The organism is Stenotrophomonas sp. TD3 (genome assembly GCF_001939825.1).
Classification (GTDB): domain Bacteria; phylum Pseudomonadota; class Gammaproteobacteria; order Xanthomonadales; family Xanthomonadaceae; genus Stenotrophomonas.
On record NZ_MOYM01000003.1, the window covers coordinates 1 to 113,485 of the forward strand.

Here is a 113,485-nt window from a genome sequence, read left to right on the forward strand (position 1 = left end):
GCCCGGCCCCTGACAGTTTCCTGCGCGGCCCGCCACGGAATGGAAGAAAAAAAGCAAGGCAAAAGCGGGTCGCGCGCTGCGCTTGCTTATGCTCCTGTAGAGCCGAGCCCATGCTCGGCTTGCTGTTGGAACAAGCAGCCGAGCATGGGCTCGGCTCTACAATCAGCCAAAAACAACAGAGGGACGCGGCGAAGCCGCGTCCCTCTTTCAAATTCCGTCCCGACAACCCACCGCTCTTCGATCCGTCACCGGAAATCTGTCAGAGGTGGGTCGGGATGGGCCAGCGGGACCGTTGGCGCCATGGATGGCGCCATCGAGCCCCCAGGGATGGGTTTACGGCGTGTCCCGCTGGCCCATCCCGACCCGCCCAGCTAGCAGCAATCCAGAGCCGCTCTTGACGTTGCTGTTGCCGTTGCCGTTGCCGTTGCCGTTGCAGTAGAGCCTGCCGCAGGCAGCGCCCGCGGCCGCCGCCGCAAAGGAAACCCTTAAATCTTCTTCGCCAGCGCCTCGGCCAGGCCGGTGTAGCTGCCCGGGGTCATCTCCAGCAGGCGCTGCTTCGCATCCGCCGGCAGCTCCAGCCCCTGCACGAACGCACGCATCGACTCGGCGGTGATGCCCTGGCCACGGGTCAGCGCCTTCAGCTGCTCGTACGGGTTCGGCAGGCCGTGGCGGCGCATCACCGTCTGCACGGCCTCGGCCAGTACTTCCCAGGCCGCGTCCAGATCGGCGTCCAGGCGCTGCGGGTTCACTTCCAGCTTGCCCAGCCCCTTGGCCAGCGAATCCAGTGCCACCTGGCTGTGGCCGAACGCGGTACCCAGCGCACGCAGCACGGTGGAATCGGTCAGGTCACGCTGCCAGCGGCTGATCGGCAGCTTCGCGCTGAAGTGCTCGAACAGCGCGTTGGCGATGCCGAAGTTGCCTTCCGCATTCTCGAAATCGATCGGGTTGACCTTGTGCGGCATCGTCGACGAGCCGACTTCGCCTTCCTTCAGGCGCTGCTTGAAGTAGCCCAGTGAGACGTAGCCCCAGATGTCACGGGCCAGGTCGATCAGGATGATGTTGGCGCGGCGTGCAGCGTCGCCGATCTCAGCGATGTTGTCGTGCGGCTCGATCTGCGTGGTGTACGGGTTGAACACCAGGCCCAGGCCGGTCACGAAGCGCTCGGCGAAGGCCGGCCAGTCCACGTCCGGGTAGCTGGCGATGTGGGCGTTGTAGTTGCCGACTGCGCCGTTGATCTTGCCGGTCAGTTCGACGGCGGCGATCTGCCTGCGCTGGCGCTCCAGGCGGGCGACCACGTTGGCCAGTTCCTTGCCCAGGGTGGTCGGCGAGGCGGTCTGGCCGTGGGTACGCGACAGCATCGGCTGGCCGGCCTGGGCGTGGGCCAGGCTGCGCAGGGCGCTGGCGATGCCGTCCAGGGTCGGCAGCAGCACTTCGCGGCGCGCCTGTTCCAGCATCAGGCCGTAGCTGAGATTGTTGATGTCTTCGCTGGTGCAGGCGAAATGCACGAATTCCAGCGCCGGGGCCAGCTCGGCGTCATCCTTCAGCTGTTCTTTGATGAAGTACTCCACCGCCTTGACGTCATGGTTGGTGGTGCGCTCGATCTCCTTTACGCGCGCGGCCTGGGCCGGGCTGAAGCGGGCGGCCAGCGCGCGCAGGCGGGCGATGGCGGCGTCGGAGAACGGCGCCAGTTCGACGATGCCCGGCTCGGCGGCCAGGGCCAGCAGCCATTCCACCTCGACCGTGATGCGGGCCTTGATCAGGCCGTACTCGGAGAAGATCGGGCGCAGGGCGTCGACCTTGCCGGCATAGCGGCCATCGAGCGGGGACAGGGCGAGCAGGGCGGAATCGGACATGTCGGCAGGGCTGGGACGAGCGGCGGGGCCGATATTCTACGACGTGCCGGTGAGGTAGTGCCGGCCGCTGGCCGGCTACCACGCCCGGCCCACGATTCCATGGAGTGCCGGCCAGCAGCCGGCACTACCCCTTGCGCGTGCAGGACGGCCGTGCAGACGGAACGATCTGGCCCGTCCTCGTCATCCCACGCTACCGGCAAGGGAGTATCGTTGGCACAGCCGCCAGCCCGGGAAGCGACACCCTGCCAGCCGCCGCTTCCCTTTCCCCAACTGAAGTAGTGCGGAGTAGATGCAATGAGCAAAGCTGCAAGCAAGGGTGCCACCCCGGGATTCCGGATCGAACATGACAGCATGGGCGAGCTGCAGGTGCCTGCCGACGCCCTGTGGGGCGCGCAGACCCAGCGTGCCGTGCAGAATTTCCCGGTGTCGGGCCAGCGCATGCCGCGCGGTTTCATCCGTGCACTGGGCCTGGTCAAGGGCGCTGCCGCCGGCGTCAACGCCGAGCTGGGCCATCTGCCAAAGACCGTGGCCAAGGCCATCCAGACCGCTGCCGCTGAAGTGGCCGCCGGCAACTGGGACGCGCAGTTCCCGATCGACGTCTACCAGACCGGTTCGGGCACCTCCTCGAACATGAATGCCAACGAGGTCATCGCCACCCTGGCCAATCGTGCTGGCAAGGCCGGCAAGACCGCGGTGCACCCCAATGACCACGTCAACCAGGGGCAGAGCTCCAATGACGTGATCCCGACCGCGTTGCGCGTATCGGCGGTACTGGCGGCGCATGAGCAGCTGCTGCCGGCGCTGGTGCACCTGCGCAAGACCCTCGACAAGAAGGGCCGCAGCCTGCGCAAGGTGGTCAAGACCGGCCGCACGCATCTGATGGATGCGATGCCGCTGACCTTCGAGCAGGAGTTCGGCGCGTGGTCGGCACAGCTGGCCTCGGCACAGGAACGCATCGAAGACAGCCTCAAGCGCGTGCGCCGGCTGCCGCTGGGCGGCACCGCCATCGGTACCGGCATCAATGCCGACCCGCGCTTCGGCGCGCAGGTGGCCAAGGCGCTGAAGCAGCAGACCGGTTTCAAGTTCGACAGCGCCGAGAACAAGTTCGAAGGGCTGGCCGCGCAGGATGATGCCGTGGAACTGTCGGGCCAGCTCAATGCACTGGCCGTGGCGCTGATCAAGATCGCCAATGATCTGCGCTGGATGAATGCTGGTCCGCTGGCCGGGCTGGGCGAGATCGAACTGCCGGCGCTGCAGCCGGGCAGCTCGATCATGCCGGGCAAGGTCAACCCGGTGATTCCGGAGGCGACGGTGATGGCCTGCGCGCAGGTGATCGGCCACCACACCGCGATCACCGTGGCCGGGCAGACCGGTAACTTCCAGCTCAATGTCACCCTGCCGCTGATCGCGGTGAACCTGCTCGATGGCATCGGCCTGCTGGCCAATGTGTCCCGTCTGCTGGCCGACAGCGCGATTGCCGGGCTGAAGGTGCGCGAGGACCGCGTGGCCGAAGCGCTGGCGCGCAACCCGATCCTGGTCACGGCACTGAACCCGATCATCGGCTATGAGAAGGCCGCGGCCATCGCCAAGCGTGCCTACAAGGAACAGCGCCCGGTGCTGGACGTCGCGCTGGAGGACAGCGGCCTGGACGAAGCCGAACTGCGCCGCCTGCTGGATCCGGCCGCGCTGACTGCCGGTGGCATCCAGGCGGGGGGCGGTGGCGCCGGCGGTTGATCGAACGGCGTGCGGACCAAGGTCCGCACCCACCACACGCAGGAACGCCGCCCTTGGGCGGCGTTTTTCTTCAGCGACGGTCGGCGACGATGTTGCCGAAGGTGTCGGTGTAATCCTTGAATTCCGGGATGCGCTGGATCAGGTCGGCCGGGATCACTTCCATGCCCTCCGGCGGCTGGATCTTCACCGGCTGCATGTTGGGATCGGCCGGGGCGGCGACCAGGGTGTTCTGGCGCAGCACCTGCAGCTTGCCGAACATGGTCTGCAGCATCTGCTTCTGTGCCTCGTCCAGCGGGATCTGGATCTCGTCCACCTTCATCGAGCCATCGCCGAGGATGATGATGTTCGGCGCCGGCGGGCGACGCACGGTGACCATGCCTTCGCTGACGGAAATCTTGGGCTTGCCGCGCTCCGCGCGGTGGTTGCGGTAATCCTTGTCACAGCCGACCAGGCCCAGGCAGAGCAGGGCGGCCAGCAGCAGGAACAACTTCTTCATGGCATTCGGTTCGGGGGCGTCCGGGGCCGCCATTGTAAGCCGGTCGGCGCACTGCGGCCGGCAGCAGGGCGCCGCTGCCGGCCGGGTGCGCTGATCTGTCACAGGCCTAGCGCTGGACCACGGTGTCCTTGCCGCAGTCGTCGACGTCGCTCTGGTCCATCGTTGCGTAGGGCTTGAACGCCGGCAGCTCGCGCGCCAGTGCCTGCTGGCTGGCCAGCATTGCCGGCATGCGGTTGCAGATGCGCTTGGCCTGGGCCTCGATCTTCTCGGCCTCGGCGTTGATCCGCTTTTCGATGCCTTCGCTGTCGCCGCTGAAGATGCCCTTCAGTGCCTCTCCGGCAGCGTTGGCGCCGAGCTTGGCGCCGGCCAGGCCGACATCCATGCCGTCCATCGCAATGGCGACGACGTGGCCGCGGTACTCCAGCAACCGCCGGCGCTGGGCCTCGTTGGCCGGTACGTCCTTGCCGTCGATCAGCAGGTGGCCATCCGGCGTGATCTCCGCACGCGGTTGCTTGTCGGCAGAGATATTGATGTTGCCCTGGGTGATGTCCTTGCGGGCATCGACCATGGCCTCCTTGACGGTCTGGCCGACGCCGCTGGTGGCCTCGGCGACGCTCTTGCCGACGGTCTTGTCGGGCGTGGAAGAAGTGCCGCCGCAGGCGATCAGCGGCAGGCACAGCAGGGTGGCAGGCAGCAGGCGCAGCAGGTTCATGGCAGTTCCCTCGAATCGGTCCGGTGGCGGTTACTTGTTGCGGGGCAGGGTGACCGTGCCGCTGACGTTGCGGTGGCCGACATCGCCGCTGCCGCTGTGGTCGACGGTCAGGCTACCGCGCACGCCGTCGACCTGGATGTCGCCCGAACCATGGCTGCGCACATGCACATTGCCGCCGATGTCGGACAGATCGACATCACCGGAGCCGACCACGCCGACGTCGACGTTGCCCTGCACGCGCTTGAACCCGATGTCGCCGGAACCGACGGTGTCCAGTCGTGCGTTGCCGCGGACATCGCTGATTTTCAGGTCACCCGAACCGACAGTGCCGGTGACCGCATCGCCGCCGATGTTGCGCGCCTTGACGTCGCCGGAGCCGAGCGACAGCAGGTTCAGCGAGCCGCCGCCGTCGATGTCGAGGTCACCCGACCCCACCGCTGCGTGGATGCTGCCGCGGGTGCCGCGAACGATCGCGTCGCCCGAGCCGACGTCCACGCTCAGCGACTGGGCGTTGTCCACGCTGGCATCGCCGGAGCCGACCTTGAGCTGCAGTGGCAGGTTGTCCGGCACGCTGCCGCGGATGTCCAGCCAGGCATAGCTGTTGCCCAGGGTGATGCCGCTGTGGCGGCCATCGCGGCGCAGGCTGACGACCAGCTTGTCGCCTTCCCTGCGCTGGTCCAGTACCAGCTGGTCCAGCCATTCCTGGCTGGAGGCACAGGCGCGGCCATCGAGCTGGCCACCGCCCTTGCTGGCGACGACCTTCAGGTCATGCTGGTTCACCTCCAGCACCACCGCCTTGGCACCGGCCACGTCCAGCTTCATCGTGCGGGCGGCGGTGAACTTGCAGTTCGGAGCATCGGCGGCCAGCGCCGACAGCGGCAACAGCAACAACGCAGAACAGGCGAGCAGGGAACGCATGGGTGGTGTCTCCGGGTGGATGGAATCAGATCTCGCCGGCGCGCTTGCGCAGGCGGATGGCGAGGACGATGAACACGACACCGACGGCGGCACCGATCCACAGTTCCGGCATCGCCAGTGACTTCAGCTGCGAGGCCGGCGACATCAGGCTGACCACCGATTCGAGATCGCGACGCGTGCCTTCCTCGGCGCTGAGGCGATACACCAGGTCAGTGCCCGGCACGCCGCCCAGCAGCAGGCGGCCGACGATGTTCTGCCAGAACCAGCCGGTGGTCAGGCCGATCAGCGGCATCACCTTGGTGGTGCTGACAATGACGCCGGCGAACAGCGGCAGCATCACTGCCCACAGGAACGGCTTGGTACGGGCCCAGGCCGAGCACAGCAGCAGCCAGCCGGCGGTGGGCAGGGCCCACAGGGCGTAGACCGGGATCCAGGCCAGGTGACCCGCGGCCAGGGTCAGCGGGCTGGCCGGGCCCCAGATCAGGGTCATCGGGCTGCCACCGTGCATCAGCGCGACGATGCTGATCACCAGCATGAAGCCGAACATGGTGATGATGCCGGCGATCACCGCGATCAGCGGGGCCACGACCAGTGCGCTGATCACCTTGGACAGCACGGTCTGGGTGTCCGACAGCGGCAGCGACTTCCAGAACAGGATGCTGCGGTCGCGACGGTCGTCGTACAGGGCGCCCAGGCAGTAGAAGAACACCACGAAGGCCAACACCAGGAACGGCCAGGCCGAGCTCAGCACCAGGGTCAGGTCGAGGCCGTTGCCGAGGTCGGTCAGGTCCTTGGCGCTGATGTCGCGGGTCAGCAGGGCCAGGTCCAGGCCGTTGATGTTCACGCTCTCGCCGTCAACATGCAGTGCGCCGTTGCGCGCTGCACGGTTCAGCGCAAACAGGCCGAAGGCGATGCCGACGGTGCTCATCACCAGCGAGATCAGGCCGGCGATCAGCGGCGCATACAGGAAACCGCCACGGTTCTCCCAGTACTCGCGCTTGAGCAGCCAGCGCAGGGTGCCCATCGGGCTGACGGGGTGGTTGACGGCATTCATGCGTAGGTCCCCTTCATGATGGCGACGAACAGGTCGGCCAGGCCCGGGCTGCGGGTCTCGCCAAGGGTGGAGAGCTGGGTGCGCGGCACGCCATCGAACAGCATCACGGTCTTGCCGAACGTCAGGCTGCGCTCATCGATCGGCTTCAGCGCCCGCGCGGTCTCCAGCTGGTCGGCGTTGACCAGCAGTTCGGTGTAGCGCTGGCCGACATCGTCCATTTCTGCATCGAGCACGATGCGGCCATCACGGATGAACATGACGTCGCTGAGGATGTGCTCGATCTCCTCCACCTGGTGGGTGGTGACGATGATGGTCTTCTGTTCGTCGAAATAGTCTTCCAGCAGGCGCTGGTAGAACTCCTTGCGGTACAGGATGTCCAGGCCCAAGGTGGGCTCGTCCAGCACCAGGATGCGGGCATCGATGGCCATCACCAATGCCAGGTGCAGCTGCACGATCATGCCCTTGGACAGTTCGCGCACGCGCTGCTTCGGCTGCAGCTTGGTATTGGCCAGGAAGCGCTCGCAGCGGGCACGGTCGAAGCGCGGGTGCACGCCGGCCACGAAATCGATCGCCTCGCGGACCTTCAGCCAGCGCGGCAGCACGGCGACGTCGGCAATGAAGCAGATGTCGTTCATCAGCTCGTCGCGGTGCAGCCGCGGGTCGCGGCCGAGCACGCTCAGCTCACCTTCCACCGAAGTCAGGCCGAGGATGGCTTTCAGCGCGGTGGTCTTGCCGGCGCCGTTGGGCCCGATCAGGCCGACGATGCGCCCGCTCGGAATGCTGAAGCTGGCATTGTCGAGGGCAACGGTGGTCTTGTAGGCCTTGCGCAGGCCTCGGGCGGTGATGACCGGTTCACTTGCAGTGCTATTCATCAGACTTTCCCCTGGGGCAGCAATTCGTCGAGGCTCAGGCCCAGGCGCTGGATGCGCTCCAGCACCGCCGGCCATTCTTCGTTGAGAAAGCGCTCGCGCTCGCTGCTGCGAAGCTGCGTGGCCGCCTGCTCGGTCATGAACATGCCCAGGCCGCGGCGCTTCTCGACCAGGCCTTCATCGGCCAGTTCCTGGTAAGCGCGCGAAACGGTGATGGGGTTGAGCTGGTAGTCGGCGGCCACCTGGCGCACCGAAGGCAGGGCATCGCCTGGCTTGAGGATTCCGTCGAGCATCATGGCGATCACGCGCTCCTTCAACTGACGGTAGATGGGAGCGCCGTCGCTCCACTGGATGTCGCTCATATTCAGCTCCGTGGGGTCAGCGGCTGTGCGAACGAGAAATACGGCATGGACAGGGAGCTGTGCAGCCGACGCGGGGGAGGGGGGGAGGGATCGGCGTTACCGGCCGGTGAAACGGATGCGTCCTGCGCACTGTCGGCGGAGGCGGGGGCGGTTGGCATGGCCAGCCAGGCCAGCACGATCAGGGTCGAAACAGCAGCGGCCGCGGGTGCGGTGAGGTTGCGACGGATCCGGGCGTTCATGGCTTCCCCCTGTCTCAGGTGACTGGTGTTGTATGCAACTATAACACCGGCACGCCTACGTGCAACCCCCTGCCGTCCCCAACTGATGGCATGGGTGGTCAAATCGCTGAAATATCCCGTTATCTATTTGATTGAAAAGGGAAATAAAATTGTCGTGCGGGCCGATCAAGCCCTGCCTTCCATTCAGCGTTGTCCATGCTATGTCATCCCTGCGCCGTTGCTGGTGGGTCCTGCCGGGAAAGGCCACGCCACGCAAAGCCGCCGGCGCCCGCCGCAACAAGGGGGAACGAAGCCCGGTGCTATAGTTCAGCCGATTCCCGGCCGCTACCGGCCGGCCCTGTGAATGGCTACTGCGGACTGCTCTCGATGCCCCTGCCGACCGTTATCCCGCGCCGCCTGCGCGGCCTGTCCCTGCTGACCCTGCTGGTGGCCGGCCTGGCCGGTTCCGCCCATGTGCTGGCGGCCGATCTGCTGGACCTGGAGTACCGCCCGCTGGCCGGCAAGCAGCAGGTCAACCTGCAGCAGCGCTACCACGGGCAGGTACTGCTGGTGGTCAATACCGCAAGCAAGTGCGGCTATACCCCTCAGTACGAAGGCCTGGAAGCGCTGCAGAAGCGCTATGCCGGCCGTGGTTTTGCCGTGCTCGGTTTCCCGTCCAACGATTTCAAGGGCCAGGAGCCCGGTGACGAGAAGCAGATCCAGGATTTCTGCACGCTTACCTATGGCGTCAAGTTCCCGATGTTCGAGAAGGTGCACGTCGTCGGTGCGGAGGCCACGCCGCTGTACCAGCGGCTGACCGCAGCCACCGGCGTGGCGCCGGGCTGGAACTTCCACAAGTATCTGGTCGGCCGCGATGGCAAGGTCATCGCCCAGTTCGCCAGCAAGGTGACGCCGGACGATCCACAGCTGACCGCGGCGATCGACAAGGCGCTGGCCGCCGCCGCTACGCATTGATATCCGGCACGGATGCCTCGACATCTCGGGCATGCGTGCGACAATGTTTCTTTTCGCGCCGACGTCGGCGCCCAGACACTTCCAGGAATGCAGCGAATGAAGATGGGAATGCGCGGCGCCGCGGCGTCGGTTCTGATTCTGGCGATGGGCACTTCGGGTGTCGCTCTGTCGCAACAACCGGCTGCCCCCGCGGCCGCCAAGGAGACCGCAACCTTGAATTCCCCCAAGCAGAAGCTCGGCTACGCCATCGGCCTGGATGTCGCCAAGTCGTTCACCCCGATCGCCGATGAGATCGATGTGGCCGCGCTGCGCACCGCCGTGGAGCGTTCGTTCGAAGGCCTGCAGCCGCAGATCACCCAGGAACAGGCCAAGGCCACCGATGCCGCGCTGCGCCAGGTCGTGATGGCCCGCAGTGGCCAGCAGGTGCCGGGCATGGCGCCGGGTTCGCAGCCGCCGAAGGTCGATCGCGTCAAAGTGTCGCAGATGATCGGTTCCTACTCGGTCGGCCCGTCGCTGGCACAGCTGAAGGACGACATCGACGTCGCCTCGCTGTTTGACGCGATCAGCACCGGCCTGAGCAAGGGTCAGCCGAAGATGACGGAAGCTGACGCGACCGCCACCATCCAGGCCTTCATGGGCAGCAAGCAGGCCGAAATGCAGGCCAAGGCCGCTGCCGCCGCGCAGACCAACCGCGAGGAAGGCAATGCGTTCCTGGCCAAGAACAAGACCCAGCCGGGCGTGGTGACCACCCCGTCGGGCCTGCAGTACCAGATCATCCGCCCGGGTAGCGGCGAGCGTCCGCTGCCGAGCAGCAAGGTGCGCGTGAACTACGAAGGCAAGCTGCTCAATGGCACCGTGTTCGACAGCTCCTACGGTCGCCAGCCGGCCGAGTTCGGCCTGGACCAGGTGATCAAGGGCTGGACCGAAGGCGTCGCGCTGATGCCGGTCGGTTCGAAGTACCGCTTCTGGATCCCGGGCGAGCTCGCCTACGGTGAGAACGGTACCCCGGGTGGCCCGATCGGTCCGAACGCGACTCTGACGTTCGACGTCGAGCTGCTGGGCGTCCTGCCGTAAGCGACCACGGAGCCTGCACGGACATGCGCGTTGCGATTTTCGGTACCGGTTATGTAGGGCTGGTGACCGGTACCTGCCTGGCCGACGTCGGCCACCAGGTGGTCTGCGTCGATATCGACCAGGCCAAGGTCGATGGCCTCAACCAGGGCATCATCCCGATCTATGAGCCGGGCCTGGAACCGATGGTGAAGGCCAACCACGCCGCGTCGCGGCTGGCGTTCACCACCGATGCCGCGGCCGCGATCGGCCACGGCCAGGTCGTGTTCATCGCCGTCGGCACGCCGCCGGACGAGGATGGCAGCGCCGATCTGCAGTACGTGCTGGCCGTGGCCCGCACCATCGGCCGGCACATGAGCGTGCCGACCGTGGTGGTCAACAAGTCGACGGTGCCGGTGGGCACCGCCGACAAGGTACGTGCCGCCATTGCCGCGGAGCTGGCGGCACGTGGCGCCGACATCGCCTTCGACGTGGTGTCCAACCCGGAATTCCTGAAGGAAGGCGACGCCGTTGCCGACTGCATGCGCCCGGATCGCATCATCATCGGTGCGACCAGCGCCGAGTCGGTGGCGGTGATGCGGCGCCTGTATGCACCGTTCAACCGCAACCACGACCGCGTGGTGGAAATGGACGTGCGTTCGGCCGAGCTGACCAAGTACGCCGCCAACGCGATGCTGGCGACCAAGATTTCGTTCATGAATGAAATCGCCAACATCGCCGAACGTGTTGGCGCCGATGTCGAGCAGGTCCGCCAGGGCATCGGCTCGGATCCGCGCATCGGCTGGCATTTCATCTATCCGGGCGCTGGCTACGGCGGCTCGTGCTTCCCCAAGGATGTGCAGGCGCTGGCCCGCACCGCGCAGCAGGCCGGCCTGGAGCCGAAACTGCTGAACGCGGTGGAAGCGGTCAACGATGCGCAGAAGGGCCATCTGTTCGCCCTGATCCAGCGCCATTACGACAAGGGCGAGGACGAAGGCGTGCGTGGCAAGACGTTTGCCGTGTGGGGCCTGGCGTTCAAGCCGAACACCGACGACATGCGCGAAGCCTCCAGCCGTCGCCTGCTGGCGCAGCTGTGGGAAGGCGGTGCGACGGTGCGTGCGTACGATCCGGAAGCGATGCACGAGTCGCAGCGCATCTTCGGCGAGCGCGACGACCTGGTGTTCTGCAACAGCGCTGATGAAGCGCTGCAGGGTGCCGACGCACTGGTCGTGGTGACCGAGTGGAAGCAGTTCCGCAGCCCCGATTTCCAGAAGTTGCGTGAGCAGCTGAAGGACGCGGCGGTGTTCGATGGCCGCAACCTGTACGAACCGGCGGATGTGGAAGCGGCGGGCCTGGCGTATTACGGCATTGGCCGGGGGCGCTCGCTGCATGTCTGATCTGCTGCCTACCGAACGCGAGCAGGCGCTGGAAGCGCGCCTGGTCGAACTGGAAATGCGCGTGTCCTTCCAGGAACAGGCGCTGGCCGAACTGAGCGATGCGCTGGCCGATGCCCGCATGCAGGGCATGCGCAACGCCGACGTGCTGCGCGTGCTGCTGGAAGACCTGGGCAAGGTCCGCAACGCGCTGAATTCTTCCGATCCGGCGAGCGAACCGCCGCCGCCGCACTACTGATCCGAATCCTATGAGCGATACCCTCCGCGACCAGCTGATGGGCCTGGGCTTCAAGCCTGCGCCCAAGCCCGAGCGCAAGAATGATGGCCCCCGCCGTGATGGCCGCCCCCAGGGCAAGGGTGGCAACGGCAATGGAAAGCCGCAGGGCGCTGGCAAGGGCGAGCACAAGCCCGGCGAGCGTCGTGGGCATGGCCATGGCGGCCCGGGCAAGCCCGGCCAGTCGCGTGGCCCGGGCCAGCAGGGCCCGCGCAAGCCGCGCAGCGCCGAAGAGATGGACCTGGCCAAAGCCTACGCCATCCGCGCGCAGAAGGAAAAGGAAGAGCGCATCGAGACCGAGCGCCTGAAGCAGGAAGAAGCGCGTGTGCGCCGCGAGGCCAAGGCCAAGCTGGAAGAACTGCTGAAGGACAAGGGCCTGAATGCCGAATCGGCGGACATTGCCCGCCACTTCCCGTACGGCGGCAAGATCAAGCGCATCTATGTGACCGCCGAACAGCTGACCGCGCTCAACGCCGGTGAGCTGGGTGTGGTCCAGCTCAATGGCCGCTACCTGCTGGTGACCGCCGAGGTGCTGGCGCAGTCCGAGGCGGTGTTCGCCGCATCGGTGGCGCTGAAGGTCGATCCGAATGCGCCGGCCGAGGAAGATCCGTACGCGGACCCGCAATACCAGGTGCCGGACGACCTGGTCTGGTAAATGCGTGACCGCCGCGGGCGCGCTGCCGTCGCGGCCGTGGGGGAAGGGATGACCGCTGATCCAAGCCGCGGCTACGTGCCGCACATTGACGGCCTGCGCGCGATCGCCGTGCTGGCCGTCATCGTGTTCCACCTGGACCCGGCCTGGTTGCCAGGCGGATTCACCGGCGTGGATGTGTTCTTCGTCATCTCCGGTTTCGTGGTCAGTGCGTCGGTACACCGGTTGCCGCCGCTGTCGCTGGGGCAGTCGATGCTGCGCTTCTATGCGCGCCGCATCCGTCGCATCGCGCCGGCACTGCTGGCCTGCCTGTTGCTGACTGCCGTGGCGAGCGTGCTGTTCATTCCCGAGTCCTGGCTCAGCGAAGCCAGTGACAAGACCGGGCTGATGGCGTTCTTCGGCTTCAGCAACTGGGTGCTGGCGGCGATCGGCAACGATTACTTCGCACCCAAGGCCGAGTTCAATCCCTACACCCATACCTGGTCGCTGGGCGTGGAAGAGCAGTTCTACCTGCTGTTCCCGCTGCTGTTCCTGGCCTGGGCGCGTGGTGCACGCGGGCGCTGGATCAGCCTGGCACTGTTCGCACTGGTCAGCATCGCGTCGCTGCTGCACGCCGCGGTGCTGGGCCTGCGCGAGGCGCCGCCATCGTGGGCGTTCTATGCCACCAGCACCCGTCTCTAGCAATTGGGAGTGGGCGTGCTGCTGTTCCAGCTGCTGCATGTGCGCGAATCGCTGCACCCGGCAACCGGCCAGGTACTGAAGCGCGCTGCGCCAGTGTTCTCCCTGCTGGCCATGGTGGCGCTGGGCCTGCTGGGGTGGGCGCTGTGGTCCGCGCGTACAGGGCGTTCGCCGTGGCCTGATGGCCTGCTGCCGGCCTTCGCCACCGCGGGCCTGCTGTGGGCGCTGCATCATCATCCGCAGGCATGGGTGGCGCGCCTGTTGGCCAGCACTCCGATGCGCCGCATCGGCCTGCTGTCGTACTCGCTGTACCTGTGGCACTGGCCGGTGTTCGTGCTGATGCGGTGGACCGTGGGCCTGCAGACTCCCTTGCAGATGACCGCTGCGATGGCGTTGGTGCTGCTGCTGTCATGGCTGTCGTGGCGCTGGGTGGAACAGCCGTTCCGCGGCACGTTGGCGCAGCGCCTGCGTCCCGGGCGTTGGGTACTGGCCGGCGCGGGCGTACTGCTGTGCGCCGCTGGCATCCAGACCGTGCTCTACCTGCAGGCGCCGCGGCTGTCGCTGAGTACGGTCAGCCGGCATCCGGCCGATTGGTACCCCAATGGCAAGAGCGTGGCCGGTGACTATCCCGATTGCGCACTGGTGGCTGCCAAGCATCGTTTCGAAGGCGGCAGTGCGCGCACCTTTGCCCGCGGAAACTGCGACCGCCCGCTGCCGGTCGGTGCGCCGAAGCGGGTGTTCGTTGCCGGTGATTCGCATGCGATGGCCTACATCGAGCTGCTGCAGCGGCTGGCGCTGGAAGCCGGCTCGGAGGTCTCCCTCTATGGCCGCGGCGGATGCCCGCAGGTGAGCCTGCAGAAGTGGCGCGGCGCCGGTGCCGGTTGCGCTGATTTCGATGCCGCGGTGTTCGCCGACATCGCGCGGCGTGCGCAGCAGGGGGATGCCGTGGTGCTGGTGTCGTTGCGCGTACCGCGCCTGTCCGATCAGTTCGTGCTGTTCGATGCGCAGGCGCAGCTGGCGGGTGAGCGGACTGCGGAAGCGGCGGCAGGGCGCCAGGCCGAAGTGGCCGAGGCCATCACGCAGTGGAGGCCACTGGCCGAGCGCGGAGTGCGCATCGTGCTGGAGGCTCCCAAGCCGGTGTTGCCGGCGCCTCCCTATCGCTGCTCGGACCGCTTCAACGCCCGCAACGAGGTCTGCCGCAACGGCCTGGACAGCACGCGGGAGGCGATGGAAACGCTGCGGGCACCGATGCTGGGCAGCCTGCAGCAGGTGGTTGATGGCCTGCCAGGCGGCGTGCTGTGGGACCCGATGCCGGTGCTGTGCGACGACGCGCTGTGTCCCGCGCAACGCGATGGCCGCCCGCTGTTCTTCGATGGCGATCATCTCAGTGCGCATGGCAATCGGGTGCTGCTGCCCTCGCTGCAGCAGGTGCTGTTGCGGCGCTGAACCGGGAAGGGATCAGCGCGCGCGGCTGTTCCGTCGCGCACGGATCAGCGGCAGGCTCAGCGCGAAGAAACAGAGCAGGGCGCCAATCAGGGCGAAGCCGCTGCCGGCCAGGAACGCGGTGCGACCGTCGTCGATCTTCCACAGTTGGCCGGCAATGAGTGCGCCGAGGACACCGCCGACACCGGACGAGAATCCGTACAGCAGCCCCTGGCCATGCCCATTGAGACGACCGGGGAAGTAGGTCGCCAGCATCTGCATCGCTGCAGCGAAGAACGCCGCAAAGCCCAGCGCGTGCGCGGTCTGCGCCAGCAGCATCACCGGCAGGTTTTCCGGGAACAGTGCGGTCACGGCCCAGCGCAGGCAAGAACTGACCAGCGCGATCAGCAGCATCCAGCTGGCGTCATAGCGGCGGAAGAAGCGGCCGATGGTGAAGAACACGCCCACTTCAAAGACCACGCCGATGGTCCACAACAGGCCCAGGGTGGAGGTGCGGTAGCCGTGATGGTCCATGTAGACCGAGAAGAACGTGTAGTACGGGCCGAAAGACAGCTGCTCCATGAAGGCGGCCAGGAAGAACGCCAGCACCGGCGGTCGGCGCACGATCTGCCAGAAGCCGCTGGCGTCGCCGTCGGTCTTGCCGATACCGCGCGCGTAGTGGTTGCTGAAGGCCGATGCGACCAGCAGCGCGAACAGGGGCAGCATCATCCACGGCAGCAGCCCGGCGCGGCTGGCCGTGCCGTCACCTTCGATCAGCCAGCCGAACAGGGTCACGACGGCGATGAAGCCGAGCGAGCCCCAGACCCGGATCAACCCGTAGCGATGGCTGTCATTGCCGAGGTGGGTGAGGGTGATCGACTCGAACTGCGGCATCACCGCGTTGTAGAAGAAGCAGAACACCACCATCGCCGGGTACATCCACGGCTGCGGCAGCGGCAGCAGGAATACCGCGAAGCTGAGCAGGGTCAGCACGCAGCCCGCGCGCAGCAGGCGGATTGGTCGCGGTGATGCGGCCGCCAGCGAAGTCCAGGTGCTGGGGGCGATCACCCGGGTGGCGTACCACAGGCCCATCATCACGCTGATGGCGGTCACGCTCATGCCGCGTGCGGTCAGGAACAGGCTCCAGTACGGGGTGAACGCACCGAGCGCCGCGTAATAGAACAGGTAGAAGCTGGAAAGGCGGGCAACGGGAACGGTCATCGCGGAATGATGAGGCAAAAAGGGGACGGAGGGGATCAAGTCGCTTATGCACAAACGACTTGATCCCCTCCGTCCCTTTTTTGTGTCATTCGGGGTCGTAGTCGAGGTTGGAGGCCAGCCAGCGTTCGGCCTGGGCACGGTCCACGCCCTTGCGGCGGGCGTAGTCGCTGACCTGTTCGCGGCTGAGGCGGCCGACCACGAAGTACTGGCTCTGCGGATGGCTGAAGTAGTAGCCCGAGACAGCGGCCGTAGGCAGCATCGCGAAGCTCTCGGTCAGTTCCATGCCGGCGTTCGCTTCGGCCTGCAGGAGGTCGAACAGGCGGCGTTTTTCGCTGTGCTCCGGGCAGGCGGGATAGCCCGGTGCCGGGCGGATGCCGCGGTACTGCTCGTCGATCAGGGCTTCGTTGTCCAGCGTCTCGGCGCGCTCATGGCCCCAGAACTCGGTACGCACGCGCTGGTGCAGGCGTTCGGCCAGCGCTTCGGCGAAGCGGTCGGCCAGTGCCTTCAGCAGGATCGCGTTGTAGTCGTCGTGGTCGGCTTCGAAGCGCGCCACGTGCGCGTCGATGCCGATGCCGGCAGTGACGGCGAACGCGCCGATCCAGTCCTGCTTGCCACTGTCGGCGGGCGCGATGAAATCGGCCAGGCAGAAGTCCGGGCGCTCGGCCGGCTTGTCCACCTGCTGGCGCAGGAAGTGCAGGGTGGTTTCGCCCTGCGGGTGCTGCACGCGCACGTCGTCGCCGATGCTGTTGGCCGGCCACAGGCCGAACACGGCCTTGGCGGTCAGCCATTTCTTATCGACGATGCGCTCGAGCATCGTGCGGGCGTCCTTGTACAGTTCGCTGGCCTGGGTGCCGACGATCTCGTCGGTGAGGATGGCCGGGAACTTGCCGGCCAGCTCCCAGGCCTGGAAGAACGGCGTCCAGTCGATATAGTCGACCAGTTCGGCCAGCGGGTAGTCGCCGAATACGTGCAGGCCGGGCTGGTCCGGTGCCGGTGGCGTGTAGCTGTCCCAGTCGCCCTGGAATTTCTGCCCGCGCGCATGTTCCAGCGTCACCAGGCGCTTGGCGTCGCCGCGATTGCGGTGGCGTGCGCGGATTTCGGCATAGTCGGCTTCGTTGGCGGCGACGAAGGCCTCGCGCAGGTCACGCGAGATCAGCGACTGGGCGACGCCGACCGCGCGCGAGGCATCCTTCACCCACACCGTGGGCGCCTTGTAATGCGGGTCGATCTTCAGCGCGGTATGCGCGCGCGAGGTGGTGGCACCCCCGATCAGCAGCGGCAGGTCGAAGCCCTGGCGCTCCATCTCGCGGGCGACGTGGCTCATCTCCTCCAGCGACGGGGTGATCAGTCCGGACAGGCCGATCAGGTCGGCGTTGTGCTCGCGGGCGGCATCGAGGATCTTCTGTGCCGGCACCATCACTCCCAGGTCGACCACCTCGAAGTTGTTGCAGGCCAGGACCACGCCGACGATGTTCTTGCCGATGTCATGCACATCGCCCTTCACCGTGGCCATGATGATCTTGCCATTGCTCTTGGCGGTATCACCGCTGCGTGCTTTCTCCGCTTCGATGTACGGCAGCAGGTAGGCCACGGCCTTCTTCATCACGCGTGCGGATTTCACCACCTGCGGCAGGAACATCTTGCCGGCACCGAACAGGTCGCCCACGATGTTCATGCCGTCCATCAACGGGCCCTCGATCACGTCCAGCGGACGGCTGGAGGCCTGCCGGGCCAGCTCGGTGTCTTCTTCGACATAGGCATCCAGGCCGTGCACCAGCGCATGTGCCAGGCGCTGTGCAACCGGTTTTTCGCGCCAGGCGAGGTCTTCGGTCTTCGCCGCGCCCTTCCTGCCCTTGTAGCGCTCGGCGATCTCCAGCAGGCGCTCGGTGGCATCGCTGCGGCGGTTGAGGATCACGTCCTCGACGCGCTCGCGCAGCTCCGGCTCCAGTTCGTCGTAGATCGGCATGGCGCCGGCGTTGACGATGCCCATGTCCATGCCGGCGGCAATGGCGTGGTACAGGAACACCGAGTGGATGGCCTGGCGTACCGTTTCGTTGCCGCGGAACGAGAACGAGACGTTGGAGACGCCGCCGGAGACGTGGCAGTGCGGCAGCGTCTGCTTGATGATGCGGGTGGCTTCGATGAAGTCCACCGCATAGTTGTCGTGCTCTTCGATGCCGGTGGCGACGGCGAAGATGTTCGGATCGAAGATGATGTCCTGGGGCGGGAAGCCGATCTCGTCGACCAGGATGCGGTAGGCGCGGGTGCAGATCTCGACCTTGCGCGCACAGGTGTCGGCCTGGCCGCTTTCGTCGAAGGCCATCACCACCGCGGCGGCACCGTAGCGCAGCACCTTGCGCGCGTGCTCGCGGAACAACGCCTCGCCTTCCTTCAGCGAGATCGAATTGACCACGCTCTTGCCCTGCAGGCACTTCAGGCCGGCTTCGATCACGCTCCACTTGGAGGAGTCGACCATGACCGGGATGCGGGCGATATCCGGCTCGGACATGATCAGGTTGAGGTAGCGGGTCATCGCCGCTTCCGAATCGATCAGGCCCTCGTCCATGTTGACGTCGAGGATCTGCGCGCCGCTGGCGACCTGCTGGCGGGCCACGTCCACCGCTTCTTCGTAGCGGCCTTCCTTGATGAGCTTGCGGAACTGCGCACTGCCGGTGACGTTGGTGCGTTCGCCGACGTTGATGAACAGCAGGTCCGGAGTGATGACCAGGGGTTCCAGGCCGGACAGGCGGGTAGGGCGGACAGGCGTCATGGCAGGCGTCGGCTCAACAGCGATAGGGCGGGAAGTGTGGAACGGTGGCGGCGACATTCATGCGGCCTGCTCCTGGACACCGGGCAGGGCGCGCGGCGGCAGCCCGGCCACGGCCTGGGCGATCGCACGGATGTGGTCGGGGGTGGAACCGCAGCAGCCGCCGACCAGGTTCAACAGGCCATCCTCGGCGAAACCACGCAGGGTGCCGGCCATGTCCTCGGGCGTCTCGTCGTACTCGCCGAAGGCATTGGGCAGGCCTGCGTTGGGATGTGCGCTGACGTAGCAGTCGGCGACCTGCGAGAGGGTTTCCACGTGCGGGCGCATCGCATCGGCGCCCAACGCGCAGTTCAAGCCGATCGACAGCGGGCGCGCATGCGCCAGTGACGCATGGAAGGCCTCGGCGGTCTGTCCGGACAGCGTGCGCCCGGAGGCATCGGTGATGGTGCCGGAGATCATCACCGGCAGGCGTGCGCCACGCGCGTCGAAGGCCTCCTCCAGTGCATACAGCGCGGCTTTCGCGTTGAGGGTATCGAAGATGGTCTCGACCATGAGGGTGTCGGCGCCGCCGTCGATCAGGCCCTCGATGGCTTCGCGATAGGTGTCGCGAAGCTCGTCGAAGCTGGTGTTGCGGAAGCCGGGATCATTGACGTCGGGGCTGATCGAGGCGGTGCGGCTGGTAGGGCCGATCACCCCGATCACGAAGCGCGGTTTGGCCGGCGTGGTCGCGGCCACGGCATCGCAGCAGGCGCGTGCGACCGCGGCCCCGGCCTTGTTCAGCTCGTACACCAGGTGTTCGAGGTGGTAGTCGGCCTGGCTGACCGAGGTGGCGTTGAAGGTGTTGGTCTCGACCAGGTCCGCGCCGGCGTCCAGGTAAGCGGTATGGATGTCGGCGATGACCTGTGGCCGGGTCAACAGCAGCAGATCGTTGTTGCCCTTCAGGTCATGGCCTTCTGGCGCGCCGTGGTCGCAGCCGGGGCCGTGCGCATGGTCATAACCACCGGCGAAACGCTCGCCGCGGTAGTCGTCTTCCTGTAGGCCATGGCGCTGGATCATGGTGCCCATCGCACCGTCGATGATCAGGATCCGCTCGCGCAGGGCGTCGAGCAGGGCATTGGCACGATCAGGATGCAACCAGGGCAGGGCGGGCATGGCGGTCTCGGGCTCAGGGCTTGTTGGCGATCAGCGAAATCACTTCGAAGTGCGGCGGACGCTTCTCGCGGGTGACCGTCTCCAGGCTGGACACCTGCAGGCCGGCCTTGTCGACGAACTTGCGCAGCTCCTTGTCGCTGAAGCCGAGGTTGACGTGGCCGTAGGCCTCCACCGCCGCCTTGTGCTCGTGGCGGGCCAGGCTGCACAACAGCAGGCGGCCGCCCGGGCGCAGCACGCGCGCGGCTTCGGTTACGGCCTGCGCCGGTTTGCTGGCGTAGGTCAGCGCGTGCATCAGCACCACCAGGTCGAAGCTGCCGTCCTTGAACGGCAGGGCATGCATGTCGCCCTCGCGTACCTCCACATTGGGCAGCCGGCGCAGGCGCTCGCTGGCGGCCGCGACCACGCGCGCGCTGGTATCGATGCAGATGTAGCGCTTGGCGTGGGGGGCGACCAGTTCGGCCAGCACGCCGTCACCGGAGGCGATGTCCAGCACGTCGCCGGTCTCCAGCAACGGCAAGGCGGTGCGCGCCAGCGCCTCCCAGGTACGGCCCGGAGAGTAGTGGCGCTCCATGTCGCCGGCCACGCTGTCGGCCCAGTTCTGGTCCGAGGCGCGGTGGGCCAGCACTGCAGCCACCCGCTCGGCATCCTGCCGCAGCAACGGGTCGTCGCTTCCGTTGCTCAAGGCATGCCACAATGCACGCTGCGCCGGGTCCAGCTGGGCCTCGTCGAAGCGGTAGTAGGCCGACACGCCGGCACGGCGGTCGCGGACCAGGCCGGCTTCCTTCAGGCGCGCCAGGTGGGTGGACACGCGCGGCTGCGCCAGCCGGGTGATCGCCGACAGTTCGGCCACGGTCAGTTCCTCCTGCTCCAGCAGCGCCAGCAGGCGCACGCGGGTGGCATCGGCGAACACCTTCAGGCGGGTCGACCAGTCTTCCAGATCCATAAATATCTACCTATCGCGATATAGAGATATATTCGCTGAGAAGGCCTGCCGCGGTCAAGTCGCCAGCGTACGGAAGCAGCCGGGCCCCGGTACAATCGGGGCACCTGGGCGCGCCGTATGCGGCCCATAACTTCATGTACCCGGGAGGGTGTTGTGGATTTCAGCTTTACCGAAGAGCAGTTGATGCTGCAGGACGTGGCGCGGCGCATCGCGCAGGAAAAGATCGCCCCCAGCGCGGAGCACCATGACCGCACCGGCGAGTTCCCGCTGGACAACATCCGCCTGCTGGGCGAGAACGGCCTGATGGGCATCGAAGTGCCGACCGAATACGGCGGTGCGGGCATGGACCCGGTTGCGTACGTGCTGGCGATGGTGGAGGTCGCCGCCGCCGACGCAGCCCACTCGACCATCATGTCGGTCAACAACTCGCTGTTCTGCAACGGCATCCTCACCCACGGTACCGAGGAACAGAAGCAGAAGTATGTGCGTGCCATCGCCGAAGGCGAGGCCATCGGCGCGTTCGCGCTGACCGAGCCGCAGTCCGGTTCGGACGCCACCGCCATGCGCTGCCGTGCAGTGAAGCAGGCCGATGGCACCTTCGTCATCAACGGCAAGAAGAGCTGGATCACCTCTGGCCCGGTGGCCAAGTACATCGTGCTGTTCGCGATGAGCGAGCCGGACAAGGGCGCGCGCGGCATCACCGCCTTCATCATCGATACCGACAAGGCCGGTTTCGGCCGTGGCAAGACCGAACCGAAGCTGGGCATTCGTGCCTCGGCCACCTGCGAGATCGAGTTCAACGATTACGTGGCGCAGGCCGAAGACGTGCTGGGCCAGGAAGGCGAGGGCTTCAAGATCGCGATGAGCGTGCTCGATGCCGGCCGCATCGGTATCGCCTCGCAGGCCATCGGCATCGCCCGTGCTGCCTATGAAGCGACCCTGGCGTACGTGAAGGAGCGCAAGGCGTTCGGCGCGGCCATCGGTACCTTCCAGATGACCCAGGCCAAGATCGCCGACATGAAGTGCAAGCTGGACGCAGCGCTGCTGCTGACCCTGCGCGCGGCATGGGTGAAGGGCCAGGGCAAGCGCTTCAGCACCGAAGCGGCCGTGGCCAAGCTGACCGCCTCGGAAGCGGCGATGTGGATCACCCACCAGGCCGTGCAGATCCACGGCGGTATGGGCTATTCCAAGGAGATGCCGCTGGAACGCTACTTCCGTGATGCCAAGATCACCGAGATCTACGAGGGCACCTCGGAGATCCAGCGCCTGGTGATCGCCCGCAACGAGACCGGGTTGCGCTGAGTTGCATGGCCGCGCCGCTGCAAGGGCGGCGCGGCCAGTCGCTCCCTGCCACGCAGGGATGACGACATCACACCGGCAGCGCGTCAGCGCGGCACATCGCACTGGAGCTGCCTGCCATCCCAGCGGCAGATGGGGCCGGACGGCGCTGCGCCCGGATTGACGATGATCTGCACGCCATACAGGTGCGCTGAATCCAGCCAGTTCTGGTAGCTCTGTTCGTCATTGAAGTGATAGGCGCCAGAGTAGCCTTCACCGGTTTCGGCATTGGATGCCGCGCCATCGGGAATGCGGTTGCCGCTGGCATCCACGCTTTCGCCGGAAACGTATCGGGCCCTGTCGACGGAGTCCGGTGAGATCACCAGCCTGGTCCGGGAGCCATCGCGCCAGGTGATGACATAGGTCACCGTCTGCACCCCGAACAGCTTGCTGACCCAGCTCAGGACGATCGAAGAGAGGGTGGTGGCCAGCGAGTTCCACGCCGCGTGTTCGCTGTTGGCGCCGCTGAAGGCCTGGCCAACGGCGAGTTCCAGCTGGCTGCGGTAGGTTGCCGAATGGACCACGTCATAGGCGTTGAGGTCTTTCATTGCTGGTGGGAAGGTGATCCCGTTCGCGCTCTGTGGATCGTCGGGATGGATGGGGACGACGACGCCGCTGCCGAAGGCTTGCGGGACGAACTGTGTCCCCGATGCAATGTGGCCCTGCGGCAGTGCAAGGATCCGCCTGAATGTCGCGGTCACTTCCGCCGGGACCGCTGTGGGAACGGCACGATAGCGCCGCAGCTCGCGGTCATATTCCACGGTGTAGCCATTGAGCCGACGCTGGTCCGGGTCGACCACGACCGTCAGGCCCACTCCGGACTGGAGTGCGGCCGAGCGCGGGTCGGCGCAGGGACTGCAGGGCACGACGCCGCCCGCATGGGCGGGCGATTGTGAGGCGATGGCAGCTGCAAGCAGGAGGCAGGCGGCGAGCCGCTGACTGCGAGGTAGTTCACACCTTCTTCGGTCGTGTTGGCAGGCGTCAACGAACGCCGCAGATGACCTGGACGAGCCGGCACGCGCCGACAGCCGCTGTCTGGCAGCGTTGAAGTGGCTGGCCGGCACTGGATGATCACGACAGCGTTGGCCTTCCCACTACAATGCCCTCCGCTTTCACGGAGAACGTGCAGATGATCTACCGCGGTTGGGGAATCATGACGCTGGTGACGCCGATTGCAGCGATCCTGCTGCTGGCGTACTTCTTCCCGCATGACGGCCCCAAGGGCAATATTCCGCTGCAGCAGGTGCTGCTGGGGGCAGGTATCGGCGCAACCGTGAACGTGCTGCTGGGCCTGTGGCTCAATCGTGCGCCCCGGCAGAAGGGCGAGGCCGCGCGCCATCATTTCTTCTTCGTACCGATGCAGTGGGCCGCGCTGGTTCTGGTGGCGGTGTGCGTGGTGGTCGCACTGCTGCGCTGAGGCGTAGCGCCTACAGCTCTGGTAGGTGCCAACCTTGGTTGGCACGAATCGAAGAGCGCCAACCAAGGTTGGCATCTACCAGACAGGAAAGAAAAAAGGCCCCGGATCACTCCGGGGCCTTTTCGTTTCAGCGCACTGACGGATCAACGATCCGGGCGGTGTGCAGCATCCGCGTCGCGCTGGCGTTCCATGAACTCCTTGGACGGTTCATCCAGCTTGTCACCCAGCATGCGGCGCACGACCACGAAGAACACCGGGATCATCAGCAGGCCGAGCAGGGTGGCGAACAGCATGCCGCCGATCACGCCGGTACCGATGGCGTGGCGGGAGTTGGCGCCGGCGCCGGTGGAGATCGCCATCGGGATCACGCCCATGATGAACGCGAACGAGGTCATCAGGATCGGGCGGAAGCGCAGGCGGGCCGCTTCGATGGTGGCATCGCGCAGGTTCCTGCCGGCTGCGCGCTGCTCCACCGCGAACTCCACGATCAGGATCGCGTTCTTCGCCGCCAGGCCGATCACGGTGATCAGGCCGATCTTGAAGAACAGATCGTTGGGCAGGCCGCGCAGCATCGACAGGCCGAGGGCACCGAGCACACCCAGCGGCACGACCAGCAGCACCGCCACCGGGATCGACCAGCTTTCGTACAGGGCCGCCAGGCACAGGAACACCACCACGATGGACAGCACCAGCAGCAGCGTCGCGGCGTTGCCGGCCAGGATTTCCTGGTAGGACATGCCGGACCAGTCGTAGCCGAAGCCGGCCGGCAGGTCGTCGTTGACGATGCTCTCCATGGTCTGCATCGCTTCACCCGAGCTGGTGCCCGGGGCCTGCGAGCCGACGATGTTGATCGCCGAGTAGCCGTTGTAGCGGCTCAGCGACGGCGGTGCCGACACCCATTCGGACTTGACCACGGTGTTGAGCGGGATCATCGAACTGGTGCCGTCGGCATTGGTGGTCAGGCTGGACGGGCTGTAGAAGCTCTTCAGCGATTCCTGGCCGGTGCGATACGGGCCATCGGCCTGCATGGTCACGCGCTTGATGCGGCCTTCGTAGAAGAAGTCGTTGACGTACACCGGGGCCAGCATCAGCTGGATGGTGCTGTACACGTCCGACACCGACATGCCCATCGACTGCGCCTGCACGCGGTCCACGTGCAGCTGCAGCTGCGGGGCGTTTTCCAGCCCGTTCGGACGCACGCCGACCAGTGCTTCGGGCTTCTGCGCAGCCTTGCCCAGCAGGATGTTGCGCGCCTGGGTCAGCTGTTCGTAGCCGGCACCACTGCGGTCCTGCAGCCACATGTCGAAGCCGCCGAACTGGCCGAGGCCCTGCACGGTGGGCAGGTTGACCACGAAGATCTGCGCTTCCTTGATGCCGTAGAACGCGCCGTTCATGTTCTGGATGAACTCGGGCGCGGTGAACTTGCGTTCCTCCCACGGCTTCAGGCGGATGAAGCCCATGCCCACGTTCTCGCCGGAACCGACGAAGCTGAAGCCGGCCACCTGCAGCATGCCTTCATAGCCATCCTGCTTTTCCAGGATGCCGCGCATCTGCGCGAACACTTCGTTGGTCTGGCCCTTGGTCGAGCCCGGCGGCAGCTGCACGATCGCCAGCGCATAGCCCTGGTCTTCTTCCGGCAAGAAGCTGCCCGGCATGCGGGTGAACAGGAAGCCGCACAGCGCGGTCAGCACCACGAACAGGATCATCCAGCGCGGCGCATGGCGCACCGCCGAGGTGATGTGGCCCACGTATGTGTGGCTGATCTTGTCGTAGTACTTGTTGAAGGTGCGGTAGACGATGTTCGGGTTGTCGTTGTGCGTCGGCTTGAGGAAGGTCGCGCACAGCGCCGGGGTGAAGCCCAGCGCCAGGAACGCCGAGAACGCCATCGAGATGGCGATGGTCAGCGCGAACTGCTTGTAGATCTCACCGGCGGCACCACCCTGCAGGGCGGACGGGATGAACACCGCGGCCAGCACCACGGTGATCGCCACCACCGCGCCGGTGATCTGGGTCATCGCCTTCTGCGTGGCCGGCTTCGGCGCCAGGCCTTCCTCGGTCATGATGCGTTCGACGTTCTCGATCACCACGATCGCGTCATCGACCACGATGCCGATCGCCAGCACCATCGCGAACAGGGTCAGCTGGTTGATCGTGAAGCCGATCATCCACATGCCCAGGAAGGTACCGAGCAGGGCCACCGGGATGACCAGGGTCGGGATCAGGGTGGCGCGGAAGTTCTGCAGGAAGATCAGCATCACCAGGAACACCAGGAACACTGCTTCAAACAGTGTCTTGACCACTTCCTGGATGGAGATCTTGACGAAGGTGGTGCTGTCGTACGGCGAGAACCAGGTCACGCCGGACGGGAAGCTGGGCTGCAGCTCGTCCATCTTGGCGCGCACCGCATCGGCCACGTTCAGGGCGTTGGCGCCCGGCAGCAGCTGGATGGCGAAGGCGCCGGTCGGCTTGCCGTTGTACTGGGTGTCGAAGCCGTAGTTGTTGGCACCGAAGGCAACGCGGGCGATGTCCTTCAGCAGCACGCGCGAGCCGTCAGCGTTGGCGCGCAGGATGATGTTCTCGAACTCCTGCGGCGAGCTGAAGCGGCCCTCGGCCGAGACCGTGGCGGTGAAGTGCTGGCCTTCCGGCGACGGGTCCGAACCCAGCGCACCGGCAGCGAACTGCACGTTCTGCGCACGCACCGCGGCCAGCACCTGGCTGGCCGACAGGCCGTAGCCCTGCATCTTTTCCGGGTTCAGCCAGATGTTCATGGCGTACTCGGAACCGAACTGCTGGGTGCTGCCGACGCCGGGGATACGCGAGACCTGGTCGAGCACGCGCGAACCAACGATGTCGTTCAGGGCGTCACGGTTGATGGCCGGTGTATCGGACTGCAGCGCAATCACCATCAGGAAGCCGGCGTTGGCCTTGGCCACCACCACGCCCTGCTGGGTCACTTCCGAAGGCAGTCGTGGCGTGGCCAGCGAGACCTTGTTCTGCACCTGCACCTGGGCGATGTCCGGATCGGTACCGGTCTCGAAGGTCAGGGTGATCTGCGCACGGCCGTTGGAGGCTGACGAGGAACTGAAGTACAGCAGGTGATCGATACCGGTCAGCTGCTGCTCGATCACCTGGGTGACCGATTTCTCGGTGGTGTCCGCACTGGCGCCCGGATAGGTCGCCGAGACGGTGACCTGCGGTGGGGCGATGTTGGGATAGGACTCCACGCCCAGGTTGAGGATCGCGATCACGCCGCTGAGCGAGATCAGGATCGCAACCACCCAGGCGAAGACTGGATGCTCGATGAAAAATTTAGGCATGACGGAAGGTTCCCGTTACTGCTTGTTCGAATCGGTGGCGGCCGGCTTGGCCGCATCGGCCTGCTCGGGCTTGGCCGCGTCGGCCGGTGCTGCGCCCGCCGGAGCGGCGCCGCCTGCGGCAGGCTTGCCGTTGGCGTCCTGCCCCGGGGTCCACGGCTTGGCGACTGCCGGTGCACCTTCCTTGACCTTCTGCACGCCGGCCACGATCACCTTGTCACCGGCGGCCAGGCCATCGCTGACCAGCCAGTTGCCGTTCTGCGCGCCATCGGTCTTCACGTTCTTGCGCACGACCTTGCCGTCGGCACCGACCACCATCACGTAGCCGCCGGTGGTGTCGCGCAGCAGGGCCTGCTGCGGCACCAGGTAGGCGTTGTTGCGCTCGCCCAGGTTGGCCTGGAAGCTGACGAAGGCGCCCGGCAGCAGGATCTGCTGCGGGTTCGGCAGCAGCGCGCGCAGCGACACTGCGCCGGTGGCCGGGTCGACCGTGGTCGAGGAGAAGTCCAGCGTGCCCGGCTCACCATAGGTGCTGCCGTCGGCCAGCTTGACGTTGACCGTAGCCTTGCCGTCACCGGACAGCGCCAGCGCGCCCTTGGCCTGCTGCGCACGCAGCTGGGTCAGCTCATCCACGCTCAGCGAGAAGTTGACGTACAGCGGGTCGAGCTGGTCGACGGTGGTCAGCAGGGTCACATCGCCCTGGCCAACCAGCGCGCCCTCGGTGACCTGCTGCTTGTTGGCCACGCCGCTGATCGGCGCGGTCACTTCGGTGTAGCCCAGGCTGATGCGCGAGGAGGTCACCGATGCTTCGGCCTGCTTGACTGCGGCCAGCGCGGTGCGCTCGGCCGATTCGGCATTGTCCAGGTCGGCCTTGGAGACAAACTGCTGCGGGGCCAGCGAACGTGCGCGGTCGGCGGCGACCTTGGCGTTGGCGTAGGTCGCGCGGGCCGAGGCCAGCTGCGCCTCGGAGGCATTGAGCGAGGCACGCAGCGGCGCCGGGTCGATCAGGAACAGGGTCTGGCCCTGCTTGACCTGCGAGCCTTCCTGGTAGACGCGCTTGAGCAGCACGCCGGGCACGCGTGCGCGGACGTCGGCGCTGCGGAACGGCGACAGGCGGCCGACCAGCTCGCGCTGCAGCGGCAGGGTCTGCGGCTTGGCGTCGATCACGCCCACCTCCGGCGGCGGGGGCATCTGCTGTTCCGGCTTCTTGCAGGCAGCCAGAGCGACAGCAACGGCGCACGTCAAGGCAAGGGTGCGGAGTGGGGCGGTCATCAGGAGGAACTCCGGGGTTGGTTTGTAGACGGGGCCGGCGACGGCTGTGGCGCGAACGCGCGCAGGAAGCTGTCGACGGAGAACTCTGCCCAGCGCCGACGCAAGAGCGCGTCATCACGATGGGGGGTATGGAAGCGCTGTTTGTCGAAATCCTGACCGGCGATCATGCTCAGCAGCAGTTCGGCCATGAAGTGCGGGTCGTCATGCCGGAGCTGGCCTTGCATGCAAACGGTTTCAATCCATTCAGCAAGATGAAGCGTCAGCGCGCCGGCACCATGCCGGTACAGCGTACGCGCCTCTTCGGGAAACTGGGCCGCCTCGGCTGCAATCAGCCGGCAGGCCTGTCCTACGTGCGGTTGGTTGAAATGCTCCAGGAAGTCGGTGGCGAACTGGAGCAGGCTGGCACGCAGGTCGTCACCGCGGAGTGCACGCAGCATGGCCCCGGTGGCGTGGCCGACGTGGCGCTGCATCACCCGGCGCAGCAGTTCCTGCTTGCTGCCGTAGCGCGAGTACAGGGTCTGCTTGGAGCAGCCGGCATGCTGGGCCACCGCGTCCATGCTCATCTGCATGCCCTGCTGGGCCAGCAGTTCGCGCACGGCATCGAACACGCGCTCATCGCGCGCGTCGAGGGCAACGGGGAGGTAGGCCGGGTTCACGCGGTGGACTATACCGTCCAGTTCAGGATTGTGGAATCGAATTGGCGTCGCCGCGTGTGTCTTCCGGTAACACGCTTTGCCGATCCTGTCGGCAGTGCTGAAGCAGGCGCCAGCTCCATACCGGAGCGAACTGAATAGGCGTCTAAACCGCAGCAAACCCGAATCTGGTTATTCCGTCCTGCAGCAAGGCCTTTTCGTGCGGTAGGGCTACAATTTCATTTTCCCAACTGAGCAAGCGCATCGCTCTGCCATGAAACCGCAAAAAACCGCAGCCAAGACCGTGAAAAACAAGACCAAACCAGCAGAGTCGGAGGTCGCAGTGACCGCTGGTTTCTCCCTGGAGCCGGTGTACACGGCATTGCGCAAGCGTTACCCCGCGGCCGCACAGGCCGAAGCGGTGGCCTTCGCCACTGACTTCTACAAGCGCATGGAGTCGGACGAGTTCCCGCACCACAGCGCTGAAGAGTGGGCCGCGCTCGCGGCTGAGACGCTGGAATTCGCCCGGACCCGCAAGGCCGGCAAGGCCAACGTCCGCGTGTTCAATCCGACCGCGAAGGCCAACGGTTGGGAATCGCCGCACACCGTGCTGCAGATCGTCAACGACGACATGCCGTTCCTGGTCGACACCGTCACCATGTCGCTGGCCGAGCAGGGCGTGGGCGTCCACGTGCTGGGCCACCCGGTGCTGCGCTTCACCCGCGACAAGGCCGGCAAGCTGGTCAAGGTCGGCGAAGGTGACACCGAGTCGGTGATGCTGCTGGAAATCGACCGCCAGCCGGCCGAAGCCATGGCTGCCATCGAGCAGGCCATCAACAAGGCGCTGGACGAAGTGCGTGCGATCGTGCGCGACTGGCAGCCGATGAAGGACAAGGCGCTGGCGCTGGCCGACGACCTGGGCAGCCGCCAGCTGCCGGTCGACGACGCGTCGCGCAAGGAAGCACAGGAGTTCCTGCGCTGGGCCGCCGACAACCACTTCACCTTCTTCGGCTACCGCGAGTACCGCGTCGAGAAGCAGGGCAAGGAAGAAGTGCTGGCGCCGCTGAACGACACCGGCCTGGGCCTGATGCGCGGCAAGGACAAGTCCGCTGCCCGTCCGGTCAAGACCCTGGCCGCGCAGGGCCTGAACACCACGTCCGGTCTGAAGGACGCGCTGATCCTGACCAAGACCAATGCCCGTTCGCGCGTGCATCGCGCCGGCTACATGGACTACATCGGCGTGCTGGAATTCGACGCCAAGGGCAAGATCATCGGCGAGCAGCGCTTCCTTGGCCTGTTCACCTCCAGCGCCTACAACCGCCGCCCGTGGGAAATCCCGCTGGTGCGCCAGCGCCACGAGCACGTGATGAAGCAGTCGGGCCTCGCCCCGGCCAGCCACAGCGGCAAGGCCCTGCGCCACATCCTGGAAACCCTGCCGCGCGAAGAACTGTTCCAGTCCAGCGAGGACGAACTGTTCCGCACTGCGATGGGCGTGCTGGGCCTGCAGGAGCGCGTGCGCAGCCGCCTGTTCCTGCGCCGCGACAAGTACAGCCGTTTCATCTCCGCGCTGGTCTACCTGCCGCGCGAGCGCTTCAACACCGACGTGCGCCTGCGCATCGAAGCGATGCTGAAGGACGCGCTGCACGGCGAGTACGTCGACAGCTCGGTGGTGCTGGGCGAATCGCCGCTGGCCCAGGTGCACCTGATCGTGCGCCCGAAGCCGGGTGAGATGCTCGACGTCGATACCGCCGAACTGGAGCAGAAGCTGGCCCAGGTGCTGCGCAACTGGCAGGACGACCTGCGTGAAGCGCTGGTGACCCGCCATGGCGAAACCGAAGGCCTGCGCATCGCCGCCCGCATCGGCAAGGCACTGCCGGCCGGCTACATCGAAGACAACAGCACCGCCGTTGCCGCCAACGATGTCAGCCAGCTCGATGCGCTGACCGGCCCGGACGACCTGCGCCTGAGCCTGCAGGCCGTGCCGCGCGAAAGCGGCGATGGCCTGCGCCTGAAGCTGTATCGCCAGCTGGACGACATTCCGCTGTCGGACGCGCTGCCGATGATGGAAAACATGGGCCTGCGCGTGATCGCCGAGCGTCCGTACCGCCTGTCGGTCGACAACGCCCCGGTGTATGTGCAGGACTTCGAGGTCGAGTCGACCGCCGGCGCGATCGATGCCGCCAGCGTCGATGAAGCCTTCGGTGAGACCTTCGCCCGCGTCTGGCACGGCGATGCCGAGAACGACGGCTTCAACCGCCTGGTGCTGGCTGCCGGCCTGCACTGGCGCCAGGTCGCCATGCTGCGTGGCTACTGCAAGTACCTGCTGCAGACCGGCGTACCGTTCTCGCAGGCCTACGTGGAAGGCACCTTCGCGCGCTACCCGCTGCTGGCCCGCCTGCTGGTGGAGCTGTTTGAAGCCCGCTTCGATCCGGCCACCGGCCACGAAGGCAAGGACGACATCGCGGCTGGCCAGGCCCAGCTGAAGGCCCACTTCGACGTGCTGGCTGCTGGCGACGACGCCACCCTGAAGGTGCTCAAGACCGTGGTCGACGCCCGCAAGGGTGACCGCGACGCGCAGATGCAGGCCGCGCGCGATGCGCTGCTGAAGCTGATGGACCGTGTGTCCAGCCTGGACGAGGACCGCATCCTGCGCTCGTTCATGGGCGTGATCGACGCGACCCTGCGCACCAGCTACTACCAGACCGATGCCAACGGCCAGCACGGCCATGTCATCAGCTTCAAGTTCGATTCGGCGCTGGTGCCGGACCTGCCGAAGCCGCGCCCGTACCGCGAAATCTTCGTCTACGGCCCACGCGTGGAAGGTACCCACCTGCGCTTCGGCGCGGTCGCCCGTGGCGGCCTGCGCTGGTCGGACCGTCGTGAAGACTTCCGTACCGAAGTGCTGGGCCTGGTCAAGGCACAGATGGTCAAGAACACCGTCATCGTGCCGGTCGGCGCGAAGGGCGGCTTCTTCGCCAAGACCCCGCCGGTGAACGGCGACCGTGATGCGATCTTCGCCAACGGCGTGGCCTGCTACAAGCTGTTCATCCAGGGCCTGCTGGACATCACCGACAACATCGTCAACAACAAGATCGTGCCGCCGGTGGATGTCGTGCGCCACGACATGGACGATCCGTACCTGGTGGTGGCCGCCGACAAGGGCACTGCGACCTTCTCCGACATCGCCAACGGCCTGGCCATCGCGCACGGCTTCTGGATGGGCGATGCGTTCGCCTCCGGTGGTTCGGTCGGTTACGACCACAAGGGCATGGGCATCACCGCACGCGGTGCGTGGGAGTCGGTCAAGCGCCACTTCCGTGCGCTGGGCCGTGACAGCCAGAGCCAGGACTTCACCGCGGTCGGCGTCGGCGACATGTCCGGCGACGTGTTCGGCAACGGCATGCTGCTGTCGCGCCACATCCGCCTGGTCGCTGCGTTCGATCACCGCCACATCTTCCTGGACCCGAACCCGGATGCGGCCACCACGTTCGTTGAACGTGAGCGCCTGTTCACCGTGCCGCGTTCGAGCTGGGCGGACTACGATGCCAAGCTGATCAGCAAGGGCGGCGGCGTGTACCCGCGGACCCTGAAGTCGATCGAGATCACCCCGCAGGTGCGTGAAGCGCTGGGCCTGGACGAGAACGTCAAGGCGCTTTCGCCGAACGACCTGATGAGCGCGATCCTGAAGGCGCCGGTCGACCTGCTGTGGAACGGCGGCATCGGTACCTACGTCAAGGCCGCCAGCGAGCAGCACAGCGATGTCGGCGACCGTGCCAACAACGCGCTGCGCGTGAACGGTGGCGAGCTGCGCTGCAAGGTGGTGGGCGAGGGCGGCAACCTGGGCATGACCCAGCTGGGCCGCATCGAAGCCGCGCAGGCCGGCGTACTGCTCAACACCGACTTCATCGACAACTCGGCCGGTGTCGACACCTCCGACCATGAAGTCAACATCAAGATCCTGCTCAACGATGTGGTGCGGGCCAAGAAGCTGACCGTCGAGCAGCGCAACAAGCTGCTGGCTTCGATGACCGATGAAGTCGCCGAGCTGGTGCTCAACGACAACTACCGCCAGAACCAGGCGCTGAGCCTGATGGAGCGGATGGCGGTCAAGCGCTTGGGTTCCAAGCAGCACTTCATCCGTACCCTGGAACAGCAGGGCCTGCTTGATCGCCAGATCGAGTTCCTGCCGTCCGATGCCGAGCTGTCGCAGCGCAAGGCACGCGGCCAGGGCCTGACCCGTCCGGAACTGTCGGTGCTGCTGTCCTACTCCAAGCTGGTGGCGTTCGCCCAGCTGCTGGATTCGGACATCCCGGAAGATCCGTACCTGTCCAAGGAACTGCAGCGCTACTTCCCGACCCCGCTGCAGAAGAAGTACGCCGACGCGATGGAGCGTCACCGCCTGAAGCGCGAAATCATCGCCACGGCCGTGACCAACCAGACCATCAACCGCATGGGCGCCACTTTCCTGATGCGCATGCAGGAAGACACCGGCCGCTCCATCGCCGAGGTCGCCAAGGCCTACACCATCAGCCGCGAAACGCTGGATGCACGCGCGCTGTGGGCGCAGATCGATGCCCTCGACGGCAAGGTGCCGGAGTCGGTGCAGATCGATGCGCTGGAAGTGATCTGGAAGCTGCAGCGCTCGTTCGTGCGCTGGCTGCTGTCGCGCCCGGGCGCGATGCCCGGCATCACTGAAGCGGTCAACCGCTACCAGGGTCCGTTCAACGACATCCGCGTTGCTTCGGGTGTGCTGCCGGATTCGCAGCGTCCGACCTACGAAGCTCTCGTGGCCGAGTGGAAGGAAAAGGGCCTGCCGTCCGCACTGGCGCAGCAGCTGGCCGAGCTGCACTTCCTGGAGCCGGCGTTCGACATCATCGAACTGGCGCGCACCCGCAAGCTGAAGCCGGTGGACGTGTCCAAGATCCACTTCCGCCTGGGCGATGCCCTGCAGCTGCCCTGGCTGTTCGAGCAGGTCGACGCGCTGGAGGTCAACGGCCGTTGGCACGCCGTGGCGCGTGGCGTGCTGCGTGACGAGCTGGCTGCCAATCACCGCAACCTGGCGGGCCAGGTGCTGGGCACCAAGGGTGGCAGTGCTGAAGCCAAGGTGGCGGCCTGGATGGGCCGCGACGACAACAGCCTGCGCTTCACCCTGGCAATGCTGGCCGAACTGGCCGAGCAGAAGACCCTGGACTACCCGACCGTCTCGGTCGCAGTCCAGCGCCTGGGCCAGCTCGCTGCCCACGGCGCGTAAGTGAAGTAGTGCCAGGCCATGCCTGGCATGAGTAGAACAGAACGGCCCCGCGAGAGCGGGGCCGTTCTGTTTCTGCCCTTGACCTTTGCGACCACCTGACCCGACGCCGGCCGTGAACCTGCCAGGTGGATGACCGGCATATCCGCCGGGACCGTGAGCGCCATGGATGGCGCGATCGAGCCCCCAGGGATGGGTTTACGGCGTGTCCCGGCGGATATGCCGGTCATCCGCCCCACGGGGTCCAACTCCCGGCGCTCGGTTATGCTCTCCATCAAACCCACCCGGATCCACCGATGAGCGACACCCCCCGCATCGCCTTCCTGGCCAGCGCCACCGAACCTGCACAGATGGCCCGCGCGGCGATGGTCTCGCGCTATGGCGATCACGCGCCGGAGCAGGCCGACGTGCTGTGTCCGCTGGGCGGCGACGGCTTCATGCTGCAGACCCTGCACCGGCATGGGCACCTGGGCAAGCCGGTGTTCGGCATGAAGCTGGGCACCGTCGGCTTCCTGATGAACCAGTACCGTGGCGACGACGACGTGCAGGCGCGCATTGCCCGTGCCGAACCGGCCAACCTGCGCCCGCTGGAAATGGTGGCGCTGACCGAGTCGGGCACCAGTACCGGTTCGCTGGCTTACAACGATGTGTCGCTGCTGCGCCAGACCCGGCAGGCCGCGCATATCGGCATCGACCTCAACGGCCAGGAACGCGTGGCCGAGCTGATCGGCGACGGCGTGCTGGTGGCCACCCCGGCCGGCAGCACCGCCTACAACTATTCCGCGCACGGTCCGGTGCTGCCGCTGGGTTCGCATACCATCGCGCTGACGCCGTTGGCCCCGTACCGGCCGCGTCGCTGGCGCGGGGCGATTCTCAAGGCCGACACCGAGGTGCGCTTCCGCGTGCTCGATCCCTACAAGCGCCCGGTCAGCGTCACTGCGGATTCGCACGAGACCCGCGACGTGGTCGAGGTGACCATCCGTGAGTCGAAGGACCGCCGCGTGACCCTGCTGTTCGACCCGGAGCACAACCTGGAAGACCGGATCCTGAGCGAACAGTTCGTTTTTTGAGGACAATGGGCGGCCGGCCCCGCCGACCGCTTGAAGGACCCCCACCGATGGGCGACAACTCCCCCCGTTTGCTGACCGTCGCGGTGACCTCGCGCGCCCTGTTCGACCTCGAGGAAAGCCATGCGCTGTTCGAGAGTGATGGCGTGGCGGCCTATGCCGAATTCCAGCGCCAGCATGAGGACGATATCCTCGGCCCCGGCGTGGCCTTCCCGGTGGTGCGCAAGCTGCTGGCGCTGAACCAGGGCGCCAGCCCGGAGAGCCCACGGGTCGAGGTGATCCTGCTGTCGCGCAACTCGGCCGATACCGGCCTGCGCATCTTCAACTCGATCCAGCACTACGGCCTGGGCATCATCCGTGCGACGTTCACCGCCGGCGAGCCGACCTGGCCGTACGTGAAGCCGTTCGGTACCGACCTGTTCCTGTCGGCCAACCCGGAATCGGTGCGCAGCGCGCTGCGGCATGGCATTGCGGCGGCAACCATCCTGCCCAAGCCGCCTGGCGAGACCGCCGCTGCGGCGGCCGACCAGATCGATACCGGTCGCCCGGCCGGCCAGCTGCGCATCGCCTTCGACGGTGACGCCGTGATCTTCGGTGACGAGAGCGAGCGCATTTCGCGCGAGCAGGGCGTGGAAGCCTTTGGCCGCCACGAGCGCGAACGCGCCCGCGAACCGCTCAGCGGCGGTCCGTTCCGGGGTTTCCTGTCGGCGCTGCATACATTGCAGGAAGTGTTCCCGGTCGGCGAGAGTGCGCCGATCCGCACCGCACTGGTCACCGCGCGATCGGCACCGGCGCATGAGCGGGTGATCCGCACCCTGCGCGAGTGGGGCGTGCGCCTGGACGAGGCGCTGTTCCTCGGTGGTCGCCACAAGGGGCCGTTCCTGCAGGCGTTCGGCGCCGACATCTTCTTCGATGATTCGCAGCACAACATCGACAGTGCCCGCGAGCATGTGGCCGCCGGCCACGTACCACATGGTGTCGCCAACGAGAGCTGAGGGCACGACGGGTCGGTGCCAACCGTTGGTTGGCACTGCCATGCATCCGTGCCCACCAAGGTGGGCACCTACCAGGGCGCCATGCCCCGGTAGTTGCCCACCTTGGTGGGCATTGCCGTCAGGCCACGGGTCCGGTCACGGGCTGCCGGACATCCCCAGCTGCAGGTCCACCACCTTCCAGCGCAGGCCCTGCGGTTCCAGCACCACCTTCAATGGCGGCTGGCCCGGGCCGCGATCGACATCGATCACGAAACGGTCCAGTGCCTCGAAATGGTGCTCGGCATGCTTCAACGGCCGCGCCGGTTCGGTCGCACCGAAGGCATCGCCGCCCTGCAGTTCATTGCGGCCACGCTTCCACAGCACGTGGCCCTGCAGCATCGCGCCGATCCCGGTCGGGGTCACCATGGTCTCCACCGCGGCACCACCAAGCTGGTCGCCCAGGCCATAGAGCAGGGCGCCGAACGGGCTGGCTGCCACGTCGGGGCCGGCCTGGCGCACCAGGTAGTCATTGAGCTGCGCACGCAGGCTGCTGCGCACGCGCGGGAAATCGACGTAGCGCTCCAGGCGGGCGGTGTCGCGCTGCTCGATGGCCTTGGACAGGCCATTGACGGTCATGTAGGGGCCGCCGAACCACCAGGCCGCGACGGCCAGGACCAGCAGCACAATGAGTGCGGTGAGTTTCTTCATGCCGACCAGACTGCCGCAATGGCGGCAGTGCCGGGTGAAGACTCAATGACTGGGCGAGCCACGGCCGTCACCGAAGGCATCGACCAGTTGTTGCCGTTCGGCTGGGGTCAGTGCTTCCAGCCGCGTCGCCAGCACCTCGTCGAGGCTGCGGGTGCGGGTGGTACCGAGGATGCCGCTGGCCACGCCGGGATGGCCCAGCGCATAGGCGAAGGCGGTCTGGGCCGGGCGTTGGCTGTGGATCGCGCCCATGGCGCGCCGCATCTGGCGGGCACTGCGCATCAGCTGGCGGCTGCTGGGTTTCAGCCAGGCACGCGCCAGGTACCAGCCATCGGCCAGCCGTGGCAGGCGAGGACGCGCGGGCAACAGGTGGCCCTGAGCCAGCACGGTGCCGGCCAGCACGCCAATGCCCACCGCCTGCAGCTGGTCGATCAGCGGTTCGCGGTCCTGCTGCAGGGCGTTGTAGTCCAGCAGCACCACATCGAACGCGTCGGGATGGGCGATCATCCAGCGCAGGGTCGATGCCGAGTGGGTGTTGATGCCGGTGTGGCGGATCAGGCCGCGTTCGCGCAGGCGTTGCAGCGCGGCCAGCAGGTCGTCATTGATGTCGTGTTCGCTGGCGCCATGCAGCTGGTAGAGGTCCAGATGATCCAGGCCGAGGTTACGCAGCGACGCCTCGCAGCTGGCGGTGATGGCCGCGGGCGAGAAGTTGCGCTGCTCGGCGCCGCTGATGCCGGCCTGGCCGGTGAGCGTGCCGCCTTTGCTGGAGATCACCAGCGCGTCGCGCGGGTACTGCTTCAGCAACGGGCGCAGGATGCGGCCCAGGCGCGGCTCGGCATGGAAGCCGGAATAGTTGTGGCCGGTATCGAGCAGGTTCACGCCATGGGCGAGCGCATGCTCGACCACGGCGGCCGCCTCATGCTCGGGGAAGCGGCGATGACCCCAGAAGCCGGAGCAGCCCAGGCCGATCGGTGAAACGGCCAGGCCGGTGCGGCCGAGCACGCGCCGCTGGCGGGCCAGCGGAAGATCCTGCGACATCAGAACTCCAGGTCCAGCGCGGCGCACAGGTAGTCGACGAATGGACCGAGGGCGGCCAGGTCCTTGCTCAGCGTGGACAGCAGTCGCGGGCCGGTCATGGTGGCGTCGTCCAGCGAGCGCCACATCACCCAGTTGCGGTGCTTGAGGTCGTCGATGAACTCGAAGTCGGCCGGGAAGCCACGCGGGGGCCGCACCAGCTTCTCGCTCTCCTCGAAATCGAAGCGCTTGCGCAGGGCCGGCGCATGCGCGGCGGCCTTCCAGCTGCCCGGGTTGTCGAGGATGAAGTGGCGCACGCGACGCTGGGTTTCAGGCTCCGGATGCCACAGGCCGGCACCGACGAAGCTCTCGCCGGGCTGCAGGTGCACGTAGAACGAAGGCGCGGCCACCTCGCGGCGGCGCTCATGGAACAGGCGCGCGCCCTGCCAGGTCTTGTACGGTGACTTGTCGTTGGAGAAGCGCGCGTCGCGATGGATGCGGAACAGCGAGCCGCCGACGCCGCGGGTATCGGCGCGGAAATGCTCGCTGACCTCGGCCAGGGCCGGCTGCAGGTCGCCCAGCAGGCGCAGGAACGGCTGCCGTACGTGGTCTTCATACTGCTGGCGGTGGTCGTTGAACCAGGCCTTGTCGTTGTGCCGCGCCAGGCTGCGCAGGAACTTGAAACTGGCGTCCGAGAAGTAGGTGCTCACAGCGTCTCCTGCAGGTGCTGGCCCCAGTCGCGCAGCGATTGCAGCAGGGCCTGGCGCCGCGCGTCGTCGGGCGCTTCGGCGGCCAGTGCATCGAGCTGCTGCTGGTACTGGGGCAGGTTGAGTTCGCCCAGCCCGCCGTCGCCGAGCAGGCGCTGGCGGCGGTAATCCTGCCAGCGCTGGCGTTCCGCCGGCGCGAGGCTGTCGGGGTGGTTGCGTGCGCGGTAGCGGAACAGCAGCTCCGGCAGGCGCGGGTCGCGGAAACGGCCTTCCAGCGCGGCCAGCTGCTCCGGCGCGGTGGTGCGTGCCAGTGCAAGCAGCGGCTTGTCGCCATTGCCGAGGAAGCCGTCGTACAGCGAGGCATCGACGTCGACCACGGTGGCGGCGCGGGGCTGGTTGTAGACCTGCCGGGCCTTCTCGGCCAGCTCTGGGGCGAACGCGCGCAGCCGTTCCACCTTGGCCTCGATCGCGGCCACGTCCAGGCCGAGGCGCGCGTGGTCATCGGCGCGCAGGTGATTCCAGGCGATCAGCGCCGGCACCTTGTTCAGATGTACTTCCTTCAGCGGCACCCGCGCCATGCCTTCGGGCAGCTCGCTGGCGCGCATGTACAGGCGCTGCGCGATCACTTCGGCCGGCAGTTCCAGCAGGTCGTCGATCTCGCCTTCCAGGTCGAACACGATCACCCGGTTGTTGATGGTCGGGTGAACGGCCAGCGGCAGCACCGGGGCCGCACACAGGCGGCTGGCCGGGTAGCGCATGGAAATGTGCAGCACCGGCTTCATCGCGGCCACGTCCAGCAGGCTGCCGACGAAGCGCTTGTCACGCAGCTTCAGTGCGTAGTCCCACAGGCGTGGCTGCGACTGCTTGAACAGGCGTGCCATGCCGATGGTGGCGCGTACGTCGGACAGCGCTTCGTGCGCATCGCCCTCGCGCACGTTGTTGGCCTCGGCCAGGTGCTCGAGCTTGAACGAGGTGGCGCCATCCTCGCGAAGCGGCCACTGGATGCCGTCCGGACGCATCGCGCGCATCAGCCGCAGCATGTCCAGCAGGTCCCAGCGCGAATTGCCGTTGCGCCACTCGCGCTCGTACGGGTCGTGGAAGTTGCGGAACAGGCCGTAGCGGACGAACTCATCGTCGAAGCGCAGCGTGTTGTAGCCCAGCGCGCAGGTGCCGGGGCGCGACAGCTGCTCGTTGATGCGGTCGAAGGCCTCGGCCTCGCTGATGCCCTCGGCCAGGGCCTGCTGCGGGGTGATGCCGGTGACCAGGGTGGCCATCGGCGAGGGCAGCAGGTCATCGGCCGGGCGCACGAAGAAGCTGACCGGGGTGTCGATTTCGTTGAGGTCGGCGTCGGTGCGGATCGCGGCGTACTGCGAGATGCGCGTGCGACGCGGGTCCTGGCCGAAGGTTTCCAGGTCGTAGAACAGGAAGCTGTCGGCCATCAGTGCGCGCCCTCCAGGACCGGCAGCCGCGCGTGGATCTGCGCTTCCAGTGCGGCCCAGTCGATGTTGTCCAGTGAATCGTGACCGGCGGTGGCGGCCACCAGCATGTCGCGCTGCAGCTCGGTGCGGCGCAGCGCCTCGGCGTAGGGCGTGTGCAGGAAGGTGACCATCGTGTAGTGCGGCACGAAACGGGTCGGCCAGCGCCGCTGCAGTTCCTGCTCCAGTTCGCGCTGCAGCAGGAACGCGGGATCGGCGACGCGGTCGCGCATCTCCAGGTAGTTCTCCAGCGCCATCTGCTGGATGGCACGTGCATTCGGCTTGCGCTCGGCTTCGAACGCGGCGAATGCGCCTTCCAGGTCATCGGCCTCCATCAGGTGGCGGGCCAGCGCAACGCAGTCCTCGAACGCGCAGTTCATGCCCTGGCCGTGGAATGGCACCATCGCATGCGCGGCATCGCCGATCAGCACGGCGCGGCCGTGCTGGTGCCAGCGCTCCAGGGTGAGCGTGCCGAGCAGGCCCGGCGGGTGCTGTTCCCAGTCCGCGCGCAGGTTCGGGATCAACGGCAGGGTGTCGGCGAACTCGCGTGCGAACAGCGCTTCGGCCTGCGCACCGGTGTTGACCGTGGCGAAGCTGGGATCGCCCTGGTTGGGCAGGAACAGGGTGACGGTGAAGGTGCCTTCGTGGTTGGGCAGGGCGATGCACATGTAATGGCCACGCGGCCAGATGTGCAGCGCATTGCGCTCGATGCGGAAGCTGCCGTCGGCGGCCGGCGGGATCTCCAGCTCCTTGTAGGAGTGGTCGAGGAAGGCGATGTCCTCGCCCAGCGGCGCACGGCGGTTCATCGCCGCGCGCAGTGCCGAACCGGCGCCGTCGGCACCGATCAGGGTGTCGAAGCGGATGTCGTGCGGGCTGTCGTCGCGGTCATCGATGAAACGCGCGTAGCCGGCATCGAAATCAACGGTGTGCAGGCGGCGATGGAAGTGCACGGTGGCGCCGGCCTGTTCGGCCAGTTCCAGCAGCGTGGTGTTCAGGTCGCTGCGGTGGATCGACCAGATCACTTCGCTGTCATCACGGCCATAGCGCTGCAGCTGTGGTTCGCCATCGCGCGGGTGCACCATGCGGCCGCGCATCATCACCGCGCGCGCCATCACTTCGTCCTCCACACCCGCCTGGCGCAGCGCATTGCGCCCGCGCTCGGCCAACGCCAGGTTGATCGAACGACCGCTCTCGTAATCGGCCACGCGCGGATCGCCGCGGCGTTCGTACAGGGTGATGCGCCAGCCTTGCCGTGACAGCAGGATGGCCAGCAGGGACCCGGCCAGGCCGGCACCAATAATGCTCAACGAGCGGGAAGCATGTGCGATCAACGAACTGTCCAGCAGTAGAGGAGAGGCTGGCTTAAAGGCCGGCCCAGGCTTCCACTTCCTCGACGAAGTGGTGCACGTCCAGGTAGCGGTTGTAGAGCGGGGTGGGCGAGATGCGGATCACGTCGGGCTCGCGCCAGTCGCCGAGCACGCCGATGCCGCGCAGGTGCTCGAACAGTGCGCGGCCACGCTCGCGGCCACCGATCACGCGCAGCGACAACTGGCAGCCGCGGCGCTGCGGGTCGGCCGGGGTGATGATGTCCAGCACCTGCGGCAGGCGCGCGCGCACCAGCGCTTCGAGCATGCCGGTCAATGCCAGCGATTTGCTGCGCAGCGCTTCCATGCCGGCGCGCTCGAACAGGTCCAGCGAGGCACGCAGCGGTGCCAGGCCGAGAATCGGTGGATTGCTCAGCTGCCAGCCCTCGGCGCCGATGGCCGGCGTGAACTGCGGCGCCATCTGGAAGCGGGTGGCTTCCTCATGGCCCCACCAGCCGGCGAAGCGCGGCAGGGTGGTGTCGCGGTGGTGGCGCTCGTGCACGAAGGCACCCGCGACTGCCCCCGGGCCGCTGTTGAGGTACTTGTAATGGCACCACACGGCGAAATCGGGGGCTACGTCATGCAGGCGCAGCGGCAGGTTGCCGACCGAGTGCGCCAGGTCGAAGCCGATGCGTGCGCCCTGCAGGCGTGCGGCGCGGGTGATCGCATCGAGGTCGAAGGCCTGGCCGGTGCGGTACTGCACGCCAGGCCACAGCACCAGCGCAAGGCGCGGGCCGTGTTCGGTGATGGCGCGCTCGATGGCGTTCAGCGAGATCGTGCCGTTGGCTTCGTCCGGCTGCACTTCCACCAGGCACTCGGCCGGGTCGAAACCATGGAAGCGGATCTGGGCTTCCACGGCGTGGCGATCGGTCGGGAACGCGCCGGCTTCCATCAGGATCACCGGGCGCTGGGCGGTCGGCCGGTAGAAGCTGACCATCATCAGGTGCAGGTTTACGCTCAGCGTGTTCATCGCCACCACTTCGCTGGGCAGCGCGCCGACCACGCGGGCCACCTGCGCGCTCACCAGACGGTGGTAGGACAGCCACTGCGTCGGGCCGGTGAAGTGGCCTTCCACCGCCAGCTCGCCCCACTGCTTCATCACTTCCTGCACCGCTGCCTGCGCGCCGCGCGGCTGCAGGCCCAGCGAGTTGCCGACGAAGTAGGTCTGCTCGCCGCCACCGTGGCGCGGAATCAGGAATTCATTGCGCAGCGGGCGCAGCGGATCGGCGGCGTCCAGGGCGATGGCGTGGGTGCGGCTGAGCAGGTCGGACATGGTCGGGCAACAGGCTGCAACGGGACCGCCAGTGTAGCGCCTGGCACGGCGGGACCGACGCCCGGGATGCCTGCGTACCGCTATTGCTGTAGAGCCGAGCCCATGCTCGGCTGCCGGGCCACGAAGCCGAGCATGGGCTCGGCTCTACAGGGGCGGGTGGTCAGCCCGCCGCCGGCACCGGCAGCGGGTCCACGTGCCCGCACTGGCTGCAGGTGCGCAGTTCCAGGCTGGCGTGGTAGCGCGCAAATACCTTGGGCAGGTCGGTTTCGATGTTCTGCAGCGGGAAATACTCTTCGTGCAGCTTGTGGTTGCAGCGCTCGCAATGCCAGATCACGCCATCCATCTCGTGCGGCAGGCGCTTGCGCTCGACCACCAGGCCAATGCCACCGGGCGGGCGCCGCGGCGAGTGCGGCACCTTCGCCGGCAGCAGGAAGATCTCGCCGGCACGGATCGGAATATCACGCACCGCGCCGTCTTCCTGCACCTTCAGCACCATCTCGCCTTCGAGCTGGTAGAACCACTCGGGGCCTTCGTCGTAGTGGTAGTCGGTGCGCGAGTTCGGCCCGCCGACCACCATCACGATGAAATCACCGTTGTCGATCATCTTGTTGCCCACCGGCGGCTTCAGCAGGTGGCGGTTCTCTTCGATCCAGGCGTGCAGGTTGATCGGCGAAGCGAGCATGGTGGTCATCCGTCAGGGATCAGTCGCGCTTGCCCTTGCGCGGGACGTAGGACAGGGCTTTTTCATAAGCCGGCTGCAGCTCTTCCTGCGAACCGACGTCGATGCCCATCTCGCGCACGCGTCCGTCCTTCAGGCTGTAGACCCAGCCATGCACCATCAGCTTCTGGCCGCGGGCCCAGGCGTCCTGCACGATGGTCGAGCGGCACAGGTTGGCGACCTGCTCGATCACGTTCAGTTCGCACAGGCGCGCGTGCTTGAGCTCATCAGTCTCGATCGCATCGAGGATGCCGGTGTGCTTCTGCATCACGTCACCGACGTGGCGCAGCCAGTTGTCAGCCAGGCCGACGCGGGTGTTGTGCAGGCAGGCATGCACGCCGCCGCAGCCGTAGTGGCCGACGATCAGGATGTGCTTCACCTTCAGCTGGTCCACCGCGTACTGCACCACGCTCAGGCAGTTCAGATCGGTGTGCGCGACCACGTTGGCCACGTTGCGGTGCACGAACACTTCACCCGGCGCCATGCCGATGATCTGGTTGGCCGGCACGCGCGAATCGGAACAGCCGATCCACAGGTATTCCGGGTGCTGCTGCTTGGCCAGCTGGTGGAAGAACTCAGGGTCTTCCTTCTCGATGCGGTCGGCCCAGTCGCGGTTGTTCTGCAGCAGCTTGTGGATGTCTTTCATGTTCGGGTCCCTGGCGTCGGGTGGGGGCTCGCCGCAGCCGTCCGGCTGCGTCGTCGCGGGAATCTGGGGCGTTCAGTCGCTGCGGGCGGCCTGTTCGCGGTGCCAGCGCATCCACTGCGCCAGCTCGGTGGAATAGGGGGTGCCCAGCTGTTCCAGTTCGGCGATCACTGCGCGCTGGTTCGCATCGGGATGGTTCTGGCTCAGCTTGAGCTTCAGCTGCACGTGTTCGACCTGGAAGCGGAAGCCGACGATGGCGCGCAGCTCCGGGCCGTGTTCGGCACGCGTGGCATCGAACTGCCAGGCCTGGCCGACACTGGCTTCGAAGTGGTCGCTGATCGCACCGACGAGCTCGGCCAGTGCATCGGTTTCATCGAAGGTCTGCAACTGGCCACGCAGCTCGGCAGCAACGTAGTTCCAGGTCGGCACCCGCGCGGCGGGCTCCTTGTCCGGGTACCAGCTGGCCGAGACGTAACCGTGTGGGCCGTCGACCAGTACCTTGGCCGCGCCGCCGTGGCGCGACTGCGGGTTGGCGCGGGCCCAGTGCCCGCGCAGCTCGATACGCTCGCCATCACGCCGGTACAGCACCGGCATCCGGGTCAGTTCCGGCAGGCCATCGCTGCCGGGCGTGAGCACGGTAACGAACGGGTCGCGCGCCAGCAGGCGGTCCAGCCAGAGCAGGTCGGTCTCGGCGAAGGCGCGCGGGGTGAACATGCGAGGGTCAGGCGCGCCCGCCCAGCGACTGGATCATGCGGCCGCGCAGGCCCTCATCACTGTCAGCCTGTGGTGGCTGTACTTCGTGCAGGCTGAAACCGCGCACCAGCGCGTCTTCCTCGTCCAGGCCGTCGTACTCGACGAACTCGGCGTCGAACAGCTGCGAACGAGCGGTGTCTTCGCTGTCATAGCTCAGCGTGTTGCCATCGCTGTCGAGCACCTCGGCGGTGCCGGCCGGGCGAACGCGCAGGCGCGCCCAGATCAGGGTGTTGCCGAGGCTGGCCAGCCACCAGCTGTCGCGCGAGGCGGAGATGTCATTCATGGAGGTATTACCAGAGCGAGGCCAGCCAGAGCAGGGCAGCCATGCCCAGTCCGGTCAGCAGGGTCAGCAGCGATACCCAGGCCGGCGTCGCCAGCCCGGACAGCGAGCGGTCCGGCTGCTGGCGATAGTCGCGGCGCAACAGCCAGGCCAGGGCATCGGGCTTGAGGAAGGCGCCACTGCCGAAGCGCTCGGCGAGCGCCGGATGGCGGTCGCGCACGTGCACCAGGGTCAGCGGCCAGAAGATCACGAAGGCACTGAACCCGGCCACTGCAACGCCGACGAAACAGAGGGCGAAGAACAGGGTCATGGGGTCAGTACCTCCGTGGTCGTGTGGGGCTTAGAAGTCCGCGCTGCCCGGGGCGCGCGGGTAGGGGATCGCATCGCGGATGTTGGACAGCCCGCAGACGTACACCACCAGGCGTTCGAAGCCCAGGCCGAAGCCGGCGTGCGGCACCGAACCATAACGGCGGAAATCGCGGTACCAGCTGTAGTGCTCACGGTCCAGGCCGAACTGGGCCATGCGCGCGTCCAGCACGTCCAGGCGCTCTTCGCGCTGGCTGCCGCCGATGATCTCGCCGATGCCCGGGGCCAGCACGTCCATCGCGGCGACGGTCCTGCCGTCGTCGTTCAGGCGCATGTAGAAGGCCTTGATGTGTTCCGGATAGTTGGTCACCACCACCGGGCGGCCGACATGTTCCTCGGTCAGCCAGCGCTCGTGCTCGGTCTGCAGGTCCAGGCCCCATTCGACCGGGAAGTCGAACTTCTTGCCGGACTTCTGCAGCAGGCTGACCGCATCGGTGTAGTCGATGCGCTCGAACGGCGCGTTGATGAAGTCTTCCAGCTTGGTGACCGCGTTCTTGTCCACGCGCTCGGCGATGAAGGCCAGGTCGTCGCCACGCTCGTTCAGCACCGCGCGGAACAGGTACTTCAGGAACTCTTCGGCCAGGCGCGCGTCCTCGGCCAGGTCGGCGAAGGCGATTTCCGGCTCGATCATCCAGAACTCCGCCAGGTGGCGGGTGGTGTGGCTGTTCTCGGCGCGGAAGGTCGGGCCGAAGGTGTAGACCTTGCTCAGCGCCAGGCAGTAGGCCTCAACGTTCAGCTGGCCGGACACGGTCAGGAAGGTTTCCTTGCCGAAGAAGTCGCGGCTGAAATCGATCGCGCCCTTCTCGTCACGCGGCAGGTTCACCATGTCCAGGGTGGACACGCGGAACATCTGGCCGGCGCCTTCGGCGTCGGAGGTGGTGATGATCGGGGTGCTGATCCAGTTGAAGCCGTTCTCGTGGAAGAAGCGGTGCACGGCCTGGGCCAGGCAGTTGCGGATGCGGGTGACCGCGCCGAACAGGTTGGTGCGCGGGCGCAGGTGCGCCACTTCGCGCAGGAATTCCGGCGACATCGGCTTGGGCTGGATCGGGTAGGTGAGCGGGTCTTCGACCCAGCCGACCACTTCCAGTGCGCTGGCCTGGATCTCGAACGACTGGCCCTTGCCCTGCGACTTCACCAGGGTGCCGGTGGCGATGACCGAGCAGCCGCTGGTCAGGCGCTTGATCTCGTCGAAGTTGGCCAGGCTGTCGCCGGCCACGACCTGGATCGGGGCAAAGCAGGAGCCGTCGCTCACATTCACGAAAGCCAGATTCGCTGAACCGCGCACCGTGCGCACCCATCCGCGTACCGTGACTTCGCCGCCTTCCGGGATCTTCCCGGCAAGCGCATGTTCAACGCTGACCACCGTCATGACTTGAATCCTCTGCTGATCGACTCGATCTGTGAACACGGGAGTTTACCGGTTGCAGCGTTCTGCTTGCGAGGCATTTTTCGCGGCGACGGCTCCTTATAATGTCCCCGTACCTCTGGAGTAGCCCCATGGCCGTCAGCCTGACCCCCATTGCCTTCGAGCGCGTGCAGCGCTTCGTCGCCCAGACCCCCGGCGCGCTGGGCCTGCGTTTCGGCGTGACCAAGACCGGTTGCTCGGGCTGGGGTCATGTCACCGACCTGGCCCGCGACGAGCGCGAGGGCGATACCGTGTTCGACCAGGACGGCGTGAAGATCTACGTCGACGCCAAGAGCCTGGCGCTGGTGGACGGCACCGTGATCGACTTCGGCAAGCATGGCCTGAGCGAGACGTTCACGTTCAGCAACCCGAACGCCACCGCCGAGTGCGGCTGCGGCGAGAGCTTCACCACCGACGCCGACAAGGCCTGAGGGCCGGCCGCCGGGCATAGCCCTGCGCTGACAGGGCGTGCTCTGGTAGGTGCCGACCTTGGTCGGCACGCTGGGCTCGGCAGAGATCCCACGGATGGAACGACCGGCTTTTATCTATCACCCCAACGCCTACGCCCTCTCCTTCGAAGAAGTCGACGGGGTCTGCGACTGCTGCGGGCAACCGCGGACGCTTCGTTACCGGGGGCCGTTCTACACGCGCCTGCGTCCCGATTACCTGTGCCCCTGGTGTATCGCCGATGGAAGGGCGGCGGCCAGTTCCGAGGGGGAATTCACCGGCTGGAGCGATATCGAGGGGGTATCCCCGGATCCGGCCGATCCGCCGCCGACCATCGCCCGTGAGCTGCTGCTGGAGATCTGCGAGCGCACCCCGGGCTACTCCTCCTGGCAGCAATCGGTCTGGTTGAGCCATTGCGAACGGCCCTGCGCCTTCCTCGGCTACGCCGGTAGCGACGACCTGCTGCCGATCCTCGATCAGGTCCGGCCTGACGTGGTCGATATCAATCCGCGCGACGCCGACTGGGTGCTGGAGCATCTGAGCCGGGACGGGATGATGGTCGGCTGCCTGTTCCAGTGCCTGGAATGCGGCCAGCATCGCCTTCACGTCGATCTGGGATGAGCACGTGCCGGACATGGCCCGGCGCTCCCGTTCAGGTTGCCCGGTTCCCGCCCGGTTGCCCGGTGGCGCCGCTTGCCGCATAATGCGCGGCTTCCTGCCTTCCTGGTGGGAATCCTTGCCCCACCGCGGTCTCAACGGCGGGGGGCTGTCCGGCCGCAAGGCCACATCCGAAAGGTAGAAAAAAACATGAGTCGTCATTACGAAATCGTGTTCATGGTCCACCCGGACCAGAGCGAGCAGGTCCCGGCCATGATCGAGCGTTACAAGTCGCTGGTCGAGAACGGCAACGGCACCATCCACCGTCTGGAAGACTGGGGCCGCCGCCAGCTGGCGTACCCGATCCAGAACCTGGTGAAGGCCCACTACGTGCTGATGAACATCGAAGCCGACCAGGCCGTTCTGAACGAACTGACCGAAAGCTTCCGCTTCAACGACGCCGTGCTGCGCAACCTGGTCATCAAGCGTGACGAGGCTGACACCGAGCAGTCGCTGATCATGAAGAGCAAGGACGAGAAGGGTGACAAGCCGGAGCGCGGTGAGCGCCGTCGTCGTGACGACGAAGAAGGCGAGTCCACCACCACCGCTGACAACGAAGCCGGCGACGACGCCGCTTCCGCCGCCTAAGGAGCCTTCCCATGTCCAAGTTCTTCCGTCGCCGCAAGTTCTGCAAGTTCACGGCTGAAGGTGTGAAGGAGATCGACTACAAGGATCTCAACACCCTGCGCCAGTACCTGACCGAGAACGGCAAGATCGTGCCGAGCCGCGTCACCGGTACCAAGTCGAAGTACCAGCGTCAGCTGGCGACCGCCGTCAAGCGCGCTCGCTTCCTGGCCCTGATCCCGTACACCGACAACCACGACGTCTGATGCCCGGCGGGGCGGCCTGGTGCCGCCCCCGCTGCGCCAGCTATTCGGACAGCCTTTGTTGCGGGGCATCGCCTCGCTAACGAATAACTCATCTGGAGCAATACCATGCAGCTGATCCTCCTGCAGAAAGTCACCAACCTCGGCAACCTGGGCGACCTGGTCGACGTGAAGCCGGGCTACGGCCGTAACTTCCTCGTGCCGCAGGGCAAGGCCGTTCCGGCCACCGAGAGCAACAAGGCCGAGTTCGAAGCCAAGCGCGCCGAATACGAAGCCAAGGCCCAGGCCATCCACGCCGACGCTGACGCCCGCAAGGCCAAGCTGGAAGGCGCGAGCGTGACCATCCCGGCCAACGCTTCGACCGAAGGCAAGCTGTACGGCTCGGTCGGCGCCCGCGAAATCGCCGATGCCTTCACCGCTGCCGGCCTGCCGGTCAGCAAGAGCGAAGTCATCCTGGGCGAAGGCGCCTTCCGCAACATCGGCGAATACGACGTGCTGGTCCACCTGCACGCCGACGTCGAGACCACCGTCAAGGTCGTCGTCGTCGCCGAAGCCTGATCCCGCGCCGCAAGGCCTGGCATCACCGCAGAACGGGCGCCCGCAAGGGTGCCCGTTTTGTTTTATGGCTCCGTTTCGTGGCGTCGGGCCACGTCCGGCCGGCGGGGTGGGGCTGGACAATGTTCCACGCCCATTCGTAGAACACGGCCACATCGGTATACTCAGGGCGTCACACCCGTTCCACGGGCATCGATCCCAGCAGGATCAATGACTTGGAGGGTAAACGCAGGCCGCTTGCCGGCCCCAGTCCGGAACCCCTATGCGTCTTTCCACGATCAAGCTGTCCGGCTTCAAGTCGTTCGTCGATCCGACCACCCTGCACCTGCCGACCAACATGACCGGCGTGGTGGGGCCCAATGGCTGCGGCAAGTCGAACATCATCGACGCCGTGCGCTGGGTCATGGGCGAGAGTTCGGCCAGCCGTCTGCGTGGCGACTCGCTGACCGACGTGATCTTCTCCGGTTCCAATGCCCGCAAGCCGGTCTCGCAGGCCACCGTCGAGCTGATCTTCGACAACTCGGACCACACGATCTCGGGCGAGTACGCCTCGTTCAACGAGATCTCGGTCAAGCGCACGGTCAGCCGCGACGGCACCAGCAACTATTACCTCAACGGCACCAAGTGCCGTCGCCGCGACATCACCGATCTGTTCCTCGGCACCGGCCTGGGCCCGCGCAGCTACTCGATCATCGAGCAGGGCATGATCAGCCAGATCATCGAGGCGCGCCCGGAAGACCTGCGCGTGTACCTGGAAGAGGCGGCCGGCATCTCCAAGTACAAGGAGCGCCGCAAGGAGACCGAGACCCGCATCCGCCACACCCGCGAGAACCTGGACCGGCTGGGCGACCTGCGCGACGAGATCAGCAAGCAGCTCGAGCACCTCAAGCGCCAGGCCAAGCAGGCCGAGCAGTACCAGGCCCTGCAGGAAGAGCGCCGGGTCAAGGATGCCGAGTGGAAGGCCCTGGAGTTCCGCGGGTTGGACGGTCGCCTGTCCAAGCTGCGCGAAGGGCTGTCGCAGGAAGAGACGAAGCTGCAGCAGCTGATCGCCGACCAGCGTGACGCCGAGGCCCGCATCGAGACCTCGCGCGTTCGACGCGAAGAGGCCGCCGACGCGCTCAACACCGCGCAGGCTGCGGTCTACCAGGTCGGCAGCACGCTGGCGCGCCTGGAACAGCAGATCCAGCACCAGCGCGAGCTGTCGCAGCGCCTGCACAAGGCACGCGATGAAACCCGCCAGGCACTGGCCGAACTGGGCCAGCACATCAGCGGTGACGAGGCCAAGCTGATGGTGCTGCGCGAAGCGGTCGAGGCCGCCACCCCGCAGCTGGAGGAGCTGCAGGAAGAAAACGAGATAAAGCAGGAAAGCCTGCGCGAGGCCGAAGACCGGCTGGCCAGCTGGCAGCAGCGCTGGGAACAGCACACTTCGCAGAGTTCGGAGGCCTCGCGCGCCGGTGATGTCGAGCGCACGCGCGTGGACTACCTGGACAAGCAGATCCTCGATGCCGACCGCCGTCGCGAGGCCCTGGCCGCTGAGCGCGCCGGGCTGGACGTGGACGCGCTGGAAGAAGCTTTCGAGCAGCTGCACCTGCAGCACGACACGCAGAAGACCGCGCTGGATGAATTGAGCGAAGACGTCGAGCTGCGCAAGCAGGGCGTGGCGGAAGTGCAGGAACAGCAGCGCAATGGCCAGAACGAACTGGCCGAACTGCGCAAGCAGGCCAACGGCCTGCGCGGTCGCCTGGCTTCGCTGGAAACCCTGCAGCAGGCTGCGCTGGGCCAGGAGCAGGGCGCTGCCGTGGCGTGGCTGAAGGCGCGCGGGCTGGATTCGGCGGCGCGTGTCGGCGAACGTCTGGACGTCGATGCCGGCTGGGAAAATGCGGTGGAAAGCGCGCTTGGCCAGTTGATCGAAGGCGTGCTGGTCGATGACCCGGGCAGCCTCGTTGATGCCCTCGGCGAACTCGGCGATGGCCACATTGCGCTGGTTGCCAGCGCGGGTGCCGACGTCAAGGCTGCACCGACTTCGCTGGCGGCACGCGTGCGCGGCCCGGCGGCGATCCGTCGCCTGCTGGCGCACCTGCACGCAGCCAAGGACCTGTCCGAGGCGAAGGCCCTGCAGGCCAGCCTTCCGGAAGGCGATTCGATCATCACCCAGAGTGGCGAGCGCCTGGGCCAGGGCTGGCTGCGCGTGTCGCGCTCCGGTGCAGCCCAGCAGGGCGCGCTGCTGCGCGAACGCGAGATCAACGAGCTGCGCGAGCAGATCGAGCAGCTGCAGGATCGCGAGGCCGAGCTGGAAGAACAGCTGAGTGGTTTCCGCGAGCAGTTGCAGGCGGCTGAACAGCAGCGCGAAGACGCGCAGCGTGCGCTGTACCAGGCCCACCGTGCGGTGTCCGAGCTGGCTGGCCAGCTGCAGGGCCAGCAGGGCAAGGTGGAAGCGGCGCGTACCCGCATCGACCGCATCGAAGGCGAACTGAAGCAGCTGCAGGAAACGCTGGAAGCCAACAACGAGCAGGCGCGTGAAGCGCGCTCGCGGTTGGAGAACGCGGTCAGCAGCATGGGTGACCTGGAATCGACCCGGCAGCGGCTGGAGGGAGAGCGCCGCCAGCTGACCGAGGCCCGCGACCTGGCCCGCGACGCCGCACGTGCGGTGCGCGAGCGCTCGCATTCGCTGGCCCTGACCCTGGAATCGCAGCGTGCGCAGCTGGCTTCACTGAGCCAGGCGTTGGAGCGCATGGGTACCCAGCGCGGGCAGTTGGATTCGCGACTGGGCGAACTGCATTCGCAGCTTGACGAAGGTGATTCACCGGTCGAATCGCTGCAGGCCGAGCACCAGAATGCACTGGAAGAGCGCGTGCGGGCTGATCGCGTGCTGACCGAAGCGCGCACGTTGCTGGACGGCATCGACGCCGAGCTGCGCAATTACGAGCAGACCCGTCACCAGCGTGACGAACAGGCGCTGGCCCAGCGCGAGCGTATTTCGCAGCGCAAGCTGGACCAGCAGGCGCTGGTGCTCAGCGCGGACACCCTGCAGGGCGCGGTGGAGAAGGCCGGATTCGTGCTGCAGGACGTGCTCAACGCACTGCCCGAGGACGCCCGCCTGGGCGACTGGGAGCAGGCCGTGCACCAGATCGATGGCCGCATGCGCCGGCTGGAGCCGGTCAACCTGGCCGCCATCCACGAATACGGCGAGGCCTCGCAGCGTTCGGACTACCTGGATTCGCAGCACACCGACCTGACCACGGCGCTGGAAACCCTTGAGGATGCCATCCGCAAGATCGACCGCGAGACCCGCGGCCGCTTCAAGGACACCTTCGACCGCGTCAACGCCGGCGTGCAGGCGCTGTACCCGCGCCTGTTCGGTGGCGGCCACGCCTACCTGGAACTGACCGGTGAAGACCTGCTCGACACCGGTGTGACCATCATGGCGCGCCCGCCGGGCAAGCGCGTGTCCAGCATCTCGCTGCTGTCCGGCGGCGAGAAGGCGATGACCGCGGTGGCGCTGGTGTTCGCCATCTTCCAGCTGAACCCCGCGCCGTTCTGCCTGCTGGACGAGGTGGACGCGCCGCTGGACGAAGCCAACGTCGGCCGGCTGGCCAACATGGTCAAGGAAATGAGCGAGAAGGTGCAGTTCCTGTTCGTCAGCCACAACAAGGCGACGATGGAGGCCGCGCACCAGCTGTCGGGCGTGACCATGCGCGAGCCGGGCGTCAGCCGCCTGGTCAGCGTGGACCTGGAAGAAGCCGCGCGATTGGCGGGCGCGGCCTGACGTGCCATCCTAGTTACCTGAATGAACTAGCCGGAGAACCTATCGAATGTCCGACACGGCACTGTTGCGCATCGGCATCCTGGCCGCCGGCCTGCTGTTGATCGCCGCGATCTTCCTGTTTGGCCGTCCGAAAAAGAAGCCCCAGGGGCGCCGCGTGGAAGGCGCGGAACCGACCAGCGGCGAGCGCCGCGAACCGGTACTGGGCGAGGACGGCGTTGTCGTGGCCGATGGCCGCGTCGAACCGGGCATGGGCACGGAAGGCGAACAGGCCGAACTCGGCCTGGCCGATACCGACCCCGGTGCCAGCGATCTCGGCAAGCGCGCCACCCAGGATTTCGACAAGATCGTTTCGCTGTTCGTGGCCGCCCGGGCCGGCGAGCAGCTGCGCGGCGAAGACATCGTGGTGGCGGCCGAGAAGACCGGCCTGGTGTTCGGCCACATGAACGTGTTCCACCGTCTGGTGGAAGGCCATCCCGAGCGCGGGCCGATCTTCTCGATGGCCAGCATCATGAAGCCAGGCAGCTTCGACATGGCCAACATCCGTGCCATGGAAACCCCGGCCATCGCCTTCTTCCTGACCCTGCCGGCGCCGCTGACCGCGCTGGATGCATGGGAAAAGATGCTGCCGACCGTGCAGCGCATGGCCGAACTGCTGGATGGCGTGGTGCTGGATGACAGCCGCAACGCCCTGGGCCGCCAGCGCATCGCACACATCCGTGACGAGCTGCGCGCCTACGACCGCCAGCACCAGGCCCCGCCGCTGACCAAGACCCCGCGCTGGTAAGCGCCCAACTGTAGAGTCGAGCCATGCTCGACTCAAGCTTGGGGCGACCGACCAAGCCATCGTGACCGGGCCCTTTGTTGATAAATGCCTTTCTGTAGAGTCGAGCCATGCTCGACTTGCGGATCCCCGGGTAAGCCCCAGTCGAGCATGGCTCGACTCTACAGGGTCGACCATTCCTGACTCGCCTCTAGGGCGATCGATCTAACCACCGGCACCAGGCAAACGGATGATCGCCGAGCTGTGCCGCCAGCCCGGCGCGGACAGGATTCGCTGCGATGTACAGAGCCTGGTTTCTCAGGGATTCATCACATCGCACAGCGTGATCATGGTAACCGCGCTGCCAGAGTGGCCCGTCGATGCCTATGAGTCGGCTGCAGCGGGATTTCATCATCTGCACCGACGCGGCAAGGGTTCCTGAGCGCAGTTGCATCAACCAATGCACGTGATCTGGCATGACCGCCCATGCGAGGTTAAGGCATCGACCCTCCTGCTGAATCCACTGCAGGCCCGCTACAACGACGGCGGCCTGGTGTGGATCATCAAAGTGCCGATGGCGCTGGTGAGTGACGGTGGTGATCGCGTAGACGTTCCGCAGTTGCGACCAACGGCCTCTCAGTAGACGTGGACTGGGCATGCCTCAGCATTGGCTGGCCGAGGCAGCTTGGGTATCGCTTGAGTGCGGTCAGGCTTGTAGGGAAGGCCCCAGTCGAGCATGGCTCGACTCTACAGGGGGCCAGGTCGGCACCCACCCGGAGGGGCTTATACCGGCACGCCGGCGACCTTTGCAAACGCCCGGCGGAACGCGGCCATCTCGTCCTCGCTGCCGACGGTCACGCGCAAGCGCTGTGGCCAGATCGGCCAGCTGCGCCCGATCACCACACCGTTGTCCGCCATCGCCTTCGCGAACGTGCTGCCGTCGCGTTGCACGTCGACCACGAAGCAGTTCGCTTCCGACGGCAGGCAGCTGAAACCACGCTTGCCCAGCCATGCAATGGTGGCCTGGCGCACCCAGGCATTCTGCAGGCGCCGTTGCGGGATCAGCTGCGGGTCGCGCAGGCTGGCCAGCGCCGCCGCCAGCGCGGGCACCGGCAGCGGGTTGTCGCCCAGGCTGGCCAGCTCGCGCAGACGCTCGGGATGTGCGGCCGCCAGGCCCAGGCGCAGGCCGGCCATGCCGTACAGCTTGGAGAACGTGCGCAGCACGATCAGATCGTCGCGCTGTGTCACCTGCTCGATCAGACTGGGCTGCTCGCTGTACTGCAGGTAGGCCTCGTCGACCAGCACGCGGGTGGTAGCGGGCTTGTGGGCCAGCAGCCAGGCGAGCTCATCCGGCGGGCTGACCGAACCGGTCGGGTTGTTCGGATTGCACACGTACAGCAGCCCGGTCGGGCGCGCATGCGCGGCGGCGACCATTGCGCGCAGGTCATGCGCGCCGTCGTCGCGCAGCGGCACTTTCTGTACGTGCGCCCCGTGTGCGGCGGCGACCTCGCCGAGCGTCTCGAAGGTCGGGTCGGCCACCACCAGTCCCGCCTGCGGGCCGGTCCATAACGTGGCGGCGCGGTTCAGCGGTTCGCTGGAGCCCGGATAGAGCCGCACATGGTCGGCCGGGATGCGGGCCTGCTCGATGAAGGCATCGCGTACCTGTGCCGCCAGGGCGAAGCGGTAGCGGCCGCAGCTGGCAATGCTGTCGCGCGCCGCCTGCTGGGCAGCGGGGGAGGGGCCGTACGGGCATTCGTTGAAGTTCAGTAGTACGGCGCCTTCGGCAGGGGGCGCGGCGACGGCGGCCGCGGGTTGGGCCTGGCCGAGTTGCGGCAGGCCGCTGCTGGCGACGGCGAGGCCGGCACCGGCCAGTTGCAGGAAGCGTCGACGGGAGGCAGGCAGGGTCACGGGTGGGATTCCGAGGGGCAACCGTCTCACGCTAGCGCTGGTGGGGGTGGGCGGCAAGCTGCTTTTCGTGGAGTCGAACCATGTTCGACTACAGATGTGCCAACCAAGGTTGGCACCTGCCAGAGCGGGGGAGTGCCAGTCGAGCAAGCTCGACGCTACAAAGGCGGCGGCGTTACAGGGCCTGACGGCCGGGCGCGGTAGAATCCCCGGCCATCCCAGAACCACCGGATCCCGATGAGCCCCAGCCCCGCCGAACGCGCCGAAGACCTTCGCCGGCAGATCGCCCAGGCCAACCGCGCCTACCACGAGCTGGACGCGCCGGAAATCCCCGACGTCGACTACGACCGGATGGTGCGCGAGCTGGAAGCGCTGGAGCGCGAGCACCCGGAACTGGCCCGTGCCGACAGCCCGACCCAGCAGGTCGGTGCGCGCCCGTCCGGCCGCTTCCCCGAAGTGCGCCACGCGGTGCCGATGCTGTCGCTGTCCAATGCCTTCAGCGATGAGGAAGTGGCCGACTTCGTGCGCCGCATCGATGAACGCCTGGGCCGTCGCAGCCTGCGGTTCTCGGCCGAGCCGAAGATGGACGGCCTGGCGATCAGCCTGCGCTACGAGGACGGTCATTTCGTACTCGGCGCAACCCGCGGTGATGGCAGTACCGGCGAGGACGTGACCGCCAACCTGCGTGAGATCGGCGATGTTCCCAAGCGCCTGCACGGCAAGGACTGGCCAGACGTACTGGAGGTGCGTGGCGAGGTCTACATGGCCCGCGCCGACTTCGAGGCCTACAACGAGCGTGCGCGCCAGCAGGGCGGCAAGGTGCTGGCCAACCCGCGCAACGCGGCAGCCGGTTCACTGCGCCAGCTCGATCCGAAGATCAGTGCGCAGCGCAGGCTGAGTTTCTTCGCCTACGGCACCGGCGAAGTGCAGGGCGGCGAGCTGCCGGACACCCATTCGGGCACGCTGGCCCAGCTCGGTGCCTGGGGCTTTCCGGTCAGCGAGTTGTGCAAGGTGGTGGAAGGCACCGACGGCCTGCTGGGCTACTACCGTGACATCGGCGAGCGCCGCGATGGCCTGCCGTTTGATATCGATGGCGTGGTGTACAAGCTGGATGACCGTGCCGGCCAGCAGGCGATGGGTTTCGTTTCGCGCGCGCCGCGCTGGGCCATCGCGCACAAATTCCCGGCGCAGGAACAGAGCACTACGGTGGAGGCGATCGAGATCCAGATCGGCCGCACCGGTGCCGCCACGCCGGTTGCGCGGCTGGCGCCGGTGGCTGTGGCCGGCGTGATCGTATCCAACGCCACGCTGCACAACGCCGATCAGATCGCGCGTCTCGATGTGCGCGTTGGTGACAGCGTGATCGTGCGCCGTGCCGGTGACGTGATCCCGGAAGTGGTCAGCGTCATCCTCGACCGCCGCCCGCAGGGCACCACGCCGTGGCAGATGCCGACGCGCTGCCCGGTGTGCGGCTCGGAAATCGTGCGTGAGGAAGGTGCCGCCGCATGGCGCTGTTCGGGCGAACTGTCCTGCCCGGCGCAGCGCAAGGAGGCGATTGCCCATTTCGCTTCGCGTCGTGCGATGGATATCGACGGCCTCGGCGACAAGTACATCGAAACCCTGGTCGACGCCGGCATCGTCAGGAGCGTGGCCGATCTGTACCGGCTCAACCGCGACCAGCTGCTGCACCTGAAGCTGGTACTGGATGCCGAGGACCCTTCCGCACTGGCCGCCGCGCTGAAGCTGCACCTGCCGGCCGAAGGCAGCGGCGCGGTGCTCAATGCGGTGCTCAAGCTGGATGGCAACGATCCGGCGTGGCGCGCGCAGGCGCTGGCGCAGCCGGCCAGTTTCGAATGGAATACGAAGAAGATCGCCACCAAATGGGCCGACAACCTGATCGCGGCAATCGACGCCAGCCGCGCGGCCACGCTGGAGCGCCTGCTGTTCGCGCTTGGCATCGAGCACGTCGGCGAGAGCACGGCCAAGGCGCTGGCGCAGTGGTTCGGTGACCTGGAGCTGATCCGCCACCTGCCATGGCCGTTGTTCAAGCGCGTGCCGGACATCGGTGGCGAAGTGGCGCGTTCTCTCGGCCATTTCTTCGAGCAGCAGGGCAACCAGCAGGCCATCGATGACCTGCTGCAGGTCGGGCAGGTGCGCATCAGCGATGTGCACGCGCCCAGCGCCAAGCTGCGCGAAGGCCTGGATCTGGCGCAACTGCTGGTCGAATCGGAAATCCCCGGCATTACCCGCCTGCGTGCGGAGAAGCTGGTGGCTGCGTTGCCGGGCGCTCAGGCGGTGCTGGATGCCGAGCATGGCCAGTTCGTCAACGCCGGCCTGCCGGACGACACCGCGCGCGGATTGGCCGAGTGGCTCGATGCCGATGGCCACGGCGCGATGCTGCTGGCGGCCGAGAAGGCGATGCAGCAGATCCTGGCCAAGGCGCCGGCGCTGGCCGAGATCGTGGCCGGCCCGCTGGATGGGCAGACCGTGGTGCTGACCGGCACCCTGGCCCAGCTCACCCGCGATGCCGCCAAGGAACGCCTGGAAGCGCTGGGTGCCAAGGTCTCCGGCAGCGTGTCGAAGAAGACCAGCTTCGTGGTGGCCGGTACCGAGGCCGGCTCCAAGCTGGACAAGGCGCAATCGCTGGGCGTGCCGGTATGGGACGAAGACCGCCTGCTGGCCTACCTCACCGAACACGAATGATGACCCCGCCGGGTGCCTGGCGCCCGGCATGAAACACAGAGGAACACCGATGCAGACCGCCCCGCTGGATTTCCGCCTGGCCACCCGTGCCGACGAAGAACTGTTGATCGAGCTGATGCGTGAGTTCTACGCTGAAGACAGGATCGACTTCGATGACGCGCGCGTGCGTCGCGGCGTGGACGCGCTGCTGGCCGATCCGCGCAATGGCGAAGTGCTGCTGTGGCTGGACGAGGCGGGCGAGGTGGTTGGCTACGCGGTGATCGCGATGGGCTTCAGCCTGGAGCAGGGCGGCCATTTCATGCTGCTGGACGAGCTGTACCTGAGCCATCGCGCGCGCGGTCGTGGTCGCGGCAAGCAGGCGCTGGCCATCTGTGAACAACGCGCTCGCGGGCGTGGCGTCAGCCGCCTGCGCCTGGAAGTGAACCACCACAACGAACTGGCCCGCCGCCTGTACCTGGCCAGCGGCTACATCGACGACACGCGCGATCTGCTGACCCTGCCGCTCGACCATCCGCGCCCGGAGGGCATCCTGTGAGCGAGGCCCTGCTGCGCGCGCTGCAGCAGCGTGCCGCGCTCAATGCGCTGGTACGCCGCTTCTTCGCCGATCGCGACGTGCTGGAGGTGGAAACGCCGATCCTGTCGGTGGCAGGCAACACCGAACCGAACATCGACAGCTTCCATACCGATTTCACCGGCCATGTCGATGCCGGTGGCCGTCGTCGGTGGCTGCGCACTTCGCCGGAGTATCCGCTCAAGCGCCTGCTGGCGGCCGGCGTCGGCGACTGCTACGAGCTGGGGCGGGTGTTCCGGAACGGCGAAGCGGGTGGTCGCCACAACCCGGAATTCACCATGCTGGAGTGGTACCGGGTCGGCTGGGACCACCACCGGTTGGTGCAGGAGACCGCCGAGCTGGTCGGCCAGGCGCTGGCCCTGGTCGGACGCCGTGCAATGCTGCGTGTGCTGAGTTACCGCGAGCTGTTCCAGCAGCATGTGGGCGTGGACCCGTTCGAGGCCGACGAAGCCGCGCTGCGCGTTGCGCTTGGCGACGTGCACATCGACCCGGTCGGGTTGACCCGTGATGACTGGCTGGATCTGTTGATGACCCACCACATCCAGCCGCAGTTCGATGACGCGGTCATGACCGTGGTACATGACTGGCCGGCCAGCCAGGCCGCGCTGGCCCGCATCCGTGCCGGCACGCCGCCGCTGGCCGAGCGTTTCGAGCTGTATCTGGGCGCGGTGGAGCTGGCCAACGGCTATCACGAACTGAACGACGCGCAGGAGCAGCGCACGCGCTTCCAGCGTGACCTGCAGCGCCGACACGAACGCGGCCAGGTGCAGCCGGCGCTGGACGAAGCATTGCTGGCTGCGCTGCCCTCGATGCCGGCCTGCGCGGGTGTGGCGGTGGGCGTGGACAGGCTGCTGATGGCGATGAACCGCACGCCGCGCATCGCCGACGTGCTGGCCTATGACTTCGCCCACGCGTGACGCTCGCGTGTTGCTGAACATCGCAGGCTGAACGAAACGCGGGTTCTGTGCGCTTGCGTCGGTAAGCAGGATGATGCTCTTATCACGGCCAATGCCGGACACTGGCATGCAGTTCATCCATTCCTGCTGGGGAAGGCTTTGGTCAAGTGGTTCGCGGTTGTCGCTGCACCGGTGTACTCCATTGCGCTCTGGGGTGCCTGGCTGCCGTCGCCGGCGTCGGCCCAGCAGGTGGGCTACGACGACGAAGTGGTGACCTGCGAATCACGCGACATGGGCTGGGTGCACTGCGATATCGAGGTCGCCAACGGCGTCGATCTGGTGCGCCAGCTGTCCAGCAACAGCTGCATCCGTGGCAGCGAGTGGGGCACCGACCGCAGCGGCGTGTGGGTCACCCTGGGCTGTCGTGCCGAGTTCCGCGCGCGCCGTGCCGCGGGTGCCGCACCGGCAGCGAGCGAAGGCAAGCGCCTGGTGCGCCGCGTGGTGCGCTGTGAATCCAATGGCCGCCCGCAGAGTTGCCCGGTACGACTCGATGGCGCGCCGGTGCGCCTGCTGCGCCAGTTGTCGGTGCTGCCGTGCCGCGAAGGGCAGGGTTGGGGCTACAAGCGCAATGAAGTCTGGACCAGTCGTGGCTGCCAGGGCGACTTCGAGGTGGCCGATGATGATGGCCGCTTCGTCGACATGCCGCGCCGCCTGACCTGCGAATCGAAGTCGAAGAAGCGGCGCTTCTGCGGTGCCAGCATCTCGGTTGGTGCCGTGGTCTCCGAGCAGCTGTCCAGCACGCCCTGCGAGGAAGGCAGCACCTGGGGCTGGAACCGCAACGGGATCTGGGTGGACGGCGGCTGCCGCGCCGAATTCTCGGTGAATTGAGCCCGGGCAGGCTCCAACCCTGCGGGGCGTGGCCCTACAATGGGGCCATGAACACTGCCCCTGACATCGACTACGCCCGTTACGACCACATCCGCCCGATCCTGTGGACCGGCGATGCCCTGCAACTGCTGGACCAGCGCAAGCTGCCGTTCGTGGTCGAGCACGTGGTCTGTCATGACAGCGACGAGGTTGCCAGCGCCATCCACGCGCTGACCGTGCGTGGCGCGCCGGCGATCGGCATTGCTGCAGCCTGGGGCGTGGTGCTGGCCGCACGCGAGGTGCAGGCCGCAGACGGTGCGCACGCCCTGCAGCAGCTGGAACCGGCCCTGCAGCGCCTCAACGCATCGCGCCCGACTGCGGTCAACCTGGCCTGGGCGCTGGCACGCATGCGCCGTTGCCTGAACGCCGCTGGCGCCGATTGGAAGGCGTTGCTGGAATCGGAAGCGCAGGCCATCGCCGAGGAAGACCTGGCCGCCAACCGCCACATGGGCGCACTGGGCGCAGGCCTGATCGAGGCCGGCAGTGGCGTGCTGACCCACTGCAATACCGGCTCGCTGGCCACTGCAGGCTTCGGTACCGCGCTGGGCGTGATCCGCGCCGGCATGGCCCAGCACCGCATCGCCCGCGTGTTCGCCGGCGAGACCCGGCCGTGGCTGCAGGGTGCACGCCTGACCGTGTGGGAGCTGCAGCAGGATGGCATCGATGCCACCCTGATCGCCGATTCGGCTGCCTCGCACCTGATGAAGACCGGCGCCGTGCAGTGGGTGATCGTGGGCGCGGACCGCATCTGCGCCAATGGCGATACCGCCAACAAGATCGGCACCTACCAGCTGGCCATCGCCGCCCGCCACCACGGTGTCAGGTTCATGGTGGTGGCGCCGTCCTCGACCGTGGACATGGAGACCGTGGACGGCAGCCAGATCGAGATCGAGCAGCGCGACCCGGGTGAGCTGTACGGCGTGGGTGGCACCCGTACCGTCGCCGAGGGCATTGCCGCCTGGAACCCGGTGTTCGACGTCACCCCGGGCGAGCTGATCGACGCCATCGTGACCGAGCGCGGGGTCATCCTGAACCCGACCGCCGAGAACATGCGCGCCGCCTTCGGCGGTTGAAGCGCAGGGGAGGGGCGGCGTGACCTCCGCCCCCGGTAGTGCCGGCCGCTGGCCGGCAACCCCCTAAGTTCCTGATTTGTGCCGGTAAAATCCCCGTAAAGGGAGGCGGAAAACGGCCTGTTGTGGTAGTATCCACAGGTTGAATCGAGGTTCCGGCACGACCCCCTCCCGCAGAGGGCTGCGCCGGACTGGACCGCTACCAGACAACGGAACCCGAATGGCAGAAACCGCCAAGGAAATCATCCAGGTCAACCTGGAAGACGAGATGCGCAAGAGCTACCTTGATTACGCCATGAGCGTGATCGTGGGCCGCGCGCTGCCGGATGCGCGCGACGGCCTCAAGCCGGTGCATCGCCGCGTGCTGTACGCGATGAACGAACTCAACGCGCACAGCAACAAGCCCTACTTCAAGTCGGCGCGTATCGTCGGTGACGTCATCGGTAAGTACCACCCGCATGGCGATCAGTCGGTGTACGACACGCTGGTGCGTCTGGCACAGCCGTTCTCGCTGCGCTACATGCTGGTCGACGGCCAGGGTAACTTCGGTTCGATCGACGGCGACTCCGCCGCAGCGATGCGATACACCGAGGCGCGCATGTCGCGCCTGGCGCATGAGCTGATGGCGGACATCGACAAGGAAACCGTCGATTTCCAGCCCAACTACGATGAAAAGGAACTGGAGCCGACGGTCATGCCGACCCGGTTCCCGAACCTGCTGGTCAATGGCTCGGCCGGTATCGCGGTGGGCATGGCGACCAACATCCCGCCGCACAACCTGAGCGAATCGATCAACGCCTGCATCGCGCTGATCGACAACCCGGACATCGATGTCGACGGCCTGATGGAATACATCCCGGGCCCGGACTTCCCGACTGCCGGCATCATCAATGGCACCGCCGGCATCGTCGCCGGCTACCGCACCGGCCGTGGCCGCGTGCGCATCCGTGCCAAGGCCGATATCGAAGTGGCCGACAACGGCCGCGAATCGATCATCGTCACTGAAATTCCTTACCAGGTGAACAAGGCGCGTCTGATCGAGAAGATCGCCGAGCTGGTCAAGGAAAAGAAGATCGAAGGCATCAGCGAGCTGCGCGATGAGTCCGACAAGGACGGCATGCGCATCTACATCGAGATCAAGCGCGGTGAATCTGCCGAGGTTGTGCTGAACAACCTGTACCAGCAGACCCAGATGGAATCGGTGTTTGGCATCAACATGGTGGCGCTGGTCGATGGCCGCCCGCAGTTGATGAACCTCAAGCAGATGCTGGAGGCGTTCGTCCGCCACCGTCGCGAAGTGGTCACCCGCCGCACCGTGTTCGAGCTGCGCAAGGCGCGCGCCCGTGCCCACGTGCTGGAAGGCCTGACCGTTGCGCTGGCCAACATCGACGAGATGATCGAACTGATCAAGACCTCGCCGAACCCGAACGAAGCCCGCGAGCGCATGCTGGCACGCGTGTGGGAGCCGGGCCTGGTCGGTGCGATGCTGGGTGCGGCTGGTGCCGAAGCCTCGCGTCCGGAAGACCTGCCCAAGGGCGTGGGCCTGATCGAGGGCGGCTACCAGCTGACCGAGATCCAGGCCACCCAGATCCTGGAAATGCGCCTGCACCGCCTGACCGGGCTGGAGCAGGACCGCCTGACCGACGAGTACAAGCAGCTGCTGGAAGTGATCGCCGGGCTGATCCACATCCTGGAAGATCCCGACCGCCTGCTGCAGGTGATCCGCGAGGAGCTGGTCAACGTCAAGGCCGAATTCGGCGACGAACGTCGTACCGAAATCCGCCACAGCGAAGAAGACCTGGACATCCTCGACCTGATCGCGCCGGAAGACGTGGTGGTCACCGTGTCGCATGCCGGTTACGTGAAGCGGCAGCCGGTGAGCGTGTACCGCGCACAGCGCCGTGGTGGCCGTGGCCGCAGTGCGGCGGCGACCAAGGAAGAGGATTTCATCGAACAGCTGTGGCTGGTCAACACGCACGACACGCTGCTGACCTTCACCAGCTCGGGCAAGGTGTTCTGGCTGCCGGTCTACCAGCTGCCCGAAGCCGGTTCCAACGCCCGCGGTCGTCCGATCATCAACTGGATCCCGCTGGAACCCGGCGAACGCGTGCAGGCCGTGCTGCCGGTGCGTGAGTACGCCGACGGCCAGTTCGTGTTCTTCGCCACCAAGAACGGTACGGTCAAGAAGACCCCGCTGAGCGAGTTCGCCTTCCGCCTGGCCCGCGGCAAGATCGCGATCAACCTCGACGAGGGCGATGCCCTGGTCGGTGTTGGCCTGACCGATGGCGAGCGTGACATCCTGCTGTTCGCCTCCAACGGCAAGACCGTGCGCTTCGGTGAAGACAAGGTCCGCTCGATGGGCCGTACCGCCACCGGCGTGCGCGGCATCAAGATGCCGGCCGGCGAGGAAGTGGTCAGCCTGATCGTGGCCGAAAGTGCCGGTGGCATCGAGGACGAGAACGAGGACGACAACGGTGTCGAGGAAGCCGTCGCCAATGGCGATGCGGTGATCGACGGCGCCGATGACGCCAGCGTGCAGTACATCCTCACCGCCACCGAGAACGGCTACGGCAAGCGCACCCCGCTGCCGGACTACCCGCGCAAGGGTCGTGGTACGCAGGGCGTGATCGGCATCCAGACCACCGAGCGCAACGGCAAGCTGGTCGCCGCAGTGCTGATGGGGTCGGGCGACGAAGTCCTGCTGATCTCCGATGGCGGCACCCTGGTGCGTACGCGTGGCTCGGAAATCAGCCGCGTCGGCCGCAACACCCAGGGCGTGACCCTGATCCGCCTGTCCAAGGACGAGAAGCTGCAGGCGGTGGAGCGCATGGACGCCTCGATCGACGAGGACGAGGACGAGGTGGCAGTGGCCGCCCCGGCCACGACCACGACCGATGGCGCCCCGGCGGCTGCCAGCAGCGAGGACGCCGCACAGGAGTGATCCTGCCGCGAGCCTGAGGTACCCGACGACGCCGGCCCTGTGCCGGCGTCGTCGTATCCGGATGCCGCACATACGCGCGCGCTTCACGTCGGCGGTGGGATAACGGCGCATGCTGCCCCCGGAGATCGACGATGTCCGCCACGCCGCCGTCTGCTCCTGCTCCCGTCCGCGCCTTCCGGCATCCCCTGGTCACCGTGCTGTCGCTGCTGCTGGTCGTGCTCGGCCTGGTCATCGGCGGGCTCGGCGCGTGGCTGCTCAGCCTGGGCGGCTCGGCGTACTACGCCATCGCCGGGGCCGGCCTGCTGGCCAGTGGCATCCTGTTGTTCGGCAATCGCCGCAGTGGCGCGCTGCTGTACGCGCTGGTGTTCATCGGCACGCTGCTGTGGACCTGGTGGGAATCGGGCAGCGACTACTGGCGCTGGGTACCGCGGCTCGGGCTGGTGACCGCGCTTGGCATCGTGCTGGCGCTGCTGGCGCCCACCCTCCACCAACCGGTCTCCAGGCGCCTGTCGCGCAGCGTGGCCGGCGTGCTGATGCTGGTGTTCGTCGCTGCCTTCGGATTGGCGTTCGCGCCGCACGGCGAAGTGGATGGGCACCAGCCGTTCCCGGAAGGCGCGGCCAGCGCCGGGCTGGAACCCACGCGTGACACCACCGGCCTGCAGCCTGCTGACCAGCCGGCCGAGGGGGACTGGCCTGCGTGGGGCCGCAGCAATGCCGCCACCCGCTATTCGCCGCTGCAGCAGATCACCCCGGCCAACGTGGCCACGCTGCAGCCGGCCTGGCAGTTCCGCACCGGCGATATGCCGAAGAAGCGCTGGGGTGCGGAAACCACGCCGCTGAAGATCGGCGACCGCCTGTACCTGTGCACCGCCCGCAACCGCCTGATCGCACTTGATGCGGCCAGCGGCAAGGAAGTGTGGCGGTTCGACCCGAAGGTGAAGGACGCTTCGATTCCGTACACCGCCGCCTGCCGCGGCGTGAGCTACTACGAGCAGCCGGCCACGCCGACCTTCGCCGATGCGGCATTGGCCGATGTCGCTGCTGATCTGGCGTTGCCGGAACCGCCGCCCAGTGCCACCCGCAGCGCTGTACCGGGCAGTCGCCCGGCGTGCTGGGCGCGCATCATCGAAGGCACACTGGACGGGCGCATCATCGCGGTGGATGCGGACAGCGGCCGTCCGTGCGCGAATTTCGGCAACAACGGCCAGGTCGACATCACCCTGGGCATGGGGGAGGTGCCCCCTGGATACGTGTCGATCACCTCGCCACCGGCCATCGTGCGCGGGGTGATCGTCACCGGCCACCAGGTGCTTGATGGACAGCGCCGCGATGCGCCATCGGGCGTGATCCAGGCCTACGACGCGATCACCGGCAAGCTGCGCTGGGCGTGGGACATGGACCAGCCCGAGCGCAGCGGCCTGCCGCCGCATGAGCAGACCTACACGCGCGGCACGCCGAACATGTGGACCACCGCGACCGGCGATGAGGCGCTGGGGCTGGTCTATCTGCCGCTGGGCAATTCCGCGGGCGATTACTGGAGTGGCTCACGTACGGAAAACCAGAACCGCTATGCGACGTCGCTGGTGGCGATCGACGTGGCCACCGGCAAGCCGGCCTGGCATTTCCAGGCCGTGCGCAAGGATGTGTGGGATTACGACCTGGGTTCGCAGGCCAGCCTGATCGACTACCCGACGGCGGCGGGCAAGGTGCCGGCGCTCCTGCTGCCGACCAAGCAGGGTGATCTCTACATCCTCGACCGCCGCAACGGCCAGCTGCTGACCGCCGCCGAAGAGCGCAAGGTGCCGGTCGGCGGTGTCGAACCGGAACAGCGCTCACCCACGCAGCTGTTCTCGCTGTACCACACGCTGCGCCGCCAGCATGACCTGACCGAGCGCGACATGTGGGGCATCACCCCGATCGACCAGCTGATCTGCCGCATCCAGTTCCGCAAGGCCTATTACGAAGGCTTCTACACACCGCCGAGCAGTGATCGCCATTCCATCGAGTACCCCGGCTACAACGGCGGTTCGGATTGGGGCAGCGTGTCCATCGATACGCGCCGTGGCGTGATCGTGGCCAACTACAACGACATGCCCAACTACAACCGGCTGGTGCCACGTGCCGAGGCCGACCGGCTGGGCTGGTTGCCACGCGAGAAGATCCGGTTCGACAAGGGCGGCGCTGAGGGCGCGGGCGACCCACAGGTGGGCACGCCCTACGCCATCCAGGTGAATGCCGGTTGGCGCCTGCCGTTCACCGGTCTGCTGTGCAAGCAGCCGCCCTATGGCGGCATCCGTGCCATCGATCTGCGCACCGGCAAGCTGCTATGGGATCGGCCGTTCGGCAGTGCGCGCGGCAATGGGCCGTTCGGCATCCGGTCCGGCCTGCCGATCGAGATCGGCACGCCGAACAATGGCGGTTCGGTGGTGACTGCCAGCGGACTGATCTTCATCGCCGCCGCGACCGATGACCTGCTGCGTGCCATCGACCTGAAGACCGGCAAGGAGCTGTGGCACGCCACGTTGCCTGCCGGCGGCCAGGCCACGCCGATGATATACGCGCAGGGCGGGCGCCAGTACGTGGTGATCATGGCTGGCGGCCACCATTTCATGGAAACCCCGAACGGCGATTACGTGATGGCCTTCGCCCTGCCGAAATAGCGGCTGCCGGCCTGAACACGGCATGCGGGGCTGTGATCGCTGTCGCTGAAGTTGCGCTGGCGAGCGGGCAGCATCCATCATCGGAACAGGACGGGGCCGGTCAAAGCCCCCAGGGAAGGAATCGCATGCTGAACTCTGAACGCCTGCCGGGGCGCGCCACCCGGTTGCTGGCAGGACTGCTTCTGCTTGGCCCGTGCCTGGGGGCAAGCGCGCAGGCGTCACCCCAGCCCACCGTACGCAAGGTACCCAGCGGTGCCGAACTGATCGCCGGCGATGCGCGCTATCTGAGCCCCGCCCATGCGCCCTGCATGGCGGCCGCGGGCAACGCGCTGGACGCCCGGCGTCGTTGTGCCGACGCTGAATTCAAGGTGCACGACGATGCGCTCAACGCCGCCTACAGCGCGGCGCGCTCCGCGCTGACGGCCAGTGACCAGCAGGTGCTGCGCGACCTGCAGCGGCAATGGCTGCGCCAGCGCGACAGCCGCTGCCCGGAGGGTGGCACGGCCGTTGCCCAGCTGGATGCACAGCAGTGCCGCACGCATATGACCCTGCTGCGTGCCCGCCAGTTGCAGGGCGGCGGTGCGGCGGCGCTGGTGGCGGAAGCCAAGGCGGCTCCGGCGCCGGCGCAGGCCGCTGTGCATACCGCCGATGCCGCGCCCGACAAACAGGGCAGGATCGTCCTGCGGCCCGGCGAGGGCAGGATCACGCCTGCATTGCAGGTGGTCTTCCAGGTGGCCGACTGCGGCGGCACCGACAACGTGACGACCTGCCGGGTGCGGAGCATGGGCGTGACCCGTGGCGGGCGCAACGTGGCGGTCACGGGCGTGCAGCCGCGCCTGACCCGCGCTGGCGCCGATGCCCAGGGTGCGGCGGCCGTGCTGCTGACCGTTTCGGATTTCAATGGCGATGGCGTGCCGGACCTGCAGGTGTGGCAGGACAACAACGGTGTCTACAACGTTCCAGTGCATGCGTTCTACCTGTTCGACGCCAAGGGCAACCGCTATGTGCGTGCCAAGGCATTGGAAGCGGCCATCGGCGGGCGCGACATCGACCATATCGACAATGGGCGGTTCGTGCTGCGCGCGAAGGTCAGCCCGTGCGAGCGCGAGGACAAGGTCATCCAGCTGCGCGGAACCGAGCCACGCACGCTGCTGCAGCGCCGCTATGACACCTGCAGGGGCGAGGCCCCTACCGAATCGGACCTGCTGAAGTAGGCCGTCCCCTGACGAACGGATGCGTTCCGGAACTGGAGAGCTGAAGGATGAGCGAAGGCTATGGAAAAGGCGGGGTGGGCTTCGGCCTGACCCGGGACCAGTCGGTCGAGATGATCGTGCGTACCTGCATCGACAACGGCATTACCGACCATCGGCAGATTGCCTATGTGCTGGCCACGGCGCAGCACGAGTCGCGTGATTTCGCCGCGCCCGAGGAAGACTGGGGCAGGAAGCAGGCGGTGGATCTGCGCTACTTCGGCGGCGAGGAGTATTTCGGCCGGGGCTTTGCCCACCTCACCCACGTCAACAACTACGAGCGGCTGGGCGAGGCGCTGGGGATGGGGCGCGAACTGGTCGAGCATCCGGAACGGGCTGCGCAGGCGGAGATCGCCACCAAGGTGCTGGTGGTGGGAATGCGCGATGGCATGTTCGGTGCGCGGCTGTCCGACAACGTCAACGCCAACCATGCCGACTACCGGCAGGCGCGGGCCTCGGTCAATGGCGGTGAGCTGAACAACGGCAGTCCCTATCCGGACGCCATCGCCACACTGGCCACTGGATGGGAATCCCAGGTTGCCGGCCTGGTCCAGCGTGTGCAGCAACCCGGCTTCCAGATGCCGGTGCCGACTTTCCAGGCGCCCGCCGGGGCGATGGACCTGCACCGGGGTGACGCCAACCAGCAGGTGCTGGAAGCGCAGCAGTACCTGCAGCGGTTGGACATCCGCAACAACGCCAATGCCGCGATCAAGCCCGACGGTGATTTTGGCGCCTCCACCGAACAGGCCGTGCGCCGCTTCCAGACCGAGCGGGGCATCGATCCGGCCAATGGCCGCATCGACGATGCGTTGCTGGAACGCATGCGTACCGACACGCTGGCGGTCGATCCGGACTTCAAGCGCCGGACGGTGACCGACCTGACCGGGCCGCTGGCCGACGGCAACCTTGGGCCCGGTGAGAAGGGCGAGCCGGTGTTCGAAATGCGCCGGCAGCTGGAGGCGTTGGGGTACCTGACCGAACCGAACCCACGTGCCGAGCGCGAGGCGCGCACGTTTGATGCCGGCATGCAGGCGGCCATGCGCAACTTCCAGCAGGACTATGGCCTGCCGCTGCGCCCCGGCGGCGTCATCGACGCGGATGCGCGCCGGCAGTTGAATGATGCCGCCGTCGCACGTGAGCATGCGCCGACCACCGAGTTCGACCGCGCGGAGAACTGGCCACCGCAGCGTCCGCCCTATACGCGGGCGGAGTTCCAGCCGGAGCAGGTGCAGGCGCGGCAGCAGGCGGCGGCAAATCCACCGGTCGCTGGTCCGGCCACGCCGGAACCCGCTCCGCAGCCCAATGGCGTGGAATCGCTGTCGCCCAGGGATGCTGCGCTGTTCGAGCGCATCCGCGAGGGCGCGCCTGGCAGCGTCGGCGACGAGCACGTGATGCAGGCGGTGCTGGAATCCAAGCGCAATGGCATCGACGATGCCGGGCGCGTCGACCGGGTGATGATGGCCGGAGATCGCCTGTGGGTCGCCGGGTTGATTCCAGGTGAGCGCGCCAGCGTGGATACGGCGCAGCCCGCGCGCTCGATGGAGCAGACCGTGAATGATCTGGCCGGTGACAACCGGCAGCGCGAGCACCAGCTCGCCCTCGACAGCCGCCAGCATGAGAGCCGCGGGCCTTCAATGGCCTGAGCCTGCGGCAGCGACGTGCCCGTTGTGGGCCTGTCGCTGCCGCCAGCGGATTACAGCGTCACCACCACCTTGCCGATCTGCTCGTTCGATTCCAGGTAACGGTGTGCGTCCTGGATCTGCGCGAACGGGAACACCCTGGCGATCTTCGGCGCCAGCGTGCCCTTGTCCAGGCCGTCGACGATGAACGCCTTGGCACGTGCCAGCGCGGCATCGTCGGAGACGATTTCCGAGTACAGGTAGCCCTTCAGCGTCAGCGACTTGCCCAGCACGTTGAACAACGGGAACGGCGTGGGTTCGCTGCTCAGCGCGCCGTACTCCAGCAGGATGCCGCCACGCGCCATCGCCTCGGTCAGCGGCACGAACTGCGGGCCACCGATCGGATCGAACACCACGCGGGCACCGGCACCGCCGGTGATGCGCGTGACTTCGGCCACCAGATCCTGTTCCTGGGTGGCGATGACATGGGCGGCGCCGGCATCGAGCAGGGCCTGGCGCTTGCCTGGGCCACGCGTTACCGCGATCGGCGTGGCACCCACCGCGTTGGCGATCTGGATCGCGGCGAGGCCGACGCTGCTGCTGGCAGCGGTGACGATGACGAAATCTCCTGCGGACAGGTGCGCCTGCTCCAGCAGCGCACCCCAGGCGGTGACGTACTGCATCCACACCGCGGCGGCCGTTTCAAAGTCCAGTGCCTGCGGGTGCTTGACCACCAGTCGCGCCGGCACGTTGGCCAGCTCGCCATAGGTGCCCCAGCGGGCGATATCCAGCGGCGGCACCACGCTGACCGCATCGCCCGCGGCGAATCCGCTCACCGCACTGCCGATGGCTTCGACCACGCCGGCCGCTTCGTAGCCCAGCCGGCTGGGGAACTGCGCCTCCTGCAGGTAGGCGCCGGTGCGGAACATCACCTCGGCGCGGTTCAGGCCGATGGCCTTGACCCGGATCTGGACCTCGTCGGCGGCGGGGGCGGGAACGTCGATGTCGTCGATGCGCAGTACATCGGCATTGCCGTATTCGTGGATGCGGACAACCTGGCTCATGGGGGCTCCTGGGCAAGGCCGGCGCTGGGGCCGGCGGAAAGGTGATGGCTACTGTGCGCGTGGCCTGCATCCAGAATAAGGGGTAATCTGGCGTTTCATTGAAAAATAATTGTTTGCAATGGACCTGATCGCTCCCCTGCGTACGTTCGTCAAAGTGGCCGAGGTCGGCTCCTTCGCCGCGGCTGCCGACGCGCTGGACCTGTCGCCGCAGCTGGTCGGCAAGCACGTGCAGTCGCTGGAACACCACCTGGGCGTGCGCCTGCTCAACCGCACCACGCGCAAGCAGAGCTTGACCGACTTCGGCCAGGCCTATCTGGCCCGTGCGCGAGTGATCCTGGAGGAAGTGGAAGGTGCCGAGCAGCTGGCCGAAGTGGCGCGTGGGCGGCCGATGGGGCGCCTGCGCATCAGCGCACCGGTCACCTTCGGCGTGCACACGCTCGGGCCGGCGGTGGTGGCCTACCTGCAGCAGTACCCGGACGTGCAGGTCGATCTGAACCTGTCCAACAGCCTGGTGGATATCGTCGAGGACGGCTTTGATCTGGTGTTCCGCACCGGCGATCTGGCCGACAGCGGGTTGGTGGCGCGACGGTTGGGGCCGTATCCGCTGGCGCTGTGTGCGTCGCCGGGCTATCTCGCTGCACGTCCGGCCATTACCCATCCGACCGATCTGAGCCGACACGAGTGCCTGGGATTCGCACATTCGATCATCCGCACGCGCTGGAGTTTCCGCGACATCGATGGCAGCGTGCTGACCGTGCCGGTGTCCAGCCGCTTCATGGTCAACCAGGCCGAGCCGCTGCTGACCGCCGCCATCGGAGGGCTGGGGCTGATCCTGCAACCGCACGAAATGCTGGCCGGAGCATTGGCGCGCGGTGAACTGGTGGAAGTGCTGCCGGCGTACGTGCCGGTGTCGACCTGGATCAACCTGGTGTATCCGCGCGATCGCCAGCTGACGCCCAAGCTGCGCAGCTTCCTCGACTTCTGCGTGGCGTGGTTCAACGAACAGACCATGGCACGGCGATAGCGCGACCATCGGTTAGCATGGTTTCCATCTACCGCGAAGGATCGCATCCTCATGTCGCCTCCATGGCCGGAACGTCTCGCGCGTTTCATGCTGCCGGTACTGCCTGCATTGCTGTTCAGCACCGGTTTGCTGGCTGCCGAAAATCCAGCACAGGCACTGGCGGAGTGGGAGGCGCATGGCCGTGCCGACGGCCTGGCCCGACCTGACACGGTCTGCCAGGACTTCCTGCAGGCAATGGGGCGGAAACCCGAGGGACTGGAATACATCGGCTGCAGCCAGGACGATGCGTCCTACATCAAGCCGATGGAAGCCCACTATCGGGTTGCGGGTGCCGGGGCAGCGAAGGTCGAAGCCTTCCTGCACGCAACGTTCGGCCTGCCTGCGCTGCGTTACGTCTGCTGTGGTTGGAGCAGCGGTGAACCCTATTACTGGCGCGAAGGTCCGGACGCGGTGAGGTACCAGATCGGCATGGGCGTGGAATCCCTGCCGCACGCGCGGAGCGAATGGCATCGCATCGAGGCATTCAATGTAACGGTTGAGGTGTTTCGGCAGAGTCCCTAGCGCCGATGCGGCGGGCGTAGCCTTGGTCTAGGATGCATCCAGGGATCCCGCAAAGGAACGGCCATGAAGGCGGTTGGACGTTGGTTTCTCTGCAATGCGCTGGCCTGTTCGGTTCTGATGGCTACCCCGGTTTTTCCAGCAGTAGGCGCAACCTCTGCCGAGCGTGCACATCCACGTGCGCAGGACGCCATCGACGACTGGCTGGCGGCCTTCAATGCCGGCAGCCTCGAGGATCTGCAGGCATTCGCCGATACCTACGCGAAGAAGGAGGGCAGCAGCCCCAGGGATTATCTCGAGTTCCGCGGGAGTACCGGCCCACTGCGCGTACTGGAAACAATCCAGAGCACGCCCAACCAAGCGAAGCTGCTGGTGATGGGGCAGCTGAACGAACGTGCGATGTGGGTGACAGCCGGCATGGACCCGGACAACCCGTCGCACGTGAAGCAGTTCCAGATCGAGGGCACTGAAACGCCGGACAAGTACAAGCCGGCACGGGTTGCATTGCCTGTCCTGATGGCCGATGCCACAGCAAAACTGGAGGCGCTGCGGGCGCAGGACGCGCTGTCGGGAGCGCTGCTGGTGGCGCGGAACGGCGAGGTGCTGCTGGACTGGCGCGGTGGCGAGGCGGACCGCGAAGGCGGCGTTCCGGTGGATGCGGATACGCGCTTCCGGCTGGCCTCGTCCAACAAGATGTTCACCTCGGTCGGCATCCTGCAGCTGGTACAGGCCGGCAAGCTGGGGCTGGACGATACGATCGGCAGGCACCTGCCGGACTATCCGAACAAGGCCGTTGCCGGCGCCGTGACCGTTCGCCAGCTGTTGACCCATACCAGCGGCCTGGGCGATTTCTTCGGGGATGATTTCGACCAGTATTCCGCCTCGCTGAAGACGCTGGATGACTACGTGCAGCGCTTCGCCAAGGATCCGCCGCGTTCACGCCTGGCAGCCAGGACAGCTACTCCAACTATGGCTTCATCGTGCTTGGGCGCATCATCGAGGCCGTTTCCGGGCAGTCGTACTACGCCTATGTGGAGGAGCACATCCTGCGTCCGGCCGGCATGGCCGGCACCGGCTTCGAGCCGGAAACAGTGACGGTGCCACAGCGTGCCGTCGCCTACACGAAGCAGGATGGGCAATGGATGCGCGAAACGAAGTCGCTGCCCTGGCGCGGCATGTCGGCCGGTGGTGGTTACAGCACGGTAGGCGACATGATGAAGTTCGCCGAGGCGCTGCAAGGCGGAAAACTGGTCTCACCTGCATTGCTGCAGCAGGCCACCACGGCGCAGAACCACAAGGGCTGGTACGGCTATGGTTTCGTGGTGCAGGGCGAGGGCAGGGAGCACCAGTACGGCCATGAAGGCGGTGCGCCCGGCTCCAACAGTGCCATCGTGGTGCTGCCCGCGCAGGGCTATGTGATTGTCGGGCTGGCCAATGTCGATCCGGATGCGATCGGCAATGTAGTCAATTACATCGCGCGACGGGTGCCACTTTGATCGTGACGCGTGCCGGTTACTCCGGCACGCGCACCATCTTCGTCATCAGGTGTTCCACCACACCCGCGGGATCGGCGGTGCGGCCGACATGCGTGCTCGACATCTGCACGATCGAGCTGCGCTTGGCGGTGAGGAAATGGAAGCGCGCGCGCGCCGGCAGCTGCGCGATCGGCCCGGCGCTGGCATCGCCGCGGCAGATGGCCACGATCGCATCCAGCCACGGCTGCAACGCGTCCTGGTCCAGCGCCGGCGCGAACGCGTGCAGGCGTGCCGGATCGATCTCGATGGCTGCTTCCAGGTGGCGTGCGCCGGGGCAGGACACGATCACCCCGACGTTGATGAATTCCTCGCGTTCCACCCGCGGTACCACGCGGATGACCGCGTAGTCATACGTGTGCAGCGTGGGCACGGATGGCCTCCTGCACGAACACCGCACGCACTTTCAGGCGGTGCTTGAGATAGTCGATGTAGCCCTGGCGATAGGCCTGCGGGCTGTCGAATGCCGGCTCGTTGACCAGCCAGCTGTCCGGCACCAGGCCGACGATCCGCTCGATCTCGGCATCGGTCAGGCGCGCGGCCAGCTCGGCATCCACCTCGGCAATGCGGCTGGCGAACGACAGCAGCACGTGGTCGCGGATCAGAACGAAGGGTTTCTCGCAGGCATCGCCGGCGTTGGCCCAGTCGTGGTGGAAATACATCGCCGCGCCATGGTCGATCAGGTACAGCTTGCGGTGCCATACCATCAGGTTGGGGTTGCGGGTGGTGCGATCGACATTGCTGGTGAATGCATCGAACCAGACGATGCGCGAGGCCAGGTCGGCATCCACGGGCATCGCGGCCGGATCGTAATTGATCGCGCCGGGCAGGTAGTCCAGACCCAGGTTCAGGCCCTCGCTGGCGCGGATCAGCTCCTGGATCTCCGGGTCGGGCTCGGTGCGGGCGAACTCGCGGTCCAGCTCGACGAACAGGATTTCCGGAATCGGCAGGCCGAGCGTGCGCGCCATCTCGCCGGCGATCAGCTCGGCGATCAGCGCCTTCGGGCCCTGGCCGGCGCCACGGAACTTCAACACGGCCATGCCGTCGTCGTCGGTCTCGACCACGGCCGGCAGGGAGCCACCTTCCCGCAAGGGGGTGATGTAGCGGAGGGCATGTACGGTGCGCATGGCGCATTCTAGCGTGCTGCCGGGACGGGGGCGCCGCAGCAGAGCGGGGCGCCAGCTTAATGAACGGGTACTGCGCGAACCACCTGTTACAGGTCGTCTGCAATCTTCACTTGTTCCTTCCGCGCAGAGTGGCAGCATTCGTTCCAACGGAGCAACACACCCGCGTGTGACCTTCAACAGGAGGCCCTCATGCCGCTACAGTGCAGCTGTCACGCTTCACCGTGTATGCAACGCAACGCGTGGTGTTGACCTTGACCTGACACGGTCACGCCATCGGCGCAGATGGCCATCCCCCGCAGTCCCAGACACCTTTCGCCCATCGCGCCCCGGCGTTGCCCGGTTGGTCCTGCGATCCAGGTACTTGCGCCCCAAGAGAGATCCCTGCGTTGCCGTCGACGCTGGCAACGTGGGGCCGCCGAATCCACGCTATCCCCGCAGGCTTTGGAGGTGCTCCGATGAACGACGAATTCAATCCCATGCTGCCCCCACTCGACGATGCCAAGGCCCAGGAAATGATCGGCAAGGTCGTGCTGGTGGGTGTCACCCGCTATGGTGGCGACGGCCAGGTGCAGGGTCTGGAGCAGTACGCGGGCACCGTGCTGCGCATCAGTGCCGACGAAGGCGTGGTGCTGGCCGACGAAGACGATGGCCATGAGCGCTACCTGCCGCCCATGCTCGACCAGTACCAGCGGGCCGAGCCAGGCGAATACCGCATGCGGAACAGTGGCATGATCGTGGTCGACCCCGATTACCTGACTGCCTGGGACCTGCACGCCCAGCAGTGATGACAGACCACGCCTGGCAGATGCCGGCCCATCGCCGGCCTCTCCGGGCGTGTTCCGCTTTGCCCCATCCGGCCACTAGCCCTTCCGGCCCATTCACCCCAACCCCTGCGGTGCTAGATTCGGGTCCATGCCCGAATCCGGGTACCCATTCACACCCAGGGGATAAGGATGCTGATCCGTCGAACCTCTCTGGCGGCGGCTGTTGCCGTTGCCACCGTCGGCCTGCTGGCCGCTGGCCCGGCCTTCGCTGATTACGCGAAGCCGCCGGAACACCTGCTCAAGGTGCTGAAGGCACCGCCGCCGCCGGCACCGAACGTGGCACCGGGTGGCCAGCGCCTGCTGCTGACCACCGCGCAGACCTATCCGTCGATCAGCCGCGTGGCCCAGCCCTACCTGAAGCTGGCCGGCGTGCGCCTGGAACCGAAGAACCGCAGTCGCCATGACACCCCCGGTGGCTACGGCATTCCGGCCTGCGTGGCCGACTTCACCCTGGTTGATATCGGCAGTGGCAAGGAAACCAAGGTCAACCTGCCGCAGGGCTGCGCCACCGGCGCGCTGTGGTCGGCCGACGGCAGCCACTTTGCCTTCCAGAACGCGGTCGATACCAGCGTGCAGCTGTGGGTGGGCGATGCCGCCACCGGCCAGGTGAAGCAGGTGCCGAACGTGCAGCTGAACCCGATCTTCGGCAACACCGTGCAGTGGCTGGGCGGCAGCCAGAACCTGCTGGTGAAGCTGGTGCCGGCCAACCAGGGGCCGGCGCCCTCCAATGGTGGTGTACCGACCGGTCCGGACGCGCAGGAGTCGCTGGGCAGCAGCGGCGAAAGCAGCACCTACGAGGCCCGCGACACGCTGACCAGCGTGCATGACGAAAAGCTGTTCGCTTACTACGGTGCCTCGCAGCTGGCCGTGGTCGACACTGCCGCGGGCAGCGTGCGCCCGGTCGGGCAGCCGGCGCTGTTCAACGAGGTCAGCGCCGCGCCCGATGGCGTGCATGTGCTGACCGAATCGATCAAGGCACCGTACTCGCATGCGGTGACCTACCAGCGCTTCGCCAATGACGTCGCAGTGCTGGATATCAGCAACGGCCGCAGCACACCGATCGCCAGCCTGCCGCTGGCCGACCGCGTGCCGGTGCACGGCGTGCCGGAAGGCCCGCGCGGTTTCGACTGGCGTGCCACCGATCCGGCCACCCTGGTCTACGCCGAAGCGCTGGACAAGGGTGACTGGAAGGTCAACGTGCCGCATCGCGATCGCGTGCTGATGCTGAAGGCCCCGTTCAACGGCAAGCCGACCGAAATCACCCGCACCGCGCAGCGCTTTGAAGGCTTCGCGTGGACCGCCGATCCGGCCGTGGCCTTCCAATACGAGAACGACGAGAACCGTCACTGGATGCAGACCCGCATCGTCGATGTGGACCAGCCGAAGAAGGAAGGCCGCCTGCTGTGGGACATGTCCAGCGATGAGCTGTACGGCAACCCCGGCAACCTGGTCTTCACCCGCCTGCCGAATGGCGCGCAGGTCGTGCGTCAGGACGGCAACCACGTGTTCCTCAGCGGCCGTGGCGCCTCGCCGCAGGGCGATCGTCCGTTCCTGGACCGCCTGGACCTGGGCACGCTGAAGAGCGAGCGCCTGTTCCGCAGCAGTGCCGACGCCTACGAACAGTTCCTCGGTTTCAGCAACACGCCGGGCCGCTACCTGACCTGGCACCAGTCGGTGATCGATCCGCCGAACGCCTTCATCCGCCAGCAGGGTGAGGCAGTGGCCGATGCGAAGGCCGGCGAGGCGCAGTTCGCGTCGACCACGACCGCGCTGACCAAGCTGGTCGACCCGACCCCGGAAGTGCGCCAGATCAAGAAGCAGCTGGTGACCTACAAGCGTGCCGACGGCGTGGACCTGTCGTTCACCCTGTACACGCCGCCAGGCTACAAGGAAGGCCAGCGCGTGCCGGCGATCCTGTACGCCTACCCGGCCGACTTCGCCAACGCCGCGCAGGCGGGGCAGGTGTCCGGTTCGCAGCAGACCTTCACTCGCCTGCAGCCGTACCGCCTGATGCTGCTGGCCGGCTACGCGATCATCGACAACGCCTCGTTCCCGATCGTGGGTGACCCGAAGAACGCCTACGACACCTACCTGGAGCAGCTGGAAGCCGACGCCAAGGCGGCAGTGGACAAGGCCGTGGACATGGGCGTGGTTGACCGCAACCGCATCGGCGTGACCGGCCACAGCCATGGCGGCCTGATGACCGCCAACCTGATCGCGCACACGAAGCTGTTCAAGGCCGGTGTGGCGACCAGTGGTTCGTACAACAAGACCTTTACGCCGTTCGGCTTCCAGAACGAGCGTCGCTCGGTGTGGCAGGCGCAGGACGTGTACCTGAAGGCCTCGCCGTTCTTCTATGCCGACAAGATCAAGCTGCCGCTGCTGCTGGTCCACGGCGAGGACGACGCCAACCCGGGCACCGAGCCGTTCCAGTCGCGCAAGCTGTACCAGGCGATCCGCGGCAACGGTGGTACCACGCGTCTGGTGATGCTGCCGAACGAACCGCACTGGTACACCGCGCTGGAATCGAACGAGCAGCTGGTGTCGGAGATGCTGAACTGGTTCGACACCTACGTGAAGAACGCCAAGTAAGGTAACGGGAAGGCCGCCTTCGGGCGGCCTTCCTGCCTCCTGTAGAGCCGAGCCCATGCTGTTCGCATGTAAACAGAGGCAAGCGCTCTGCAATCAACTGTGGAGACTCGGTAACGACGTGTTACCGGCACATTCCCGCGTCATGCAAATGGGCTAGGCTGAGGCCGTGTGCTCGTTCCAGGTCGGTGCAATGAAAGCCATCCTCCTTGCTGCAATGCTGTCGTTGGCCCTGGTCTCCACTGCATATTCCCAGCCGTTGCCCACCGAACTGGCACAGCTGGGCATCGTCGCCGGCATGCCCTATGCCAAGGCCAAGCGCCTGCTGGATGCGGCAGGGTGGTTGGCGAGTCCCGCACAGGGCGCTCCCGAGTCACTTGAGGGCTTTCCGGAAGTCGGATGCCAGAAGGGCGGAAAGCAGTGCGCAACGACCTTTGAGAAGGGCGGGCAGCAGATCGCGGTGCGGCTGGGCACTACCCTGGCAGGGCAGCCGTTCGTGCAGGGCGCTGACTGAGCACCCGCCCTCACGCCAGCGGTAGACGGTCCTGTGCGTGCGACAGCCGGTCATGCAGCTCGCGCACATGCTCGGCCTTGGCATGCACCCGGGAAGTGTCGCCGAAGCTGCGCAGATAGGCGCAGGCCGCGAAGCCGGCACTCTTCTTTTCGTAGTCGGCAATCCAGGACAGTCGATCCGGATTGTTGGCCTGTTCGGCTGACCACGCGGCCACCGGCGGCCGGATGCGGTACTTCAGGCCAACGCGCCATGGCTTCGGTGTCAGTCGCGCACGGAAGCAATGCTGCAGCCGGCACATGCGCGCGTACAGGGTGTCGGTGCCCAGTGCCTTGAAGAATGCCTGCAGCTGCTCGTCCTCAGGTGAGAACGTGGAATGCATCGCCAGCACGCGCAGCCCCGCCGGTGTGCGGTAGGCGCGCAGGTGCCAATCGGGATGCTGTTCGCTGAAGGCGTCCACGCGCTTCAGCGCAAGCCCTTCAGCACCGCCGGCAGCGGCCAGACGCTGCTTCCGCCGCATCAGCAGTGCCGCGTTGACCAGCAGCACTGCCGCCACGCCCAGTACCAGGCCCACCAGCCAATGCCAGAGCACGGTGCCAATGATGGCGCCGGCAAGCAGCACGGCCGCAGCGACGATGGCCGGTATCACGCATCCAGCCGGCGGCTGCGCATGGTCGATGTCGGCGAACAGCACGTCGGGGCTGTTGAGGCACAGTGCGCCATAGCTGTTGCGGGTGATGATGACATCGCCGTCGCGCTGCACGATCTGCTCGCGGATCGGTACGCCCTCCACACCGTAGTTGCTGCGCACTTCGCGACGCGGCAGCACCTGCCCGGCGATGATGGCGTTGAGGACTTCATGGGCACGTGCGTCGGCGTGGGCCTGGGCTTGGGCAGGTCCCTCGTCGGACCAGCCGAAGCGGCGCACGACCACCGGCCGGCCACGGAAACGGGCCTGCAGGCGGGCCTCGGCCCAGTACGCGGGAACGATCATCATCGTGCGGTGCTCCATCATCCATGGCAGGTGCCTGAGTGAGTCTGGCACAGCCCCGAAGGGCCTGCATATGCCCGCTGCGGTGGCCGGGGCGGAGTGGTAGATTGCGCGCTTCGCATGCACTCCACCAAGGACGGAGCGATGTCCAGTTTCCTGCGTTGCCTGCTTGCCCTGGCCTGTGCCGGGGCGGTCGGCGTGGCCCAGGCGGGTACCCCGCCCGGGCCGCAGATCCTCACCACCGATGCCAGCCGCTTCTACGCGCTCTACGACAGCACCGGCGGCAAGCCCAGCGTCGCCCAGCTGGCAGGTTACCTGGCCGAAGGCAGTACGGGCCTGGGTGAACTGGCGAAGGCGCGCCGGGTCACGCCCGAGCGTATTGCCGAGGCCATTGCCAGCCAGCCCGAAGTGTACGCGCAGGGCCGCGGTTGCCTTGCGGAGCTGCCGGCGGTGAAGCAGCGCCTGGTGCAGGTGTTCGCCAACCTGCAGGCGATCTACCCGCAGGCCACGTTTCCGCCGGTGACCATCGCGGTCGGCCGCGGCCGGCCGGTCGGGTTGACCTCGAAGAGCGGCGTGATCATCGGCCTGGAAGCGCTGTGCGCAGCGGATTTCATGAATCCCAATGTGCAGGACCGCTTCGTGCACGTGATCGCGCACGAGTATGTGCACATCCAGCAGACCGGCCTGACCGACTTCGAGCCGGGCGACCCGCATGCGACGGTGCTGCGTGTTTCGCTGGGCGAAGGCATTGCCGAGTTCATCGCCGAACTGATTTCCGGCAACGTCGGCAACGGTCGGCATGCCGCCTGGACCCGGGGCCGGGAGGTGCATATCGAAAGCGCCTTCGCGCTGGATGTGGACAGCACCGATCTGTCGCCGTGGCTGTACAACTACAAGCCCGGTTCACAGGAGCCCTATGATCTGGGCTACTGGGTGGGCTACCGCATCGCCAAGGCCTATTACCTGCAGGCCAGGGACAAGCGCGATGCGGTACGTGCGCTGATCCAGCAGGACAATCCGAAGGCGATCCTCGCCGCCAGCGGCTGGACGCCAGGCATGTGGATGCCGGCCAAGGTGACCGGCGTGGCGGCTCGATAGGACGTTCTCAGTTTTTCGATTGGCCTTTGGTGTCCCGCCGACTATTCTCGAAGAAATTCACGATGAAGATACTTCGGAACAAGTTGCATCATCATTAATTTATTTGTGGTTTTCCAACTGAAGAATCAAGGCTATTTCTCTTGGAGTGTGGCTGCAAATTTGGCGGAAAAATCTAGGCAATTAGTTTTGATTTTACCGTGATGGCGAGAGTCTTTTTTCGGCCTGGGCGAGGCTTGCAATTAATGACGACTTCCTTTCCGTCGTGATTGTCAAAAATAGATACGGTAGTGTTTGAATTTAACCAGTTTGGTGGTTTTCCGAAGCAATCCAAGCCGCGAGGGGCGTATATTTCGTATCCGGTGTCGATGTAACAATAGCGCTCGTGAAAGAAATTCTCCGTGGCGACGTCGGCGACCTCAATGCTTAGTTTTTGAGATTTATCTATTTTTACAGATGCTCTTATCTCGGTGTGGGTTATGTGGGATTTTTCGGAGGTCACTATGGTGATGTTGGAGTTTTCCGACATTTTGCTCGCGGCCATTGAAATTAGGGCGCAAGATCTATCGTTCATGTATTTGTCATAGAAAACTGCCTCTTTTGCTCCGCCAAAGAATGCGCCAATGATATTCTGGGGGTCCTGGCTCTTCTGGTGAGGGAGTTTGTGAATCTCAAATGGTGAAATCCCAGCTTGACTGCCTTGATATGTGATTGCATTCAATTGCCTTATTCTTGTTCCTCGTTTGGTTAGGATTGTTAAATCTTTTATTGAAAGTTTCGCTGCACTGAGAACTACAAAGTTCTTTCCGGCGAAATGGCTTGCATTCTCGTAGAGGTCGAGTTCGCTCCCGTCTTGAATGTCGTCGACCATTTTTACGTTGCCAGTATTTCCTATGCTTGAGAGGAATGCTTGAAATAGATCTTTTTCGGTGGTAGACCTGAACTTTGACTCGAAGTGGTTCAGGATCCACTCTGATGCGACAATTCGCGAATGAGCGAGGTGTCTTGTAATCGACTCATCGTCCTCTAGTATAAGTGCGTGATGTAGCGCATCTGCGTGAATCGCCAGGATCATCCTGCACTCCTAAGCTTATTTCTCAGCAACTGACGGGTTGTCTTGTACGATTCGTCAAAGAATCCGGTCGGCCATTCTTGTGTGAATTCTCCGAATTCATTGACTTCTAACGGCGGATCGTTTTCGCTGGCCTTTCTTATGTAATTGAATGATACCGAATCTTTAGTAAATTTATTTCCCTTCTTTTTTGCTCTGCCTTCCGATATGGCGAGTTGTAAGCCGCGAACAAGATGTTCGCTATGAGTCTCAATTATGAATCGTTTGCCTAGTAGCGCGGCTTCTGCGATGAACTGAGCGAATCTTGTTTGGGCCATGGGATGTAGGTGAAGTTCTGGTTGTTCAACTACCAAGGTCGCATTCTTTGGCATCACTGCAGCCTGAACTATGATCGGGAATACTTGCGAGAATCCAAAGCCAACGTCCGTGATTGTGTCGGCCTTGTCTGTGCCTGAGTAGGAATCCGTCTCCCTGCTTTGAATCTTGAGTTTTACGAGCTCTGAAATGATCGTTGTTTTAGCTCTATGTCCGGGAAATACCCGGGATAGACCGTTCGTAAATAGCTCGTAACTGTCGCGAAGATCACTTCTTCCGGTTGTTGCCTTTTGACTCCTTCTTTCAAGATTAGCTAGAACACTCGGCGTGTGCTCGCCTCGTACTCCTACTGCAAGGTTGTGCGAACTCCGGATGTAACTTCTTGAAGGGCTTGATCGAAGAGGGGCTAGATAGAAGACATTCTTCTCAAGATGATTGACGAGTGTGGATATTGTCTCGTTAACTGACCTTATAAACAGCGATTGTGATATGTTTGTAATGGATGCTGCTCTGAATGTGAGTTTTTCCGTATTCTCAACGGAAAATTCTGGCTTGTAACCCAGTGATTCACCTTTGTCGAATCCGTAGGCTGCGTCGAAGGCTTTCACGAGGTTCTCGGAAATTCTAATGTTGTAGTTCTTCCGTGTTTTTTGCCGAGTTAATTTCCAGTGGCATCGAATTGCAGGGGATGCAAATTTTGCTCCGATTCCCAGGAGGCGTGCTTGGGATGACACTGGGTCGTAGTCGTACTCCACATCAATAGTCAATTCCGATACGGTGGTGCGAATTCGATATGGAGCGAGAGATCTGTATGCGGAGTCAGAATCTAGTGTTACGGAAAATCCAAACTTCTTTCGGATGTCGCGTTTGTTGACGAAATCTTGATATGTTCCGAGATCGACGTAATCTCCGTGGGCGGCCCACGATTCATGCTCATTTGATGGAGATGCTGTCTGTTTCAATCCCAGTAGCGCTTTGAGGATGGACGATTTTCCAGAGCTGTTCTCTCCAAGAATTACTGTGACAGTCTTTTCAAGGTTGAGCTTCTGATTCTTGAATCTCTTAAAATTTGATATTTCTATGCTCTTAATAGGCATCTTGCGTTCCTTTTGGGATTTTTAGGATTTTTTGAAAACGTGGGAAGTATGGAGGAGGGCGCTGCGCCACTGTCAGTAGTGAGGTCTGGAAGTCTTGTTCGCTACATTTTGGAGTGGAGTGATATTTTTTCGCGACATCCTTAATCCAAACTCGGTCATTAAGATGGTCTTTAGTCAGTTCTGGATTCAACACCGTTGTACATGAAAATCTCTGTGCTTTGAACACTCCGTTGCAGCGATGCGCGGATGTGCAGCGCGCTGGTCTATCTGGACTACTACACGCCGATGGCCAATGCGGCCGGTGGGCTCGACCCGCAGTTGGCCGACGACGGCGTGCATCCCACGGCGAAGGGCTATGCGGTGATGGCGCCGCTGGCTGAGGCGGCGGTCAAGCGCGCGCTGCAGCAGAAGTAGCTCCGGCGGGCAGGCTCGCCAACAGCCACTCACAGAAACTGATCACCAGCGGATCTGCCGCGCGGTCCTCATGCACCAGCCAGCTCCAGCGCGGGCCACGCACGCGTGCATCATCCAGCGGTTGCAGCAGGCCTTGATCGCACGCACGCGCGCTCAGCAGTTCGCTGACCAGCGCGATGCCCAGCCCTTGGCAGGCGGCATCCAGCAGCTGCCCGGGCTCGGAGAAGTTCATGCCCTCGCGGCGCTGTCCGACATCGGCGCCGCCCTGCACCTGCCATTGGCTCCAGTCCATTTCGCGCTCGCCATGCAGGGTCAGTCGTTCGTGCACGGGCGTCGCCAGCAGCTTGGGATGGCAGGCCGGAAAGAGGCGGTCGTGCAGCAGCACGCGGTGCTGGCACTGCGCCTGTGAGTCGAGGTCATCGCGTACCGCCACATCCAGCGTCTGCGTGGTCATGTCCGGCGCATCCTCGCTGGTCAGCAGCCACAGATCGGCGTCGGGATGCAGCCGGTGGAAGCTGGCCAGGCGTGGCACCAGCCAGTGTCGGGCGAAGGCCGGGCTGGTGTTGACGATCAGTTGATTCGGCTTGCGGTACTGATCGAGCCGGCGGATGCCGCTGGCCAGCTGCCGCAGCAGCGCCTGCGTTGTTTCCAGCAGGTCGATGCCGGCGTCGGTGAGGGTGACGCTGCGGCCTTGCCGGAAGAACAGTGGTTGTTGTAGCGACGCCTCCAGGCCCCGGATCTGCTGGCTGATGGCCGACTGGGTCAGATGCAGTTCTTCCGCTGCACGGTGGAAGCTGCCGAGCCGGGCGGCAGCCTCGAAACCCCGCAGGGCGTTCAGCGGTGGCCAGTGTTTGAGCATTCGGATAAGTAGAACTGTTCAGTTGATGGCTGAATCTATCGTTTGTTCTTATGGATTGGCAAGCGCAGCATAGCGCCCATCCCACACCGGCCATGGAGCCTGTCATGACCAACCGTCGTCACTTCCTCACCCAGCTGGCGGGCGCCGCCGGCCTTGGTGGCTTGGCCGCGCTCGGCATGGCCGGGTTGCCGGGTCGCGTATCCGCGGCGGGGCCGGGCGCAGGCATCTGGCGCATGCCGGACGAGCACGGCCCGCAGGAACGCGTGTTCCTGGCCTTTGCCGCGCAGCCGCGGGTGTGGGGCGCGCAGGCCGATGCGGTGAACGCCGCCGTGGCGCGGCTGGCCCGTACCATCGCCCGCCACCAGCCGGTCAGCGTGCTGTGCCGCCCGGCGCAGTTGAAGCAGGCGCAGGATCGCTGCGGCCGCGACAACATCGAGTTCCTCGAGGTGCCGCTGGATGACATCTGGGTGCGCGACTACGGCGGGTGCTTCGTCACCGATGGCCAGGGCGGGCTGGGCCTGGTCGACTTCAACTTCAATGGCTGGGGCGGCAAGCAGAGCGCGCGCAACGATGGCGCGGTGGCGCCGTGGCTTGCACAGGTGACCGGTGCCACGCTGCTGGAAAGCGATCTGGTGGGCGAGGGCGGCGGTATCGAAGTCGATGGCCACGGCACGGCCATCCTTACCGAAAGCTGCTGGGTCAACCGCAATCGCAATCCGGACTGGTCGCGTGCCGATATCGAGGCCGAGCTGAAACACCACCTCGGCCTGCGCAAGGTGATCTGGCTGCCCGGTATCGCCGGCAGGGACATCACCGATGCGCACGTGGACTTCTATGCCCGTTTCGTGCGGCCGGGCGTGGTGATCGCCAACCTGGACAACGATCCGGAGTCCTACGACTACGATCTGACCCGCGAACACCTGCAGATCCTGCGCGGGGCCACCGATGCCGATGGCCGTCGCCTGCAGGTGCACACCCTGCCGCCACCCCTGGACGGGCGCGACAACGTGCATACCCGCGACAACGACGATCTGGCCATGGGCTACATCAACTACCTGCCGATCAACGGCGCCGTGGTCGCGCCGCAGTTCGGTGACGATGCAGCCGACGGCTTCTGCCGTGAACTGCTGGAAGACATGTATCCGGGCCGCGTGATCGAACAGGTGGATATCGATGCGATTGCCGGCGGCGGTGGCGGCATCCATTGCGTGACCAAGAACATGCCGAAGGTCTAGTCCGTCACGGTACAGTGGCGCGGAAGCCGGCCACGCAGGGTGGCCGCCAGGGACGATGGAGTGGGTGATGCGGAAGGGAATCCAGGGCTGGCTGCGCCGCAGCGGCGCAACGATGGCAGTGCTGCTGGCCGCCGTGCCGGCGTTCAGTGCGGACACGGCGGCGCCTTCGCCGCTGACGCGTGAACCGGTGGGCGGCGTTTCGTTGGCCGAATGGACCGCCCGGTGGTGGCGGTGGGCCGACGGCCAGGGCGGCGCGCCCTATCTCGACCCGGATGGCCGCGTATGCGATGTGGGCCAGGAAGGCCCGGTCTGGAACCTGGCCGGCACCAACGGCCGTTTCCGGCCACATCGCGAATGCGTGGTGCCGGCTGGCAAATACCTGTTGCTGCCGATCATCAACATGGCGCACTTCCAGGTGGATGAGCGTGTGACCTGCAAGGAGCTGCAGGCCGGGGCAGCGGTCAACAACGATTACCTGATCAGTGCGGTGGTGCTGCTGGACGGCCAGCCGTTGGGCGACATGCGCAGGCATCGGGTCCGCAGCGAAGGCTGCTTCCGCATGGATGCCGACGACGAACACTCACGGCTGGCTGCCGCCGATGGGTATTGGGTGATGCTCAAGCCGTTGCCGCCGGGCCGGCACACCCTCAGCGTGGGCGCCAACTACGGCGTACCGGATGGTGGCGCGTACAGCCGCATGCGGCAATCCTTCGAATACGTGCTGCACGTGGGAGGGCGTACCCAGGTCGTATCGCGTGGACAGCCCACGATGCCGGTGGCGGCTCCCTGACGCTCAGGCGTCGTCCTGCTTCAACGCCGCATCGGCGGCCAGCAGCGCTTCGGCGGCCGCACTGAGCGGCGGCGACGGCGGGGCGACCACGCCGATCGCTTCCATCATCTTTGGCATGCCGAGGAACTGCCGGGCGCGGCGGTCGTAGATGCCGGTGACCAGCAGCGCGCGCGTGGCAATCCTCTGCTCGGCACCGATCAGCACGCGCTGCTCCATGATGCCGCGCGAGCCGACCCAGCCAACCAGCCGCGTCTCCAGGGTGAAGCGCTGGAACGGTTTGAGCTCGCGGCGGAACTGGATGGTGCCGGCACCGACGATCGGTGCCCACTTCTCGCGCAGCGCCACCCGGCCCAGGCCCATGCGCAGGATCAGGTCCAGGCGGCCCAGGTCGAAGATGTTCCAGTAGCGGCCGTTGGTCATGTGCAGGTTGCTGTCCAGGTCATTGGGCAGTACCCGGAACTGCAGCCGCGAGACCCCGAACGGGGCATCCAGCTTCGGCCGGAACAGGCTGCACAGCAGCAGATGGAGCAGGCGGAACCAGAGATTCATGGTTATGACGACTGTTATAGAGCGGCCGGTACGCTAATCTATGACGACTGTCTTAGCAAGGAGCCTGCCGTGAGCCCGCGACCCTCTGATGCGCCTCAACGCGTGATGGATGCTGCGGCACAGATGCTGGCGCGCGTGGGCCTCAATGCCACCAGCATCCGTGAAGTGACGAAGCTGGCCGAGGCGCCGCTGGGCTCCACCTACCACCACTTTCCCGGCGGCAAGCAGGAGCTGCTGGCGCGCGCCACCCACATGGCCGGCGACAAGGTGGAGGCGCTGCTGGTGGAGCTGCTGAAGGGTGGGGCGATGCAGGGCCTGCAGCAGTTCCTGGCGCTGTGGCGCGAGCGCCTGCTGCGCACCGGTTTCCGCGCCGGCTGCCCGGTGCTGGCCGCTGCCGTGGAGGAACCGGTGGAGGCGACGCCCAGCCAAGCCCGCGCGGCGGCTGCCGAGGTGTTCGCGCGCTGGCAGGGCCACCTTGCCACGGCGTTCGTCGCCGAAGGGCATGCCCCGGCGGCGGCGGGTGAACTGGCCAGCCTGGTGATCGCCAGCGTGGAAGGTGCGGTGGCGATGTGCCGCGCGCTGCAGGACATCGCCCCGTTCGACCAGGTGGCCGCGCAGCTGCTGAAGGCTGCCGCGCGGCCTTGATCCGGCTATCCGTGTGCGGGAGACACGCAGCTGGTCATCTGAAGATCATCAAGTAGCTCCAGCCGAGCACGATGGGCAGGAAGGCTGTGACGGCCGACGCGCCCAACCAGCGAAGGTAGCTGCGAGAGGCGGGCGCTCCCTGCCGCTTGAGGGCCCAGGCATGCGTCGGGAGTACCAGCAACGCCTGCACCACAAAGGCAACCACGGCGGCAAGCCATGCCATGAGGACGCCGAGGCAGCCATCGCTGAAGCAGCGGCTGCCAAACCATGAACCCCAACCGGCGAGGCCAAGCATTGGAACGAGCATCACGAGGGCGGCGGAGCGGGTGAGCTGGGACAGGTGCATGCCGTGGAGCACACTTTTTCTGGCGGAAAATCATAATCCAGCGCGCAGGCGCGCGGTACAAGGCAGGCGCCAGTCCGGCCCGTGGGTGATGGATCTGCGGCCCCATCGCGGTAGAATCCGCCATCACCGCTTACGCGTGCCCGGCAAGGATGTCCGCATGCAGTATCAGGTTCCCGACGTTCCCGTCCGCCATGCCTCCCGCCCGCTGGCGGCTGCATGAAGCGCTCGCGCCACTTTTCACGCAGCCCGCTGAAATTGCCGATGAACCACGGCAGCGAAGTCGTGCGCGCGCGGCAGCACCTTCAGCAGCGCGGCTGGCCGCGCCTGCAGATGGCGCTGATCGTGGCCTTGACCGGTGCGGCCGGTTTCCTTGCCTCGCATCTGCTGCGCCTGGCCGGCATCGACGCGATGCTGCTTCGCTACCCGATGGCCGTGCTGCTGGCCTATGGCGTGTTCCTGCTGCTGATGTGGGTCTGGATCCGCTGGCGTTGGGACAACGTGCTGGATGGGCTGTCGCCGGATGTAGGCGGCAGTGGCGCATCGCCGCGCGGTAGTGCCATGGAATCCCCGTGGAGCGGCGCCGGCGGGCGTTCCGGCGGTGGTGGTGCATCGGCATCGTGGAACGAGTCGGTGCCGGCCGGTGGCAGCGATGCCGGAGAGCTGCCGTTGACCGGGCTGGCCGAAGATGAAGCGGGCCTGCCGTTGCTGGCCATCCTCGGCCTCGTCGCGCTGGTGGCGACCGTCCTGCTGGCCAGCGTGTGGGTGGTGTGGTCGGCGCCGGTGCTGATGGCTGAACTGCTGGTGGACGCGGCCATCGCCGGAGGCCTGTACCGGCGCATGCAGGGCATGCAGCAGCAAGGGTGGTGGCGGGTATGCGTGTCGCATACGATCTGGCCGCTGCTCGGGCTGCTGCTGTTCTTCGCGATGCTGGGCTGGCTCGCGCAGGAACTCGCGCCAGGTGCGAGCCATCTGCTGCAGGTCATCCAGGCGCTGTAATTGGGGTGTGTACTTCATATGGCCAGCCCCGGCCCGTTTTCAGCGGCAATGGACAGTGGGCTATGATCGCGGTCGCCCAGGATTCGTGTCCGGGTGGTTTCACCTATCGGGAGCTTGTCGTACTGCATCTGGAACAGGGGCGCTGGATATCCGAACGCCCGCTGGGACACACAACCACTGACGAGGAAGAGCGCATGGATGTCGCTGCACGCAGGAACAGGACGTTGTTTCGTTGGATCATGGTGACGCTGCTGGCGGTGTTGTTGCCGTTTGCAGCACTGGCGCAGCCCACAGCCGGGCAGGCCGATGGCGCCGAAGCCGCCGCTGCCGCGGAAGAGGCGCAATGCCGCGCATGCGCCTATGAGCGCATTGGACCGAAGGTCGATATCGGCCTGGTGGCACTGGTGTCGCTGCTGGTGGTGGGCCTGCTGATCGCGGCGTCGCGGGAATGGGGCAGCACCTCGCAGCGCTGGACCTGCCGCACGCTGGCCCTGCTGCTGGTGGGCATCGGCGCAGCGTTGCTGTGGTGGGCCGGCAGCATCCTCTACCTGGGTTACAACCCCTGGCAGGAGCAGCTCGCACCCGGCGATGGCTCGCTCGGTTCCACGCTGCTGAGTACGTCGCCGAAGTGGCTGGCGGCACTGGTGCTGATCGGCTTCGCGCCTTCCATCTGGAAGCGCAGCGAGCGCCTGCCAGCGTGGCGTATCGGCTGACCCAGGAACGGCGGCGCCGGATCACGCCCGGCGCCGCCTGCGGCCATCAATCAAAGCGCCAGCGCACACCTGCGTAGACGCCACGACCTTCGCCCGGCGTCGAGCGGGCGACATCCCTGCCGGCATCGTCGTAGCCCGGTGTGACCGTGGCGGCGTAGTGGCGGTTGCCGATGTTGCGCATCTCCGCCCAGGCCTGCCAGCGACCGCCGGGTGCGTCGTAGCCGATGCGGCTGCCGAAGATCACATGGCTGTCGGCCCAGTAGCTGTTGGCGTAGTCGACGGCGATGCGCGAGGCGTATTCGGTATTGAGCGCGGCGTACAGGCCGGACGCGTGATCGAAGCGCAGTTCGGCCTGGTAGGCGTGGCGCGGCAGGCCGGGCAGGCGGTTGCTGCCGAAACGCGCATCGTGGCGATAACGGAAGTCACTGAAGGTATACGCCTGGCGCAGTGACAGGCGGCCCGGCGCAGCCTGCCACAACGTGCTGTCCAACCCGGCTTCGATGCCGCGGTGAACGGTGGGGCTGGCGTTGTTCTCGGCGATGAACAGGTTCGGCACCGGCTGCAGTTCGACGCTCAGCAGTTCGTGGTTCACGTGTGCGTAGTAGCCGGTCAGTTCCCAGCGACCCAGCGTCGCGTCACCGCGCGCGCCCAGTTCCAGCGTGGTGGCCGTCTGGTTCTGCATCGGCACCGGCGCGCGCTGGCGACCGCTGGACGGGCCATTGCCCGGCCCGAAGTACTGGTTCGAGCCCCAGATCATCGACCACGGGTGCGGCGCCTCCACCGAACGGCTGAGGTTGCCGAACCATTGGGTCTGCGCGCTGTGCTGCCAGGTGAAGCCCAGTCGCGGCGCGTAGTCCCAGTCGTGGTCGCGCAGGCGGCCGCCGCTGCTCGGCCAGGTCACCTGTACATCGCGACGGGTGTTGATCAGTGCCAGCCCGGTCTGCATGCGCAGGCGGTCATTGAAGGCGAGGGTATTGCTGACGTGCAGCGTGCTGTCGGTGCCGTGGTGGCGGAAGTCACGCGTGCGCGTGCCGGCGGCATAGCCGTTGCTGGCAAAACGCAGCGACTCGCGCACATCGGCATCCAGGTCATGGGTGACGCGCAGGCCGACCGCGGTTTCGCTGTCCAGGCCGAACAGGCGGTGCCGGTGGCGGTAGTCCAGCGTGGCGTTGAGGTTGGCGTAGTCCAGCTGCTGGCGGTACAGGCTCTCGTTCAAGTCCATCGGGTACTTGTGATAGACCAGTCCCGCCTGCAGCGAAGAATCTTCATCGATCTGCAGCGTGGTGACGTTGCCCACCCACGTGCTGCCGGGCTGGGGGCGACGTGCATCGATGGCCAGGTTAGCTGGGTTCGCCGCGTGCGGGTCATTGCGGATCTGGTCGCGGGTCAGGCGTCCGGGTGTTTCGTGGTTGGTTTCGCGGTAGCGCACGAAGAAGCGCGTCTGCAGGTCGGGCGTGATCTGCCAGCCGATGTTGGCCATTGCGCCCTTGCCGTCGCCGCGCGCATGGCGCTGATAGCCATCGAACTCGGTATCGGTGTAGGCCAGGAAGTAATCGACATCGCCGCTGACGCCGCCCCAGCTGATGCCGCGCCTCTGGTAGCCACGGCTGCCGGCTTCGTAGTGCAGCTGCACGCCCGCCGAATCACGGCCGCTGCGGCTGATGTAGTCGATGGCACCGCCCAGCGCCAGCGCGCCACGCTCGAAACCGTTGGCGCCGCGCAGTACTTCCACGCGCGACAGCCACAGCGGTTCCAGCAGCTCGTAGGGCGTGCCGCCCGGGCCGGTCAGTGGCAGGCCGTCGATCGACACCGCAATGCCCGAGGCATGCGCGCCCGGTCCACGGTTGATGCCCGAGCCACGGATCGAGACCTTGGTGCCCTCATTGCCCGGCGACTGCGCGCTGATGCCCGGTTGGTAGGCCAGCACATCGGCATTGCTGGACAGTCGGCTGTCGGCCTTGGCAACGTCGATGACATTGCTGGCGCCGGGCACGCGCTTGAGCGCCTCGCGCGCCTGCGCGCTGGCATCGGCAGCAGCGGTGACCTGTACGGCATCCAGCGTGGTGGCCTGCGGGGCCGCAGCGGCGATGGAGGAAAGGCCGAGGGAAACGGCCAGGAACAACAGCGACGGGGTGGGGCGGTACGACGAGAGCGACATGCGGAAATGCTGTAAACCACGGAAGTGGCGCGCAAGTTAACAGGTCGACGGCGTCACGTCACCCATCGGCGGCGTATGGGGCCTGTGCCCCCTGCTTCATGCAGAGCCGAGCCATGCTCGGCTCCGCCTTGTGGTCACGCCATTCCCTGTCCGGTGCACATGAGGTGGATCGTCAGACACTTTGGTGCCGCAGAATTGCATTTTGCACACGCCTTGGCCCGGTGCTCCTGCACAAGCAGACCATGCGTACCGGCACGCTCAAGCTTTGGCTTGCTCTGCCGATAGCGGGTTGGGATCAACAGATATCCGGTCCCGTAATCGCTGCAATGTCGAAACAGATCGAGTTGCGTACGGGACCTTGGACAGGAAGCAATACACATGGAAGGCAGGCCGGAATACCCGTTCATTGATAGTCGCTATGACGATCCGCGCGAACTGGACGAGTTGCAGAACTTTGTCGAGGCGTTGAAGAACTGGAGATTGCAGTACACGGTAGAGCGTGTCTTCTACGACTCCAAGTCAAACCTTTGCGAGATCTCAATTGGCGCAGAGATCGATGATTGGACTGTCGATCTCATCTATGCGCTCGCTGATGAGCACATCGGTCAATACCTTCGCGGTGACATGGTTTGCCATGGAAAGCCGATGGCGGATTGGTATGACCCAAGTGCCGTTGATCCTGGCAGGAGTCCGAGTGAATCCTCGCTGCCACGAAATCGCCTGGAGTGTCGTGAAAGCTTGGGAGATGCAGTTGCCGAGGACGGCGGCATGCGGATGCAGACGCTGCACGAGGGCAAGGACGAGCTAACAGCGGCAGAACAACGTGCGCTCGCTGGACTGGAGGGTGAGAGCGCGTTGGCAGCCTGGTTCGCGCGGGAAGGACTACCCTATGTTGCGATCTGCCAGCAACCGGAAACCTTCGCCAGTTTGTTTACTGGCTCAGTCAAGCGCCCGGATTTCCTTCTGCTGTTCGATGCGCTGGGTATGATTGGTGTGGATGCCAAGAACATATCACCCAGTGAATGGAATGGGCGCGTGTTCTATACGCTGAGTCTGGACGATGAGTTGAGGAGGGCCATCGCCTTTGAGCGTGTATTCCGCATGCCGGTCTGGTACGCCATCAAGGGGAGGGATGAATGGCTGTGGATCAGTGCGCTGAAGGCGGTCGAAGCTGGAAGAACCCTCCAGAACAGCGCGACCAAGGCCAACTTTGTCAGTATTGGGAAGCAGCACTTCGTTCACGTTCGAACGGGCGATGATCTTGCCGGCCTGTACTCCCAGCGTATCCCCGGGTATCGACGGGTGGCGGCACTTTCGGCATGATCACATTGGCGCCAGGCTTGGGTTGACGGCGCCGATTCATTCGGGTGGCCTGACTTCCTGGGCGTGACGGTGCTTGATCGGCGCTGCGGTGGTGCGTGTTCAGGTCATTTTCGGATCAATGTCCTGACTGAGGCCAATCGTACAAGACCAGAGATGTCGGCGGGCGGAGAGAGGAAAACAACATTGCTTCCCTCGGTCTCCCGGGTCGAACCGTAACGGATTGCGTGGAAGCCATCCGCTCTTGTGCAATCCGCGATGAGCAGCAGATGCTGGACGAGAATGAAGAATCAATCTCGTCGGAGAGAATTCCATTGAAGGTCTCGATGTCATGCATGGAGACCGACAGAGAAGCACTGGGTGCCCCCGGCGCGCGTAGGGTTGAGTCAATGTCGAAGTTGGTGATCTTGCGCAACATGGCTGCACCCGTGCAAGGAACTGGATGGCACTGGCTCACGTCCTTGCTTGGCCCTGACTCCTCTCTTGCGGCGGTTCGTCTGGTGACCTTCGGTGGGCATGAGTGGCAGGTGTCGGATATGCAGGTGCGGCTTGATGAGGGAGGGCCTGTTCATTGGAGAGGCCCTCCGGATCAGCCCAGAATCCCCGGCAGATCCAGCCCCTTCTCCTTCGCGCATTCCACCGCGATGTCATACCCGGCATCGGCATGGCGCATCACGCCGGTGGCCGGGTCGTTCCACAGCACGCGACCGATGCGCTTCGCCGCCGCCTCCGTACCGTCGCAGACGATCACCATGCCGGCGTGCTGCGAGAAGCCCATGCCCACGCCGCCACCGTGGTGCAGCGACACCCAGGTCGCGCCGCTGGCGGTGTTGAGCAGGGCGTTCAGCAGCGGCCAGTCGGACACCGCATCGGAGCCGTCGGCCATCGCTTCGGTTTCGCGGTTCGGCGACGCCACGCTGCCGCTGTCCAGGTGGTCACGGCCGATCACCACCGGTGCCTTCAGTTCGCCGTTGGCGACCATCTCGTTGAACGCCAGGCCCAGGCGATCTCGATCACCCAGGCCGACCCAGCAGATGCGTGCCGGCAGGCCCTGGAACTTGATCTTCTCGGCGGCCATGTCCAGCCAGCGGTGCAGGTGCGGGTTGTCCGGAATCAGCTCCTTCACCTTGGCATCGGTCTTGGCGATGTCCTCCGGGTCGCCACTCAGTGCGGCCCAGCGGAACGGGCCGATGCCGCGGCAGAACAGCGGGCGGATGTAGGCCGGCACGAAACCGGGGAAGTCGAAGGCATTGGCCACGCCTTCCTCCAGCGCCATCTGCCGCAGGTTGTTGCCGTAGTCCACGGTCGGCACGCCCAGCGCGTGGAAGCCGAGCATGGCGCGGATGTGGTTGGCCATCGATGCACGCGCAGCCTTCTCCACTTCCTTCGGTGCACTCACACGCTTCTCGTCCCACTGTTCGACCGTCCAGCCCTGCGGCAGGTAGCCATTCACCGGGTCGTGCGCGGAGGTCTGGTCGGTCAGCAGGTCCGGCTTCACGCCGCGCTTGAGCAGTTCGGCCAGCACATCGGCAACGTTGCCGAGCAGGCCCACCGACTTCGGCGTACCGGCCTTGCACGATTCGTCGATCAGGCGCAGCGCTTCGTCCAGATTGTCGGTCCAGGTATCCAGGTAGCCGGTGCGCAGGCGCATGTCGATGCTGCTCTTCCGGCACTCGACGGCCAGGCACGAGGCGCCGGCCATCACGGCGGCCAGCGGCTGCGCGCCGCCCATGCCGCCGAGGCCGCCGGTGAACAGCCACTTCCCGGTCAGGTCGCCACCGAAGTGCTGGCGACCCATTTCCACGAAGGTCTCGTAGGTGCCCTGCACGATGCCCTGCGCACCGATGTAGATCCAGCTGCCGGCGGTCATCTGGCCATACATGGCCAGGCCCTTCTTATCCAGCTCGTTGAAGTGGTCCCAGTTGGCCCAGCGCGGCACCAGGTTGGAATTGGCGATCAGCACGCGCGGCGCATCGGCATGGGTGCGGAACACGCCCACCGGCTTGCCCGACTGCACCAGCAGGGTCTGGTCGTCATCCAGGCGCTTGAGCGTCTCGACGATGGCATCGAAGCTTTCCCAGTCGCGCGCAGCGCGGCCGATGCCGCCGTACACCACCAGTTCCTGCGGCCGTTCGGCCACGTCCGGGTGCAGGTTGTTCATCAGCATGCGCAGCGGCGCTTCGGTCAGCCAGCTCTTGGCGTTCAGCGTGGTGCCGGTCGGCGCGGCAATGGTGCGGGACGGGTCGTTGCGGGTCATGCGGCGCTCCGGTTCGTTGCGAATTCAAGGCAGGCATTGAGCACCTGCGCCAGGGTGTGGCGCAGCGGTGCGGCGTGGTCGGGGTCGAGCGGGGTGGGCCAGCTGTGTTCGTCCACCTGGTCCGGCAGGGGTTCGTGCATGTAGCCGCGGCAGGCAAGTTCCATCTGCAGGCTGTGCACGCCGCCGGCCACGTTGCTGTAGTGGCGGGTGATCCAGCCGCCCTTGAAGCGCCCGTTGCGCACCTGGCTCATGCCACTGATCTTCAGCAGGTTCTCCACCACATCGCTCAAGGCGTTGTCGCAGGAGGTATCCGGTGCACCGGAGGGACCGGCGGTGCCCAGGTTGAACTGCGGCAGCTCGCCGTCGAACAGGTGCGGGATATGCGAGCGGATCGAATGCGCGTCATACACCACGACAGTGCCGAACTTCGCACGCAGGCGCGTGATCTGTGCGGCCAGCGCATCGTGGTAGGGAAGGAAATACGTGTCGCGGCGACGGGCGATTTCCGCGTCATCCGGTTCGCGGCCGGCGTGGTACAGCGGCTGGTTGTCGAAGGTGGTCAGCGGGCACAGGCCGGTGGTGTTCTGGCCGGGGTACAGCGACACGCCGCTGGGATCGCGGTTGAGGTCGATCACCGAGCGCGAGATCGCCGAGCGCACCGTGGTCGCGCCCATGCCGCGCACGAAATCGTACAGTTCGTGCACCCACCAGTCGGCGTCGCGACGGGCCAGCCATGGCGAGTGGTAGTCGCCGATCAGGTCGTGCGGCAGCTCGCTGCCGGTATGCGGGAAGCTGACGATCAACGGGGCATCGCCTTCGTGCACCGTCAGCCATTCGGGATGGGTCTTCATGCCTGTGGTTCCACAGTCGGCAACAGATTGGTCAGGCCCTGCGCCAGCGCGCCACTGCGCACCAGGTTCGTGGCGGTCACCATGTCGGGATGGAAGTAGCGGTCTTCTTCCAGCGTCGGCACCTGCGTACGCAGGGTGGCGCGCACGGATTCCAGCGCGGCACTGGAGCGCAGCGGGGCGTGGAAGTCGCAGCCCTGCGCGGCGGCCAGCAGCTCGATGCCGATCACGTTGGCGGCGTTCTCGGCCATCTGCATCAGGCGGCGCGCACCGTGTGCGGCCATCGACACATGGTCTTCCTGGTTGGCCGAGGTCGGAATCGAATCAACGCTGGCCGGGTAAGCGCGCTGCTTGTTTTCCGAGACCAGCGCAGCTGCGGTCACCTGCGGAATCATGAAGCCGGAATTCAAACCGGGACGCGGGGTCAGGAAGGCGGGCAGGCCGGACAGCGCCGGGTCCACCAGCATCGCCAGGCGGCGCTCGCTGATCGAGCCGATCTCGCACACCGCCATCGCCAGCATGTCGGCGGCGAAGGCCACCGGTTCGGCGTGGAAGTTGCCGCCTGACAGTGCCTCGCCGGTATCGGTGAACACCAGCGGATTGTCGGACACGCCGTTGGCTTCGATTTCCAGCGTGGTCGCAGCCTGGCGCAGGATGTCCAGCGCTGCGCCCATCACCTGCGGCTGGCAGCGCAGGCAGTACGGGTCCTGCACGCGCACGTCGTTGTCGCGGTGCGATTCGCGGATGTCCGAGCCCTGCAGCAACGTGCGCAGCGTGGCCGCAGTGGCGATCTGCCCGCGCTGGCCGCGGATGGCATGGATGCGCGGGTCGAACGGGGTATCCGAGCCCTTGGCTGCTTCCACCGACAGCGCACCAGTGACCAGCGCGGCCTGGAACACCGTCTCGATCTCGAACAGGCCGGCCAGCGCATAGGCGGTGGAGAACTGGGTGCCGTTGAGCAGCGCCAGGCCTTCCTTCGCGCCCAGTTCGATCGGCTGCAACCCCGCGCGTGCCAGTGCATCAGTTGCCGGCAGGCGTTCGTCACCGATGAAGGCCTCACCCACGCCGAGCATCACGCTGGCCAGGTGCGAGAGCGGTGCCAGGTCACCCGAGGCACCCACCGAGCCCTGCGCGGGCACCACCGGCAGCACGCCCTTGACCAGCATCGCTTCCAGCAACAGCAGGGTCTCCTCGCGGATGCCCGAAGCACCCTGCGCCAGGCTGACCAGCTTCAGCGCCATCATCAGGCGCACTACGCTGGCCGGCATCGGCTCGCCCACACCGGCAGCATGCGAGAGCACGATGTTCCGCTGCAGGGTGGCCAGGTCCTCGCGCTCGATGCGCACGCTGGCCAGCTTGCCGAAGCCGGTGTTGATGCCATACACCGGCGCGCCCTTGGCGACGATCGCGGCGACGGCCGCCGCACTGGCGCGCACCACCGGCAGCGCGGCCGGGTCCAGTGCAAGCGGCGCACCGCGATAGACCTGCCGCCACTGGGCGAGAGTGACATGGCCGGGGCGAAGAACCAGGGTGTTGCTCATGTGTTGCTCCAGGAGGCAGGCAGGTCGGGCTGTCCGCGCACCACGCGCGCGTGCAGCGGGTTGAATCCAATGCGATAGACCAGGTCGGCGGGGGCGTCGATGTCCCAGATCGCCAGGTCGCAGTCCATGCCCACGGCCAGGCGGCCGATGCGATCCCCACGGCCCAGCGCGCGCGCCGCTTCACGGGTGAAGCCGGCGATGCACTCGTCCACGGTCAGGCGGAACAGGGTGGCGCCCATGTTCATCGCCAGCAGCGGGCTGGTCAGTGGTGAGGTGCCGGGGTTGCTGTCGGTGGCCAGCGCCAGTGGCACGCCGGCCGCGCGCAGCGCCGCAATCGGCGGCAGGGTGGTATCGCGGGTGAAATAGAAGGCACCGGGCAGCAGCACGGCGACGGTGCCGGCCGCCGCCATCGCGGCAATGCCGGCATCGTCCAGATGTTCGATATGGTCGGCCGACAGTGCACCGAAGCTGGCGGCCAGTTCGGCGCCATGCTGGTTGCTCAGCTGCTCGGCGTGGATCTTCACCGCCAGCCCGTTGGCGCGTGCCGCTTCGAAGACCTGCCGCGCCTGTGCCGGCGAGAACGCGATGTTCTCGCAGAACACATCCACCGCTTCGGCCAGGCCTTCGGCGGCGATGGCCGGAATCATCACGTTGCACACCTCGTCGGTGTATTCCTGTGCTTCGCGGCCCGGCGGAATCGCGTGTGCGCCGAGGAAGGTGGTCACCACGTTGACCCGGCATTCCTCGCCCAGCGCACGCGCCACCTGCAGCTGCTTGCGTTCGTCGGGCAGGGTCAGGCCGTAGCCGGACTTGATCTCGAGGGTGGTCACGCCCTCGGCGCGCATTGCCAGCAGGCGCGGCCGGCTTTCGCGGGCCAGCTGTTCCGGCGTGGCGGCGCGGGTGGCGCGCACAGTGGAGACGATGCCGCCGCCGGCACGGGCGATCTCGGCATAACTGACACCCTGCAGGCGCTGCTCGAATTCGTTGGCGCGGTTGCCGGCGTAGACCAGGTGGGTGTGGCAGTCGATCAAGCCCGGGGAGATCCAGCGGCCTTCGCCGTCGATGCGGGTGGTCGGCTGCAGGTGGGCATCGCTGCCGGCGGTGCCGACATGGACGATGCGGCCCTCGGCGCAGGCCAGTACGCCATCGCGGATGACACCCAGGCCCTCGCCATCGAGGGTGATCAGGTGAACGTTGGACCACAGGGTTTCGACGTGCATGGCATCCACAACGCGGCTGTGCTTATATGTCTATACAATATAGGCGTCCATTTCGGGTTGTCCAGCCATGTCCGATTCGCGTTCCCCGCACCGTTTCCATGCCGCCCACGCCCTGCTGGCCGACGGCTGGGCCCGTGACGTCCGCCTGCAGGTGCAGGACGGTCGCATCACGGCGATCAGCACGGGGCAGGGCGCCCAGGCCGGCGACACTCGCGTCGGCATCCTGGTGCCGGGCCTGCCCAATCTGCACAGCCATGCCTTCCAGCGCGGCATGGCCGGGCTGACCGAGATCGGCGGCGGCGACGGTGACAGCTTCTGGAGCTGGCGCGAGCTGATGTACCGCTTCCTGGCCCACCTGCGCCCGGACGCGGTGCAGGCCATTGCCGCCCAGGCCTACATGGAAATGCTGGAAAGCGGCTTCACCCGCGTCGGCGAGTTCCATTACCTGCACCACGACGCTGACGGCCGCGCCTATGCCAACCGCGCCGAGATGAGTGCGCGGGTCGCGGCGGCGGCCGACCAGACCGGCATCGGCCTGACCCTGCTGCCGGTGTTCTATGCGCATGCCGATTTCGGCGGGGCGGCACCGAACCCTGCGCAGCGACGGCTGATCCACGACGTGGACGGCTTCGCGCAGCTGCTGGACGCCGCCAAGCCGTCATTGGCCGCGCTGCCCGATGCGGTGCTCGGCATCGCACCGCACAGCCTGCGTGCGGTCACCGGCGAGGAACTGAGTGCGTTGCTGCCGCTGACCGACGGCCCGGTGCACATCCACATCGCCGAACAGGTGCGCGAAGTGGAGGCCTGCCTGGCCTGGAGCGGCCAGCGCCCGGTGCAGTGGCTGTACAACCATGCGCCGGTGGATGCGCGCTGGTGCCTGGTGCATGCCACCCACATCACCGATGACGAGCGCGCGGCCGTTGTGGCCAGCCGGGCCGTGGCCGGCCTGTGCCCGATCACCGAGGCCAACCTGGGCGACGGCCTGTTCCCGATGCAGGCGTTCGCGCGCGAGGGCGGTCGCTTCGGTGTCGGTTCCGATTCCAATGTGCTGATCGACGCGGCCGAAGAACTGCGCCTGCTTGAGTACGGTCAGCGGTTGACCCTGCGCGGGCGCAATGTGCTGGCACCGGATGCCACCCGCAGCACTGGCCGCTTCCTGTTCGAGGGCGCACTGCAGGGCGGTGCACAGGCGTTGGGCGTGGCCGCCGGCCTGCAGGTCGGCGCCAGTGCCGACCTGGTCGAGCTGGATGCTTCGCACCCGGCGTTGCAGGCGCGACAGGACGACGCATGGCTTGACAGCTGGGTGTTCGCCGCACGTAATGGCGCGCTGCGATCGGTCTGGCGCCATGGCCGCCAGTGCGTGGCCGACGGCCGCCACCTGCAGCGCGAGGCGATCACCAGCGCCTTCGCTGCCGCCCTGCGCGGCGTGCTGGGCTGATCGCCTCCCGCTACCGAGACCCCATTACGTGAAGGCCAGCAAGTCCGCCACGCTCAACCAGCGTATCCGCAGCGATCTGGAAAGCCGCATCCTCAGTGGAGAGTGGGCGCCGGGCTTCCGGATTCCGTACGAGCACGAGCTGATGGAGCAGTACGGCTGCTCGCGGATGACGGTGAACAAGGTGCTGACTGCACTGGCCGAGAGCGGCATGATCGAACGCCGCCGTCGCGCCGGTTCATTCGTGGCGCGGCAGCCGCCGCACCTGGAGCAGGTGGCGCTGGAGATTCCCGATATCGCGATGGAAGTCGGCTCGCGCGGCCATCAGTACGCGTATCGCCTGCTGCAGCGCGACCTGCGCCTGGCCGACGCCGGCAATGCCGGTGAAGTGGAGCTGGCGGGCGAGGAGACGCTGCTGGCGATGCGTTGCCTGCACCTGGCCGATGGCCGTCCGTTGGCGCTGGAGCACCGCCTGATCAGCCCGGTGGGCGTGCCCGAGGTGCTGGAGGTCGATTTCAGTACCACCGCGCCGGGCAGCTGGCTGCTGCAGAATGTCTCGTGGACCCGTGCCCAGCACCGCATCAGTGCCTGGGGCGCGGACACCGCCACCGCCAAACTGCTGGACGTGAAGCCCGGCACCGCCTGCCTGGTGATCGAGCGCCTGACCTGGCGCGGTGAGCAGCCCATTACCCGCGTGCGCCAGGTGTTCCTCGGCGACGCCTGGGACCTGGTCGCGCGCTTCGCGCCGGGCGCGCGCTAGGGGTTCCATCCACGCGTGGCGTGGATCTACCAAGGGGGCGCGCATCGGGATTCAGTAGATCCACGCCATGCGTGGATGTTGCCCCATCAATACGTAGCGCACTGTCGCCAGCGTACGGGCTCATCCACGCCGGGGCGGGCGTTGAGCTGGATGCGCACGTTGCGCAGGGCGGGGTAGTGCAGCACTTCCTCGCAGACCCGCGGCCACACCGCTTCCAGTTCGCCGGTGCGGTTGATCGCCAGGGTCTGGCGGGTCAGCCAGACGCCGCTGGCGATGCCGGGCTTGCCAGCCAGTGCGCGGGCCAGATCGGCCTGGAAGCGCTCCAGCGTGGCGGCATCCGGGTTGGGATTGCTGCGCGCGTCGGCCGCCGGGGCGACGGCAGTTTCGGGAGCAGGGGCGGCCGCAGGGACGGCTTCGATCGGGGCAGGTTCGGCGGCAGGCGCGGCCGAAGGTGCTGCCACCACCGGCGCCGCAGCAACCGGCGCGGCCTCTTCCACATGCAAGCCCTGCAGGCCCAGGCCGACCAGCAGCCCCAGCGTGACCGAACCCAGTGCGGCGATGGCAATGCGGCGCAGCGCCTCATGCCGGGCGCTGGCACGCACGCGCGCTTCGATATCGCCGGGCAGGTAGGGCTGCAGCAGCGGCCACAGGCGGGGGCCGTCCAGCACCTCAACGGCCTGCTTCTCGGCGGCGCCACGGCCGTCGCGCTCGATACGGCCTTCGGTCAGCAGCATGCCGCCCTTGGCGCCGGCCAGGCGCGCGGCCGCACCCAGCTCGTTCACTGCGGCGGTGCCGATGCGATAGGCCAGGCCATGCTTGCACGACACCAGCCACTGATTGGGGCCATCGCTGAGCAGGAAGTCGCTGCTCGGCTCGCGGGCATCTTCGGTCGGATCGATCAGCTCACGCAGGCCACGCTGTTCGCGCAGCATGCGCTTGACCAGGACCGAGAATTCGCGCCAATGCATGCCGGCCAGGGCCTGCAGGCCGAGTTGCATCTCCTTCTGCCGCCGCTTGATCCACCACAGATAGACAACGGCCAGGGAACAGGTAAGCAGGGCCGACAGCAGGGCCAGGATCCAAGGGAGCATGCAGGAGTAGGGCGGAAGGGGCGAAAGCGGAGAACGACAGTGTAAAGGTCGCGGTGCCCGGCCGGGTCAGGATGTTCCTGACAGGAAGCGTGATGGAGCGCGCAGAACGGCGCACGGCGGGCACGAAAAACCCGCCAATCCTGAAGCCGTGAGGGGAGGGAACAAACGGCAGCCGAAGCGATTGGCGGGTTGCTCGCGATTGTCAATCAATTTTTATTGCATTGCAACAATTGGACTCAGGGCACGCTGTCCGGCGATTGATGGCTGCCCGGCGCAGGGGCGTCGGTGCCGGACGCGGCGCGGGTTTCCAGCTTGGCCAGGCGCGCATGCAGGGCATCGATGCGGGCTTCCAGCGCCGTCACTTCGTCAGCGGTGGGGACATGCAGGCGCTTGAGTACGCCCTGCACCTGGTCATCAAAGGCCTTCTCGACCTTGTTCCAGGTGTCGGAGGCCTTCTCGCGGGCCTCGTCCAGCGAGGTTTCGACGTTGTCACGCCAGCCCGGGCCCTGTTCGCCATTGCGCTCACGGCGGCGGGCCTCCCAGGCTTCGCCTTCCTTCACCAGGCCATCGAAGAAGCGGCTGCCCTCGGCCTGCGCGCGGCCCAGAGCGCCCAGCCCGGCCAGCCAGACCTGTTGTGCCGAATCGCTGAGCTTGCGCGAGAAGCGCTCGGCCTGGTCACCGAAAGAGGCGTCGTCGTTGCGGCGGTCGTCGTTCTCGTAGTGGTTCATCGCACTTCCCGTGGGAGTTGGGCCTGCCCCGAGAGTAGCGCGCGTTGGCGTTGCACGGCCGTGACGGCCGCCGCCGGGGTTCAGCCCAGCTTTTCCTTCAGCACGCGCTGGATCTCGCCTTCGACCATGCCCTTCATCGCCGACAGCAGGAATCCCAGCTTGGCGGTCACGCGCACGGCGCCTGGCTGCAGTTCGATCGCACCGTCCACGCCGCTGCCGGAGAAGTTCAGGACGTCGGCGGTCCAGGACGATTTCAGGCCGAAGCGCTCGGACAGCTTGGCAGCGACCTGTTCGATCGCGGCGCGCGCCTGTGCGTCGGGCAGGGCGTGGGCGTGGCGGACATCGATGGTGGACATGCAGGCTCCTGGCGCAGGGCGGGGATGATCAAAGAGGGCGAGCATTGTGCGCATCGCGGGCCGCCGCGCCAAGCACTCATCGCAGGTTCTTCTTCGTTGGCGGCCAACCTGCTAGGCTGCGCCGCGTGCAGAACCTGCTTGTTCACTTCAGTCAACAACAACAGCCCGACCAGCCCCTGCGGCCCGGGGTGCAACGCATCGTGCGCCAGGCCAACGGCAGTGTGCGGCTCGGCGATGCAGGCAACGGCGCCCTGTTGCTGGCCCAGTTCTGCATGGACGATCGCGGCCTCTGGCTGCAGGTCGGCAATGGCATCCGCGGCATCCACGTCAACGGTCGCCCCGTGCGCCGGATGGCCCTGCTGCGCGCGGGCGACGCGGTGTACGTGGATGGCGTGGAGATGGTGCTGCAGGGCGAAGTCGAGAGCCTGCTGCAGGCGCCTGCGCCGAAGAACGAAGACGGCAGCGACGAGCAGCAGCGGCTGCTGCGCGGTGTCGGCGGCCTGCACCATGGCCGTAGCTTCACCCTGTCGCGGGCCCGCCTGATCGGCCGCGGCAACGAGGCCGACATCGCCATCGATGACCCGGCCTTCGCCGAACAGCACGCCCGCGTGGAAGTGCACGGCGAGCGCGTGCTGCTTCGCGACCTGGGCAGTGCCGATGGCACCCGGGTCAACGGCGTGGCCGTGCGGCACTGCTGGCTGCAGGCCGGCGACCAGGTGGTGTTCGATGGCCAGCACCGGTTCGTGCTGGAAGTGCCGCATGATCCGCGCCGGCGGCCGATGCCCACCGAGGACGACGCCAGCCACGAGGCCGAGCAGGCGCCGGTGCTGCCGGCCGCGCCGCGCAGGGTCCGGCGCTGGCCATGGCTGCTGGCGAGTGCGCTGCTGCTGGCCGCACTGCTCAGCCTGCTGCTGTGGTTCGGCGCGCGCTGACGGTCGCGCGGTGACGGTAGTGCCGGCCGCTGGCCGGCAGTTGCCGCCCCGTATCCCTGTGGGTGCCGGCCAGCGGCCGGCACTACCCGGTCGCGTCGCGAATGGATTCCAATGAAACCAAATTTCCCTTGCCGCACTAGGCCGCAAGGCTGGTGCACTGCGGCATACTAGGGGTCTTGCCCCACAGGTGTGACATGACGCGCGCGTTCAACTTCAGTGCCGGCCCTGCAACCTTGCCGGAATCGGTCCTGCGCCAGGCGCAGGCGGAAATGCTGGACTGGCACGGTACCGGTGCCTCGATCGTGGAAATGAGCCATCGCGGTGCGGAGTTCATGTCCGTGGCCGCCGAGGCCGAGGCCGACCTGCGTCGCCTGCTCGATATCCCCGAAGACTATGCGGTGCTGTTCCTGTCCGGTGGTGCCACCACCCAGCAGGCGCTGATCCCGCTCAACTTCGCCGCCCCCGGCCAGCGCGCGGACTACGTGGTCAGTGGCCACTGGGGCAAGACCGCGGTCAAGCAGGCCGGTGTCTACGTCGACGTCAACATTGCCGCCAGCAGCGAGGCCGATGGCTACCGCACGCTGCCGCCGCGTGCCGACTGGCAGCTGTCACCCGATGCCGCCTACGTGCACATCACCGCCAACGAGACCATCCACGGTGTCGAGTTCCGTGATGTGCCCGATACCGGCAACGTCCCGTTGATCGCCGATTTCAGTTCGTCCATCGCCAGCGAGCCGCTGGACGTGCGCCGTTACGGCGTGATCTACGCCGGGGCGCAGAAGAACCTGGGCCCGGTCGGCATCGCGGTGATGATCATCCGCCGCGACCTGCTCGAGCGCAGCGGCCAGCCGCGCGCGGACATCTTCGACTACCGCTCGCATGTCGCCCGCGATTCGATGCTCAACACCCCGCCGACCTGGAACTGGTACCTGGCCGGCCTGGTGTTCAAGTGGATGCTGGCCGAAGGTGGCGTGGCCGAGTTCGCCAAGCGCAATGCCGCCAAGGCGGCGCTGGTATACGGCGCCATCGATGGTTCCGGCGGCTTCTACCGCAACGAGGTCGCACACGCGGCCCGTTCGCGGATGAACATCCCGTTCTTCCTGCCCGATGCCGAGCTTGATGCCCGCTTCGTCGCCGAAGCCAAGGCCGCCGGCCTGCTGGCGCTGAAGGGACACAAGGTGGTCGGGGGCATCCGAGCCTCGCTGTACAACGCCATGCCGCTGGCCGGGGCCGAGGCGCTGGTCGCCTTCATGGCCGATTTCCAGCAGCGTCACGGTTGAGCAATGAACGGCGCGCACCGTCGGGTGCGTGCCCCGCAACAAGGAATTCCGATGGCAAGCAGCAAATCCAGCAAGAAGGCGCCGAAGAAGGCCGAACCGGCCAAGGGCAGCGTGCCCACCAAGGCGAAGGGCAAGGCCAAGGCCGCTTCGAACCCGGCACCCACCCTGGCGCCGCTGGCGCTGGCCGATGTGCGTTCGAAGATCGACCAGATCGACCGCGACATCCAGAGCCTGATCGCCGAGCGCGCGCGTTTCGCCCACCAGGTTGGCAAGGCCAAGGGCAAGCTCGCCGCCGCCGTCGACTACTACCGCCCCGAGCGCGAAGCGCAGGTGCTGCGCATGGTGGTGGACCGCAACGAAGGCCCGCTCAGCGATGAGCTGCTGGTGCATGTCTATCGCGAGATCATGTCGGCCTGCCTGGCCCAGCAGGAGCCGCTGAAGATCGGCTACCTCGGCCCGGAAGGCACCTTCAGCCAGCAGGCCGTGCTCAAGCACTTCGGCCGCTCCGCGCTGGGCCTGCCGATGGCCAGCATCGAGGAAGTGTTCCAGGAAGTGGAAGCGGGCAACGCCGATTTCGGCGTGGTGCCGGTGGAGAATTCGGGGCAGGGCACCATCCAGATCACCCTGGACATGTTCCTGACCTCCAACCTGAAGATCTGTGGCGAAGTGGAACTGCGCGTGCAGCAGTACCTGATGTCGCGCAGCGGCCGCATCGAGGACATCGAGCGCATCTACGCGCATCCGCAGTCGTTCATGCAGACCTCGGCATGGCTGCGCGCCAACCTGCCGAAGGCCGAGAAGATTCCGGTCTCGAGCAATGCCGAGGGAGCGCGTCGTGCGCGCAACGCCGATGATGCGGCGGCCATCGGTGGCGAGAGTGCCGGCCACGTGTACGGCCTGAAGAAGGTGGTCACCAAGCCGATCCAGAACGACGCCGACAACACCACCCGCTTCCTGGTGGTGGGCCGCAACATCTTCCCGACCTCCGGCCACGACCGCACCTCGGTGCTGGTGTTCATCCATGACAAGCCCGGTGCGCTGTTCGACGTGCTCAGCCCATTCGCCCGCCACGGCATCAGCATGAACCGCATCGAGTCGCGGCCGTCGCACCACGGCAAGTGGGAATACGGCTTCTTCATCGACCTGGCCGGCCACATCGACGACGCGCCGATGCAGGCCGCGCTGGCTGAACTGGAAGCGCACTCGGCGCAGATCAAGGTGCTGGGCTCCTATCCGGTGGCCGTGCCCTGACTGCTGCTGTGGCGGCCATGGCCGCCGCTCCCTGATGCATCGCCGGCGCTGCCGGCGTTTACGGAACGATCGAACGATGAGCAACGCGCAACACTGGATCGCCCGCAAGGGCAAGCCGCTGCAGGGCAGCCTGACCATTCCCGGCGACAAGTCGGTCTCGCACCGCTCGGTGATGTTCGCCGCGCTGGCCGATGGCACCTCGCATATCGATGGCTTCCTGGAAGGCGAAGACACTCGCGCCACCGCGCGCATCTTCAGCCAGCTGGGCGTGCGCATCGAAACCCCCAGCCCGTCGCAACGCATCGTGCATGGTGTGGGTATCGACGGCCTGAAAGCGCCGGAGGCGCCGCTGGACTGCGGCAATGCCGGTACCGGCATGCGTCTGCTGGCCGGGTTGCTGGCGGGCCAGGCGTTCGACTGCACGCTGATCGGCGACGAGTCGCTGTCCGGCCGCCCGATGCGCCGCGTGACCGGCCCGCTGTCGCAGATGGGCGCGAAGATCGACACTGAAAGCGATGGCACGCCGCCGCTGCACGTGCATGGTGGTCAGGCGCTGCACGGCATCGACTTCGCTTCGCCGGTGGCCAGCGCGCAGATCAAGTCGGCGGTGCTGCTGGCCGGCCTGTATGCGCAGGGCGAAACCAGCGTGCTGGAACCGCACCCGACCCGCGATTACACCGAACGCATGTTGTCGGCGTTCGGCGTGGACATCGAATTCTCGCCGGGCAAGGCCCGCCTGCGTGGCGGCCAGCGCCTGCGCGCCACGGATATCGTGGTGCCGGCCGACTTCTCATCTGCCGCGTTCTATCTGGTGGCCGCCAGCATCATTCCCGGCTCCGAGCTGCACCTGAAGCAGGTCGGCCTGAATCCGCGTCGCACCGGCCTGCTGCACGCGCTGCGCCTGATGGGTGCGGACATCACCGAAGAGAATCCGGCCGAACAGGGCGGTGAGCCGGTGGCCGACCTGGTGGTGCGCTACGCCCCGCTGAAGGGCGCGCGTATTCCGGAAGCACTGGTGCCGGACATGATCGACGAGTTCCCGGCGCTGTTCGTGGCCGCCGCCGCCGCCGAAGGCCAGACCGTGGTGAGCGGTGCTGCCGAACTGCGGGTGAAGGAATCCGACCGCCTTGCGGCGATGGCCACCGGCCTGCGCGCGCTGGGCATGCAGGTGGACGAAACCGAAGACGGCGCCACCCTGCACGGCGGCGTGCGCCTGGGCAGCGGCACCATCGAAAGCCACGGTGACCATCGCATCGCCATGGCATTCGCCATCGCCGGCCAGATCAGTGACGGCGAAGTGCGCATCAACGACATCGCCAACGTCGCCACGTCCTTCCCGGACTTCGATGGCCTGGCCCGCAGCGCCGGATTCAACCTGGCCTGATCGGAAGCGCATCCGCCGGATCATGCCCGGCGGATCGCATTGCCTGGTAGGTGCCGACCTTGGTCGGCACGCTCACATCACCCGGTAGCTGCCAACCTTGGTTGGCACGCTCATATCACCTGGTAGGTGCCAACCTTGGTTGGCACGCGTCTCCGCATAAAAGGACGGAGGCCGAAGCCTCCGTCTAAACATCACGAACCCCTCGTCCGCGATCAACGCTGTTCGGTACGGAAATCCACCGGAACCCGCACCACACTGGCCACTGCACGGCCTTCATGCATCGCCGGCTGGAACTTCCAGTTCTGCACGGCGCTCAGCACCGCACGATCCAGGTCACGGCTGCGTTCGCCGCTGCGCGAAACAATCGCGGCATTGGTCACCTGGCCACGGGTATCGACATTCAGGCTGGCGATCACGCTGCCCTGCACGCCATTGCGCAGCGCGGCAGCGGGGTAGGTCGGCTTGCTGTTGCCTGCCAGCGGGCGAGCCTCGCGATTGCGAACTGCGGGGGCGGCTTTGTGCTGGCTGCCGGCCGGTGCGGCCTGACGGGCAGCGGGCTCCTGCGCGTCGGCGACCGGCGCCTGCTCGGGGGCGGGCAGCATGCGCTCGCCGACCGGTGCCGGCGCCACGTCTTCCTGGTTCGAATGACGCAGCCAGAGCAGGGCGGCGGCAAACATCGCCACGATCAGCGCAATCCACATCCAGGGCGACGTGGGCTTGTGCTGTTCGCTGGCATCCTGCTGCAGCTGCGGCGAATGAAGGTCTTCGTGGGTGGTGGCGGTCATCGCAAACTCCTTCCGTCAATGGACGACGGAGGAGAGTGTTGCGCGGGCCAGTGGCGGGAAGTGTCAGCGTTGCGTCAACGCGACCGGCAGGGTTCAGTTTGCCTGCCGGGAAACGTTCAGTTACTGGGTCTTGAAGTCGAACGGCACTTCAATGCTGCCAGGCACGGGCTGGCCGTTGCTCTGTGCCGGGGTGAAGCGCCAGCGGCGCACGGCGTCGGTGGCGGCACGGTCGAGCTCGCGTGAGCCGCTGCGCTGGATCACGGTGGCATTGTTCGGGTAGCCGGTGGCATCCACCTCCACGCGCACCACCACGCTGCCGGTTTCGCCGGCGCGCAGCGCGGCGGCCGGGTAGGCCGGCGGCGGCGACTGGCCGGCAATCGGCATCGGCTGGCTGTTGCCGGTGGCGGCCGGCGCAGGGGCCGGCGCGGCCGGGGCCGGTTCAGCGATGGGCGCCGGCGGTGGCGGGGCGGTTTCGACCAGCTTCGGGGCGTCGTCCTCTACCGGGGCCGGCTTGGCGTCGGGCATGTCGCTGGAGCCTGCGGCTGCGGCCAGCGGTTCCGGCAGCGGTTCCACCTGCGCGGTCTCCTGCGGGGTCTGCGCGGCCGGGTCGGCACGGAAGAACTCCTTGTCGCGGCCGGTCAACCAGACCAGTACGAACAGCAGCACGCCCACGCCGAAGGCGATGCCGGCGATCTTCAGGGCGTTGCGCGGGATATGCACAGTGAACGACTTGGCGGACGACGAGCGGGGTGCAGACATGGACCGGACCAGTACGGAATAGCCCGATTCTGCCACGCCAGGAATGAACCGGGCGGCAGAAATCCGTATAACAAGCGATAATCCCATCCCTGATACCCACCACGACACCTGCCATGCTTGATCCAGCCCTGCTCCGCCACCAGCCCGCCGACCTCGCCGAACGCCTGCGCACCAGCCGCGGCTTCGAGCTCGACGTGTCTGCCCTGGAGTCCCTGGAGGCTGATCGCAAGCGCATCCAGGTGCGGACCCAGGAGCTGCAGAGCCTGCGCAACAGCCGTTCCAAGGCCATCGGCCAGGCCAAGGCCAAGGGCGAGGACGTCTCGGCCATCATGGCCGAGGTCGCTGCCTTCGCCGACGAGCTGAAGGCCTCGGAAGTGGCGCTGGACGAGCTGCGCGAGAAGATCGAAGCGATCTCGATGGGCATTCCGAACCTGCCGGCCGATGACGTGCCGGCCGGTGCCGACGAGAACGACAACGTCGAGCAGGCGCGCTGGGGCACCCCGCGCCAGTTCGATTTCAAGGTGCTCGACCACGTTGAACTGGGCGCCCGCAACGGCTGGCTGGACGGCGAGACCGCGGCCAAGCTGTCCGGTTCGCGCTTCACCGTGCTGCGCGGCCCGATCGCACGCCTGCACCGCGCCCTGGCCCAGTTCATGGTCGACCTGCACACCGGCGAGCACGGCTACGAGGAAACCAACGTGCCGCTGCTGGTCAACGCCGACTCGCTGCGCGGTACCAGCCAGCTGCCGAAGTTCGAGGACGACCTGTTCAAGACCGCCGTGGGTGATTCCACGCGTTACCTGATCCCGACCTCGGAAGTGCCGCTGACCAACATCGTGCGCGACGAGATCGTTGACGCCGAGCGCCTGCCGCTGCGCATGACCGCCCACTCGATGTGCTTCCGCGCCGAGGCCGGCAGCGGTGGCCGCGACGTGCGCGGCATGATCCGCCAGCATCAGTTCGAGAAGGTCGAGCTGGTCTCGATCAGCCGCCCGGAAGACAGTGATGCCGAACACCAGCGCATGACCCGCTGCGCCGAAGTGGTGCTGGAGAAGCTGGGCCTGCCGTACCGCAAGGTGCTGCTGTGCACCGGCGACATGGGCTTCTCGGCCATCAAGACCTACGACCTGGAAGTCTGGCTGCCGTCGCAGGAAACCTACCGCGAGATCTCCTCGTGCTCGAACTGTGGTGACTTCCAGGCCCGTCGCATGCAGGCGCGCTGGCGCAACCCGGCCACCGGCAAGCCGGAACTGGCGCACACGCTGAACGGCTCGGGCGTGGCCGTTGGCCGCGCGATGATCGCAGTGATGGAGAACTACCAGAACGCCGACGGCAGCATCACCGTGCCGGAGGCCCTGCGCCCGTACATGGGTGGCCTGGAAACCATCGCCTGATTCCCTGATCGGGTGGGTGCCATGCCTGCATGGCACCGAATCCACGCATGGCGTGGATCTACTGGAGGGTGTTGCACGTGCCCGGCATGAATTCACCGATGCCCCGGTAGATCCACTCCATGCGTGGATGAACCGCCGCGATCACTCCGCAGCCCGCAGCTTCTCCAACGGCACCCATCCCGGTTCGCCGGTTCCCGGCACGCACCACGCCCAGCCATTGAGCGTGCGCTCCCCGCGCAGCAGCTGCCCAGGATCCACATCCAGCTCCCGCGCGCAGTAATCCTCCGTGGCAAACGCGCCACCCTGCGCATCGCGGCCGATCACCGGCGCCGGCACGAAACCGGGCTGCTGCCCTTCGGCCTCGCACAGAAACCAGTCGTCCCAGCTCTCCGGGCCTTCATAACGTTCGCCCACCACCAGCGCCTGGCCGCGGCGCAGGGTGATCGGGTACGGAAATTCGCTGCGGTGCGCAGTCGTCACGACGTAGTCCATGGCCCCAGCGTAGCGCGCCCACAAAAAAACGGCCCCGCAGAGCGGGGCCGCCAGGGTGGGCCGGGATGGGGGAGGGGATCCCGGCCCGCGTTCAGCGCCCAGACGAGGAGAGAGGGGCGCCGAACGTTGGAACGCGTTACGCCGCGACGGCTTCATCCGCTGCGTGCGACGGCAGTGCCGCCAGCGCGCCGGCAATGGCATCTTCACGGTGCTGCGGCGAGTAGGCGATGCCTTCAGCGCGCACGAACTCGACTTCGTTGATGCCCATGAAGGCGAACACCTGGCGCAGGAACGGCTCCTGGAAGTCGGCCGGCGAGTCGGTGTAGATGCCGCCGCGGCTGCTGGCGATGATCACCCGCTTGCCACCGGCCAGGCCCACCGGGCCGTTCTCGGTGTACTTGAAGGTGCGGCCGGCCACGGCCACGCGGTCGATCCAGGCCTTCAGCGTGGAGGGGATGCTGAAGTTGTACATCGGTGCGCCGATCACCACGATGTCGGCCTCCAGGAACTGCTGCATCACCTGTTCAGCATCGGTCGCCTCGGCGGCATCGGTCTTGGCCAGCGAGCTGCTGCGCAGATGCGGTACCGGATTGGCGTCAAGATCGCGATAATCGACCTGCAGGCCGTCGATCTGACCCGTGAAGCGGGCGACCACGGCGGCCGACAGCTGGCGCGAGACGGAGTTGTCGCCAAGCACGCTGGCGTCGAGATGCAGAAGCTTCATGGCAGTCACCTATGTTCTGGAAGGAAGGGGCGGGGTGGCCCCGCCGACGGAGAGAACGATAGGTTGTTGCAAAGGCGGGATAAAGGTGGTTGAATGCCACGTATTGTTCTAGATATGGAACTCGGGCATGCATGACCTGAATGATCTGTACTACTTCGCGATGG

At 66.3% G+C, this 113,485-nt stretch carries 99 protein-coding genes and 3 pseudogenes (1 of these 102 cut by a window edge); 51 read left to right on the plus strand and 51 right to left on the minus strand.

Going from position 1 to position 113,485, the window contains the following annotated elements:
- Window positions 1-485: 485 nt before the first annotated feature.
- Window positions 486-1,853 (minus strand): adenylosuccinate lyase, encoded by a 1,368-nt coding sequence (gene purB, locus BKE09_RS19345; RefSeq protein WP_075677384.1) that lies wholly within the window; start codon window positions 1,851-1,853, stop codon window positions 486-488.
- 294 nt (window positions 1,854-2,147) lie between these two features.
- On the opposite strand from purB, the gene BKE09_RS19350 reads away from it, so the two are divergent.
- Complete coding sequence (locus BKE09_RS19350; RefSeq protein ID WP_075677386.1) at window positions 2,148-3,587, plus strand: class II fumarate hydratase; 1,440 nt, start codon at window positions 2,148-2,150, stop codon at window positions 3,585-3,587.
- A 70-nt stretch (window positions 3,588-3,657) separates the two neighbouring features.
- Here the strand turns inward: BKE09_RS19350 and BKE09_RS19355 are convergent, their stop codons facing one another.
- From BKE09_RS19355 to BKE09_RS19385, 7 genes are all read right to left on the minus strand, one after another.
- The gene (locus BKE09_RS19355) at window positions 3,658-4,083 is read right to left on the minus strand and encodes a hypothetical protein (protein WP_042358832.1); all 426 of its coding nucleotides are present in this window, start codon (window positions 4,081-4,083) and stop codon (window positions 3,658-3,660) included.
- Between the two features lie 106 nt (window positions 4,084-4,189).
- On the minus strand, window positions 4,190-4,795 hold the full coding sequence (locus BKE09_RS19360; RefSeq protein WP_014037767.1) for a hypothetical protein: 606 nt from the start codon (window positions 4,793-4,795) through the stop codon (window positions 4,190-4,192).
- A 30-nt stretch (window positions 4,796-4,825) separates the two neighbouring features.
- Window positions 4,826-5,713 (minus strand): DUF2807 domain-containing protein, encoded by an 888-nt coding sequence (locus tag BKE09_RS19365; RefSeq protein ID WP_075677388.1) that lies wholly within the window; start codon window positions 5,711-5,713, stop codon window positions 4,826-4,828.
- Window positions 5,714-5,738: 25 nt separating this feature from the next.
- The gene (locus BKE09_RS19370) at window positions 5,739-6,767 is read right to left on the minus strand and encodes an ABC-2 transporter permease (RefSeq protein ID WP_014037765.1); all 1,029 of its coding nucleotides are present in this window, start codon (window positions 6,765-6,767) and stop codon (window positions 5,739-5,741) included.
- Window positions 6,764-7,639: an ABC transporter ATP-binding protein gene (locus BKE09_RS19375; protein WP_014037764.1), complete on the minus strand. Its 876-nt coding sequence runs from the start codon at window positions 7,637-7,639 to the stop codon at window positions 6,764-6,766. The genes BKE09_RS19370 and BKE09_RS19375 overlap by 4 nt, the downstream gene beginning before the upstream one ends.
- On the minus strand, window positions 7,639-7,998 hold the full coding sequence (locus BKE09_RS19380) for a GntR family transcriptional regulator (protein WP_005410261.1): 360 nt from the start codon (window positions 7,996-7,998) through the stop codon (window positions 7,639-7,641). The genes BKE09_RS19375 and BKE09_RS19380 overlap by 1 nt, the downstream gene beginning before the upstream one ends.
- Before the next feature lie 2 nt (window positions 7,999-8,000).
- Window positions 8,001-8,237 carry a hypothetical protein gene (locus BKE09_RS19385; RefSeq protein WP_014037763.1) on the minus strand — a complete coding sequence of 79 codons (237 nt, stop codon included), beginning with the start codon at window positions 8,235-8,237 and terminating at the stop codon, window positions 8,001-8,003.
- Between the two features lie 94 nt (window positions 8,238-8,331).
- On the opposite strand from BKE09_RS19385, the gene BKE09_RS23415 reads away from it, so the two are divergent.
- From BKE09_RS23415 to BKE09_RS19415, 7 genes and pseudogenes are all read left to right on the plus strand, one after another.
- Window positions 8,332-8,580, plus strand: coding sequence for a hypothetical protein (locus BKE09_RS23415; protein ID WP_139319687.1), 249 nt, complete (start codon window positions 8,332-8,334; stop codon window positions 8,578-8,580).
- 23 nt (window positions 8,581-8,603) lie between these two features.
- Window positions 8,604-9,191, plus strand: coding sequence for a glutathione peroxidase (locus BKE09_RS19390; RefSeq protein ID WP_075677390.1), 588 nt, complete (start codon window positions 8,604-8,606; stop codon window positions 9,189-9,191).
- A 96-nt stretch (window positions 9,192-9,287) separates the two neighbouring features.
- Complete coding sequence (locus BKE09_RS19395; protein WP_014037761.1) at window positions 9,288-10,265, plus strand: FKBP-type peptidyl-prolyl cis-trans isomerase; 978 nt, start codon at window positions 9,288-9,290, stop codon at window positions 10,263-10,265.
- Window positions 10,266-10,288: 23 nt separating this feature from the next.
- Window positions 10,289-11,638, plus strand: coding sequence for a UDP-glucose/GDP-mannose dehydrogenase family protein (locus BKE09_RS19400; RefSeq protein WP_075677392.1), 1,350 nt, complete (start codon window positions 10,289-10,291; stop codon window positions 11,636-11,638).
- Window positions 11,631-11,873: a SlyX family protein gene (locus BKE09_RS19405; protein ID WP_005410256.1), complete on the plus strand. Its 243-nt coding sequence runs from the start codon at window positions 11,631-11,633 to the stop codon at window positions 11,871-11,873. The genes BKE09_RS19400 and BKE09_RS19405 overlap by 8 nt, the downstream gene beginning before the upstream one ends.
- Before the next feature lie 10 nt (window positions 11,874-11,883).
- On the plus strand, window positions 11,884-12,564 hold the full coding sequence (locus BKE09_RS19410) for a DUF2058 family protein (RefSeq protein WP_075677394.1): 681 nt from the start codon (window positions 11,884-11,886) through the stop codon (window positions 12,562-12,564).
- Window positions 12,565-12,612: 48 nt separating this feature from the next.
- A pseudogene (locus tag BKE09_RS19415) lies at window positions 12,613-14,685 on the plus strand (acyltransferase family protein).
- A gap of 12 nt (window positions 14,686-14,697) precedes the next feature.
- On the opposite strand, the gene BKE09_RS19420 reads toward BKE09_RS19415, so the two are convergent.
- The 4 genes from BKE09_RS19420 to BKE09_RS19435 all read right to left on the minus strand — a co-directional run bounded on the left by BKE09_RS19420 (window position 14,698) and on the right by BKE09_RS19435 (window position 20,744).
- Window positions 14,698-15,882, minus strand: a complete 1,185-nt coding sequence (locus BKE09_RS19420; RefSeq protein WP_075677396.1) for an MFS transporter — start codon at window positions 15,880-15,882, stop codon at window positions 14,698-14,700.
- 85 nt (window positions 15,883-15,967) lie between these two features.
- Window positions 15,968-18,652: a methionine synthase gene (metH, locus tag BKE09_RS19425; RefSeq protein WP_075677398.1), complete on the minus strand. Its 2,685-nt coding sequence runs from the start codon at window positions 18,650-18,652 to the stop codon at window positions 15,968-15,970.
- 57 nt (window positions 18,653-18,709) lie between these two features.
- Entirely contained in the window at window positions 18,710-19,801 is a 1,092-nt protein-coding gene (locus tag BKE09_RS23655; RefSeq protein WP_075677400.1) for a homocysteine S-methyltransferase family protein, read from the minus strand.
- Between the two features lie 13 nt (window positions 19,802-19,814).
- Window positions 19,815-20,744, minus strand: coding sequence for a metalloregulator ArsR/SmtB family transcription factor (locus tag BKE09_RS19435; RefSeq protein ID WP_014037755.1), 930 nt, complete (start codon window positions 20,742-20,744; stop codon window positions 19,815-19,817).
- 153 nt (window positions 20,745-20,897) lie between these two features.
- Here BKE09_RS19435 and BKE09_RS19440 point away from each other — a divergent pair, with 153 nt between their 5' ends.
- On the plus strand, window positions 20,898-22,046 hold the full coding sequence (locus BKE09_RS19440; protein ID WP_049400221.1) for an acyl-CoA dehydrogenase family protein: 1,149 nt from the start codon (window positions 20,898-20,900) through the stop codon (window positions 22,044-22,046).
- A gap of 83 nt (window positions 22,047-22,129) precedes the next feature.
- Here the strand turns inward: BKE09_RS19440 and BKE09_RS19445 are convergent, their stop codons facing one another.
- Window positions 22,130-22,897, minus strand: a complete 768-nt coding sequence (locus tag BKE09_RS19445; RefSeq protein WP_240502945.1) for a hypothetical protein — start codon at window positions 22,895-22,897, stop codon at window positions 22,130-22,132.
- A gap of 314 nt (window positions 22,898-23,211) precedes the next feature.
- On the opposite strand from BKE09_RS19445, the gene BKE09_RS19450 reads away from it, so the two are divergent.
- Window positions 23,212-23,499: a hypothetical protein gene (locus BKE09_RS19450; protein ID WP_075678314.1), complete on the plus strand. Its 288-nt coding sequence runs from the start codon at window positions 23,212-23,214 to the stop codon at window positions 23,497-23,499.
- A 143-nt stretch (window positions 23,500-23,642) separates the two neighbouring features.
- On the opposite strand, the gene BKE09_RS19455 is transcribed toward BKE09_RS19450, so the two are convergent.
- The 3 genes from BKE09_RS19455 to BKE09_RS19465 are packed head-to-tail and all read right to left on the minus strand — an operon-like array spanning window position 23,643 to window position 28,738.
- On the minus strand, window positions 23,643-26,816 hold the full coding sequence (locus BKE09_RS19455; protein WP_075677402.1) for a multidrug efflux RND transporter permease subunit: 3,174 nt from the start codon (window positions 26,814-26,816) through the stop codon (window positions 23,643-23,645).
- Window positions 26,817-26,831: 15 nt separating this feature from the next.
- A complete protein-coding gene (locus BKE09_RS19460; RefSeq protein ID WP_075677404.1) occupies window positions 26,832-28,082 on the minus strand; it encodes an efflux RND transporter periplasmic adaptor subunit in 1,251 nt (416 codons plus the stop codon).
- The gene (locus BKE09_RS19465; protein WP_014037749.1) at window positions 28,082-28,738 is read right to left on the minus strand and encodes a TetR/AcrR family transcriptional regulator; all 657 of its coding nucleotides are present in this window, start codon (window positions 28,736-28,738) and stop codon (window positions 28,082-28,084) included. Before BKE09_RS19465 ends, BKE09_RS19460 begins: the two co-directional genes overlap by 1 nt.
- A gap of 250 nt (window positions 28,739-28,988) precedes the next feature.
- Between BKE09_RS19465 and BKE09_RS19470 the strand changes: the two genes are divergently transcribed.
- The 3 genes from BKE09_RS19470 to BKE09_RS19480 all read left to right on the plus strand — a co-directional run bounded on the left by BKE09_RS19470 (window position 28,989) and on the right by BKE09_RS19480 (window position 36,024).
- Window positions 28,989-33,965, plus strand: a complete 4,977-nt coding sequence (locus tag BKE09_RS19470) for an NAD-glutamate dehydrogenase domain-containing protein (RefSeq protein WP_075677406.1) — start codon at window positions 28,989-28,991, stop codon at window positions 33,963-33,965.
- A gap of 293 nt (window positions 33,966-34,258) precedes the next feature.
- A complete protein-coding gene (locus BKE09_RS19475) occupies window positions 34,259-35,032 on the plus strand; it encodes an NAD kinase (protein ID WP_032962058.1) in 774 nt (257 codons plus the stop codon).
- Window positions 35,033-35,079: 47 nt separating this feature from the next.
- On the plus strand, window positions 35,080-36,024 hold the full coding sequence (locus BKE09_RS19480; RefSeq protein ID WP_075677408.1) for a 5'-nucleotidase: 945 nt from the start codon (window positions 35,080-35,082) through the stop codon (window positions 36,022-36,024).
- A 135-nt stretch (window positions 36,025-36,159) separates the two neighbouring features.
- Here BKE09_RS19480 and BKE09_RS19485 read toward each other — a convergent pair whose 3' ends face one another.
- From BKE09_RS19485 to asnS, 12 genes are all read right to left on the minus strand, one after another.
- Window positions 36,160-36,711: a DUF2939 domain-containing protein gene (locus BKE09_RS19485; protein ID WP_049443197.1), complete on the minus strand. Its 552-nt coding sequence runs from the start codon at window positions 36,709-36,711 to the stop codon at window positions 36,160-36,162.
- A 42-nt stretch (window positions 36,712-36,753) separates the two neighbouring features.
- Window positions 36,754-37,746, minus strand: a complete 993-nt coding sequence (locus BKE09_RS19490; RefSeq protein ID WP_075677410.1) for an aldo/keto reductase — start codon at window positions 37,744-37,746, stop codon at window positions 36,754-36,756.
- On the minus strand, window positions 37,746-38,432 hold the full coding sequence (locus tag BKE09_RS19495; protein ID WP_075677412.1) for a DUF2461 domain-containing protein: 687 nt from the start codon (window positions 38,430-38,432) through the stop codon (window positions 37,746-37,748). Before BKE09_RS19495 ends, BKE09_RS19490 begins: the two co-directional genes overlap by 1 nt.
- Entirely contained in the window at window positions 38,429-39,868 is a 1,440-nt protein-coding gene (gene sbcB, locus BKE09_RS19500; protein WP_075677414.1) for an exodeoxyribonuclease I, read from the minus strand. The genes BKE09_RS19495 and sbcB overlap by 4 nt, the downstream gene beginning before the upstream one ends.
- The gene (locus tag BKE09_RS19505; protein WP_075677416.1) at window positions 39,868-41,235 is read right to left on the minus strand and encodes an NAD(P)/FAD-dependent oxidoreductase; all 1,368 of its coding nucleotides are present in this window, start codon (window positions 41,233-41,235) and stop codon (window positions 39,868-39,870) included. The genes sbcB and BKE09_RS19505 overlap by 1 nt, the downstream gene beginning before the upstream one ends.
- A gap of 31 nt (window positions 41,236-41,266) precedes the next feature.
- Window positions 41,267-42,541, minus strand: a complete 1,275-nt coding sequence (gene kynU / locus BKE09_RS19510; protein ID WP_075677418.1) for a kynureninase — start codon at window positions 42,539-42,541, stop codon at window positions 41,267-41,269.
- A gap of 160 nt (window positions 42,542-42,701) precedes the next feature.
- Window positions 42,702-43,223, minus strand: a complete 522-nt coding sequence (locus tag BKE09_RS19515; protein WP_075678315.1) for a 3-hydroxyanthranilate 3,4-dioxygenase — start codon at window positions 43,221-43,223, stop codon at window positions 42,702-42,704.
- Window positions 43,224-43,242: 19 nt separating this feature from the next.
- Complete coding sequence (gene can, locus BKE09_RS19520) at window positions 43,243-43,905, minus strand: carbonate dehydratase (protein WP_014037740.1); 663 nt, start codon at window positions 43,903-43,905, stop codon at window positions 43,243-43,245.
- A 72-nt stretch (window positions 43,906-43,977) separates the two neighbouring features.
- Window positions 43,978-44,616: an FMN-binding negative transcriptional regulator gene (locus BKE09_RS19525; protein ID WP_075677420.1), complete on the minus strand. Its 639-nt coding sequence runs from the start codon at window positions 44,614-44,616 to the stop codon at window positions 43,978-43,980.
- 7 nt (window positions 44,617-44,623) lie between these two features.
- Window positions 44,624-44,938, minus strand: a complete 315-nt coding sequence (locus tag BKE09_RS19530; RefSeq protein ID WP_014037738.1) for a hypothetical protein — start codon at window positions 44,936-44,938, stop codon at window positions 44,624-44,626.
- Between the two features lie 7 nt (window positions 44,939-44,945).
- Window positions 44,946-45,245 (minus strand): hypothetical protein, encoded by a 300-nt coding sequence (locus BKE09_RS19535; RefSeq protein ID WP_014037737.1) that lies wholly within the window; start codon window positions 45,243-45,245, stop codon window positions 44,946-44,948.
- 30 nt (window positions 45,246-45,275) lie between these two features.
- Window positions 45,276-46,670, minus strand: a complete 1,395-nt coding sequence (gene asnS / locus BKE09_RS19540; RefSeq protein WP_075677422.1) for an asparagine--tRNA ligase — start codon at window positions 46,668-46,670, stop codon at window positions 45,276-45,278.
- A 128-nt stretch (window positions 46,671-46,798) separates the two neighbouring features.
- On the opposite strand from asnS, the gene BKE09_RS19545 reads away from it, so the two are divergent.
- From BKE09_RS19545 to zipA, 7 genes are all read left to right on the plus strand, one after another.
- Window positions 46,799-47,137, plus strand: coding sequence for an iron-sulfur cluster assembly accessory protein (locus BKE09_RS19545; protein ID WP_006452998.1), 339 nt, complete (start codon window positions 46,799-46,801; stop codon window positions 47,135-47,137).
- Between the two features lie 94 nt (window positions 47,138-47,231).
- Complete coding sequence (locus tag BKE09_RS19550; RefSeq protein WP_075678316.1) at window positions 47,232-47,774, plus strand: CbrC family protein; 543 nt, start codon at window positions 47,232-47,234, stop codon at window positions 47,772-47,774.
- A 186-nt stretch (window positions 47,775-47,960) separates the two neighbouring features.
- Window positions 47,961-48,398 (plus strand): 30S ribosomal protein S6, encoded by a 438-nt coding sequence (rpsF, locus tag BKE09_RS19555; RefSeq protein ID WP_006452997.1) that lies wholly within the window; start codon window positions 47,961-47,963, stop codon window positions 48,396-48,398.
- 11 nt (window positions 48,399-48,409) lie between these two features.
- On the plus strand, window positions 48,410-48,640 hold the full coding sequence (gene rpsR, locus BKE09_RS19560; protein WP_002804494.1) for a 30S ribosomal protein S18: 231 nt from the start codon (window positions 48,410-48,412) through the stop codon (window positions 48,638-48,640).
- Window positions 48,641-48,745: 105 nt separating this feature from the next.
- Window positions 48,746-49,195: a 50S ribosomal protein L9 gene (gene rplI / locus BKE09_RS19565; RefSeq protein WP_014037734.1), complete on the plus strand. Its 450-nt coding sequence runs from the start codon at window positions 48,746-48,748 to the stop codon at window positions 49,193-49,195.
- A 259-nt stretch (window positions 49,196-49,454) separates the two neighbouring features.
- Window positions 49,455-52,958, plus strand: coding sequence for a chromosome segregation protein SMC (gene smc, locus BKE09_RS19570; RefSeq protein WP_075677423.1), 3,504 nt, complete (start codon window positions 49,455-49,457; stop codon window positions 52,956-52,958).
- 46 nt (window positions 52,959-53,004) lie between these two features.
- On the plus strand, window positions 53,005-53,742 hold the full coding sequence (zipA, locus tag BKE09_RS19575) for a cell division protein ZipA (protein WP_075677425.1): 738 nt from the start codon (window positions 53,005-53,007) through the stop codon (window positions 53,740-53,742).
- A gap of 187 nt (window positions 53,743-53,929) precedes the next feature.
- On the opposite strand, the gene BKE09_RS19580 is transcribed toward zipA, so the two are convergent.
- Window positions 53,930-54,376, minus strand: coding sequence for a transposase (locus tag BKE09_RS19580; RefSeq protein ID WP_014037731.1), 447 nt, complete (start codon window positions 54,374-54,376; stop codon window positions 53,930-53,932).
- Window positions 54,377-54,501: 125 nt separating this feature from the next.
- Entirely contained in the window at window positions 54,502-55,626 is a 1,125-nt protein-coding gene (locus BKE09_RS19585; protein WP_075677427.1) for a pyridoxal phosphate-dependent aminotransferase, read from the minus strand.
- 228 nt (window positions 55,627-55,854) lie between these two features.
- Between BKE09_RS19585 and ligA the strand changes: the two genes are divergently transcribed.
- From ligA to BKE09_RS19630, 9 genes are all read left to right on the plus strand, one after another.
- On the plus strand, window positions 55,855-58,326 hold the full coding sequence (ligA, locus tag BKE09_RS19590; RefSeq protein ID WP_170871785.1) for an NAD-dependent DNA ligase LigA: 2,472 nt from the start codon (window positions 55,855-55,857) through the stop codon (window positions 58,324-58,326).
- Window positions 58,327-58,375: 49 nt separating this feature from the next.
- Window positions 58,376-58,861: a GNAT family N-acetyltransferase gene (locus BKE09_RS19595; protein ID WP_014037728.1), complete on the plus strand. Its 486-nt coding sequence runs from the start codon at window positions 58,376-58,378 to the stop codon at window positions 58,859-58,861.
- Complete coding sequence (epmA, locus tag BKE09_RS19600) at window positions 58,858-59,814, plus strand: EF-P lysine aminoacylase EpmA (RefSeq protein WP_075677431.1); 957 nt, start codon at window positions 58,858-58,860, stop codon at window positions 59,812-59,814. Before BKE09_RS19595 ends, epmA begins: the two co-directional genes overlap by 4 nt.
- Before the next feature lie 138 nt (window positions 59,815-59,952).
- Window positions 59,953-60,681: a DUF3011 domain-containing protein gene (locus BKE09_RS19605; RefSeq protein WP_075677433.1), complete on the plus strand. Its 729-nt coding sequence runs from the start codon at window positions 59,953-59,955 to the stop codon at window positions 60,679-60,681.
- A gap of 47 nt (window positions 60,682-60,728) precedes the next feature.
- Window positions 60,729-61,793, plus strand: a complete 1,065-nt coding sequence (mtnA, locus tag BKE09_RS19610; RefSeq protein WP_075677435.1) for an S-methyl-5-thioribose-1-phosphate isomerase — start codon at window positions 60,729-60,731, stop codon at window positions 61,791-61,793.
- A 217-nt stretch (window positions 61,794-62,010) separates the two neighbouring features.
- Window positions 62,011-64,731: a DNA gyrase subunit A gene (gene gyrA / locus BKE09_RS19615; protein ID WP_014037724.1), complete on the plus strand. Its 2,721-nt coding sequence runs from the start codon at window positions 62,011-62,013 to the stop codon at window positions 64,729-64,731.
- A 131-nt stretch (window positions 64,732-64,862) separates the two neighbouring features.
- Window positions 64,863-67,391, plus strand: coding sequence for a membrane-bound PQQ-dependent dehydrogenase, glucose/quinate/shikimate family (locus tag BKE09_RS19620; protein ID WP_075677437.1), 2,529 nt, complete (start codon window positions 64,863-64,865; stop codon window positions 67,389-67,391).
- Between the two features lie 125 nt (window positions 67,392-67,516).
- The gene (locus tag BKE09_RS19625) at window positions 67,517-68,605 is read left to right on the plus strand and encodes a lysozyme inhibitor LprI family protein (protein WP_075677439.1); all 1,089 of its coding nucleotides are present in this window, start codon (window positions 67,517-67,519) and stop codon (window positions 68,603-68,605) included.
- A 47-nt stretch (window positions 68,606-68,652) separates the two neighbouring features.
- A complete protein-coding gene (locus tag BKE09_RS19630) occupies window positions 68,653-70,284 on the plus strand; it encodes a peptidoglycan-binding protein (protein WP_075677441.1) in 1,632 nt (543 codons plus the stop codon).
- A 50-nt stretch (window positions 70,285-70,334) separates the two neighbouring features.
- Here the strand turns inward: BKE09_RS19630 and BKE09_RS19635 are convergent, their stop codons facing one another.
- Window positions 70,335-71,324 carry a zinc-dependent alcohol dehydrogenase family protein gene (locus BKE09_RS19635; protein ID WP_075677443.1) on the minus strand — a complete coding sequence of 330 codons (990 nt, stop codon included), beginning with the start codon at window positions 71,322-71,324 and terminating at the stop codon, window positions 70,335-70,337.
- A 118-nt stretch (window positions 71,325-71,442) separates the two neighbouring features.
- On the opposite strand from BKE09_RS19635, the gene BKE09_RS19640 reads away from it, so the two are divergent.
- The 3 genes and pseudogenes from BKE09_RS19640 to BKE09_RS19650 all read left to right on the plus strand — a co-directional run bounded on the left by BKE09_RS19640 (window position 71,443) and on the right by BKE09_RS19650 (window position 74,402).
- On the plus strand, window positions 71,443-72,348 hold the full coding sequence (locus BKE09_RS19640) for a LysR substrate-binding domain-containing protein (RefSeq protein WP_075677445.1): 906 nt from the start codon (window positions 71,443-71,445) through the stop codon (window positions 72,346-72,348).
- A gap of 87 nt (window positions 72,349-72,435) precedes the next feature.
- Entirely contained in the window at window positions 72,436-72,909 is a 474-nt protein-coding gene (locus tag BKE09_RS19645; RefSeq protein ID WP_240502947.1) for a DUF4952 domain-containing protein, read from the plus strand.
- A 513-nt stretch (window positions 72,910-73,422) separates the two neighbouring features.
- Window positions 73,423-74,402 (plus strand): annotated as a pseudogene (locus tag BKE09_RS19650) (serine hydrolase domain-containing protein).
- A 16-nt stretch (window positions 74,403-74,418) separates the two neighbouring features.
- Here the strand turns inward: BKE09_RS19650 and BKE09_RS19655 are convergent.
- Both BKE09_RS19655 and BKE09_RS19660 read right to left on the minus strand, forming a co-directional pair.
- Window positions 74,419-74,811 (minus strand): DUF3037 domain-containing protein, encoded by a 393-nt coding sequence (locus BKE09_RS19655; protein WP_075677449.1) that lies wholly within the window; start codon window positions 74,809-74,811, stop codon window positions 74,419-74,421.
- A complete protein-coding gene (locus BKE09_RS19660; protein WP_021202746.1) occupies window positions 74,789-75,565 on the minus strand; it encodes a HipA family kinase in 777 nt (258 codons plus the stop codon). Before BKE09_RS19660 ends, BKE09_RS19655 begins: the two co-directional genes overlap by 23 nt.
- Window positions 75,566-76,020: 455 nt before the next feature.
- Here BKE09_RS19660 and BKE09_RS19665 point away from each other — a divergent pair, with 455 nt between their 5' ends.
- The 3 genes from BKE09_RS19665 (at window position 76,021) to BKE09_RS19675 (ending at window position 79,492) form a co-directional block, all read left to right on the plus strand.
- On the plus strand, window positions 76,021-76,350 hold the full coding sequence (locus tag BKE09_RS19665) for a hypothetical protein (RefSeq protein WP_075677451.1): 330 nt from the start codon (window positions 76,021-76,023) through the stop codon (window positions 76,348-76,350).
- Window positions 76,351-76,518: 168 nt separating this feature from the next.
- Entirely contained in the window at window positions 76,519-78,981 is a 2,463-nt protein-coding gene (locus BKE09_RS19670; RefSeq protein WP_075677453.1) for a prolyl oligopeptidase family serine peptidase, read from the plus strand.
- A gap of 190 nt (window positions 78,982-79,171) precedes the next feature.
- On the plus strand, window positions 79,172-79,492 hold the full coding sequence (locus BKE09_RS19675) for a hypothetical protein (protein WP_075678318.1): 321 nt from the start codon (window positions 79,172-79,174) through the stop codon (window positions 79,490-79,492).
- A 10-nt stretch (window positions 79,493-79,502) separates the two neighbouring features.
- On the opposite strand, the gene BKE09_RS19680 is transcribed toward BKE09_RS19675, so the two are convergent.
- Window positions 79,503-80,486: a hypothetical protein gene (locus BKE09_RS19680; protein ID WP_075678317.1), complete on the minus strand. Its 984-nt coding sequence runs from the start codon at window positions 80,484-80,486 to the stop codon at window positions 79,503-79,505.
- Between the two features lie 138 nt (window positions 80,487-80,624).
- Here BKE09_RS19680 and BKE09_RS19685 point away from each other — a divergent pair, with 138 nt between their 5' ends.
- Window positions 80,625-81,578, plus strand: a complete 954-nt coding sequence (locus BKE09_RS19685; RefSeq protein WP_075677455.1) for a DUF2268 domain-containing putative Zn-dependent protease — start codon at window positions 80,625-80,627, stop codon at window positions 81,576-81,578.
- A gap of 172 nt (window positions 81,579-81,750) precedes the next feature.
- On the opposite strand, the gene BKE09_RS19690 is transcribed toward BKE09_RS19685, so the two are convergent.
- Together BKE09_RS19690 and BKE09_RS19695 are read right to left on the minus strand one after the other, a co-directional pair.
- Complete coding sequence (locus BKE09_RS19690; RefSeq protein WP_083663127.1) at window positions 81,751-82,650, minus strand: MIT C-terminal domain-containing protein; 900 nt, start codon at window positions 82,648-82,650, stop codon at window positions 81,751-81,753.
- On the minus strand, window positions 82,647-84,059 hold the full coding sequence (locus BKE09_RS19695) for a DUF3696 domain-containing protein (RefSeq protein ID WP_075677459.1): 1,413 nt from the start codon (window positions 84,057-84,059) through the stop codon (window positions 82,647-82,649). The genes BKE09_RS19690 and BKE09_RS19695 overlap by 4 nt, the downstream gene beginning before the upstream one ends.
- Window positions 84,060-84,274: 215 nt before the next feature.
- On the opposite strand from BKE09_RS19695, the pseudogene BKE09_RS19700 reads away from it, so the two are divergent.
- Window positions 84,275-84,473, plus strand: a pseudogene (locus tag BKE09_RS19700) (capsular biosynthesis protein); the annotation flags it as partial.
- Here BKE09_RS19700 and BKE09_RS19705 read toward each other — a convergent pair.
- The gene (locus BKE09_RS19705; protein ID WP_075677461.1) at window positions 84,448-85,332 is read right to left on the minus strand and encodes a LysR family transcriptional regulator; all 885 of its coding nucleotides are present in this window, start codon (window positions 85,330-85,332) and stop codon (window positions 84,448-84,450) included. The pseudogene BKE09_RS19700 and the gene BKE09_RS19705 sit on opposite strands and share 26 nt — an antisense overlap.
- Before the next feature lie 104 nt (window positions 85,333-85,436).
- Between BKE09_RS19705 and BKE09_RS19710 the strand changes: the two genes are divergently transcribed.
- The gene (locus BKE09_RS19710; protein WP_075677463.1) at window positions 85,437-86,567 is read left to right on the plus strand and encodes an agmatine deiminase family protein; all 1,131 of its coding nucleotides are present in this window, start codon (window positions 85,437-85,439) and stop codon (window positions 86,565-86,567) included.
- Window positions 86,568-86,634: 67 nt separating this feature from the next.
- Window positions 86,635-87,357, plus strand: coding sequence for a hypothetical protein (locus tag BKE09_RS19715; protein ID WP_240502948.1), 723 nt, complete (start codon window positions 86,635-86,637; stop codon window positions 87,355-87,357).
- A gap of 3 nt (window positions 87,358-87,360) precedes the next feature.
- Here BKE09_RS19715 and BKE09_RS19720 read toward each other — a convergent pair whose 3' ends face one another.
- Window positions 87,361-87,906, minus strand: coding sequence for a thioesterase family protein (locus BKE09_RS19720; protein ID WP_075677465.1), 546 nt, complete (start codon window positions 87,904-87,906; stop codon window positions 87,361-87,363).
- A gap of 69 nt (window positions 87,907-87,975) precedes the next feature.
- Between BKE09_RS19720 and BKE09_RS19725 the strand changes: the two genes are divergently transcribed.
- The gene (locus tag BKE09_RS19725) at window positions 87,976-88,551 is read left to right on the plus strand and encodes a TetR/AcrR family transcriptional regulator (RefSeq protein WP_014037706.1); all 576 of its coding nucleotides are present in this window, start codon (window positions 87,976-87,978) and stop codon (window positions 88,549-88,551) included.
- Between the two features lie 34 nt (window positions 88,552-88,585).
- Here BKE09_RS19725 and BKE09_RS19730 read toward each other — a convergent pair whose 3' ends face one another.
- Window positions 88,586-88,897 carry a hypothetical protein gene (locus tag BKE09_RS19730; protein ID WP_239530045.1) on the minus strand — a complete coding sequence of 104 codons (312 nt, stop codon included), beginning with the start codon at window positions 88,895-88,897 and terminating at the stop codon, window positions 88,586-88,588.
- 216 nt (window positions 88,898-89,113) lie between these two features.
- Here BKE09_RS19730 and BKE09_RS19735 point away from each other — a divergent pair, with 216 nt between their 5' ends.
- Together BKE09_RS19735 and BKE09_RS19740 are read left to right on the plus strand one after the other, a co-directional pair.
- On the plus strand, window positions 89,114-89,893 hold the full coding sequence (locus BKE09_RS19735) for a hypothetical protein (RefSeq protein WP_075677469.1): 780 nt from the start codon (window positions 89,114-89,116) through the stop codon (window positions 89,891-89,893).
- A gap of 194 nt (window positions 89,894-90,087) precedes the next feature.
- Window positions 90,088-90,606, plus strand: coding sequence for a hypothetical protein (locus tag BKE09_RS19740; protein WP_075678320.1), 519 nt, complete (start codon window positions 90,088-90,090; stop codon window positions 90,604-90,606).
- A gap of 46 nt (window positions 90,607-90,652) precedes the next feature.
- Here BKE09_RS19740 and BKE09_RS19745 read toward each other — a convergent pair whose 3' ends face one another.
- On the minus strand, window positions 90,653-92,764 hold the full coding sequence (locus BKE09_RS19745) for a TonB-dependent receptor (protein WP_075677471.1): 2,112 nt from the start codon (window positions 92,762-92,764) through the stop codon (window positions 90,653-90,655).
- Window positions 92,765-93,142: 378 nt separating this feature from the next.
- On the opposite strand from BKE09_RS19745, the gene BKE09_RS23770 reads away from it, so the two are divergent.
- Window positions 93,143-94,087 carry a hypothetical protein gene (locus BKE09_RS23770; RefSeq protein ID WP_240502950.1) on the plus strand — a complete coding sequence of 315 codons (945 nt, stop codon included), beginning with the start codon at window positions 93,143-93,145 and terminating at the stop codon, window positions 94,085-94,087.
- Between the two features lie 586 nt (window positions 94,088-94,673).
- Here the strand turns inward: BKE09_RS23770 and hutU are convergent.
- The 4 genes from hutU to hutI are packed head-to-tail and all read right to left on the minus strand — an operon-like array spanning window position 94,674 to window position 99,950.
- Window positions 94,674-96,341, minus strand: a complete 1,668-nt coding sequence (hutU, locus tag BKE09_RS19755) for a urocanate hydratase (protein WP_075677473.1) — start codon at window positions 96,339-96,341, stop codon at window positions 94,674-94,676.
- Window positions 96,338-97,192, minus strand: a complete 855-nt coding sequence (hutG, locus tag BKE09_RS19760; RefSeq protein WP_075677475.1) for an N-formylglutamate deformylase — start codon at window positions 97,190-97,192, stop codon at window positions 96,338-96,340. The genes hutU and hutG overlap by 4 nt, the downstream gene beginning before the upstream one ends.
- Entirely contained in the window at window positions 97,189-98,730 is a 1,542-nt protein-coding gene (gene hutH / locus BKE09_RS19765; protein ID WP_075677477.1) for a histidine ammonia-lyase, read from the minus strand. The genes hutG and hutH overlap by 4 nt, the downstream gene beginning before the upstream one ends.
- The gene (hutI, locus tag BKE09_RS19770) at window positions 98,727-99,950 is read right to left on the minus strand and encodes an imidazolonepropionase (protein ID WP_075678322.1); all 1,224 of its coding nucleotides are present in this window, start codon (window positions 99,948-99,950) and stop codon (window positions 98,727-98,729) included. Before hutI ends, hutH begins: the two co-directional genes overlap by 4 nt.
- 67 nt (window positions 99,951-100,017) lie before the next feature.
- Here hutI and BKE09_RS19775 point away from each other — a divergent pair, with 67 nt between their 5' ends.
- Window positions 100,018-101,388: a formimidoylglutamate deiminase gene (locus BKE09_RS19775; RefSeq protein ID WP_075677479.1), complete on the plus strand. Its 1,371-nt coding sequence runs from the start codon at window positions 100,018-100,020 to the stop codon at window positions 101,386-101,388.
- A 28-nt stretch (window positions 101,389-101,416) separates the two neighbouring features.
- On the plus strand, window positions 101,417-102,145 hold the full coding sequence (gene hutC / locus BKE09_RS19780; RefSeq protein ID WP_075677481.1) for a histidine utilization repressor: 729 nt from the start codon (window positions 101,417-101,419) through the stop codon (window positions 102,143-102,145).
- A gap of 86 nt (window positions 102,146-102,231) precedes the next feature.
- Here hutC and BKE09_RS19785 read toward each other — a convergent pair whose 3' ends face one another.
- The 3 genes from BKE09_RS19785 to BKE09_RS19795 form a co-directional block, all read right to left on the minus strand.
- On the minus strand, window positions 102,232-103,236 hold the full coding sequence (locus BKE09_RS19785; protein WP_075677483.1) for a restriction endonuclease: 1,005 nt from the start codon (window positions 103,234-103,236) through the stop codon (window positions 102,232-102,234).
- Window positions 103,237-103,472: 236 nt separating this feature from the next.
- A complete protein-coding gene (locus BKE09_RS19790) occupies window positions 103,473-103,964 on the minus strand; it encodes a phasin family protein (RefSeq protein ID WP_075677485.1) in 492 nt (163 codons plus the stop codon).
- Between the two features lie 80 nt (window positions 103,965-104,044).
- The gene (locus tag BKE09_RS19795; RefSeq protein WP_005417302.1) at window positions 104,045-104,320 is read right to left on the minus strand and encodes a polyhydroxyalkanoic acid system family protein; all 276 of its coding nucleotides are present in this window, start codon (window positions 104,318-104,320) and stop codon (window positions 104,045-104,047) included.
- Window positions 104,321-104,445: 125 nt separating this feature from the next.
- On the opposite strand from BKE09_RS19795, the gene BKE09_RS19800 reads away from it, so the two are divergent.
- From BKE09_RS19800 to aroA, 4 genes are all read left to right on the plus strand, one after another.
- Entirely contained in the window at window positions 104,446-105,252 is an 807-nt protein-coding gene (locus tag BKE09_RS19800; RefSeq protein ID WP_075677487.1) for an FHA domain-containing protein, read from the plus strand.
- Window positions 105,253-105,446: 194 nt separating this feature from the next.
- On the plus strand, window positions 105,447-106,532 hold the full coding sequence (gene serC, locus BKE09_RS19805) for a 3-phosphoserine/phosphohydroxythreonine transaminase (RefSeq protein ID WP_075677489.1): 1,086 nt from the start codon (window positions 105,447-105,449) through the stop codon (window positions 106,530-106,532).
- Between the two features lie 51 nt (window positions 106,533-106,583).
- Window positions 106,584-107,783, plus strand: a complete 1,200-nt coding sequence (gene pheA, locus BKE09_RS19810; protein WP_075677491.1) for a prephenate dehydratase — start codon at window positions 106,584-106,586, stop codon at window positions 107,781-107,783.
- Window positions 107,784-107,859: 76 nt separating this feature from the next.
- Window positions 107,860-109,167 (plus strand): 3-phosphoshikimate 1-carboxyvinyltransferase, encoded by a 1,308-nt coding sequence (gene aroA / locus BKE09_RS19815; protein WP_075677493.1) that lies wholly within the window; start codon window positions 107,860-107,862, stop codon window positions 109,165-109,167.
- Between the two features lie 212 nt (window positions 109,168-109,379).
- Here aroA and BKE09_RS19820 read toward each other — a convergent pair whose 3' ends face one another.
- Both BKE09_RS19820 and BKE09_RS19825 read right to left on the minus strand, forming a co-directional pair.
- Window positions 109,380-109,952, minus strand: a complete 573-nt coding sequence (locus tag BKE09_RS19820; RefSeq protein WP_075677495.1) for an energy transducer TonB — start codon at window positions 109,950-109,952, stop codon at window positions 109,380-109,382.
- Window positions 109,953-110,072: 120 nt separating this feature from the next.
- The gene (locus BKE09_RS19825; protein ID WP_075677497.1) at window positions 110,073-110,711 is read right to left on the minus strand and encodes an energy transducer TonB; all 639 of its coding nucleotides are present in this window, start codon (window positions 110,709-110,711) and stop codon (window positions 110,073-110,075) included.
- Between the two features lie 113 nt (window positions 110,712-110,824).
- Here BKE09_RS19825 and serS point away from each other — a divergent pair, with 113 nt between their 5' ends.
- A complete protein-coding gene (gene serS, locus BKE09_RS19830) occupies window positions 110,825-112,105 on the plus strand; it encodes a serine--tRNA ligase (RefSeq protein ID WP_006452392.1) in 1,281 nt (426 codons plus the stop codon).
- A 141-nt stretch (window positions 112,106-112,246) separates the two neighbouring features.
- Here the strand turns inward: serS and BKE09_RS19835 are convergent, their stop codons facing one another.
- On the minus strand, window positions 112,247-112,597 hold the full coding sequence (locus BKE09_RS19835) for a ligand-binding protein SH3 (protein ID WP_075678323.1): 351 nt from the start codon (window positions 112,595-112,597) through the stop codon (window positions 112,247-112,249).
- Window positions 112,598-112,733: 136 nt separating this feature from the next.
- A complete protein-coding gene (locus BKE09_RS19840; protein WP_014037684.1) occupies window positions 112,734-113,321 on the minus strand; it encodes an NAD(P)H-dependent oxidoreductase in 588 nt (195 codons plus the stop codon).
- A gap of 127 nt (window positions 113,322-113,448) precedes the next feature.
- Between BKE09_RS19840 and BKE09_RS19845 the strand changes: the two genes are divergently transcribed.
- A protein-coding gene (locus BKE09_RS19845) for a LysR family transcriptional regulator (protein ID WP_075677499.1) crosses the window boundary here: on the plus strand, window positions 113,449-113,485 show its beginning. 956 nt of this gene lie beyond the right edge of the window; only the first 37 of its 993 coding nucleotides appear in the window; the start codon lies at window positions 113,449-113,451; its stop codon lies beyond the right edge, outside the window.

Bases quoted from the DNA above. Each gene is read 5' to 3' on its own strand.
- purB (WP_075677384.1), bottom strand. From the start codon at position 1,853: ATGTCCGATTCCGCCCTGCTCGCCCTGTCCCCGCTCGATGGCCGCTAT.
- BKE09_RS19350 (WP_075677386.1), top strand. From the start codon at position 2,148: ATGAGCAAAGCTGCAAGCAAGGGTGCCACCCCGGGATTCCGGATCGAA.
- BKE09_RS19355 (WP_042358832.1), bottom strand. From the start codon at position 4,083: ATGAAGAAGTTGTTCCTGCTGCTGGCCGCCCTGCTCTGCCTGGGCCTG.
- BKE09_RS19360 (WP_014037767.1), bottom strand. From the start codon at position 4,795: ATGAACCTGCTGCGCCTGCTGCCTGCCACCCTGCTGTGCCTGCCGCTG.
- BKE09_RS19365 (WP_075677388.1), bottom strand. From the start codon at position 5,713: ATGCGTTCCCTGCTCGCCTGTTCTGCGTTGTTGCTGTTGCCGCTGTCG.
- BKE09_RS19370 (WP_014037765.1), bottom strand. From the start codon at position 6,767: ATGAATGCCGTCAACCACCCCGTCAGCCCGATGGGCACCCTGCGCTGG.
- BKE09_RS19375 (WP_014037764.1), bottom strand. From the start codon at position 7,639: ATGAATAGCACTGCAAGTGAACCGGTCATCACCGCCCGAGGCCTGCGC.
- BKE09_RS19380 (WP_005410261.1), bottom strand. From the start codon at position 7,998: ATGAGCGACATCCAGTGGAGCGACGGCGCTCCCATCTACCGTCAGTTG.
- BKE09_RS19385 (WP_014037763.1), bottom strand. From the start codon at position 8,237: ATGAACGCCCGGATCCGTCGCAACCTCACCGCACCCGCGGCCGCTGCT.
- BKE09_RS19390 (WP_075677390.1), top strand. From the start codon at position 8,604: ATGCCCCTGCCGACCGTTATCCCGCGCCGCCTGCGCGGCCTGTCCCTG.
- BKE09_RS19395 (WP_014037761.1), top strand. From the start codon at position 9,288: ATGAAGATGGGAATGCGCGGCGCCGCGGCGTCGGTTCTGATTCTGGCG.
- BKE09_RS19400 (WP_075677392.1), top strand. From the start codon at position 10,289: ATGCGCGTTGCGATTTTCGGTACCGGTTATGTAGGGCTGGTGACCGGT.
- BKE09_RS19405 (WP_005410256.1), top strand. From the start codon at position 11,631: ATGTCTGATCTGCTGCCTACCGAACGCGAGCAGGCGCTGGAAGCGCGC.
- BKE09_RS19410 (WP_075677394.1), top strand. From the start codon at position 11,884: ATGAGCGATACCCTCCGCGACCAGCTGATGGGCCTGGGCTTCAAGCCT.
- BKE09_RS19420 (WP_075677396.1), bottom strand. From the start codon at position 15,882: ATGACCGTTCCCGTTGCCCGCCTTTCCAGCTTCTACCTGTTCTATTAC.
- metH (WP_075677398.1), bottom strand. From the start codon at position 18,652: ATGACGCCTGTCCGCCCTACCCGCCTGTCCGGCCTGGAACCCCTGGTC.
- BKE09_RS23655 (WP_075677400.1), bottom strand. From the start codon at position 19,801: ATGCCCGCCCTGCCCTGGTTGCATCCTGATCGTGCCAATGCCCTGCTC.
- BKE09_RS19435 (WP_014037755.1), bottom strand. From the start codon at position 20,744: ATGGATCTGGAAGACTGGTCGACCCGCCTGAAGGTGTTCGCCGATGCC.
- BKE09_RS19450 (WP_075678314.1), top strand. From the start codon at position 23,212: ATGATCTACCGCGGTTGGGGAATCATGACGCTGGTGACGCCGATTGCA.
- BKE09_RS19455 (WP_075677402.1), bottom strand. From the start codon at position 26,816: ATGCCTAAATTTTTCATCGAGCATCCAGTCTTCGCCTGGGTGGTTGCG.
- BKE09_RS19460 (WP_075677404.1), bottom strand. From the start codon at position 28,082: ATGACCGCCCCACTCCGCACCCTTGCCTTGACGTGCGCCGTTGCTGTC.
- BKE09_RS19470 (WP_075677406.1), top strand. From the start codon at position 28,989: ATGAAACCGCAAAAAACCGCAGCCAAGACCGTGAAAAACAAGACCAAA.
- BKE09_RS19475 (WP_032962058.1), top strand. From the start codon at position 34,259: ATGAGCGACACCCCCCGCATCGCCTTCCTGGCCAGCGCCACCGAACCT.
- BKE09_RS19480 (WP_075677408.1), top strand. From the start codon at position 35,080: ATGGGCGACAACTCCCCCCGTTTGCTGACCGTCGCGGTGACCTCGCGC.
- BKE09_RS19485 (WP_049443197.1), bottom strand. From the start codon at position 36,711: ATGAAGAAACTCACCGCACTCATTGTGCTGCTGGTCCTGGCCGTCGCG.
- BKE09_RS19490 (WP_075677410.1), bottom strand. From the start codon at position 37,746: ATGTCGCAGGATCTTCCGCTGGCCCGCCAGCGGCGCGTGCTCGGCCGC.
- sbcB (WP_075677414.1), bottom strand. From the start codon at position 39,868: ATGGCCGACAGCTTCCTGTTCTACGACCTGGAAACCTTCGGCCAGGAC.
- kynU (WP_075677418.1), bottom strand. From the start codon at position 42,541: ATGTCCGACCTGCTCAGCCGCACCCACGCCATCGCCCTGGACGCCGCC.
- BKE09_RS19515 (WP_075678315.1), bottom strand. From the start codon at position 43,223: ATGCTCGCTTCGCCGATCAACCTGCACGCCTGGATCGAAGAGAACCGC.
- can (WP_014037740.1), bottom strand. From the start codon at position 43,905: ATGAAAGACATCCACAAGCTGCTGCAGAACAACCGCGACTGGGCCGAC.
- BKE09_RS19525 (WP_075677420.1), bottom strand. From the start codon at position 44,616: ATGTTCACCCCGCGCGCCTTCGCCGAGACCGACCTGCTCTGGCTGGAC.
- BKE09_RS19530 (WP_014037738.1), bottom strand. From the start codon at position 44,938: ATGAATGACATCTCCGCCTCGCGCGACAGCTGGTGGCTGGCCAGCCTC.
- BKE09_RS19535 (WP_014037737.1), bottom strand. From the start codon at position 45,245: ATGACCCTGTTCTTCGCCCTCTGTTTCGTCGGCGTTGCAGTGGCCGGG.
- asnS (WP_075677422.1), bottom strand. From the start codon at position 46,670: ATGACGGTGGTCAGCGTTGAACATGCGCTTGCCGGGAAGATCCCGGAA.
- BKE09_RS19545 (WP_006452998.1), top strand. From the start codon at position 46,799: ATGGCCGTCAGCCTGACCCCCATTGCCTTCGAGCGCGTGCAGCGCTTC.
- BKE09_RS19550 (WP_075678316.1), top strand. From the start codon at position 47,232: ATGGAACGACCGGCTTTTATCTATCACCCCAACGCCTACGCCCTCTCC.
- rpsF (WP_006452997.1), top strand. From the start codon at position 47,961: ATGAGTCGTCATTACGAAATCGTGTTCATGGTCCACCCGGACCAGAGC.
- rpsR (WP_002804494.1), top strand. From the start codon at position 48,410: ATGTCCAAGTTCTTCCGTCGCCGCAAGTTCTGCAAGTTCACGGCTGAA.
- rplI (WP_014037734.1), top strand. From the start codon at position 48,746: ATGCAGCTGATCCTCCTGCAGAAAGTCACCAACCTCGGCAACCTGGGC.
- smc (WP_075677423.1), top strand. From the start codon at position 49,455: ATGCGTCTTTCCACGATCAAGCTGTCCGGCTTCAAGTCGTTCGTCGAT.
- zipA (WP_075677425.1), top strand. From the start codon at position 53,005: ATGTCCGACACGGCACTGTTGCGCATCGGCATCCTGGCCGCCGGCCTG.
- BKE09_RS19580 (WP_014037731.1), bottom strand. From the start codon at position 54,376: ATGCCCAGTCCACGTCTACTGAGAGGCCGTTGGTCGCAACTGCGGAAC.
- BKE09_RS19595 (WP_014037728.1), top strand. From the start codon at position 58,376: ATGCAGACCGCCCCGCTGGATTTCCGCCTGGCCACCCGTGCCGACGAA.
- mtnA (WP_075677435.1), top strand. From the start codon at position 60,729: ATGAACACTGCCCCTGACATCGACTACGCCCGTTACGACCACATCCGC.
- gyrA (WP_014037724.1), top strand. From the start codon at position 62,011: ATGGCAGAAACCGCCAAGGAAATCATCCAGGTCAACCTGGAAGACGAG.
- BKE09_RS19620 (WP_075677437.1), top strand. From the start codon at position 64,863: ATGTCCGCCACGCCGCCGTCTGCTCCTGCTCCCGTCCGCGCCTTCCGG.
- BKE09_RS19625 (WP_075677439.1), top strand. From the start codon at position 67,517: ATGCTGAACTCTGAACGCCTGCCGGGGCGCGCCACCCGGTTGCTGGCA.
- BKE09_RS19630 (WP_075677441.1), top strand. From the start codon at position 68,653: ATGAGCGAAGGCTATGGAAAAGGCGGGGTGGGCTTCGGCCTGACCCGG.
- BKE09_RS19635 (WP_075677443.1), bottom strand. From the start codon at position 71,324: ATGAGCCAGGTTGTCCGCATCCACGAATACGGCAATGCCGATGTACTG.
- BKE09_RS19640 (WP_075677445.1), top strand. From the start codon at position 71,443: ATGGACCTGATCGCTCCCCTGCGTACGTTCGTCAAAGTGGCCGAGGTC.
- BKE09_RS19645 (WP_240502947.1), top strand. From the start codon at position 72,436: ATGCTGCCGGTACTGCCTGCATTGCTGTTCAGCACCGGTTTGCTGGCT.
- BKE09_RS19660 (WP_021202746.1), bottom strand. From the start codon at position 75,565: ATGCGCACCGTACATGCCCTCCGCTACATCACCCCCTTGCGGGAAGGT.
- BKE09_RS19665 (WP_075677451.1), top strand. From the start codon at position 76,021: ATGAACGACGAATTCAATCCCATGCTGCCCCCACTCGACGATGCCAAG.
- BKE09_RS19670 (WP_075677453.1), top strand. From the start codon at position 76,519: ATGCTGATCCGTCGAACCTCTCTGGCGGCGGCTGTTGCCGTTGCCACC.
- BKE09_RS19675 (WP_075678318.1), top strand. From the start codon at position 79,172: ATGAAAGCCATCCTCCTTGCTGCAATGCTGTCGTTGGCCCTGGTCTCC.
- BKE09_RS19680 (WP_075678317.1), bottom strand. From the start codon at position 80,486: ATGATGATCGTTCCCGCGTACTGGGCCGAGGCCCGCCTGCAGGCCCGT.
- BKE09_RS19685 (WP_075677455.1), top strand. From the start codon at position 80,625: ATGTCCAGTTTCCTGCGTTGCCTGCTTGCCCTGGCCTGTGCCGGGGCG.
- BKE09_RS19690 (WP_083663127.1), bottom strand. From the start codon at position 82,650: ATGATCCTGGCGATTCACGCAGATGCGCTACATCACGCACTTATACTA.
- BKE09_RS19695 (WP_075677459.1), bottom strand. From the start codon at position 84,059: ATGCCTATTAAGAGCATAGAAATATCAAATTTTAAGAGATTCAAGAAT.
- BKE09_RS19705 (WP_075677461.1), bottom strand. From the start codon at position 85,332: ATGCTCAAACACTGGCCACCGCTGAACGCCCTGCGGGGTTTCGAGGCT.
- BKE09_RS19710 (WP_075677463.1), top strand. From the start codon at position 85,437: ATGACCAACCGTCGTCACTTCCTCACCCAGCTGGCGGGCGCCGCCGGC.
- BKE09_RS19715 (WP_240502948.1), top strand. From the start codon at position 86,635: ATGCGGAAGGGAATCCAGGGCTGGCTGCGCCGCAGCGGCGCAACGATG.
- BKE09_RS19720 (WP_075677465.1), bottom strand. From the start codon at position 87,906: ATGAATCTCTGGTTCCGCCTGCTCCATCTGCTGCTGTGCAGCCTGTTC.
- BKE09_RS19730 (WP_239530045.1), bottom strand. From the start codon at position 88,897: ATGCACCTGTCCCAGCTCACCCGCTCCGCCGCCCTCGTGATGCTCGTT.
- BKE09_RS19735 (WP_075677469.1), top strand. From the start codon at position 89,114: ATGAAGCGCTCGCGCCACTTTTCACGCAGCCCGCTGAAATTGCCGATG.
- BKE09_RS19740 (WP_075678320.1), top strand. From the start codon at position 90,088: ATGGATGTCGCTGCACGCAGGAACAGGACGTTGTTTCGTTGGATCATG.
- BKE09_RS19745 (WP_075677471.1), bottom strand. From the start codon at position 92,764: ATGTCGCTCTCGTCGTACCGCCCCACCCCGTCGCTGTTGTTCCTGGCC.
- BKE09_RS23770 (WP_240502950.1), top strand. From the start codon at position 93,143: ATGGAAGGCAGGCCGGAATACCCGTTCATTGATAGTCGCTATGACGAT.
- hutU (WP_075677473.1), bottom strand. From the start codon at position 96,341: ATGACCCGCAACGACCCGTCCCGCACCATTGCCGCGCCGACCGGCACC.
- hutG (WP_075677475.1), bottom strand. From the start codon at position 97,192: ATGAAGACCCATCCCGAATGGCTGACGGTGCACGAAGGCGATGCCCCG.
- hutH (WP_075677477.1), bottom strand. From the start codon at position 98,730: ATGAGCAACACCCTGGTTCTTCGCCCCGGCCATGTCACTCTCGCCCAG.
- hutI (WP_075678322.1), bottom strand. From the start codon at position 99,950: ATGCACGTCGAAACCCTGTGGTCCAACGTTCACCTGATCACCCTCGAT.
- BKE09_RS19775 (WP_075677479.1), top strand. From the start codon at position 100,018: ATGTCCGATTCGCGTTCCCCGCACCGTTTCCATGCCGCCCACGCCCTG.
- BKE09_RS19785 (WP_075677483.1), bottom strand. From the start codon at position 103,236: ATGCTCCCTTGGATCCTGGCCCTGCTGTCGGCCCTGCTTACCTGTTCC.
- BKE09_RS19790 (WP_075677485.1), bottom strand. From the start codon at position 103,964: ATGAACCACTACGAGAACGACGACCGCCGCAACGACGACGCCTCTTTC.
- BKE09_RS19795 (WP_005417302.1), bottom strand. From the start codon at position 104,320: ATGTCCACCATCGATGTCCGCCACGCCCACGCCCTGCCCGACGCACAG.
- serC (WP_075677489.1), top strand. From the start codon at position 105,447: ATGACGCGCGCGTTCAACTTCAGTGCCGGCCCTGCAACCTTGCCGGAA.
- pheA (WP_075677491.1), top strand. From the start codon at position 106,584: ATGGCAAGCAGCAAATCCAGCAAGAAGGCGCCGAAGAAGGCCGAACCG.
- aroA (WP_075677493.1), top strand. From the start codon at position 107,860: ATGAGCAACGCGCAACACTGGATCGCCCGCAAGGGCAAGCCGCTGCAG.
- BKE09_RS19820 (WP_075677495.1), bottom strand. From the start codon at position 109,952: ATGACCGCCACCACCCACGAAGACCTTCATTCGCCGCAGCTGCAGCAG.
- BKE09_RS19825 (WP_075677497.1), bottom strand. From the start codon at position 110,711: ATGTCTGCACCCCGCTCGTCGTCCGCCAAGTCGTTCACTGTGCATATC.
- serS (WP_006452392.1), top strand. From the start codon at position 110,825: ATGCTTGATCCAGCCCTGCTCCGCCACCAGCCCGCCGACCTCGCCGAA.
- BKE09_RS19835 (WP_075678323.1), bottom strand. From the start codon at position 112,597: ATGGACTACGTCGTGACGACTGCGCACCGCAGCGAATTTCCGTACCCG.
- BKE09_RS19840 (WP_014037684.1), bottom strand. From the start codon at position 113,321: ATGAAGCTTCTGCATCTCGACGCCAGCGTGCTTGGCGACAACTCCGTC.